The sequence below is a fragment of the Acinetobacter sp. TY2 genome (assembly GCF_046269225.1).
GTDB lineage: Bacteria > Pseudomonadota > Gammaproteobacteria > Pseudomonadales > Moraxellaceae > Acinetobacter.
Genome location: NZ_JBJZOR010000008.1, coordinates 1 through 115,343 on the forward strand (window position 1 = coordinate 1; position 115,343 = coordinate 115,343).

Sequence of the window (115,343 nt, forward strand, 5' to 3'; positions counted from 1 at the left end):
CCCATGTGAGAGTAAGTCATCGCCAGCTTTTAAATCTAAAACACCCTCTGTCATAAGACAGAGGGTGTTTTTTATTGTCAGGGGAAAGGGCTATAGTACATTGCAGGCAGCCGCTGAAATGGCCGATCAGCAAAAAATTGTTGAGTATTTAATGAACTTATAAGGTCTTAATCTAATAAGCTCATGACGTCATTTTCAGACAATTTAACTTCATTTTCATGATCAATACTGAGAATAGATTGGGTTAGATTAGCTTTGTTTTTTTGTAAAGCAAGTATTTTTTCTTCAATACTTTGATTAGTAATTAATTTATAAACAAAGACTGGTTTTTTTTGGCCAATACGCCAAGCACGATCAGAGGCTTGATCTTCAGCAGCAGGATTCCACCAAGGATCATAATGAATAACTGTGTCTGCAGCGGTGAGGTTTAAACCAACACCACCTGCTTTCAAGCTAATTAAGAAAACAGGAATATCTCCAGTTTGAAATTCTGTGATGACTTGATCACGTTTTTTCGTTTGTCCTATCAGTTTAACTGTTGGAATATTGAGTATTTTTAATTGGTTTTCAATAATTTGTAACATTGTTGTAAATTGTGAAAAAATCAAAATTTTACGACCTTCTTCAACCATATCTTGAACCATTTGCAATAAGTGGTCTAATTTTGCTGATTCAATATTTTGATTTTTGACATTATCCAATTGTAAAAGTGCAGGGTGACAGCAGACTTGTCGAAGTTTCAGTAACGCACTGAGAATTTGAATCTGACTACGATGAAAGCCCTTAGTTGCAATTAGCTCACGTATATTTTTTTGCATGGTTGCACGAACAGCCTCATAAAGTTTGGACTGTTGTTCATTCAAATCAATATTGACTTCAATCATGGTTTTTTCAGGAAGCTCTTTGGCAACTTCAGTTTTTAAACGGCGTAACATGAAGGGTTTAATACGAGAAATGAGCTTACTTTTAATACTTAGGTCGGCATTTTTTTCGATTGGTTTGCGATATGTTTTATTAAAAACATCCTGGCTATAGAGAAAGCCAGGCATTAAGAAATGGAATAATGACCAAAGTTCACCTAAGTGGTTTTCCATAGGTGTACCTGTTAAGCAAAGTCGATGTTTTACATTAAGTTGTCGGACAACTTGTGATGCTTTAGCTCGTGGATTTTTAATGTTTTGGGCCTCATCTAAAATGAGCATATGATATTGATGAGATAAGAAAAACTCTTCATCACGGGCTAAAAGTGGGTAAGTGCTGAGAATGATATCGGCATCATAGATTTGGTCAAAGAAGTTTTGACGATCATGACCTTGTAGTACTAAGACTTTTAATTCAGGTGTGAATTTTTCAGCTTCTTTACGCCAATTATGCATTAAAGATGTAGGGGCAATAATGAGAGCAGGATACTGCTCTAATCGACCTGCTTGTTTTTCAATGAGTAAATGTGCAAGTGTCTGTGCCGTCTTACCTAAGCCCATATCATCGGCAAGAATGCCACCATGCTCAGTTTCACGTAAAAACTGTAACCACGCCAAACCTTGTTGTTGATAATGACGCAATTCACCTTGAAAACCTTGTGGTGTGGCAATCTGTTGTTGATAGCTTGTTTGTAGTTTATGTGCAAAGGTTTTTAAACGTTCATTACTGTGCCAAGGCATACCTAAATGATGTTCTAAATTTAAGAATTGTGTAGCTTCATATTGATCAATTGCGTTTGATTTCGGATAACGTAAAATATCTTTTAAATAACTTAGAATGGGCTTGATATCTTTGATGCTGAGTGCAAGTTGTGTTTCATTTTCAGTGATAGGAACAAGAAAAAACTCATCTTCTTTAAGTTGATCAATATATTGATCTTCAAGTAAATGGGGATTGGACTGTATGACATAGCCAAGCAGTTCGATGAGATTGTAGGTTTGACCTTGGCTGTCTTGAATGGTTGCACCGACATTAAACCAATCTTGTTTTTGATCAGATTCAGTTAATAATAATTGTAAATTATGCGTGGCATTTAAGTTAAATAAACTATTTTTATGATGATCAACTTGCCACCCGAGTAGGGCAATTTTATTTTTAGGAATCAGTTGGTTGATCCAAATATTAGGATTTGCACAAACAATTGAATTTTCGGTGACATTATCAAAAGCAGGACGTTTACTCTTAGTGATTTGAGTGAGCCACTTTAATGATGGGATGGCTTCTTTTAGGGTGTCAATCGCATCTTTTTCTAAGGCTAAATCACGCTGTTGACGCACAGTTTGTTCATTGACTTGAGCAATAAAATAATGATCGGGAGAACCCTTTTTAATACGGCCCGCTGGATATTCAAACTCAATTTCAGCCATCGCATAATGATGCATCTGTCCTAAACGATCATATTGTGAAAAATAACCGAACTTTAAAATAGGTGCCGGCTTTCCAGTTTGAGTTGGTATATTGAGTATAGATTGTGCCTGTGGTAAATAAGCAAAAGCAGAGTAAGGCTGAATCGTTTGTTTAAATTCAGCCAATATTTCCACAGGCATTTGTGGCATATCCATCAATTCATTAATCATTTCACTTGAATAAGATGATTCAAGCATACCCACTTGATTATTGAGTGTATCTAAATAGCAAAGTGGATGAGAATGAATAATATAAATTTGCTGACAATGTTCTATTGAAAGGGGGGCATGCTGTGCATCAAAGAATTGTGCTGTGAGTTTTTCAGTCTTATTTTGAGGATGAGCTTGCCAATTGAATTCAAGCTGATAGTTGTGATCAGACCAAGTTAATATCGGATGTGTCGTATTTAGTGCATAGCAAGTACCACTTTGAATCGCAGTTTTGAGCTGTTCTTGGTAAATGCCTGAAATATCCCATGTTGGTGGATAATAATGTGCATTTGGAAAATTTAATTTGGCAAAAAAATACAAATGGCTAAAGATTTTTTTTTCTTCAGAACTTACTTTTAAGCGTTCGTTGAGAACATTATCATAACTAATATAAGGTGTCGTATCTCGAATTTGCCCATCTTTGGTACGTCGTACTTTATAAATACTAATGTGTAGTTGTTGGCTATTATTTTTTGGCTGAAACACATAAATAAGTTGATGTTGCGATTCAGTTTTAACTTGAGCCAATTGTTGTTTAAATTGATCTAACCATACTTTTGCAGTGTGATGGTTTTGTTGTTGTGAATTTTGCTGAGGTTGATTGAGATTACTTTGTTCTAAATTTTGTCGATCATAAAAATAACGGGCTAAAGCCGCTGCATGTTTACAATCATATCCGACAGGACAACTACAATCAGTGTCAATAATCGCTTGTTTCAATGGGCTAAAAATGAGGGTGGTATCATAACGATAGCTTCCTATAATACGTGCTTCAACCACAATATTTTGGCGATCTTGATACATTTCGAGTGATTTAAAATCAATTTTTCCGACATAACTGATACTGCGTTGCAGTGTTGCAGTGTTAAATCGTGCTAAAAACTGATCCAGTGTCATCATGAATTTAAAACATAAATAGTGAAAAATATTACTCTTAGTCTAGCGTAGTTTTATCATCGAGAATGCATTAAAGATGGTAGATTGTTGATTTTTTGATTGACTAAAAATAACAATTAGTTTGTTTTAAAAGATGATTTCTGCAACTTAAAAAGCCTAAAAATCTGTCAGTATAGATTTCTGAATGATTCGTACAAAAACGTAAGGATGCTGAAAATAATGAAACCTAATCCAATTTACTATACAGATCAACATTTTGCATTTGCAGATTCCGTTCGTAAATTTGTCCAAAAAGAATTGATGCCACATATTAATGAATGGGAGGAAGCTGAAACCTTTCCACGCGAGCTTTATCAAAAAACAGCGGATATTGGTTTGCTTGGTTTAGGTTTTGATGAAAATTATGGTGGCATAGCAGGGACAGATGCCTTTCATGTGTTGTTATCATCCATTGAGCTTGCAAAAACAGGATCAGGTGGGTTATGTGCATCACTATTATCACATTCAATTGGTGCCCCCCCGATTAATCATTTTGCCTCGGCTGAAATTAAACAAGCTGTACTGACGAAAATTTTATCGGGAGAAAAAATTTCGGCTTTAGCCATTACTGAGCCGACAGGTGGTTCAGATGTTGCAGCATTACAAACCAAAGCGGTTCGTGATGGTGATGACTATATTGTCACTGGTGAAAAGACATTTATTACCTCGGGTATTCGTGCCGATTATTACACCGTAGCAGTGCGAACTGATCCTGAGGCCAAAGGGCCTAATGGTATTTCAATGTTATTAATTGATGCGCATAGTGCAGGTATTACCAAATCTAAACTCGATAAGATGGGGTGGTGGGCTTCAGATACCGCACATTTACATTTTGATAACGTACGAGTCCCTGCGAAAAATTTACTGGGTGCAGAAAATATGGGCTTCCTAGTCATCATGAATAATTTCAACATGGAGCGTTTTTTCCTTGCCGCAAGTAGTTATGGTTTTGCATTGGTCTGTTATGAGGAAGCTTTGGAGTGGGCACAGCAACGAAAAACGTTTGGCAAGCGCTTGGTTGATCATCAAGTGGTACGACATAAATTGGTAGACATGGCGACACGTTTAACCACGACTTTGGCTTTACTTGAAGATACGGCGTACCGTTTAGGACGAGCTGATATGCAGGGTAGTGAATTGATTGCACAAATTTGTATGCTGAAAAATGTTGCGACACAAACTATGCAATTTTGTGCTGATGCATCTGTGCAGACATTAGGTGGTATGGGCTTTATGCGAGGGATTAAATCTGAACGGATCTACCGTGATGTTAAAGTGAATATGATCGGTGGTGGGGCGGAAGAAATTATGAAGGATCTAGCGAGCCGTCAATTAGGATTTTGATTGCGGTTAAAATCAGTTAAATCTTTATTTTCAGAGTTGAAGTGTATTTTAGAAAATACACTTTAATCAGAATTCAATTGAGGTGTTTTGGTAAGTTAATAATTTTTCAAAAATTTAACTTATTTTTCTATTTTAGAATAAGTGGAGTCAAATTTAAGGGAGTTAGAGATTCAATATTGTCATTAAATTGATCGATAAATGTTTCAATATTGGTAATGTCGTATTGTTGAAAATCCGTGAATGCGTAATTCCACCATTGTAATGCTAACAATTTTTGAATATGTGTTTCACTGAAACGATATTTAATTATTTTTGCAGGATTTCCACCAACAATAGCGTAAGGAGGGACATCTTTGGTGACAACAGAGTTTGCAGCAATGACAGCACCTGTGCCTATATTTAAATTTTGTTTTAACACCACACGGGCACCAATCCAAACATCATGTCCGATATTTAAGCCTTCTTGATTTGTTCGAGGTAAAATTCGTGCATGTTGTTCAGTTTGGGTATCTGCTAAAAACTTTTGATAAATAATAAAATTTTTATCGTAAGTTGTTGAAGATGTGGTTAACCATTCATATGGATGTCTGAACCCCATGAGTTTTACGTCTGCTGCAATTGAACAATATCTACCAATTTTAGTTTTTATTGAAAATTTTGACCATGAGTAGGAAAAAGCGCCCATTTCCCATAAGTGATTGCCAACCATAAATGCACTATAAGGTTCTATTTTTGCACCAACTAAATAATTAAGTTCATCGGTATTTTTAAATCGTTCTGTGCCTGATGATTGAAAAAAAATATTATGTGTGATTAAGCTATTTTTTAAATTTTCATAGGTATTTTTCATGTCATTCCTATTGGTAAAGTTATTAATTTATATGTATTAGTTAAAATAATTTATAAAAATGTTTTGAAGTTTCATCATAACATGATGTTTAAAGCTGATATTTTAAAAATTAACCTTATTATTCTTTTTGAATGAGAGCATAATTTTATTGTAATAATTGATTTAATTTTAGTGGCTTATAGCCATTTCCCATACCATTTCCGTCAATTCATCTATGCTTATTTTACCATTTGGATTATACCAAGTCACCGTCCAAGCAATCGCACCACCCATTAAACGACGCCAAATAAAAGTATCATGCTTAATTTTGCCAAGTTTACGTAACTGATGAATCACTTCAAACCAAATATCTTCATAAGCATTACGCATTTTGAGTAATTCATTTTGACGCTCTTGCGATAAAGCTTGCCATTCATAAACCAAAACAGCCATTGCGGATCCTGTATCTCCTGTAATGGAAATTAACTCAGCTTTGATTAAATTTTTCAGTTGTTGTTCAGGATCATCTGATTGTTGAATGGCATCTAAAAGACGATCATGGTTATAAATAATGGTTTGTTTCATCACATTGGCAAGAATATCATCCTTGCTTGTAAAGTGATGAAATAAGCTACCTGACTGAATACCAATGAAATTTGCTAATTCTCGAACTGTTGTTTTCGCATAGCCTTGCTTGTGAAACAGATAAGCTGCACCAAGCAATAGACGACCTTTAGGGCTGTAATCGAAACAGGCAATCGGTTGAATATCATTGATAGAAGCAGCAATCATTTTTTAGATATTTCCTACAAAATTTAAATATTTATAAGGTGATGATGTGTAGATTGAACACATTGGTCATTACAGCATAACATTTTGCACTTTACAAACCAAGCGCTTGCTTGGTATAAAATGAAGTATAAATTTTATTCACAATAAGCAAAATAAGTTCATCACGAAATAGGTGTGAAAATGGAAGATCAACGTATTGTCAAAATTGGATGTGCTTCTGGTTTCTGGGGAGATACCAATACGGCAGCTTTCCAATTGGTGCATTTGTCCGATATTAATTATCTCGTTTTCGATTACCTTTCAGAAATCACCATGTCGATTATGGCAAAGGCTATGATGACCAATCCTGAACATGGTTATGCCTTGGATTTTGTCAGTCGTGTCATGGCACCATTGATCAAAAAAATCAGTGATAAAAAAATTAAAGTGATTAGTAATGCAGGCGGTGTAAATCCGTTGGCATGTCGTGATGCTTTGCAAAAAGTCATTGAAGCACAAGGGTTAGATATTAAAGTAGCTGTGGTTTTAGGCGATGATTTGATGCCAAATCAAGCTGAACTAAAAAACCAAAACATCAAAGAAATGTTTAGTGGTGAGGATTTACCAAATCATTTGGCAAGCTGTAATGCTTATCTCGGTGCGATTCCCATTCGTGATGCTTTAGATGCAGGTGCAGATATTGTCATCACAGGTCGTGTTGTAGATTCTGCGGTGGCATTAGCACCATTATTACATGAGTATAAATGGTCGCCCGAAGATTATGACAAGCTTTCGCAAGGTTCATTGGCAGGGCATATTATTGAATGTGGTGCGCAATGTACAGGTGGAAATTTTACTGACTGGCGCTTAGTTGAAGGCTTTGACAATATGGGCTTCCCCATTGTTGAAGTAAAAGAAGATGCATCGTTCATTGTGACAAAGCCAAATGGCACAGGTGGTCTAGTTTCAACAGCAACGGTTGCAGAGCAAATTGTCTATGAAATTGGCAACCCTCAAGCCTATTTATTACCCGATGTAAGCTGTGATTTTAGCCAAGTAAAATTGGAACAAGTCGGTGAGCATCGTGTTGCGGTAACGGGTGCAACAGGTCGTGCGCCTACACAACAATATAAAGTCAGTGCAACCTATCCTGATGGTTATCGTGTCTTAGTTAGTTTCTTAATTGCAGGGCGTGAAGCACCTGCCAAAGCACAAGTTATTGCTGATGCAATATTGACGAAGTGTGAACGTATTTTAGCTTTGCGTTCTGTCCCTGCATTTCAAGAAAAATCGGTTGAAATTCTTGGAATTGAAAGTACTTATGGTGCAAATGCTCGTCATACAGACAGTCGTGAAGTTGTAGTGAAAATCGCAGTTAAACATATGTTTAAAGAAGCATGTATGTTCTTTGCTTCGGAAATTGCACAAGCCTCTACAGGGATGGCACCTGCCTTGGCGGGTATAGTTGGTGGTCGTCCAAAAGCATCACCAGTGATTAAACTTTTTTCATTCCTTGCTGATAAATCAAAACTAAATATTGAAATAGACATCAATGGTCAACGTCAAAAAGTCGTAATTCCTCAAGGTTCAGCAGAGCAGTCATTTACACAACTACCAATCGGTGAAGTTGCTCAATTTACAGGTGATGAAGTTGAGATTGCATTGGTTGATATTGCCCATGCACGTAGTGGTGATAAAGGTAATCACAGCAATATTGGTGTGATTGCACGTCAGCCTAAGTTTTTACCATGGATTCGTGCCAATTTAACCGATGAGAATGTCACGAAATATATGCAACACGTGCTTAATCCTGAAACAAGCAAAATTATTCGCTATGAAATTGAAGGGCTTAATGCCTTAAATATTCTATTGGAAAATGCTTTAGGTGGTGGGGGAATTGCCAGTTTACGCATCGACCCACAAGGTAAAGCCTTTGCACAACAGTTGTTGGATATGCCTGTGAAAGTGCCGAAGGGATTGATTGGGAATTAGTAGAGAATATGAAAGTCCCCTCTTTTTAAAGGGGGACTTAGGGGGATTATTTTTATTTAAAAACACCTCACCCTTGCGAACTCAGAATATCTTCTGAGGATTCTCATCTCCTATGAGGAGAGGGGGCTATGGAAATCAAAGAAAACAAATTGGAAATAAAAAATGCAATATAACTCAATCTTTAGATCAGATGCTTTTCAAGATAAAGTCATTATTGTCACAGGTGGTGGCTCAGGCATTGGACGTTGTACAGCGCATGAATTGGCATCTTTGGGCGCACAAGTGGTCATTACAGGACGTAAAATTGAAAAACTACAAAATGTAAGTGCTGAAATTTTAGAAGATGGTGGCAAAGTCCATTTCATTGTGTGTGATAACCGCGAAGAGCAACAAGTCAAAGACATGATTGCAGAGGTTATCGAAAAATATGGCAAGCTGGATAGTTTAGTGAATAACGCAGGGGGACAGTTTCCCTCTGGCTTAGACAGTATTTCTGCCAATGGTTTTGATGCCGTGGTACGCAACAATTTACATTCTACCTTTTATCTAATGAAAGAAGCCTATAACCAATGGATGTCGAAACATGGTGGCAATATTGTCAATATGGCGGCAGATATGTGGGGCGGTATGCCAGGAATGGGACATTCAGGTGCTGCACGTTCAGGCGTAGACAATTTGACCAAAACCGCTTCAGTGGAGTGGGGACATGCAGGCGTACGAGTGAATTGTGTCGCACCTGGGTGGATTATTTCATCAGGAATGGACAATTATTCAGGTGACTTTGCCAAATTTATTATCCCAAGTTTGGCAGGCAACGTACCTCTCAAACGGATGGGGACAGAGTCAGAAGTATCTTCTGCCATTTGTTATTTACTATCAGATGCCGCAGGTTTTATTTCGGGAATGACCATTCGGATTGATGGTGCAGCATCACAAGGTACACGTATGTATCCGCTTGCCGATGCTAAAAATAGCCATTCGTTTAATGGTTTTCATCGTGCATTTATTCCCGATGTTTTAAAAGATGGGCTTGGCAAAGAAGCACAAGATTCCAAATAAGGACAAGGACTAAAAGAAGATGACCATTCTACAATCTGAAATTGCGGTGGGCAGTGAACAATATGAGCAAAATAAAGCCCATATGCTCAGCCAACTCGATGAAGTGAAAGCGGTACAGAATAAGAGTTTTGAGAAGTCTTATGCAGTTAAATCCAAGTTTGATAAAAAAGGTAAAATTTTACCGCATGAACGTGTCCGTTTAGTCCTTGATGCCAATTCTCCTTTTGTTGAATTGTGTGGATTGGTCGGTTACCAAATGCATGATGATAAAGATGGCTCAGAAGCGGGTGGTGGCATTATTGCAGGAATTGGTTTTGTCAGCGGTGTGCGTTGTTTGGTTTCAGCAAGTAATAGTGCCATTAAAGGTGGAACAATATCGCCAATGGGGGTACATAAAACCTTACGTCTGCAAAAAGTTGCTTTAGAACAAAAACTTCCGATGCTGACGTTGTCTGAAAGTGGAGGTGCAAACCTCAATTATGCAGCAGAAGTCTTTACTCAAGGCGGCATGACTTTTGCCAATCAAGCACGTATGTCTGCGGCAGGTATTCCACAATTGTCGGTTGTACATGGCAATGCAACGGCAGGCGGTGCATATCAACCAGGTTTATCTGATTATGTGATTACCATTCGTAAGCAAACGGAAATGCTTCTTGCAGGGCCACCGTTATTGATGGCGGCAACAGGTGAAGTGGCAACGGCAGAGGAGTTGGGCGGTGCGGAAATGCATGCGCAAGTAGCAGGAACAGCAGAATATTTGGCGGAAAATGATGCCGATGGTATTCGAATTGCTCGTGAAGTTATTGAGCATTTAAATTGGAAAGAGCAGGTCAATACAACGAAAAAGCAATATCAAGAACCTCGTTATGCGACAGAGGAGTTGCTTGGCATTATTCCCAATAATCCGAAACAACCTTTTGATATGAAAGATGTGATTGCCCGTTTGGTCGATGATTCAGATTTTCTAGAATTTAAACAAGAATATGATGATTTAACCGTGTGCGGTTGGGCAAAAATGGGTGGCTTGCATGTGGGGATTATTACCAATAATGGACCAATTACACCGCATGGTGCTGCCAAAACTGCACAATTTATTCATTTGTGCGAACAGACCCAACGTCCACTCTTATTTTTACATAACACCACAGGTTTTATGGTCGGAACGGATGCGGAACAAAACGGAATCATCAAACATGGATCTAAGCTGATTCAAGCGGTTGCCAATACAACAGTGCCTAAAATTTCGGTTGTAGTTGCAGGGTCGTATGGTGCGGGTAACTATGCAATGTGTGGGCGTAGTTTGTCGCCTGATTTTATATTTGCATGGCCAAATTCTCATGTGGCGGTGATGGGTTCAGCGCAAGCAGGCAAGGTACTTCGTATTGTGGCGGAAGGGAAACAACGTGCTTCAGGTATGGAGCCAAATGAACAAATGCTCGATTTTTTGGAACAAAGTACAGCGATGAAGTTAGAACAACAATCGACAGCTTTGTTTAATACAGCAATGTTACATGATGATGGCATTATTGATCCGAGAGATACCCGTAAAGTGTTGATATTTTTACTTGAAACCATTGATGAAGCATCAAAACGTCAACTGAATCCAACACGTTTTGGCGTATCGCGATTTTAATTTTAAGAGCATTCACCTTGCGAAGCTTTGCTTCTCATCTCCTAAAAGAGAGGGAGTAGACGGTCTAAGAAGCTGAAACTACTAACAAAATTTTGGAAATAATTAGTATATACAGGATAAAACAATGAAATTTACACCAGAACATGAAGCGTTACGCCGTACAACACGTCAGTTTGTTGAAACTGAATTGAATCCATTTATCCCAACATGGGAAGCTGAAGGCAAATTCCCGATCCATGAAGTTTTTAAGAAAATGGCGGATTTGGGCTTATTGGGTATTTGTAAGCCTGAAGAAAATGGTGGCTCAGGACTCGATTATTCTTACAACTTGGTGGTTGCCGAAGAATTAGGTCGTGCTGCCTGTGGCGGTGTACCTTTAGCGATTGGTGTACAGACGGACATGGCAACACCCGCATTGGCACGTTTTGGTAGCAAGGAATTGCGTGATGAGTTTTTAACGCCTGCTGTTGCAGGGGAATACGTGGCTGCAATAGCAGTCTCAGAAGTACATGCAGGTTCAGACGTTGCAGCCATTAAAACCACAGCGAAAAAAGACGGTGATGATTATGTGATTAATGGCAGTAAGATGTGGATTACCAACTCACTCCAAGCCGATTTCTTTTGCTTACTTGCCAATACTTCCGATGACAAACCACATGTTAATAAGTCGATGATTATTGTTCCTGCAAAGACTCAAGGCATAAGTTTTTCTGAGCCACTGAATAAATTAGGCATGCGTTCAACCACTACTGCCGAAGTATATTTAGACAATGTCCGTGTGCCACAACGTAATTTGGTTGGTGCAGAAGGCATGGGCTTTATGATGCAAATGATGCAATTCCAAGAAGAACGCATGTGGGCGGCTGCCAATGCAATTGGCGGTTTAGAAAGCGTTATTCAACAGACCATTCAATACACAAAAGAGCGTCATACATTTGGGCAACCACTGATTAATAATCAATATGTACATTTTCGTTTTGCCGAGTTAATGACTGAAGTTGAAGCTTTACGTGCACTGACCTATCGTGCCTGTGATATTCATGTTGATGGTGGTAATGCCACCGAAATTGCTTCGATGGCTAAGCTTAAAGCAGGGCGTTTAACCCGTGAAGTTGCTGACAGTTGTCTACAATTTTGGGGTGGTAATGGCTTCATGTGGGACAACCCAGCATCGCAACTTTATCGTGATGGTCGTTTGGGTTCAATAGGCGGTGGAGCAGATGAAATCATGCTCGGCATTATTTGTAAATTGATGGATATTTTACCATCTAAGCGTAAATAAGGAGATGACGATGACTCTTCCACAGATATTATCAGCACTACAGCTAGATGACAGTATTGAATTGGATTTTGCCGAAGGAATTTTATCGCTTTATTTAAATCGACCAGAAAGTCGTAATGCTATGAGCCTGAATATGGTCAAAGCCATTCAGCAGGTATTTAGCAGTATTGAACATGATGTGAGTATTCGTGCGGTAGTTTTACGGGGTAAAGATGGGCACTTTTGCTCAGGTGGCGACATTAAAGATATGGCACAGTTGCGTGTAGATGCCACAAGTGCAGGTTCAAATCAGCCTTATGTTGAGTTTAACCGTCAGTTTGGTCGTATGCTTGAACAGGTTGATCAAGCACCACAAACGGTTGTAGTCGTTTTAGAAGGTGCTGTTTTGGGTGGTGGTTTTGGATTGGCATGTGTTTCTGATGTGGCAATTAGTCGTTCAGATGTCACCTTTGGTTTACCTGAAACAGGGCTAGGGATTATTCCTGCGCAAATTGCACCCTTTGTAGTTAAGCGTATTGGTTTGACTCATACACGTCGTTTGGCTTTGCTAGGTAAACGTTTTAAAGGCTCAGAAGCATTGCATATGGGACTTGTGCATGAAGTGGTTGAAAATGAAGTTGCACTTGAATTAGCACTGCATGATGTTCTGATTCAAATTCGCCGTACAGCACCACATGCATCACGGGCGACCAAAGCTTTATTACATAAAACATTGAATGAGCCATTAAAAACTTTACTTGATGATGCTGCTCAACTTTTTGCAGACGCGGTGAGTAGTGAGGAAGGTATGGAAGGCACGATGGCATTTGTACAAAAGCGTGAACCAAATTGGATGTAAGCGCAGACAAAAATGAAAAATAACGAGCCAAATAAGGAATCATAACCATGGCTTTTTCAAAAGTATTGGTGGCAAACCGTGGTGAAATTGCTGTTCGAGTCATTCAAACAGCAAAAGCGATGGGGTATTGCACTGTAGCGGTGTATTCAGATGCCGATGCAAATGCACGTCATATTCAAGTAGCAGATGAAGCGGTTTATATTGGTGCATCAAAAGTATCAGAATCTTATTTACGGATTGATCAAATTATTGAAGCCTGTCAAAAAACGGGTGCAGATGCAGTTCATCCTGGCTATGGCTTTTTATCGGAAAATACCGATTTTGCTGCAGCTTGTGAAGCGAATCAAATCACCTTTATTGGACCAGGGTCAGTAGCCATTGAACTGATGGGCAGTAAACGCTTATCTAAAATTGCTATGATTCAAGCAGGTGTACCTTGTGTTCCAGGCTATGAAGGTGATCAACAAAATTTAGAATTTTTAGCAGAACAAGCAGAAAAAATTGGTTATCCCCTGATGGTGAAAGCATCAGCAGGTGGTGGTGGGCGCGGAATGCGCCTTGTACAGCAATATTCTGAGCTGATGGAGTCATTAAAAACGGCGAGATCTGAAGCTGAAAATGCATTTGGTTCGGGGGAATTAATTTTAGAAAAAGCCGTGATTGCACCACGCCATGTCGAAATTCAGGTTTTTGGCGATCAGCATGGCAACTATGTTTATTTGTTTGAACGAGATTGTTCGATTCAACGTCGCCATCAAAAAGTGATGGAAGAAGCGCCGTGTCCAGTGATGACAACTGAACTACGTCAACGTATGGGAGAGGCTGCGGTACAAGCAGCAAAATCGTGTGATTATGTTGGGGCAGGAACGGTTGAATTTTTACTTGATGCATCAGGTGAGTTTTATTTCTTAGAAATGAATACACGTTTGCAAGTTGAGCATCCTGTGACAGAAATGGTGACAGGGCTTGATTTAGTTGAATGGCAATTGCGTGTGGCAAATCATGAGGTTTTGCCGTTAAAGCAAGATGAATTACAACTGAATGGTCACGCCATTGAAGTACGTTTATATGCCGAAGATCCTCGTCAAGATTTCTTGCCTCAAACGGGTCAAGTACTACATTGGCAAGGTGCAGATTTACCCAATGTCCGCATTGATCACGGTTTATTGCAACAAGGGGAAATTAGCTCTTTTTACGATCCGATGGTAGCAAAAGTGATTGCTTATGCACAGACTCGTGAAGACGCGATTCGCCTTTTAGCGCGTGCAGTGGATGATTGTGTTTTACTTGGTGTAAACAGCAATAAACAATTCCTCGCCAATCTATTGCGTCACCCTGTGGTGGTTGCAGGTGATACCAATACCGCTTTTATTCAGCAACATTTTCAGGCAGATGAGAGTTTAAAAGTTCAGACTTTAAGCTTAGAACATCTTGCGGTTGCTGCGGCATTATTTACCCAGACTCAACAGCAAGCAAGTTGGAGTACAGGGCTGAGTTCAAAATTGCCATTGAAGTTGCAAATTGAAGAGCAAAAATTGGAATTATCACTTGAGTTTAATAGTAATGGCTTAAGTATTGAAACTTGTGGGCAGGTTCAAAGTATTGAAGTGATTTCACAAACAGCACAACAAGTGGTGTATGTGGCAAATGGTGTACGCCGTAAATTAAATTATACATTGCAAGATCAACAACTCTATTTAGATGTCAATAATGGCAATGTCTCGATTCAAAATACGACCTATGCGCCGCCAGAAACAACCAATCTTGTGGGAGATGGCAAAATCAAAGCACCGATGGATGGTGCCGTGATTCAAATTTTGGTCAATGTTGGTGATCAGGTTGAAAAAGGGCAGACGTTATTGATCTTGGAGGCGATGAAAATTCAGCAACAAATCAAGTCTGATGTTGATGGTGTAGTGAATGAGATTATTGCTCAAACGGCTCAACAAGTGAAAAAACGGCAGGTACTTTTTAATATTTTAGCAATTGAATAATTTTGTATATAAAGCCCTTGATCTCAAATCAGGGGCTTTTTTCGGTTATGGATTAATAATCCAATTGCATAATCGCATTGCCCGCGTCTTTTAAACCATTGAGTAATTGTGCTAAAAGTACATCTTTAGACACTAAAGTGACAATCATCATTGGATGTTTTTCTGTAGGAATAGAGGTTAGGATAGCACGCCCATTTTGAGCATCTAGCGAAATACTTTGACAGCCTGAAAGATTAATCTCGCCAAGAAATGCACCCACCATGGCTAAAATAGAGCTACTCACCGCAGCGAGTTTTGTCGAGTTATAAGCTTTAACCCTTGATAAACTTGCAAGCTCAAAACCATCCGTTGAGCTGATCATGATAAATTCAACACCTTTGACATTCATCAAAACTTGGTGAATCTGTGATTTAGCAAATTCGACCAATACTGTTGGGGCTGTTCTTCCTTCAAGGGTATTTGACATATTATTATCCTTGTATATATTTAATTTCCAAAATGGTTACAAGTGTTTCAAGCAACATTAACACATCATTCTTTTTACGTGCATCAATAAAAAAGAGTGGGTAATTCATATTATTTTCAATTAACCATTCACGGTATTGGTGAGTTGATTTTGATGTTTCTTCATCAATATGAGTAATACCAATCGCAATATTTTCACCATATTGTTTAAACGTTTCGAGATAATGTTTTAGATCATCGAGCGGATTTTCAATGGTATGGTCAATGAGAATGACTGTGCCAATAGCACCTTTACAAATAACACCCCACATAAAATCAAAACGATTTTGTCCCGGTGTTCCATATAAACCAATTTTTGTCCCATCTTCTAAAGTGACTTCACCATAATCAATGCCTACAGTCGTTTGCATTTTTTTGTGACTGTGATCATCAGTGTTTAGCACTTCAGTTGCAAGTACAGGAATTTCAGATAAAGACTTAATTGCCTCACTTTTCCCCGACCCCATTGAACCTGCAAATACAATTTTATATTGTTGAATAATCATAATATTTCTCTTTAAGACATGAAATTATCCTGAAAACTCAGGTCATAAATTTAGTTAAAAACCAAAACGTTTTTTGAGTCTACCAAAAAAGCTTTTAACTACACTTTGTTCCTGTTGTGGAATATCATCTAAATTTTGTTTTTTAAATAAAGATTGCTGTGCAGATATGGTAAATGCATTGTCAAAAACAATATTCGTAGCTATGAATTTCTGTACTGTGTTAACAGGAATATCGAAATGAGAGGCGACTTCTGAAATTTGAGCACCTAAAATAAAACTTGCAGAGAGTTTAATGACGATATTCTTTGATTGGTCATCAAGTAATTGTGGCCAATAATTCAATTTATAGTAATCGTTTTCATGTGGCATTTCAGATGTGATTTTTGAGTTCCAACCCAAGGTAAACATCCAGTTTTCAAGATTATAAGCATTTTTTCTTGAAACTTTAACAAAGTCAGTCAGTACAGCATCGGCACAATGTGCTGCACCTGATGTTCGAATTTCACTTCTTGATGGATCGAGCCATACCTGATGATTACGACGATCGGTAATTGCAAGCGTACCTTGCTGATCTGTCAGATGAAATTTTCTAGTATCATACTGATACAAATCCTGAATGATGGAGAGTTTAATTTCATCGATCTCAATCGGATGTTCAATTTGGCTTAATGTTATATCTAAAGTATTGTCTTCTAAAAATGTTCTATCCAGTTTTTGTAATACATGGATTGTCATCCAATTTTGAAAAAATTCATCTGCTTGAATTGGTAAATAGAGTGTATCTCGATTGGGCTGATCTAGAGGAGGATTATTGCGTGAAATTTTGAGGTAAGGTGTATTTTGCTTAACAATGATACGTTGAACATGATCTGAATCATAGAAATGCTCATGAACAAATAAGCAGTCAATATTTTGATCCGCAATATTGCTCCAGTTAATACCAACATCAGTTGGTAGTATTTGTCGCAAACAGATTTTTAGTTGATCTGTCGATGATGAGCTAAGACCTGAAATCGCGATATTGATACGAATATTGTTCATAAGACGACTCTAATAAAATTTTAAATGCATCACGTAATATGTTGTTTTAAATTATATGAATATACCGCCAATTAGTCTTACAATCGCCTAAAAACAATCTTCTTTAAAAGTATACTATCCCATTTTTGTTTACCAATAACTTTTAAAATAAAGAAAATATTAATAATGTAGATTTTTAAATTTGATATTACCGCATAAAATGATTTTTGATTTTGAATTGAAGCCATGATAGAAGATACTTTATCAGGTTTATCAATAACTTTAAACCTAGGTTTTTTCATAATGGGCTCGCTTTACTGTAAGTGAATATTTTAAAAAATTATTATGATTGTCATGTATTAGGAAATTATAGTTTATTTTTTTTAAAAATCTACAGAGCTGATCAGTATCACTAATTAATTTTTTTATAATCAAGAATTATTACTCGGTACTATTAATATAATTTAATAAAAATGCAGATTTATTTGTTTAATATGTAAAATATGTGATATTTATCACTTAAATTGGTGGACATATATTTATTTATCATTTTTGAGTGGATGAACGTGAAAAAAAGCGACCATATAGGTCACTTTTTGATTTATTTTGAATTAAGCGAAAATATGCTGCGCTGCGCTGTATAGTACCCATAAAACCACCAAAGCAACTAAAGGTTCAGCAATACGTCCCCAAGTTGGTGTAGTAGGCTGTGAAGTTGTTTCAGTGACAGCATGATCCGCTGTTGCATGTAAGTCTGTTGTTTGATGAACCATTTGATTGAACTCTTTCATTGTATCTTCTAATGATAGCTCTTCTTCTACTAGAGGTTGAGAGCCAATAAGCTCTTTTAGATTGTTTGTTGACCAAACCCAATCAGGGGCATGACCAGATAGATGTTCAATCTGTCCAAGGAGCAATTCTCCTAAACCATTTTGACCGAAATTTCCTGTGGTATCGAGTTGTTTTAACTCTGCAAACTGTAGAATTAAAATCTCAGTATAGCTAGATTCCATATCATTTTTAGCAAGTGCTGATTTATTATCAGGAGATGTTGTTAAATGACGGGCAATTTCTTGAATATATAGACGATCTTGCGATTGAATTTCTTGATAAACAGCATTTTGATCAGTTTTCCATAAACTAATAAGTTTACCTAAACATAGAATATTTATTTCTTCAATATATGCATTACGTTCGGCAACAGGATACTCGCTCAGAAGAGCTGGCTTTTGAATCTTAATCTGCTCTGCAAAATAATGTACTAAATCAAAAGCCATAAGCTACTCCATCGGGTTGTATTTAAATTAGTCTAGTAATCTCAGCGTCGATTTTTTCTTTGTGACACTTTGTTCTTCTGTTTCAGCTACTTTAGATTCTAAAGCATCTTCATCGGTTTGAACATTGGCATATTCGTCAGGATCAAAGAACATTCCTTGTCCATTTTCACGTGCATAAAGACCCAAAACAGCAGAAATAGGTACATAAATATCTTTTGATGCACCACTAAAACGAGCAGAAAAGCGAATGGCATCATTGCTCATATGAAATTGATGTACGGCATGTGGCGCAATATTAAGCACAATTTGACCATCTTGCACAAATTGAGTTGGAACATCTGTATGTGGTTGGGTGGCATCGACCAATAAATATGGGGTAAGGTTGTTATCACAAATCCATTCATAAATTGCACGAGCTAGATAAGGACGTGTAGGGGTTAAATTCAATTCTTGCTCAGACATAGTTAAATACTCAAAATTTATTTTTAATGGGTAATCAATGCACTATAACGATTTTTTTCTTGTAACGTCATGGACTTTAAAAAGGCAGGACGTTTAAAAATACGTTGATAATACAGGAGGATAGGGCGGCATTGTTGTGGGGGGAGCTCAATACCCATTTGGTTTAAGCGAATAAAAATGGGTGCAAGCATACAATCTAAAATACTGAAATGTTCAGACATAAAATAAGGATAATGCTGAAACAAGGGAGTTAGAGAAATCAGAATATTTTTCAATTGTTGTTGAGCTTTTTTGGCTTCAGCAGGCTTGAGCGTATCTGAATGACACAAGATGATATCTGCTAATTTGAGCCAATCTTGTTCAAGTCGCCAAATATATTGGCGTTGTTCCGCGCGTGGTGCAGGTGCATCGGCATAGAGTTTATTTTGACGATAACGATCATCAATATATTCAGAAATAATCGTAGTATTGAAAAGTTTTAGATCATTTTCAATGAGCATCGGAAGTTGGTTATAAGGATTTAAACTCGCTAAATCTTCGTCATCTTCACTTACAATGATCAAGTGATATTTTATTTGTTTTTCAGCAAGTAGAAATCGAATCCAGTGTGAACGAAAATCATCCTCGTGGCTATACAACGTAATCCCTTGTGGAGGTGCAGTTTCGACTGACATTATGTCCAAAGCTATGCAAAGTGAATAATCTAGAATACTAAAATTAGACATAAAAATCATCTTAACTTTTCTAAGATAACGATAGATAGTGAACTTGAAAAGTTAAAAAGAGGGATTACAGCGTGATTATATTAAGAAATAGACTAAGGATTTTTACAAAAACATGGATTATCATTTTTTTGATGATGGGATTATCAAATACTTATGCCAAGAAGCAATCTTCTATGCAAGATGAGGAGGTAATGATACTTGCAGAAGAGTCTGCATGTCAGGCAGACCCAACTTGTGAAACGACCAGAGATGCGATTGCCACTGTTAATATTGGGTCAGCATGTTCTGAAAATGATTCTTGTGATATAGCTTCAAGTGCCTCTGAGGATGCGTATTATGGGGGTATTGAGCGTGAATATGTCGTAAAAGGCTGTAAAGTTACAATTTATAATGATGGGCCAGTTAAAATGGTAAACGAAAAAACAGATAAACCTTGTAATGCTCCTATTCCCAAAGATCATAAATTCTCCAAAAAAATTAATACTTATGAAGACAATGGTTGCATAATCACAGAGTCCGTTGCAGCAGACGGTATAATCGATGCAATAAAAGACTGTTCAAATAAAAATAATAAAAAATAAAGTATATGCATAAAAAAACCTCGGCAAATGCCGAGGTTTTCTGTCCGATTCGGTAAACGAATTAACGTTTAGAGAACTGAGGACGTTTACGAGCTTTACGTAAACCAAGTTTCTTACGTTCAACTTCACGAGCATCACGAGTAACGAAACCAGCTTGACGAAGAGCAGGTTTTAACGTTTCGTCAGAAGCGATCAATGCACGAGTAATACCGTGACGAATTGCGCCTGCTTGACCACCAATACCACCACCAGCAACAGTGATGTAAAGGTCATATTTACCAACAGCATCAAGAAGCTCAAGAGGTTGGTTAACAACCATACGAGCAGTCTCACGACCGAAGTATTGTTCTAAAGAACGGTTGTTGATTACGAGTTTACCAGTACCAGCTGATAGGAAAACACGTGCAGTTGCGGTCTTACGACGACCTGTACCATAATTAGTAGCCATGTGCTGTATCCCTTAGATGTCCAAAACTTGTGGCTGTTGAGCAGTATGTGGATGCTCAGTACCTGCATAAACCTTCATTTTCTTGATCATTGCATAACCAAGAGGACCTTTTGGTAACATACCTTTAACAGCTTTTTCTAAAACTGCTTCTGGTTTGTGAGCGATTAACTTTTCAAAGTTAGTCTCACGGATACCACCAGGGAAACCAGTGTGGCGATAGTATTTCTTATCTTGAGATTTCTTACCAGTTACAGTAATTTCTTCAGCATTGATTACAACGATATAATCGCCTGTGTCAACGTGGGGAGTATAAGAAGTTTTGTGCTTACCGCGTAAACGACGAGCGATTTCAGTCGCAAGGCGACCTAAAGTTTTGCCAGAAGCATCAACAACGTACCAATCGTGTTGAACTTCAGCTGGCTTAGCGCTGAGAGTTTTCATTAAACCACTACCTATTATAGTTGGTTTGGACTATGGAATCTGTCCAAACAAAAGGAGAGCGAATTCTACATGAAATTACATAGATTCACAATTGAAATTTAGGATTTCAAGCGCTGAATTATAAAGGATTGCTCTTTATTTAACTAGTTCTTTTTTATGTAATATAATATTTGTGCAGTATAAGTCTTTTTATTATAAAAAATAAAAGGTTAGGCTTAATTGAAATGAGTTTTGATGATGATAATAAATATTCAGAATGTTAGTTTCATCGTATTACTTCATCTTCTAGCAACAGTATATTTCCCATTATATTATTTAATTATTCATCCAAATTCAGGTGTTTGGACGATATTCATTTTATTAGCAACAATGATTGCGATTTCGTGGGGTACTTTACTGGTTCCAATTCTACTTGTTGTTATGTTCGGGTTAATCATTAAGTTTCCTTTCGTATATGTTAGTTATCTCGTTTGCTTTGTTATTCCTCTCTTTTTTTTATTACAGTCTAAACCTAAAAAAAGACAGTATTTTTTGAAAATTAGTTTTATTTTTTTTTGTACTGGGTATTTTGATCTATGTTGCCACTTTTATTGCTTATTTAAATGGCATGACTTTGAATAACTTTAAATAAGAATATCAGAATTTTTTTTTAAGATTATGTAAACTGATTATCTTGAGATTATTTTTTTCAGGTTGCTTATGCTTCCCTTATATATTACCAGTGGTGAGCCTGCGGGTATTGGTCCAGATATTTGTTTGAGTTTGGCAGATCGTATTGATGAGCGCCCAATCGTGGTATTGGCAGATATCAATATGTTACGTGATCGTATCAAAATTTTGAATAAAAATGTCGAACTGATTGAATATATGGGGCAAACCGAATCTTCCAAACAAGGTCAACTTTATGTTGAGCATGTGCCTTTATATGAAGATGTCGTTTTAGGCGAGTTAAATCCAAAAAATGCAGTTTATGTATTAGAACAACTTCGTCTTTCAGCTTTTTATGCAATGCAAAGACAAAGTGTTGGTGTTGCGACTGCGCCTGTTCAAAAGTCTGTCATTAATGATGCAGGTATTCATTTCAGCGGTCATACTGAGTATTTCCAAGAGTTTGCTGACGTAGAGCGTGTCGTAATGATGCTCGCTACTAAAACTTTACGTGTTGCCTTGGCAACAACGCACTTACCTTTACGTGATGTTGCAGATGCGATTACTAAAGAGCGTTTACATCAGGTCATTGATATTCTTATTCATGACTTAAAAACCAAATTTAAAATAAAACAGCCACATATTTTAGTCTGTGGCTTAAATCCACATGCAGGTGAGGATGGTTATTTGGGCATGGAAGAAATTGAAGTGATCAATCCTGTTCTTGAAAGTTACCGTGAGCAAGGCATCAATATGAGTCTGAGTATGCCTGCCGATACTTTATTTACTCCTGAAAATTTAAAAGATGCCGATGCAGTTTTGGCGATGTATCACGATCAAGGTTTACCCGTGTTAAAAGCGCAGGGTTTTGGTGAAGCCATTAACATTACTTTGGGTTTGCCTTTTATTCGGACTTCGGTTGATCATGGCACTGCGCTTTCTCTTGCAGGTACAGGGCAGGCAAAAAGTTCGAGTTTAAATATTGCTGTTGATTTGGCGTTAGAATTGGCACGCTATTAAGTAAAATCATCATAATTTTAATAAAACTAATATCAAGAAGAGGCTGAACATGTCGATGATGATTCATAATAAAAAACAGAGAGAAACACCGTCCATCATTAGGCGAGTGAGTGTGTTGTCATTACTATTAATGACAACAGTTTTATCTGCATGTTCAACACCAATGACTGCGCAAAATCTGTGTGAGTTAAAAGTCTTGTCACTTTTGATTCCGAAGCAGTCTGAAGAAGCGGTGGAATCTGGGAGTTTAGAATCAATCCAAGTCTTAAAACGGAGTCAAGAAAAACTGAATCAAACGATGTATTTAATACAAAAAAATGATTCAAATCATCAAGATTTAAGCCAAATGCTTGCAAATAGCCAAGCAATCAGTAAGAACATTGATGTTATTGCAAAGAACCAAGACAATTTAAACAGGTTGTATGATTATCAAATCGTTGTTTTTGAACAAATTCCGAATATTCAAGCTGAGTATAATTTATTAACCGATATGATGGCACGGAAAAATTATCCTGCAACGCAAGTGGTCATTGCAAAAAACCAAGTGTTTATGGGCGAGAGAATATTGCGTTCAATCGGTAGTTTATCCAAATCAAATGAATTTTCTCGACATAGTATGGATGATTTTTTGGCTGATCTAGAAACATTTAATGTGTATTTGCACGCACAACTGAATGGCAATGCAGAATTAGGTGTTGAGCGAGTTAAAGATACCGAAATGCGTGAAAGTCTGCTTTCCATTCAAGAAGATATTCAGGTGATTTTAGATTCTGAAACATTTAAGTTACTGCAAAAACGTGAACCTTTGGCAAGTACCTATCAAGCAGCGAGAGATAATGTTGAAATTTCTGATGAAATATTTATTAAACTGAATCAATTAGAGCGAAATACAGCGCACTAGAGTCTATATATTATTGAAATGATTTTATGTTTAAAAAGTTAGAGGAAGTGCTTTTTCGTGTCATTCCAAGCACTTTGAAAAGACTTATTGAATCTCTAAGCAATAACAACATACAGATGCAGTTTTGGCGATATATCACGATCAGGCTTTACCTGTGTTAAAATCACACCACTCTGGTGAAGCCATCAAGAATACGAAGATGGTTTACTTTTCCAAACTTCTGTCGAGCTGTGACTGCATTCTCCCTTGCAGATACGGAGCAGGTGAAAAGTTTATTGTCAATTTAACGCTTAAATTGGCACCTCACTGATTTTGTCTTATTTACCCGTTGGAAATTTTTTATGTATCAGATTAATGCCTTAAACCCCAAAGATGAAGGGCATCATACCCGTAAGCGTTTTGGGCAGAACTTCTTACATGACCAACGTGTGATTGCTAAAATTGTACGTTCGGTACATCCACGTACAGGTGAAAATATCATTGAAATTGGTCCTGGTCTTGCAGCGTTGACTTCACCATTAATTGGTGAATGTGATGCTTTAACCGTGATTGAGCTTGACCGTGATTTGGCTGCAGGTTTACCTGGTCGTGTGCCACATCCTGAGCGTTTAACGATTATTGAAGCCGATGCACTGAAATTCGATTTCACCACATTGTTTAAAGATGACAAACCATTACGTGTAGTCGGCAACTTACCTTATAATATTTCTACACCTTTATTATTTCACCTTTTGCAATTTGGCGATAAAGTCAAAGATATGCACTTTATGTTGCAAAAAGAAGTGGTTGACCGTATTACCGCATCACCAAATACTAAAGAATATGGTCGTTTATCAGTGATGATTCAGTATTTCTGTAAACCAACGTATTTATTTGAAGTCCCACCGGGATCATTCAATCCACCACCAAAAGTAACGTCAGCTGTGTTTCGTTTAGAGCCGTATGCGACGAAACCGATTATTGCCAAAAGTGAAAAAGCCTTGGCTCGACTGGTTGGACATGTCTTTACTCAACGCCGTAAAACATTGCGTAATAGCTTAAAAGGTATGTTAGTTGAAGATGGTTTTGAAAATACAGGCATTGATCCAATGGCACGTCCTGAAACGTTGACACTTGCACAATTTGTAGCTTTATCTGATCAAATGGTGGGAATCTAAAATGGCGTGCGACAAAATTCGATATAATTATGTCATTGGTGATGTGCAGGGCTGTTTTGAAGCGCTAAAAGCATTACTCAAAGAGATTCAATTTGATGCAGATCAAGATTTTATTTGGTTTGCAGGTGATTTAGTCGCACGGGGTGAAAACTCAATTGGTGCATTACGCTTTATTAAAAAATTAGTGGATCGTGGTGTCGCTGCAACGGTTTTGGGTAACCATGATCTCAATTTATTGGCTGTCGCACGTGGCATTAAAGTTTTGAAAGACAAAGATAAAATTGATGATGTGATTCATGCTCTAGAGAGTGATGATCTGATCGATTGGTTACGCAAACAACCTTTATGTCTATTTCCAAATGAACATACAATTTTAACGCATGCAGGAATTCCATCTATTTGGACAGCAGAGCAAGCCGCAACTTTAGCCAAAGAAGTTGAGGTGGTCTTGTCTGATGATGATTTTACTGTCATGGATACCTTTCTCAAAGAAATGTATGGTTCTGAACCCAACCTATGGTCGGATGAGCTGACAGGCAATGCCCGTTTACGCTGTATTACTAACTACTTAACTCGTATGCGTTTGACTGATGCAGAAGGGCGTTTAGAATTTAGTTTTAAAGATTCACTTGATGAATCAATGCCTGAAGGTTTTCAGCCATGGTTTGAGTTTGACTCAAAAGCCGCAAAAACCCATCAAATTGTTTTTGGACATTGGGCTGCATTACAGGGCAAAACCATTAATGAATGTATTCAAAATGTCGATGGTGGGGCAGTTTGGGGACATCAACTAATTGCCTATCGTCTTGAAGATAAAAAGTCTTTCGCCGTTGATAATCCTGCAATGTAACTACTCGATTTTAAGTCAGTAAAAAAAGCCACTTCAGTGGCTTTTTTTATGAATACGTAAATTAAAAACTCAATAAATAATACAAATAGTTGAACAATCATTTGAAAGTGATAGTTACTTTACTCGTAACCAAGTTTGGCTACGTCCAATGGTTGAAACGCCGACGTAACCACTTAAATTTAAACGATTTCCATTGGTATTCAGTTTATCTTTTAAGTTATATATTTTACCTGTGAGTGGATCGATGACTTTGCCATCAGCATATTCATTGTTTTTAGCAAGTTTAAGCCCTGTAAAGGTTTTCAGTCCTAAAATCGGTTGATTGGTATAAGGAGGAGGGCATTTATAGCAAAGCTCTTTAGGTTGATAACCAACACGAGGTGTAATGGTTTTAATAGTTCCAGTATAAATCCCTTGATCATTGGGGCTGATTTCGATAATGGTTTTCACTTCACTTGTTTTATCATCGATACTTTGCCAAAGACCTGTAATATCTTGCGCTGAAGTTAATATACTAAAACCCAATAATAGGCCAAGAGAAAGTAATTTAAAGTTGTTTTTCATATTATTTTACTCATTTGTTTTAATCAAACTTTATGAATAATGGCTATAAATAAATATTTAAGATCATTATTGAATTGCTAGTTTATTGCGATATTTTTGAATCATGTGTTACTTTATTTTATTGAAAAAGATAAATAAATCACATTATTTTTAATCCGATAAAATGCTGTATATTAATTTTTTAATTAAAAAAATAATTATGATTTTTTAAAATTTATTATTAAGTATTATTTAACTATGAATTCAATATGGTGCATTAAAAATTAATATTTAGTTTTTATTTAACTTGATTTAAAAATTTAGTGAGAAAATAGAATGAAATAAAGTAGTGAATATATGTTGAAAATTCAGAATTTTAATATAAAAATTGTTATGTTAGACGAGAAGAAAAAAGCAATTTTGCTGTAAAAGATGGAATAAAGAAAATGCTTTCTATTGAACAATTAACAACGATTTATCCACTTATTGTTACCCCAAGTCATGATGGAAAATATTTTCATAACTATGTGAATTCTTTGTTGAATTTTCAAAATACAGCGCTTCACATTGGAATGCCTACACAATATTTGCTGATGCAAGGTGAAAGTCTCATCACTCGTGCACGTAATAACTGTGTTGCATCCTTTCTACAGAATCCTGAATGGACTCATCTTTTCTGGATTGATTCAGACATTGGCTTTAGTCCTGAGGCAGCACTGCGTTTACTTCAAGCGGACTATGAAATTGTAGCGGGGGTTTATCCGCTGAAAACTGAAGAATGGCCAGTAGATGGCTTACCAAAAGATATGACCTATGCTGAATTTAAAGCGTTATATCAAAAATATACGGTCAATGCTCGTGTACCTGCAGGAGCAGATTTTTTTCAACTTGATATTCAAGAAGATGGTTTTTTGGAAATGGCTGAAGCACCCACAGGGTTTATGGTCATTAAACGTTCCGTTTTTGAAAAAATGATGCAACACTATCCCGAATTACAGTATGTTTCAGATTCGCATGGTGTGGAAAACAAAGGCTTACATTACCGTTTCTTTGATGTCATGGTTGACCCTGAAACAAACCGCTATTTATCTGAAGATTATGGTTTTTGTCGTTTGTGGGAAAATATGGGGGGTAAAATTTATATTGATTGTCAATCGAATTTGACCCATCAGGGTGCAAAAATTTATTCGGGTAATTTTGCCAATTCATTGCAAAATAATTTTGCTCTTGCGATTCCTGCTAAAGCGGATATTCAGCTGAAAATTACAGGTCTAAGCTATTTAAAACCTAACCCGTAATATTCAGTTAATTTAATCAAGCTTCATTTGTCTGTTTTAAATTTAGATGGATGAAGCATGAATCGATAATATCAAGTAAATAGAATCTAGAATTAAACACTATTTCACACGAATCCATGCTTGAGTTCGACCTGCTATATTATTTGAAAAACCTTGTAAATTTAATCGGTTACCGCTAGCACTGAGTTTTACTTTTAAACTCGCTTGTTTACCTGAAATTGGGTCAAAAATTTGACCTTCAGCATAATCATTGCCAGACACATGCTTAAGTCCTGTAATGGTTTTTAAGCCAACCAAGCGTTGATTGGTATAAGGTGCAGGGCAACTTACACATGTTTCTTGTAGTTTAGAGCCAACACGAGGGCTAATGGATTTAATTGTACCGCTGTAAATACCTTGAGCATCAGATCGAATTTCAACAGTCGTTTTCACATTACCTGTTTTATCATCAATACTTTGCCATAGTCCTGAGATATCTTCTGCGAAACCCATCTGACTACCACATATGAGTAATGTAAAAATTATGGCTATTATTTTGTTGTTCAGTATTATATTTTTCATCATTAGGTCACTCAATTATTTTTAATTAAAGAAGTATTTCAATGAGATTTGGATCCTTTATGAAATAGGTCTCCATAGTTAGTCTCTTGTTATTGAAAATATAGTATTAATAATTGAAGCACTATAGTTCATTAAAAAGGTAAAATAAATCACATAATAGATTATTTGTGTGATTTCATTTATTGTGAAAATATGAATTAATCAAGTATAGAGGGAATAATATTGGAGAAAATTTTAGATTTTATTTTATAAGTATTTGTAAATTATTGAATATTTTGTTAATTAACTAGGTTGCTTACATCTGTAAGACCAAAATCAAGGATAAAATAAAAAAACTGATCCGACAAAAGGTCAGATCAGTCCTTTTGATTATTCTTGACGAATCCATGTTTGACTGCGCCCAGCAATCGAAATACCGATATAGCCTCGCAGTGTCATTTTATTACCATTCGCATTGAGCTTTGCTTTACCATGATAAATTTTTCCAACCCGAGGATCTAAAACTGAACCGCCTATATAAAGATTTGGATGTTTTGGGTCTGCTTTTAAATTCTTAAGAATATCTAAGCCAATGAGGGGTTTATTCGTATAAGGTGCAGGACAATTGTTGCATTGCAATAATGGCGTTTCACCTGGTGCAGGAAAGTCTTGAATAATGGTTCCTGTATAAACACCATTATCCGATTTAGTAATTTTGATATGCGCTCGTACATAGCCAGTTTTATCATCAATCGTTCGCCATACCCCTGCAATATCGGCAGCAGAGGTATAGCTTGCGAAGCTAAGTAATAGACAGCAGAAAAATCCTTTTTTCATCGTTATTTATCCTTGTTATATTTGGGGGGTATTTTAATTTTTTTTATAATGCTGTCAGGTGAAAACGAGTTTTAGTTTTCACGAATCCAAGTTTGGCTACGCTCAAGTGCAGACACACCGACATAACCGCGAAGTTGTAAACGTTTACCATTACTACTGAGTTTTGCTTTTACAGAATAGGTTTTGCCTGTCAATGGATCAAGAATACGACCATTTGCATATTCTTCCGAATTCAATTTTTTAAGGTCTTTAAGAACTTCAAGTCCAAGAATAGGTTTGTTGGTATACGGTGCAGGGCAGTCAATACACGTTTCACGCGGTGTATAACCTGGGCGTGGAGTAATTTTGACGACCTTACCTGTATAAGTGCCATTCTTTTCCTGATGAATTGTTAAAATAGCTTTTGATGATCCAGTTTTGTCATCAATGCTTTTCCATGTACCCGTAATGTCCTGTGCTATGGCAGCGGTTGCAGTAAAAACGGTCAATAAGAGTGCAGATAGTAAGGTCTTGCATTGCATACTTAAGTTCCTGTCTTGGGAGGAGTGAGAGTATAAGCTCTATATTAAGATGAAAAATTACCCGATGCAATCATGTGAAATGTTAACTAAATCACAGTTATTTTATAAAGTGCATAAATGTCGGAAGCCAGATTGCAGTAAATACAGCATTTACCGCCATACCAAAGGCTGCATAACGACCTGCAACAGCACCTCGTTGCCAAGCTTGTGCTGTGCCAATAGCATGTGCCGCAAGCCCTAAGGCTAAACCTGATGCACGTTCATCATTTATATTACGTAAAATAATGGATGAAAATGCTGCACCAATCACACCAGATAAAATTACAATTAAAATGACCAATGTGACTGGTGAGTGCAACAGCGTTGCGATATTAATGGCAATTGGGGTCGTTACCGCTCGTGTAGCAAAAGCCATAATGGTTGGTTCAGACATATGCAGTAGATAAGCCAAACTCATAGGTAAAGCCACAGCACTAAGACTTGCAAATACTAAAATGCCGACAATTGATTTAAAGGGTAGGTCATCATAACGCATTGAAGCCAATGGAATGGCAAGTGCAACAGTAACGTAACCTAGCAAATGACTAAAAAGCCCATTCATTTGAGCATTATATTTTTCGTATGGAATTTTAAAGATTAACAATTGTGCAATGACAAAGAACATGCCAATGACCAATAAAGGGATTTGTGGAAAGCGCTTATTGACAGGTTTTGCTGCAATATATGCAATAAAGGTGATTAGGAAACCGATGAGTACAGAGAACATAATGAAGCTCCTAAAGCCACTTTTTTGCCATTTTTGCGTAAATCCACAATGGAATCAGTGTACTCACACACATCACCAATAAAAATAATGGAATTTCTTTGCCCATTGAAACCAACATTAATAATGAACCTGCACAAACAGGAAGAAAAGCAAAGCCGCTTTCTTTCATCAGTTTATTGTTGGTGTCGACAAGACGAGCGGGAATTTTCTTGAATTTACGCCAAAGAAGCAAAACACCGAGTAGGCTGAGTAAGCCAACCAGATTGCCCAATTCAGGATGGCTGAACTGTGTCATGATCCACACAGCACTTTCACGTACAACGATGATAAGGGCAAGTGTGCCAATCCATGCTTGCCAATCGATATTTTTAAACTGATCCATGTGCTGTCTTATTTGAGTAAAATTCTACCATTTACGTTCTAACCTATTTAACGCTTAATTTCAAATTCTTCCAATGACTTTTCGAACATTTTTGCTTTCGAACCCAATATTTCACGGAGTGGAAGATGTGCTTGACGAATTAATTGTTCAAGTTTATGTGGCGCAATATTGACCCGTAAAAGTAATTCTCCCTGTTCATTATACTGTTCAGATTGGATGACATTTAACGTATAAAGTTGGTTTTTAAGTTTGCCATATTCAGGTTTAAGTACGAGATCAAAACTTTGAATTTGTCCCATTAAGCATTCTTGTACTGCTTGACGTAATAGATTTAATCCTTGCGATGAATGTGCAGAAACATAAACACGATCAGGTACATGCGGTTTAGCATAAATGATTTTAGCATCTTCACCTGATTGATCAATTTTGTTATATACACGAAGAATCGGAATATCTGCGCCAATTTCTTTCAGTACTTTTTCAACTGCTTCAATTTGTTCTTCTACATCAGGACTGCTTGAATCAATCACGTGTAAGAGTAGCGTTGCCTCTAGCGTTTCTTCTAAAGTGGCTTTAAAGGATTCAACCAAGGCATGGGCTAAGTTACGAACAAATCCAACAGTATCGGCTAAAACCAATGTGCCAATGCCATCCCAAGTGAGTCTGCGTAAAGTTGGGTCAAGCGTTGCAAAGAGTTGATCCGCCGCATAAACATCCGATTTTGCTAAGATATTGAATAGTGTAGATTTTCCTGCATTGGTATAACCGACCAAAGAAACCGTTGGAATGGCTGCTTTTTGCCTTGCTGCACGTCCTTGAATACGAGTCTGACGAACTTTTTCAAGTTTATCTTTGAGTTGCCCAATACGTATGCGGAGCAAACGGCGATCTGTTTCAAGCTGAGTTTCACCTGGTCCACGTAAACCAATACCACCTTTTTGACTATCGAGTGATACACCTAAACCGACTAAACGTGAAGATAAATGATCAAGTTGTGCCAATTCAACTTGTAATTTTCCTTCATGAGTACGCGCACGTTGTGCAAAAATATCTAAAATTAAACGAGTACGATCGATAACACGGCAGTTCAAAACACGAGATAAATTTCGCTCCTGACTTGGTGTCAGTGCTTGATCAAAAATCACCAAACCGATTTCTAATGCTTGTACACGTTCAGCAATTTCTTCCGCTTTTCCTGAGCCAATAAAATATTTAGGATCGGGTTTAACACGTTGAACATGAATATGTTCAAGAATGTCTGCACCAGCAGATTTTGCGAGTAATCGAAATTCTTCAGTATCGAGATCATCGAGAATTTGAACGGAAATACTGACCAAAAGGGTATGTTCAGTGTCCTGATGTTGTAGCGCCGATTCCACAGATATTTTTGCTCACGCAGGTATAAAACCTTAGTGTAAATGAATTGACAACATAATTGTGTTTTTATGATCAATGCAACTTCGCAGAGATCTGTATAGAATAATGTGTAGTCGTTCAGCAATCTTTCCATTTAGTGAATATTTATGACTCAAGAAAAAACCACAGTAAAGTCAAAAAACTCTCAATTGAATCTAGTTTCTCGTGCATTTTTATACAGTAAAAAACTACTGACAGGCACTGCCGTGATCTCTGAAGGTTTTTATTTGGTATATCGCCATCAATTGTATAAAGATCCAAATAATCCTAAAAATACCCGTTATGTGCAGTATTTTTGTCGTCGCTTATGTGATGTTTTTAATTTAGATGTTCGAGTACATGGTGAAATTCCAAGAGAGCCAGCCCTATGGGTGAGTAATCATGTGTCATGGCTAGATGTCGCTGTACTTGGTTCAGGTGCACGAGTGTTCTTTTTGGCAAAAGCTGAAATTGAAAAGTGGCCTGTGTTGGGCAAGTTGGCAAAAGGTGGTGGAACTTTATTTATTCAGCGTGGTTCGGGTGATTCAGTTCGAATTCGTGAACAGATTACAGATTTTTTGAAGCATGATATTCCCGTATTATTTTTCCCTGAAGCAACGACAACAGATGGAACAAAAGTTAAAAAAGTGCATGGGCGTATTTTAGGTGCTGCCATTGAAGCGCAAAAACCTGTACAAGTCTGCTTGATTTGCTATGTCAATAAAAATGGTCAACTCGATACGATTACACCTTATGTCGGTGATCTTAGTTTTGCAGCACATGTGCAAGCAGTACTTGAAATGCCAAAAGTGACTGCACATTTGAAGACATTTCCTGCTATTTCTGTAGAAGGTCATACGGTTGAAAGTTTGACGCAAAAAGTTCAAAAGATGATGCAAGAGGGTTTAGAAGAGTTACAAAAGGAAATATTAAAGGCTTAAATTCAGTCACGATGTAATTGATTTATAAGTTTTAACATTAGATTGAAAATGGCAATGAGCTTTCATTGCCATTTTTATTGGTTAGAACTTCATGTTCCGTTAGTTTTACATATAACCTTCAATTGGTAGCCAAGAAATAAATTTGACTCCAGCTTTTTGCCACCATTTCATTTTTGGTTCTTTAGTGAGTGTCACGATCCCTTGAGGAGTTTGGCGTTGCCAATTGATTTGCTGTTCAGCGTTTAAAACCAATTTATAGGCATATTTTTTTAAATTATTGTCCATTGTTTGATGCACGGCTTTGGCAAGCGGTGGGCTGTTAATAATCACACCAATTTCAGTATTTAAGTTTGCAGAGCGTGGATCAAAATTAAATGAGCCAATAAAGACTTGTTTTTCATCAATTGCCATCAGTTTAGCATGCAGACTTGAGCGACTTAATCCTTTCATACTAATTTTAGTTTTTTCTGACAGTTCTTCATTACTTTTTTTCAGTTCTTCATCTGAAACAGCAGGGAGAAATTCATAAAGTTCTACACCATTTTTCAGTAAATTTTTTCTATATTTAGCATAAAAAGCATGGACAAGTGCAACATCATTGGCTTTGAATGAATTGGTTAATACCCGAACATGAACATTTTCCTTTGATAGTTCAGTTAAACGCTCTTCGCCTTTTTTTTGCGGTACAAAATAAGCGGAAATAATATCGACACTCGTCTCGGGTTTTTCCAATTGTTTAATCATTTGGAAATTAATATGTTGCTCTTTTTTAGCTTTAGAGCGAATTTTATCAGGTGAGTCTTTGACTACTTCTGCTTTGACCCAATCGAGTTGTACATGGGTACTTAGCCAATTATCAAAGTCATTTGAGCGATTGCTTAAATCAAGATAATTTTGCACGGTAATATCTTCGTAGTGCTGTGTCAGTTGTTGTTTTAAACCCTCATAACGCAAACTATATTGTGCAGGATTGACAATTTGGCGTACAGGATAGGCATAGCTATCATTCCAATATTCATCGAAAGAATGGCTTATATCATCTACAGACTTGCCAACCAACATGGCATCTACATCTGAAAATTGATAGTTCTCACTGACATTATAATAATGATTACTCATGTTACGACCGCCAATTAAAGCAATCTGATTGTCAGCAATAAAGCTTTTGTTGTGCATTCTGCGGTTAATGCGTTTGAGATCAATGACCATCTCTAATGGGCGTAGACGGCGAAATCTATAAGGATTGAAGAGTTTCACTTCAATATTGGCATGTTGATCTAAAGCCAAATAAATAGCTTCCATCGATTTAGCATTGTTATCATCAATGAGCAGGCGAACTTTAACGCCACGATCAGCAGCTTGAATAATTTTATATAAAGCCAATGAACCGATTTTATCGTTGTCCCAAATGTAGTATTGTAAATCTAAGGTTTTTTCTGATTTATCAATTAGATGTATTCTTGCTGCAATGGCTTCAAGTGGATCATAGAGGACATGATAGCCTGTTAATTCAGGATTGTGTTGCTTTAATGGCGTAATAATATGGGCAAGAGTCGTTTCTGATGTGTCTATATCTTTAGCATATTCTGCATGTTGCGCTATTTGCTTGGGCAAGGTACTACATGCGGACAGACTCAACAAGATACAGCTCGTCAGCATCAATATTGAAGATCGATGTATGCTATTTTTTTTGTTATTCAATTGATGCAATTGAACCTGTATCTGATGCGTTCGAGTCATAATGTCTTCAATGTTTAAGCTAATTGAGATCATCATGGTGATGATCGAGCAGATTAATCAATTAGATCAATCTAGAGGTTGAGATTTAATATGTGGATGAGTGATTCAATCGAATTTTACTTTTACGTGTGTTTTGCTGTTGTTGGGATTTGGGGCATTGCCCAAGCCTGGATCAGTCAATCACGTACAGAAACAATTCATCCATTTAAATCATTTGTCCATTTATTGGCATTTTACCTGTCTTATTTATTATTTCCGTTGTTCTTTTTTAGTTTATACGCAGGTTGGATAAAAATCTTCTCTTTACATGAAAGTATTTTTGCTTTTTTGATGAGCAGTTTACTGATTTATGCACGGTTTATTGAACCACATATGATTCGGATCAATTATGTGCATTATGATTTAGGACAGAAAAAACCACTGCCTAAACCTGTTCGTGTTGCACTTATTGCAGATTTACATATCGGTTTATTTTCAGGGCATGAACGCCAACTCAAACAGATTGTGCACAAAATTAATCAACAACAACCTGATTTTGTTGTCGTTGCTGGTGATTGGACCTATGAGCCTGAAAATAAACTTGCAGAAGAGTTAGCAGTATTAAAGCAAATTGAAGCTCCAGTTTATTCGGTCAATGGTAATCATGATGAACAATATCCTGGACCACCAATTCAGCAACTTTTAAAAGATGCTTTAGAGATTAACAATGTCATGGACATTGAAGGAAAGATTGTTGAGTTTGATGGATTTCGCTTAATAGGCGTTGGTGATTTGTGGGCAGGTAAAGCAGATATGCGTTATATGCCAGAATTACCGCAAGATAAACCTTGGCTGATTTTGTCACATAACCCTGATACCGTTGATATGGTTCCTGATTTACCCACTCGTCCATTAATGCTTTCGGGGCATACGCATGGTGGACAGGTTGAACTACCTTGGTTGACGAGTTATGTGATGAAAAAGGTATCTATTCTTGGCCACAAACGTGGTTTGTATCATCATGATAATGCTGATGTGTTTGTGAGTGTGGGTACAGGAATGGTCGGTGTACCATTTCGTTTTCGTGTACCGCCAACAATTGATATTATTGAATTAATTTAGGTCGAGTTTTAATAGTCTCAAGCTGTATAGAAAATGAAAAAACCTGTAAATACTGATGAAAAATAATTTTCACACAGCTTTTATTTTGAATATTTTTTAAACAGATATGGTTTTATTATAAACATTTAATAAATAATAAAATTTATTTTTATCAATGGGTTGGCTATCTGTTTTTTTCCGTGTATATTCTAAAAATAAAGAATGTGCGATGCCTCACATATGTCTATTTAAGCGTGTTGAAGCAAGCAAATAAAAACAATAGAGGGCAATAATATGACATTTTATAAAGAAGTTGGAATACCTTTTGGTCTGTCTGAATCACAATCAGCACAATTGGAAGAAGGTCTAAAGTCACTTGAGAATGAATTTCATGCGGCGGATGATGTTAATGCAGAGAGTTTTGCCAAGAAATTCTATCAACAATTTGAAGACTTGATCAAAGCTTGTGGTATTGCAGATGGTGATTTAGAAGCACTCGTCAATCATCTATATTTCACTCAAGAAACACAAGAAATAGTGACTTTTATTATTCCGAGTTTTTACAATGCAGGTGGTGATCGAGAAGTTTTTAATGATACTTATGACTTGATGATGGCAGACTTAGAGCTTGAACAATAAGTTATAGCTTGATTCTCAACGTATTTAGCTACACTTCGTTTTTACAATAAAAAAGCCAACATATTTGTTGGCTTTTTTATGAGCATTTAGATGTGTAAATCATCTTTAGATTTGATTATTCACATCATCATTTTTAGTTTCACGAATCGCTAAGAAAGCAAGGAGTGAAAGAATAGAGGCAGCAGTGAGGTAATAACCGACAGCATACAAGCCGTATGTAGTTGCCAATTTTGTTGCAATCAATGGCGCAAACGATGCACCAAAAATACCTGCAAGATTAAAGGTCAAAGCAGAACCGGTATAACGTACTGAAGTTGGGAAAATTTCAGACAATACAGTACCAATTGGACCATAGGTCAGCCCCATAATCGCAAGACCTGTACATAAGAACAGGAATACAACAAGCGTGCTACCTGACTCAAGCATGCTTGAAAATACTAAACCGAACAATGCCGATAAAATACAGACACCAATTGATGTAGTTTTACGACCAAATTTTTCAGCTAAAATTGCTGAAAGTGGGATAAATGCAGCAAAACATAGAGTTGCTAGCAGTTGAAGCTTAAGAAATTCAGCACGTGTATAACCTAGCTCCGTTGTACCCCATTGCAGTGCAAAAACTGTGGTGAGATAAAACACCACGAAAGTACAAATCGCAGCAATCGTACCTAAAATAAGCATGCCCCAATGTTTGGTCATAACTTCTTTAAACGGAATATTCACTTCTTTTTGTTTATCGAGTACTTTTTGGAATGCAGGTGTTTCATGCAATTGCAAACGAATGTACAAACCTACAATCACCAAGGCAGCACTTGCAAGGAACGGAATACGCCAGCCCCATTGCATAAAGTCTGCTTCAGACATAAATGCACCGAGAGTGAGGAATGAGCCCGTTGCCAAAATAAATCCAATTGGCGCACCCAATTGAGGGAACATACCATACCAAGCACGTTTACCTTCAGGCGCATTCTCGGTGGCAAGCAGTACAGCGCCGCTCCATTCACCACCTAAACCTAAGCCTTGACCTAAACGACAAAGCGCAAGTAACAACGGTGCAACGATGCCAATTTGATGATAGGTTGGGAGTAGACCAATACAGACAGTCGAGATCCCCATGGTCAGTAATGCTGCCACGAGCGTTGCTTTTCGTCCTATTCGGTCACCCAAATGCCCGAATAGTGCTGCACCAATTGGGCGAGCAATAAAGGCAATGGCAAAAGTTGCAAGCGATTGAATTGTTGCTGTAGTCGGATCGGTACTTGCAGGGAAGAACAAATGCGGGAAAATAATCACTGCAGCAGTTGCATAGATATAGAAATCGAAGAATTCGATGGTTGTACCAACCAAACTCGCCATAAGTACACGAGCTTTTGAATTTGTTGGAACTTCAATTGTAGATGTTGATGACGCCATGATAGACCTTACACTTTGAAAAAGTAAAAAATAGTTCTCAAGCGTAATCTTTTTAAAAAAGGCGTAATTTCTTAAAAAAACAACGGGATCAATCCTATTTCACACATTCAGGGTCACTGAATTTTGAGTGGCAAAGGATTAAATGACGTAAAGATAGATGGATAGGAATTGTGATCCTGCCCCAATCAATACAAAAATATGCCAAATTGCATGCGTGTATCTTACTCTTTTTAGGGCATAAAACAATGCACCAATCGTATAAGCTAAGCCACCAATCACTAATAATTTTAATGCATCTGGTTTTAAAAAGCGTTGCATATCATCAATTACAAGCACAGCGAGCCAACCCATGACCAAATAAGCAATGAGAGAAATCTTTTGAAAACGATGAATGAAAATTAACTTGAATAGTGTCCCAATTGCAGCAATGACCCACAAGGCAATCAGGAGGTAATGTGCTTTGGCTGTTGGCAGAGCAATCGCTAGAAAAGGTGTATAGGTGCCTGCAATTAAATAATAAATAGCGGTATGATCTAGTTTTTTATACCAAGCTCGTTTTTGTTCATCTTGGCAAAAGTGGTAAACAGCAGAACTTGAAAAGAGCAAAATCATGCTTAGACCATAAACAATTAGCCCAAAATATTGCCATACAGGTAAATAACTACCCTTCATCAGCATAAAGCAAGTCGCAATGAGTGCAAGAATAGCACCCAAGGCATGACTGAGCCCATTGATACGTTCTTCAACAGGATCATATGTTTGTAGGGGAGAGATTGAAGTATTCATTGCTTTTATTTTCTTAAAAATACATGTGTATAGTAATGTAATTTTACCTTTTAGGTAAGACGTTTTAAAATCACGGTATATCTCCTTTAGGTTTTTGTTATGTCCGATGTGGCTTTATTTTCAGTTCAAGAACAACAATTGCTCGATGCCTTTCAGCAAGCAATTGATTCAAAAAGCTTTGATCGTCTAATTCTAAGCCAATACAAAGGAGAATTAGAGCATTTAGAGAAAATCACTGTTCGTACTATTCTTCTGCAAAATGATATGGTGCTCAATGTATTGTATCGTTACAAGACTCAGGATGTGACTAAAAACTATTCACTTACAGAAGCATTAGCCTTAGTGAGTGAATTACTTGCACACTGTAAACAAGCGAACTTGCTGACGTATGAGCAAGAATATCAACTGAAAAAGAATAAAAAGAAAGCCATATTGAGCATGACTAAGCTAAACAATACAGTGAAAAAAGTCGATGAACAACAAGGACATGATCGTGCAAAAAATCGATTTGTCGATCAACAGAGTTACTTTTTACAGCCATTAGGTATTACCGATGCGAAAGCACAAATTATTCCGAGCATGGCACGAAAATGGAAACAGATTAATAAATTTGTTGAAATTTTTGCAGGTGCAGTAGATGCAATTTCAACGGATTCTCGTCCCTTACATGTCGTTGATTTTGGTTCAGGTAAAGGTTATTTAACTTTTGCTTTATATGATTATTTGCAAAAAAATCATCAACAACCTTTAGTTACAGGCGTTGAACTCAATGAGAAAATGGTGAACTTTTGCCAAGATGTAGCAAAGCAGTCTGAGTTTAAGCAGTTAGAGTTTTTTCAGGGCGATGTCCGTACCTTTGAACCTGAACAACTTGATGTAATGATTGCCTTACATGCGTGCGATGTTGCCACCGATTTTGCCATTCATACAGGTATTCGATTGAATGCCCAAATGATTATGTGTGCGCCGTGTTGTCATAAAGAATTACGTCCACAGCTCAAAAGTCCTGTTGTATTTCAACCAATGTTACAGTTTGGTATTCATGCGGGGCAGCAAGCAGAAATGTTGACTGATACGATTCGTGCATTATTTTTAAAAGCCTACGGCTACGATACCAAGGTCTTTGAATTTGTGGCACTCGAACATACAAGTAAAAATAAAATGATTTTAGCAACGAAGCGTAAAGGCTATACAACGCCTGATCAAGACGTTTTAGCACAGATTGACGCTTTGAAAGAAATGTATGGTATTCAACAACATTCGCTTGAATTATTGTTGAACGATATGTGGGATCAGCAGGGTATTGGTAGTAAGTGCTAATCGTTTAAGCGTGTATTTAGGTAATGATTAATTTTAAAGTTGATCATTACCTTGATTTTCAGATTGAAAATTTATTGGACTTTAAGGTGCGGCATCTTCTTCATCTATTTGTGTATCGAGTTCTTCTTCAGGTGTACCACTAATCTGTTGCGTGATACTGCCTGGAAAGTACTGTGATGAATCCATTTCAGGGATATAAAGTTGATCCTGACGATGGATTAAAATATGCGTTGGAAATGCTTTTTTAGGGGCTTTATCTAAACTTGTCGATAGCGTATCAATTGAACGAGCCATAAACTGAGCATCACTTTCGCTACTTTTACGTTCAGGAATGTTGAGTGTATTCATATCAAAATCGGGGATTTGACACAAAATAGGAACAAGTAAGTCATTTTGTTGTTCAGCGACTTTTCCTGAAATCTTACAACTTTGATAAAAAGAATTTTGCGTTTTGAGTTGATGTTCAAAAGCAGGTTTAATCACTTTGAAATCACTTACGCCAAATTGTTCTTCTAAAGTTGCAAACATACTCGCTGTTGGGGAAGCAAAGGTAGATAAACTCTGTTGATTTTCTTTGCGAATATCTGCTTCAGATACATTTTGGATTAAAGCGGTCATTTTGATTTGTGCATCTGGCTTGTTTAGATGTGTAGTCGCAAACATTTGAATCATGGCATTACTTAGCGCAATGGCACGAGGTTCATCAACTTTCTGTGCAGATGCAATTCCTGAGCTAAGGATAGTGCTGAGGATGAATGTATATTTTAATGTTTTAAATTTCATATTTTGAGTTAGGTCTATGTAAAAGTATGATGTAGTTCGTACTTAAATTAACACTAATTTAAAAATTGTGGCGGCTTTACACATATTTATTGTTTTTGAAATTGTAGAGTGTTTAGCAAATACAGAGGAAAAATGTGTACATGAAAGGATTAAATATTCAACATGCAGATTGGGCTGTTGTAGAGCAAGATGCACGTCATATTCGTACAGCTGTATTTATTGAAGAACAAGGTATTGCAGCAGAAGATGAATGGGATGATCAAGATGCAATCGCGTTGCATTTCATGGTTTATGACGAGCAAAAGGCGATTGCAACAGCACGGTTATTGTTAAATCACAGTGTGGGTCGAGTTGCAGTTTTAAGCCAATATCGTGGTCAAAGCGTTGGTCGAATACTGATGCAACAGATTATTTTTCAGGCAAAAATTGAACAACGTCCATTATTAAAACTGTCCGCTCAGGTTCATGCAATTCATTTTTATGAAAGTTTAGGTTTTTCTGTACAGGGCAGTGAGTATTTAGATTGTGGTATTCCACATGTTGATATGGCTATGATGCTTGATACTTCTACTTGATTTAGTTCAATCACTTTGAGTTGTACGATATATAAATAAAAAAGACCTATAGCATGCTATAGGTCTTTTTTATTTTGATCTGCGATAAGCGTAATCAAATCATTTTTTATGTTATTAATGTGCATGTTCAGATGAAGATTCTGTATGGTTCATCTGTTTCATTTCTTCATCAGACATGGCTTTACCATTGTGTTGATGTTCTGTAGACGCTTGATTATGAGGCTGAGTTTGATTTTGCTTGCTTGGCATATAATCAGGTTCATTACTCATTGCCATATAAAAAATGCCTAGAAAAAACACGCTGAGAACAGCGGCAATGAATAAACCTTTCCAACCTTTTTTTTCGTTGGCAATTTCTTGAGACTTAATGGCATCTGACATGGGAGTATTCCAGATAAAAAGGATAAGAACTAAGTAATGTTATAACATGAAAAGTACAATATTCAGACCAAAAAAATGTAAAAACTATGATTTATTGAAGGATACTTTTAGCTTAAATATGCATTAGATTCTTATATTTTTAATCTTGTGAATCAGTATGATTCATCAGCAGTAATTTGAGTGAAATGATGGTTCAAAGCTAGCGGATACAATTTTATATCGCCTTTTTTATGGTGAATCAAATTTTTTAGATGTATTTTTTAGAGATAAAAAAAGGGATTGCGAACAATCCCTTTTTGTTGATTAAAAATCAAAATAAGTTAGCTGATTTTACCTTGAGTAACAGAATCTTTTAATTTCTGTGGTGCTTTAAAACGCTCACCATATTTTGCTTCAAGTGTATTGGCACGTAGTAATGCTTTTTCTAAACCATATTGATTTAAGAATTGAATTGCACCACCTGTCCACGGCGCAAAACCAATGCCGAAGATTGAACCAATATTGGCATCAACCACAGATTCAAGTACATTTTCTTCATAGCAACGCAAAGTATCTAAAGACTGAACAAAGAGGAAACGATCAATCATTTCTTGTTCAGAAATATCCACTTCTTTCGACCAATGGCTCAAACCATCCCAAAGATATTTTTTAGCACTTTCAGGATATTCATAGAAACCAGCACCAGCAGCTTTACCTTTACGGTTAAACTCGTGAATCATGTGTTTTAATACATCTTCGGCAGGCGAGTGCGGTAAGTCTTTACCTTCAGCTTGCAATGCCTTACGCGTTTCATTGGTCACATGTTCAGACAGAGTCAATGCAACTTCATCTTGAATTGCCAATGGACCAACTGGCATACCCGCTTTAAGCGCTGCCATTTCAATACGTGCAGGGTGTACACCTTCTGCAAGTAAACGCAAGCCTTCATTGACGAAAGTACCAAATACACGGCTTGTAAAGAAGCCACGGCTATCATTCACCACGATTGGCGTTTTACCAATTTGCTGAACATAGTCATATGCTTTTGCCAAAGTTTCCGCAGACGTATTTTGACCTTTAATGATTTCAACCAACAGCATTTTGTCGACTGGGCTAAAGAAATGAAGACCAATGAAGTTTGCTTCATTTCTAGAAGCTTTTGCTAAACCTGTAATTGGCAATGTTGATGTATTTGATGCAAACACACCACCATCCGTAAGGTAATGTTCAGCTTCTTGTGTTACTTTTGCTTTAAGTTCTTGATTTTCAAATACAGCTTCAATAATCAAATCACAGCCTTTTAAATCTTCAGCATTTGCTGTCGCTGTAATTAAACTCAAAACTTGATCACGTTTTTCAGCTGTCATGCGACCTTGTGAAACACGTTTATCGAGAAGTTTTTGGCTATAAGCTTTACCTTTATCGGCATTTTCTTGAGAAACATCTTTTAGGATAACAGCAATACCTTTGGTCGCAGTTGAGTAGGAAATACCTGCACCCATCATACCTGCACCAAGTACACCAACTTTCGTTGCTTGCCATTTTGCAATATCTTTAGGGCGGCTCGCACCTGCTTTAATGGCATTTAGACCGTGCCAGAATGTACCGATCATATTTTTCGCCACTTGACCTGTCGCAAGGTAAGTGAAATAACGTGATTCGATCGTCAGTGCTGTATCAACATCGACCTGAGCGCCTTCAACTGCAGCAGACATAATTGCTTCAGGCGCAGGATAACAACCCTTCGTTTTATCACGCAGCATTGCAGGTGCAATCGCAAGAACTTGCGCAACAGCAGGAGTTTTAGGATCACCACCTGGAATTTTATAGCCCTTTACATCAAAAGGTTGTTGTGACTTTGGATTGGCTTTGACCCAAGCAATCGCTTTATCCATCAGCTCTTCAATAGTTTCAGCTGTGTCTTGAATTAAACCTAAAGATTTAGCTTTATCTACACCAAACTGCTTACCCTCCATGAGGAATGGAAATGCATTTTGTAAGCCTAAAAGGCGAACCATACGCACAATACCACCACCACCGGGAAGTAAACCTAAAGTCACTTCAGGTAAACCGAATTTTGCTTTTGGATCATTGAGTGCGATACGTGCGTGGCAACCTAAAGCAATTTCCCAACCACCGCCAAGCGCCGTGCCATTTAAAGCAGCGACGACTGGAAGACCTAAAGTTTCAATATAACGAAACTCTGCTTTCATCTTTTGAATCATTTCAAAAAATGGTGTTGCATCTTCAGGGCGAGCTTGAATCAGCTCGTCTAAGTCACCACCTGCAAAGAAGGTTTTTTTCGCTGAACGGAAAATGATACCTGTCATATCTGTTTCAGATTTAAGCTTTGAAACAATATTTTCTAAAGCGACACGAAAGTCACTATTCATGGTGTTTGCAGATTGATTTGGCGAATCTAGTGTAAGGATAACAATACCATCCGCATTTTTTTCATATTGAATTGCGCTCATTATTATTCTCCTTATACCAACTCAATAATGGTCGCAATACCCATGCCACCACCTACACACAATGTTGCTAAACCACGTTTTTTGCCTTGACGTTCTAATTCATCAAGCAGTGTGCCCAAAATCATTGCACCTGTCGCACCGAGTGGGTGACCCATCGCAATAGAACCACCATTCACATTGACTTTTTCCATAGGAACTTTCAATTCATTGATAAAGCGCATCACAACAGATGCAAAAGCTTCATTCACTTCAAATAAGTCAATATCGTCAATGGTTAAGCCTGCTTTTGCCAAAGCTTTACGTGCAGCAGGTGCAGGACCTGTAAGCATGATTGTTGGGTCTGTACCCACAAGTGCAGTTGCAAGAACTTTAGCACGAGGTTTTAAACCTTGTTCTTTCACTGCTTTTTCAGAAGCGAGTAATACCACAGCAGCACCATCGACAATACCTGATGAGTTTCCTGCGTGATGTACATGGTTAATTTTTTGTGCTTCAGGATACTGTTGAAGAGCAATTGCATCAAAGCCCATACCACCCATCATTTCAAAGCTTGCATTAAGTTTTGCCAAGCCTTCAGCCGTTGTTTGTGGCTTGATAAACTCATCTTTATCTAAAATTAATACACCAGCTTTGTCTTTTATAGGCACAACAGATTTATCAAAACGTCCTGCAGCTTGTGCAGCAGCAGCTTTTTGTTGAGAGTTTGCCGCAAAACTATCAACATCTGAACGGCTATAACCATCTAAAGTGGCAATCAGATCGGCACCAATACCTTGTGGAACAAAATGTGATTTTAAATTTGTTTCAGGGTCAAGCGCCCAAGGTCCACCATCTGAACCCATTGGAATACGTGACATTGATTCTACGCCACCTGCAACGACAACATCTTCCCAACCTGAACGAACTTTTTGCGCTGCCATATTGACAGCTTCTAAACCCGATGCACAGAAGCGATTAATCTGAACACCTGCAACATCATTGTTCCAACCTGCCGCAATCGCTGCAGTTTTGGCAATATCACCACCTTGATCGGCAATGGGGGTCACGCAACCGAGTACGATGTCATCCACTTTAGAGGTGTCTAAATTGTGGCGATCTTTGAGTTCGTTGAGTAATGTGGTGAGTAATGTAATCGGTTTCACTTCATAGAGTGAACCATCTTTTTTCCCTTTTCCGCGTGGTGTGCGAATGGCATCAATGATGTAAGCCTCGCTCATAGCTGTTCCTTTGTATATGACTTTAAAATTGTTATGTGTTTCGAGTGTACTAAATAAAGTACAGAGTGCAATGACGAGAATGGGAAAGTCTGATGATATTTTTGGTCAATAGAATGAATTCAATTTGAAACTCCATGAATGGAACTAAAGTTTTTATTTTTGAAAAGCGTGACAATTAAACTGTAATAATTAATTGCTACAGTCGGTATAACAGTCGGGAGTGGTAAATATGATTATTGATTTAAAAGAGCTTAATAAGCGAATTAAAGATTTTAGAGAGAATGCAGAACCACAAAAATTAATTTTGGGTTATAAAACGTATTCTAAACTCATGAAAGAAGATAGTTTTGTTGATATGTTAAGTAAAGACGTTCGAGATCCAATGATTCGGTATTATAATGAGATCAAAATTAAGCTTGTGACAGAAAAGCATTTCTTTGAAATTGAATAAAAATTTAAGAATGTTTAACTTTTTTAGGAATTGAAAATCTATATTAAGAAGATTGGTAATTGATTATGACTGAATAAAATAATGATATGATGAGGCGCTCTATGTGTGAGTGGGTGATAGTCAGTGATAAAATTTAAAACAATGATAGACTTTAACCACAAGACTGTTTTTATCTCTGTGATACTTTTACTTTTGTTATTGATGCTTTTTCAGTTGATCATACGACCTGTATATACATATATTGTTTTGCCAAAGTACGCTTTATTTAAAGCGGAGGATCCTAATAATATTATTGAGGGTTGTGCCTATTATTCAGGTAAATATAAGACAAAATATGGTGAAATATATGAATATCATGTAGATGATTTAAATTTGACAAGTCATTCAGGGTTAACAATTGACTTCCCATTTAGAGCTAAGCGTGGAAAGTTTGTTAATTTTTTGGAATTACAAAGAAATGAATGTATTAAAGTGAAATACATCACTATTAATTATTTATTTTTTAAAAGAAATTATATCTATGATGTATTTTATTAAAGTACATCATAGACCATTTTATTTTTTAGAAAATTTCTGAATATCCGCCAATACTTGCCCTGCATGGGTTTGTGTATTGACACTGCTGTAGTGATAAACAATAGTGCCTTGTGGATCGATAAGGAATGTTTCACGTTTGGCAATTTTGGTAATACCTAAATTACGCACAACACCAAACTGCGTTGCCAATTGGTGATTCTGATCAGCAAGAATTGGGAAATTTAGCCCTAGCTTTTCAGAGAATTTTTGATGTGATTTGACATCATCTAAGCTAACACCAAAAACTACGGCATTGTTTTTAATAAATTGCGGATAAAGTGCTTTAAATTCATTGGCTTCTTGGGTACAGCCAGGTGAATTGTCTTTAGGATAAAAATATAAGACAACCCATTTGCCTTTGTATTGCTTTAACTCATGCCATTTAGAGTTTTGGTCTTGCAGTTTAAAAGCGGGTGCAGGTTTTCCAACCCATTGTTTTTGTTGATTTGATGGATTCGATAAAATTGAAGTCTCTGCTTGAGCTGTACTATTGAACCCGAAAATGAGTACGGTGGAAAGTAGACTGATATGACATATTTTTGATGAGTTTATTTGTTGATTTAACATATGCTTACTTCCCTCAATGAGTACAATTTTATCTTAGCAATTTTTTCAGAATCTTGTGAGTGAATAATGTTATTGATATTGATTTGCAATGAATAATTATTTAAGAACTCGATATACTCATTACAAACACACTTTTAAATTGGATCTATCTTGCAAAATATTTTACTCATTACAGGTTGGGGCGGTGGAACAAAATTGTTGGCATCACTTAAACAGGCTTTAGAAGCTAAAGGTCATATCGTTGAGTTGATCAATATTTTTAATGCTTTAGATGAGCATATTTTGCAAGAACAAGTAGAAAAAGCCAAAGATTTTGATGTAATTATAGGTTGGTCATTGGGTGGGCAACTTGCAACACTCTTGGTTGATCAAATTTCAAAACAATTTCAGCAGCAAAAAACTTTGATTACGTTAGCATCGAATCCTTCTTTTGTACAAAATGAAGAATGGCATACGGCAATGGATCAACTGACATTTCAGAACTTTACACAGTCTTTTGAACATGATGCCATTGCGACATTACGTAAATTTGGCTTTATGGTTTGTCAGGGTACAGCAACCCATAAGCAAGAATTTGTCACTTTACAAGGTTTGATACAGCCACAGAATTTAGACATTATAAAACAAGGTTTGAATTGTTTGGAGCAACTTAATACTGTGAGTATCTTAAAAAATTATATAGGTCATCAATATCATTTGTTTGCTAAACAAGATTTTTTAGTTAGTTACAAAGTTGTAGAGAATCTTCAAAATTTCAATGCAAAGTTTTTAGCGGTTGAGTTAGTAAGTGGCTCACATGGCTTTCCTATTTTTCAATTTGAAAGCATAACTGACAAAATCTGCCAATATTTACAAAAAATAAATCAAACATCCTGATAAGTGGCAAATCTCGCAATTTATTTTTAATTCATGCAGGTTTAAGATCAGTGAATTAAATTTTTTGCTGTAGATGTTGCACATGGAGTTAAGGATGACCGATTCATTGACTAATTCATTAACCGGATTAGATGATCAAGCTTTTGATCAACAACATATTTGGCATCCTTATACTTCGATGACACATCCATTACCGACTTTTAAGGTGAAAAGGGCACAAGGGGCAATCATTGAACTTGAAAATGGTCGTCAACTCATTGATGGGATGTCATCTTGGTGGTGTGCGATTCACGGTTATAACCATCCTGAGCTAAATCAGGCGGTGACTGATCAACTACAAAATATGTCACATATCATGTTTGGTGGTTTTACCCATGATCCTGCGATTCAACTGGGAAAATTACTGCTTAAAATCACTCCGCCAAGTTTAGATAAAATTTTCTTTGCTGATTCAGGTTCAGTCGCTGTCGAAGTGGCTTTGAAAATGGCGGTGCAGTTTTGGCATGCTCAAGGCAAGGTTATTAAAAACAATTTTGTCACGCCACGTTCGGGCTACCACGGAGATACATGGAATGCCATGTCGGTTTGTGATCCTGTTACGGGGATGCATCAAATTTTTGGTTCAAGTTTGCCGAATCGGATTTTTGTACCAGCACCACAGGTGGGTTTTGATGAAGAATGGAATCAGGATGACATAGCTGAACTTGAGAAAACCTTAGCAGAACAGCATGAACACATTGCAGGTTTAATTTTAGAACCGATTGTTCAGGGGGCAGGTGGAATGCGTTTCTACCATCCTGAATATTTACGTCAAGCTAAATTGTTGTGTGAAAAATACAATATCCTATTGATTTTTGATGAAATTGCTACAGGTTTTGGGCGTACAGGAAAACTCTTTGCATGGGAGTGGGCAGGTGTCGAACCTGATATTATGTGTATTGGCAAAGGTTTGACGGGCGGTTACATGACCTTATCTGCGACATTAACTACCAAGAAAGTCGCTGAAACCATCAGTCAAGGCGAAGCAGGCGTGTTTATGCATGGTCCAACTTTTATGGCAAATCCGCTTGCATGTGCGGTGGCTGTAAAAAGCACAGAATTACTGATTTCACAAGATTGGCAAGCCAATATAGGGCGCATCCAAAAACAATTAAGTAAAAATTTACAGACACTTGAACAGCTTGACCATGTGCGTGATGTACGTGTTTTAGGCGCAATAGGTGTAGTCGAATTGACCTTTAATGTTGATATGAAAATCCTTCAACAAGAGTTTGTACGCCGTGGTATTTGGATTCGTCCATTTGGAAAATTGGTTTATGTGATGCCTCCTTACATTATCTCTGAGCAAGAATTAAAAATTTTGTTGGAACAAATGGTTGAAGTTGTTGAAACCATGACTCCAAATCAGGAGTATGTCGCATGAGCCATTTGCTTGAGCATTTTTCAGCCCAGCTTGATGACTTAAAACAACAAGGCAATTTACGTCAATTTACGTCCAATATTCAGCAAGATCGCTACATCACCATTCAGCATAAAAAAATGCTGAATCTCGCATCGAATGACTATTTAGGTTTAGCATCCAATATTGAGCTTCGTGAACAGTTTTTTGATGAAACACCAAATGCCCAGCGTTGGATGAGTTCATCATCTTCCCGTTTATTGACAGGAAATTTCGCAGAGTATGAACAGCTTGAAGCGAGTTTAAGTCAGGCTTTTCATGGTCGTTCTGCACTATTATTTAACAGTGGCTATCACATGAATATTGGAGTTTTACCTGCATTATCTGACAGTAAAACGCTGATTCTTGCCGATAAACTGATTCATGCCAGTATGATAGATGGGATTCGTTTATCGACTGCGAAATATGTGCGTTATCGTCATAATGATCTCGGACATTTGACAGAGCTTTTACAAAAATATCATGCAGATGAACTCTTCGAACGCATTATTATCGTCACAGAATCCATTTTTAGCATGGATGGTGATGAAACCGATTTAGCTGAATTGGTTCGAATTAAAAAGCAATTTTCAAAAGTTATGCTGTATGTCGATGAGGCGCATGCGATTGGTGTTCGTGGTGAGCAAGGTTTGGGCTGTGCTGAACAATATGGCGTAGTCGATAATATTGATTTTTTAGTCGGAACTTTTGGTAAGGCGATGGCCTCGATTGGTGGCTATTTGATTTGTCATTCGATTATTCGAGATTATTTAATAAATTCGATGCGCCCTCTTATTTTTAGTACTGCACAACCGCCCATTTGTATGGCTTGGACAGATTTTATTTTTAAAAAAGTGCTGAATCTAAATGCTCAGCGTCAGCATTTACAACAGATCAGCCAAACTTTACAGCAAGCTGTGATTTTCAAAGGTTTTGATTGCCCATCAACTTCACATATTGTGCCTGTTATTATTGGTGAGTCGACTAAAACTGTAGAGAAAGCAAAGGCTTTACAAGATGCAGGTTTTTACATCATGCCTGTGCGTCCACCGACTGTGCCACAACATAGTTCACGCTTACGTATTTCATTGACTGCACAAATTTCCGATGTTGAAATTGCTCAGCTTGCACAATTGTTGTGAGCTGATGGTGATGGATCGCGTGAATAAAAAATCTGAAATAAATAAATCACATGTGGCTTTGCGTTTTGCACAAGCAGGGCAAAGCTACTCAGGACATGCAGTTGTACAAAAACAGATTGCACAGCATTTATTTGAATTAATAGGTGAATATTGTCCTACTTTATTATCTCATTTATCGCTCAATATTTTTGAAATAGGGTGTGGTTCGGGCAATTTAAGCCATTTATTGATGGAAAATTTACAGTTTAAAAAACTGATTTTAAATGATCTCTATTCTGAAATTCAGCAACATTTTCTAGCCAATGCCAAGATAGAGTATCTGATTGGCGATATTGAACAGCTGGAGTTTCCAGAAGATTTAAATTTGATTGCTTCGAGTTCAGCTTTGCAATGGGTGACAAATTTAGAAGCTATTTTCCAAAAAGGCTTTTTAACTTTAAATCATCAGGCATATTTTTGCTTTTCAACCTTTGGGCAGCGAAACCTAGAAGAAATTAAAGCCTTAACAGGGCAGGGTTTAGCTTATTTATCTGTTAAAAATATTCAGCGTTTACTTGAAAAAAATGGTTTTGAAATTTTGCATATTTCAGAGCAAATTGCGCATTTAAACTTTGACCATCCGAAACACGTTTTACAACATTTAAAAGCCACAGGTGTAACGGCAACCGCGTCTAATTTTCGCTGGACGAAACAAACACTTGCAGATTTTTATCAAGATTATCAACAATTTTCATTCAGTGATGAGTTAAGTCAACAGCAGTATCTGTTGACTTATCATCCGATTTATTGCATCGCACGGAGAATGCCATGACAGGTTCAGTTTACTTTATTAGTGGTATTGACACAGGCATTGGTAAAACTTACACGACAGGCTATTTGGCAAAATTGTGGAATGCGCAAGGCAAAAAAACCATCACGCAAAAACTAATTCAAACGGGCAATGTTGATATTTCAGAAGACATTGAACAGCATCGTGAAATTATGGGTATGGGTTGGTTTCCTGAAGATGAAATGAAGCTGACTATGCCTGAGATTTTCACTTATCCTGCTTCGCCACATTTAGCGACCAAAATTGATGGTCGTGAAATAGATTTTCAAAAAATAGAAAATGCCACTGCACAACTTGCTGAAAAATATGAAATCGTTTTGCTTGAGGGAGCAGGTGGTTTAATGGTTCCATTAACGACCGATTTATTGACTATTGATTATGTGGCTGAGAAAAAACATCCTATCATTTTTGTGACTTCAGGGCGTTTGGGCAGTATTAACCATACTATTTTAAGTCTGGAAGCCATTAAAAATCGTGGTTTAGAGCTATATGCTGTTGCCTATAATCTTAAAGATGAATCACAAGATGAACTCATTTCTAAAGATACGGCAGAGTATTTAAAAGGATATTTGGCAAAACATTTTCCGAACAGCCTATGGATTGATATTCCTGTAATTTGAAGATGAATATACGATAAATAAGAACTTAAGAATGGTACGGATTTATTATCATCAAAATCAATTAGCAGAGGATGCTTTAAGCAGTCGAGTGATTGATCTTAAAAAGTTCGATGAGTTATTTGAACAAACTGAACAAAATCTATTTGAATTTTTTGTTGCTGAACCTGTTGGATTTTTTAAGAAACTTTTGGGTCAGTCCTCTGCTAAATCACAATTTAGATTTGTTCATTTAAGCCGAGATGGTTTTCCTTATAGCACTTCGGAAGGCGATTTTTACTTACCTGTGGCTTTGATTTTCTATGATATTGATGATGCAAATTTTCCAAGCGAATTCTATTTTATTGCAAAAATTGAAGCACAATTAGAATTACGAAAATGTCAGGCTGGGAAAGATGTTAAATGGTATCAAATCCCTGCTTTACATGAAGCGGTGACTGATTCTGCAACCATTCAGAAAATTGAACAGTCCTTTTTTGCACTGAGGCAAGAAGTTGAGCGCATTTATAAATCAAAGCCTGATCCAAATCATGAAGTTATTGAGTCTGAAGACCATGGTGAGCTTGATAACTTAGAACCTGAACAGAAAAATGCGTATTTAAAACTAGTAGATATTGCACTACAGAATCATTCTAAAAGAGTAGTTGTCATTGAGCACATTCAGCAACTCAAACAAGCTGATGAAGAAGGTTTTTTTAGTCCACTTGATGAGTTAATTGAGTATTTATGGCAAGAAGACATCCGATTATTTGTCAATATGGATTGGAAGCAAGAAGCTACAGATTTACAGTGGCATTTAGAATATATTTTAAAGGATAATTGGCAGATTGAAACGCAATTGCCTGATGCAAATACGGAGTTTGGTCTGGATGCGACCGTATCAAATGACGGTGTATTTACGGTTTATAATCAGGCTTTATTGCCTCATGGATTGACCATTGGGCAAATAGACACAGATTCAGATGCTTATATATTTTTAGTTCATCGTGTGCAGGATACGGACATAGTAAGAAAGCATGTTGAGAAAATTGGCTATCAGTATTTATAATTCAATGCTTTGAATGAAATGTGATGGATAAAGTGATGAACGCACCTCCTATGAATGATGATACGATGAAAGATAGTCATTTTTTAACTCAGGCAGTTGAACTTGCCAAAGCCAATGTGGAACAGGGTGGTCGTCCATTTGGCGCGCTGATTGTCAAAAATGGTGAAGTTGTCAGTACAGGTGTGAATCAAATTTTGACGACAGGTGATCCGACTTCACATGCGGAATTGAATGCATTACGTCAGGCAGCACTAAAATTGCAAAGTACTTTACTGAAAGATTGTGTTGTTTATGCGAGTGGGCAACCATGTCCCATGTGTTTGGCTGCGATGCGAATGTCTGGTATTGAAAAAATTGTTTATGCTTTTAGCAATGTAGATGCTGAACCATATGGTTTATCGACAGCAAGTATTGCTGAAAAGTTACGCTTAGACCCACACGTGCAAGAGGGTTTAAGCTTTACTCAGTTAAAGTCTAGTTCAGATACCGATTTATATACATTTTGGAAACAGAATCAATCAGTTTAAAATATTGGGTAATATGAAAATTTAAAAGACAGCTTTTACTCGGCTGTCTTTGGTAAATTTGAAATATATTTCCGATGGATGCTCATGAGAATAGGCACCAATAAAAAGTGTAATAAAAATGTAAAAAGCATGACCACAATAAAAGCGCCCCAATGACTTGAGGCATGCATTGCACCTAAAAAAGCCAATGCAGTCATTAGCGTAGGAATAATAGTTGCAAGTAAGTAACTGCTGTATGGGTGTTTAATGCAAAAATCAAAACTAAATAATAATGCGTAATTGATACAGACAAAAGCATATACTGCAATGCAGAACAGTACACCATCTGTAGGATAGTTATACTCTTGTTGAAGCATACCGCGCGACTCAAGATAGCTTGAAATATATTGTCCTTGCCAAGCCATATACGCACTTGCTAAAAGCCAAATAATGAGCAAAATGAGATAAATAAAATACTTATGTTTCATATTTAAAAATTAATTTTTATATTTTGAAGTGAATCGAAATTTTTTCATATAAAAAGTAATTAGACAATAACGACATGGTGAATGCGATAGTTTTAAGTATGATTTTTAGTATCTAATATGCGGATATCATGAGTATGAAAAAGAAAAATAGCGTAAATGAACCTTCTTTTTGACTTTTATTACTTTATTCAAGGTATAAATAGAATTGCGATAAACAACAAAATACATTCAAAGTAAATGAAGCAGATTCGTTGTGATGAAAAAATCAAGCGCAAGATAAGAATACGTTAAAGAACATAATGAGGGATAATTTGAATCGGACATTGATACAGCGTGGAGGTTGGGTTTTATTGGGAAGTGCATTGTTCGTTGGCGCTTTACCCACATTTGCTCAAAGTTCTGCCGATCCTAATAAAATTTTACGTTATGTTTTTCCAGTGGCTGAAACAGGTTTTGATCCTGCTGGAACACAGGATTTATATTCTGCACATGTACATAATTCAATTTTTGAAGGGTTGTATACCTATGACTACTTGGCATCACCATTAAAGTTAGTCCCTCGTACTGCGGTTGCATTGCCTGATGTGAGTCAAGATGGTCTGACCTATACCTTTAAAATTCAAAAAGGCATTTATTTCGCAAAAGATGCTGCATTTAAAGGTAAAGCACGAGAATTGACAGCAGAAGATTATGTATATTCTTATAAGCGTTTACTTGATCCAGCGTTACGTTCACCGAACAGTTGGTTGTTTGATGGTAAATTTTTAGGCATGGATAAAGTACTCGAACAAGCCAAAAAAACAGGTAAGTTTAACGATGATCTGCCTGTGACAGGCTTATCCGCTCCTGATCGTTATACGCTTGTGATTAAACTGATTCAGCCCGATCAAAACTTTCCGATGCTGCTTGCCCATCAACCTGCAGGTGCAGTGGCTCGTGAAGTGATTGAATATTATCGAGATCAATCAGGCTTTGCCATGAAAAATCCTGTAGGAACGGGGCCATACGTACTTGCAAAATGGGTGCCCGGTTCACGGATTATTTTAAAAGCCAATCCTGATTTTCGAGGTTTTATTTGGGATTTTAAAGCCTCAAGTCCTGAAGATCAGAAAATCGTTAATGTAATGAAAGGCAAAAAAATGCCTCAAATTGGCGTTATAGATATTCAAGTCATGGAAGAAGAGCAATCACGATGGTTGTCATTTAGTAAAAATGAAACAGACCTCTTTGTCTTGGGGGGAGATCTAACAGCACAAGCCATTGAAAATGGTCAGTTAAAACCTGAATTGGTAAAAAAAGGCGTACAACTTTCACGGATTGCCGACCCATCCATTGATTATCATTATTGGAATATGCAAAACCCAGTCGTAGGTGGTTTGAGCAAAGAAAAAATTGCGTTACGCCGTGCAATGGCAATGGCATATTCTGCGGATAATCAAATCAAAATCTTATCTAAGGGCGATGCAAAAAAACTGCAATATCCGATTCCTTATGGTGTTGTAGGCTATGATCCAAATTATAGAAGCAGTATTCCTTATTCGCCTAAAGCCGCCAATTTATTGCTCGATCGCTATCACTATAAAGTTGGTGCAGATGGGTGGCGTACATTGCCTAATGGAAAGCCCTTAGTGATAGAAATGACCATTGGAAATACCGCACGAAGTCAGCAAGGGGCTGAGTTTTGGAAAAGAACTTTGGATGGTATTAAGATTAAAATGACCACTAATGCGATGCCTTTTGCTGAAGGGATTAAAGCTGAAAAACAGTGTAAAACCATGTTCAAAGCATCTGCATGGATTGCAGATTATCCTGATGCCGACAATTTTATGCAGTTGTTTTATGGCAAGAACATTCATGCCACCAACAATGGCTGCATGAAAATTCCTGAATATGATCGTTTATATGAACAGACACAAAAAATGCGTCCAAGTCCTGAGCGTGATGCCTTATATCGGAAAATGGCACGTATTATGGAAGTTTATATGCCTGTGCAAATGGAGTCGACACGGTATCGCAATGCTTTAGCTCAACCAAAAGTGATTGGGTTTAAAAAGCATCCGATTATTCCATCAGAATGGATGTACTTTGACCTGAAAAAATAACTGATATTCATGACTTAGATTTTTATTATGAATATTGAATTGTATGTATTTTGAAATGAGAAATTGCAAAAATAAAGGCTTAGAGAAAAGATGAAAATGTTTAAACTCACCACCTTGTGTATGTTAACAATGGGTATAGGTCAAATAACTTTTGCTGAGCAACAACGTGCAACTCTACCTCAGTTAGATTCAAAAACAATTACGACACAATGTGATGCTCAAATTGCCACTGTAAAAGTAAAATTAGCGGCATTTGCAAAAATGCCACTTCAAAATAATGCATTGGCACGGTGGGATCAAATTTTTGCTGAATTTGAAGATTTTATTGGTCCTGTTGGTTTTTATAGCAATGTCAATCCGAGTGCGGAAGTACGTCAAGCCGCAGATGATTGTGAAGTGAAAATTAATCAGTATCAAACTGAAATTTATCAAGATGCTGCGCTTTATCAACAAATTAAAAAAATTAAAACAACTAATGATATTGATGCTAAATATCGGCAAGACATTTTAAATGATTTTGAAGATATGGGAATTCAACTTTCTAAAGATCAACAGGCTCGTTTAAAAATTATTTTGGATAATTTGACCAAGATTGAGCAAGAATTCGCGCGGAATATTCGTGATAATCCTGAAAAAGTTGAATTTTCTGCAGATGAGTTAAGGGGTTTACCGAACAGTTATATTGCCAATTTAAAGAAAAATGAACAGGGTCAGTATTTACTAGGTTTTGATTATCCTGAATATTTGCCATTTATGCAGCTTGCTGACAGTGATGATGCTCGGAAGCGTTATCAAATTGCTTATACACGCCGTGGAACAGAAAAAAATTTAGTGCTATTAAAACAAGCCATAGATTTACGTTATGAGCTTGCACAATTATTCGGTTATAAAAGTTATGCCGATTGGAAACTAAAAAATCGCATGGCGCAGAATCCTGAAACGGTGAATCAATTTTTAAATGAAGTACATAATATTGTTACTCCTCTAGAGAAAAAAGAAGTACAAACCTTACGTGAGTTTAAAGCGAAAACACTTAATATTTCTGTTGAAAAAGCAGAGATTAATCGTTGGAGTGAAGGTTATTGGAGTGAGAAATTACGGCAAGAAAAGTATCAAATTGATCAAGAAAAATTACGTGAATATTTCCCGACACAGGCATCACAAGATTGGTTATTTGCAATTTCATCCAACCTGTATGGTATTGAATTTAAACCTGTCAAAGTTGAAACTTGGCAAAATGAAGTTGAATATTATGATGTGACAGACAAAAAAACTGGTCAGCTCTTAGGTGGTTTATATCTAGATAAATTTCCTCGTGAAGGTAAGTATGGTCATGCAGCTGTATGGGGCGTACGAGGAGGAAGTACGCTGACGGATCGTAAACCGATTTCAGCACTCGTCACTAATTTTAATCGTAAAGGTTTAAATAGTGATGAGTTGGAAACATTTGTCCATGAGTTCGGTCATGCATTACATGGCATATTGTCCAATACGCGCTATGCTTCACAGTCAGGAACATCGGTAGAGCGTGATTTTGTTGAAGCACCATCACAAATGTATGAAGAATGGGCACGCCGTAAAGAAACTCTTTCAACACTTGCAGATTTCTGCCAACCTGCTTGCCCTAGAGTCGATGATGCATTAATTGCCAAATTAAAAGATGTACATAATTATGGGCGTGGTTTGAAATATGCACGTCAAACATTATATGCACAGTATGATATGGCGATTCACACCGCGGATGCACTCCAAACCCAATCGCTTGAAACGTGGCAGAAATTAGAAGGTAAAACAGCCTTAGGTTATACGCCAACGACAGAATTTCCAGGGCAGTTTGGTCACATTATGGGAGGCTATCAAGTTGGGTACTATGGTTATATGTGGTCTGAGGTCATCGCTCTCGATATGCTTTCAGCTTTTGGACATAACTTAAATAATCCTGAAGTGGGTGAACGCTACCGTAAAACGATTTTGTCACAAGGCGGACAGAAAAAAGCTAAGCAACTTGTGGTCGATTTCTTAGGGCGAGAACCTGATAACAAAGCATTCTTTCAAGAAATTACAGGTCAGCGCCATTAAACCGAATTCAAAAAAGTTATTCAAAAAATAATACAAAGGAATGAAGAATGTTGGCATATATCATACGGCGTTTATGGCAAATGATTCCCACCATGTTGGGTGTGATTTTGCTAATTTTTTTCTTGTTCAATTGGGTCGGTGGTGACCCTGCATATATTCTTGCAGGGAAAATGGCAAATCTTGAACAAATTGAAAATATACGTCAACAATTGGGTGTCGACCAGCCGTATTATGTACAGTTAGGCATTTTCATCAAGCAAATTATTACCTTTGATTATGGTGTGAGTTGGAGTACAGGCGAATCAGTTTCAGCGATTATTCTGACACGTTTGGGACCATCATTCACCATTATGATTCCTTTGGTCATATTACAAACCGTCATTTCAATCATTCTGGCACTTGCAGTTGCTTCGGTTCGAGGTACATTGACAGATCGTATGCTGATGATGCTGTGTACTATTGGTATGTCGATTAGTATTTTGGTTTATATCATTGTGTTCCAATACTTTTTTGCCTACAAGCTCGGTTGGTTTCCCGTACAAGGTTGGGGGGGAAGCTTTAGTGAAAATTTATTGAAATATTCATTGCTTCCAATCTTGATTATGTTAGTGGTCAGTGTTGCGCCAACATTACGTTTATATCGAAGCTTTATTTTAGATGAAATAAATCAGGACTATGTTCGAACAGCACGTGCAAAAGGCGTAAGTGAGCGACGCGTCTTAGGTGTGCATGTCCTACGTAATGCATCCATTCCGATCATTACGGATGTGATGTCAAGTTTACCTGCATTGCTCATTGGTGCCTTTTTAATTGAGCGTTTCTTCGGTATTCCTGGTATTGGGCGGGAAGTGATTATTGCAGTTGAGCGTAGTGATTTTCCTGTGATTAAAGCCATTACGGTTTATGTTGCCGCTGCAACGATGATCTTTAATTTGATGGCAGACCTTATCTATAAAGTGGTTGATCCACGTGTACAGTTGAAGTAGGTGAGAATGATGCTTAATATTTTCACTAAAAAAATTGATACCTCACAACAAGACTTATCATCAGGTATAAGGCGCTTGGCAATGCGTCGTTTAAAAGCAGATCGTATTGCGATGGCTTCATTGTTCATTGTGCTGAGTTTTTTCCTGATGTTGGTTTTATCCATGACAGGCTTGATCGCCAAAGATTGGAATAAAGAAGTAGCTGTGAGTTATACACCACCGACATTCATAGCCATAGATCAAAAAGTTATAGATCGCTCAACAATGATTGAGCAAAGCACAGTAAACCAATCGAGCAATCAAATTGATTATTATGGCATTCAAGACCCACTTGCAGAAGATATGAGAGCCATAGATCAACAATTGGATGGTCATTTACTTGATCAACAAAGCGAACTGAAAACCAGCTTGCCTTTTGGTGCCGATAAATGGGGACGAGATATTATATTAAAAACCATTAAAGGTGCTGAAACTTCAATTTTAGTGGGATTAATTTCCGCTTTAATTGCAGTGGTTATTGGAACATTCTTAGGTGCAATCGCTGGTTATTTTGGCGGTTGGGTTGATGATCTCCTGAATTGGTTCTATAACGTTTTTACTTCGATTCCTTATTTACTTTTAGTCTTGGCAATTGCGGCTGTACTGCAACAAAAAGGCATATTATCCATTGTTCTGATTCTCGGGTTGACGGGGTGGACAGGTGTGTTTCGTCTCATCCGTGCGGAATATATGAAACATACTTCACGTGAATATATATTGGCTGCCAAAGCCATTGGCGTGAGTCATATGCGTCGTATGTTTGTGCATATTTTTCCGAATGTTAGTCATATTGCGCTTGTTCAAATGTCCATTTTGGTTGTTTCATTTATTAAGTCTGAAGTGATTCTCAGCTTCTTAGGTTTTGGTGTACCGGTGGGGGTCGTGTCTTGGGGCAGTATGCTCAATGAAGCGCAAAGTGAATTGATTTTAGGTAAATGGTGGCAGTTGGTGGCAGCATCTGTCGCGATGGCCGTTCTAGTCACAGCATTTTCAATGTTTACCGATGCATTACGTGATGCACTTGACCCGAAACTGAAGTAAGGAGCAGAAAGATGTCAGAACAAAACGCTACACCTTCTGTGCTACTCAGCGTTGAAAATCTCAGTGTTTGTTTTAAAGGTGAAAATAAGCAACTTACCGAAACAGTCAAAGGTATTTCTTTTCAAATACCACCAAATACAACAGTGGCATTGGTTGGTGAATCGGGTAGTGGTAAATCAGTCACAGCATTGGCAATGATGGCTTTGCTGCCTGTTGGACAGTCTGAAATTGCTAAAAAAAGTAAAATCATGTTTGAAGGTAAAGACTTAATCAGTCTTTCAACTCAAGAAATGCGGGCCATATGTGGTAAAGATATTGCCATGATTTTCCAAGAACCGATGTCATCACTCAATCCTGTATTTACTGTGGGTGAACAGATTGCAGAAATCATGCGTATTCATTTGGGTTATGGGCGCAAGCAAGCCAAAAAACGTGTTTTAGAATTGCTCAAAGAAGTCGGTATTTCATCACCTGAAACGAAGATAGATGCGTATCCAAGTCAGCTTTCAGGAGGACAACAGCAGCGAGTCATGATTGCTATGGCAATCGCATGTGAACCTAAATTACTCATTGCTGATGAGCCAACAACTGCCTTAGACGTTACGATTCAAAAGCAAATTTTGGATTTACTTGAATCTTTACGCAAACGTCGTCAAATGTCGATGCTGTTCATTACCCATGATTTGGCTTTGGTTAGTGAAATAGCAGATGAAGTGATTGTGATGCGTCATGGTGAAATTCGTGAGCAAGGCTTGGCAAAAGATGTCTTGGAATCTCCGAAAGATGCTTATACAAAGGCATTATTACTTTGTCGTCCTTCTTTATTACATCGACCTTATCGTTTACCTGTGATTAGTGATTTTCTGAAACAGCAGGATGGTCATTGGGTGGAGAGTATGACGCTTTCTGAGTTGAATACAACAGATCATAAACGTGGTCTAGATGGTAGTGAAGAAATCATTCTAGATGTACATGATTTAAAAAAATCATTTTTTAACCGTAAAGGTTTTTTCGCTAAAGATGAGTTTCATGCGGTGAAAGGAGCTTCTTTTCAACTTGCAAAGGGTAAAACTTTAGGCTTAGTGGGAGAGTCTGGTTCAGGCAAAACCACCATTGGTTTATTACTGATGCGTTTGCAAGAAGCAACGAGCGGTAAAGTGTTGTTTCAAGGTAAAGATATTTTAGCGATGTCTGAAAAAGAGTTCACTCAATATCAACGTAAGATTCAAATTGTTTTTCAAAATCCTTATGCATCGCTAAATCCACGTTTTACTGTCGGACAGATTTTGATGGAGCCAATGCAGGTTCATAAAATTGGTGAAAATGATGTAGAACGTAAGCAAATGGCGTTAGATTTACTTGAGCGTGTAAGTTTACCTACGCAAGCATTTGATCGTTATCCGCACGAGTTTTCGGGGGGACAACGTCAACGTATTGCCATTGCACGTTGTTTAACTTTGAAGCCTGAAATTTTGATTTGTGATGAATCTGTATCGGCATTGGATGTTTCTGTTCAAGCACAAGTATTGAATTTATTACAAGATTTGCAGGATGAGTTTGGGTTGAGCTATATCTTTATTTCACATGATTTGGCTGTAGTGAAATATATTTCTGATCAGATTATGGTCATGAACCACGGTGAGATTGTTGAAATTGCCAATTCCGATGAGTTATACGCTTCACCAAAGCATGAATATACTAAGCGCTTAGTAAGTGCAATTTTATAAGGTGTTGTGAAAAATATTAAATTTCATTCTAACAAAAAAAGAAGCCACTCATTTGAGTGGCTTCTTTTTTAAAGACCATTTAAAAATGTCGCTTTAATTTAGAACTTTTTGAAACCTTTATTTACGACAAATGGTTTTTTCTTTTCAACTTGTTGTGGTTCGCTACGTTCTTGTTGATCGAACGAAGGACGTGGTGTACGAATTTGACGTTCACTTGGAAAACGGTTGCCACGACTTTCAGTGCTACGTGCATTGAAGCTGTTACCGCGGTTTTCCGAGTTACCTGCATTAAAGCGATTGCCACGATTATCGTTATTGCCTGCATTGAAGCTATTACCACGATTTTCCGCTGAGTTATTACGCTGAGGACGATCGCCATAAGGACGCTTATCGCCACGCTGTTCAGTGCGTTGATCGCCACGTTGTTCTGTACGCTGATCTGGACGTGGTGAACGGTTGTTAAAGCGATTGTCATTATTACGGTTATCGAAACGGTTATTATCACCCATGTTACGATATTCACGTTGTTGCTGTTCAGGTTGGTTTTCACCTTCTGTATCGCGGCGTTGTTGACGTAAATAGCCACCACGACGTGCAGCTAAAGGTTTGTCTTGCATACGTTCAGTACGGCGTTTTGCCATACCATATAAGCCTGTACCCTGACGTGGTTTCAACTCAACAGCTTTTGTTAAGTTGTCGATATCATTCTTGTCCAATTCCATCCAACGACCTGTGCGCAATTCACGTGGTAAAATAACTGTACCGTAACGAGTACGAAGTAAACGGCTAACTTTCAGCCCTTGAGATTCAAAAATACGACGAACCTCACGGTTACGACCTTCTTTTACAACAACTTGATACCAACGGTTGATCCCTTCACCACCAATTTCAGAGAAAGATTCAAACTTTGCAGGACCATCATCCAAAACAACACCATTAATCATGTTGTTTTTCAGTTGCGGCGTTACTTCACCCATGACACGCACAGCATATTCACGTTCAATTTCGTTTGATGGGTGCATCAAACGGTTAGCAAGTTCACCATCATTGGTAAACATTAACAAACCTGTAGAGTTGATGTCCAAACGACCGACCATGACCCAACGATCATTGGCAATGGTTGGTAAGTTTTCAAAAACTGTTGGACGTGACTCTGGATCGCTACGTGAGCAGATTTCACCTTCTGGTTTGTAATAAATCAACACACGACGACGAATTTCATCTTCAATTTGGAACTGAACTTTACGACCATCGATGCGAAGCTCATCATTGGGTTCGATTCGTTCACCAACAGAGGCAACTTCACCATTGACGCTCACACGACCTGCGGCAATGACTTCTTCCATATAGCGGCGGGACCCCAGTCCAACGCGCGCAAGCACCTTTTGTAATTTTTCACTCATGACAGCATAACCTTAGAAATAATATTCAACAGTGCACCTATTTATGATTTTGGAGCATTCGCATCCAACGCCATAAAAGCTTCCTTGGCATCCTGTAGGGGAGGCAACTGACCCAATGAAACAAGGCCAAATGCATTTAAAAATTGGGGCGTTGTCACCAACAACGCAGGTCTTCCAGGGAGTTCTCTAAAACCAGATTCTTTAATCCAATTCCAATCAAATAATGTCCGAAGTAGCTGACTATTATTCGTAACTCCCCGTATTTGCTCAATATCAGCACGTGTCACGGGCTGATGGTAAGCGATCACTGCAACGGTTTCCAGCAGTGACGGAGATAATTTTGTTGGGCGTTCAGGCCAGACTTGAGCAATCGTATTGCGATACTTTGCACGGACTTGAAAACGGTAACCTTGTGCAGTTTCAATTAATTCAATTGCACGTCCATGTTGCAGAACGGCAAGTTGCTGCAAGTAATGACGTAATTCAGTTTTATTGAACTGATCTTGAAACGCTTCTTTTAAACGGGCAACAGAAACAGGCGCATCACTTGCAAAAATAATAGCTTCAAGTTGCATTAAAATTTCATGGCGATGTTCATCGGCTTGAAAATTTTGATCTTGTTCTATATTCATGGTGTTGCCCCTTGTATCGTCAATGGCGCATCGAGACCTGAAGAAAGAATATGAATTTTATTTTGACGAGTCAGTTCTAAAATCGCCATAAATGTCACGACTAAACCCATCCGACCTTGACTTGGTCGAAGTAAATCGTTGAAACCTAAGATATTGCCAGATTGAGTCATATATTCAATATAGGCAATACGTTCTTCAAGTAATACAGGTTCTTGTTCAATATTATGCGTTACAGGTTCAGGACGGTTAAAAATGCAATACAGCGCATCTTTTAACAAAGCAACATCATAACCTTCTTGAACAACAGGAATATCGCCTAATGACACATTACTATTGAATGTATCTCGTTCTAAAATATGCATTTTACCCAAGCGTTCAGCTGCTTGTTTAATGCGTAAATAGGTTTCTAAACGGTCAATCAGTTCTTTTTTCGGATCTTTTTCTAAAGTGACTGCTTTCGGTTTAGGCAATAACAAACGTGATTTTAAATCTGCCAATAGAGCTGCCATGACCAAATAATCTGCAGTTAGTTCAATATTTAGTGACTTCATTTCATTGATATACGACAAATATTGTGCAGCAATAGGCGCAATATCAAGTTGTAATAAATCAAAGCCATTTTTTTGAATTAAATAAATTAAAAAATCGAGTGGTCCTTCGAAATGTTCAAGCAGAATTTCGAATGCAGCGGGAGGAATATACAGATCATCAGGGATCGAGTCTTGCCATTCATCCAATACACGGATGTGCAACATTTGATGATCGATTACATCATGATTTACTAAAGTCATTACCGTTTTTAGCCACGCGAATTTTCAAAGGCATGAAAAAAGCGATTCGAAGATCACTACAGAATAAAAGAGAAGATAAAGTGAATGTCGAAAAGCATTTCGAGAAAGTTTGCCTATTCTAGAGCAAAAATGCTGATGAATAAATTACCAAATGTATAAAAATGATAAAAAACCCGAAAAAAGTTAAGGTTTTTTCTTTATTCAGTTGGTATTCAAAATTATTTGTTAATAAAGGTGGATAAAATTACAAAAATATGCATTATTGTAAATTTTGTCACAAAATTAAAGAATTAAGATGCTTAATTATCAAAAAATACAAGAAAATGATTTAAGTCAACAGGTTGGTGTAGATGTTCAACTTGAGCAAGCACAACATTTTCAGCCAGAACAACTTAATGGTCGTTGGGGTAAACTGATTCCATTGCAAACATTAGAATCTGATTCAACATTATTTCGTAGTATGTGGCGAACGATTGAACGTGAAAGCAATAAAGGTGTTTGGACTTATTTGCCTTATGATGAATTTGTTTTTCAAGTTCAGCTTGAAGGCGCGTTGAAATCTAATTTTGCATTAAAGCATGCACTGCACTATTTAGTACAGGTTGGGCATCAGGCGATTGGATGGGTGGGATTGATTAATATTCGTGAAAAAGATCAGGTTGCTGAAATTGGTAATCTTTATTTTTCCGATCAACTTAGACAAACGACTGCTGCAACAGAAGTGATCTACTTATTATTGGAAGAATGTTTTTGCAAAGGCTTTCGTAAAATTGAATGGCGTTGTGATGATTTGAATGAAGCATCTATCAATGCTGCTGTACGTTTAGGTTTCCTTTATGAAGGAACACTCCGTCAAGATCGTATTGTGAAAGGCAAAAACCGAAATACGGCTTGTTTTTCAATGTTGGATGAAGAGTGGAAGCGTATTTCATTTGCATTTCAAGATTGGTTAAAACAGGATAATTTTACAGTAAATCGTCAACAAAAAACTCGTCTTGAAGAGTTTATGAAACAATATCCAATTACAGGGCGTTTAGAAAAAGAAATTAAAGAGCGTTTAATGGCAGAAGTAAGTTAAATATGTTCTTATTTACACATCATTAATGTGTTTGATTAAGCGCTGATATAAATCAGCCATTGTCATTTTGAATGACCAATGGCTATTTTTTGAATGATTGTCTCAAATCATTTGAGATATTGAATTATTCAAATGCGCTTACATCACCGACACCGCGACGAATGATTTCGGGATTTAGCCCTGATAAATCGACAATACTTGTGGTGGTTAAAGTTCCGAGTCCGCTATCAATAAACACATCAATGCGTTTTTCAAGTTGTTGCTCAATGTCATAAGGATCATCGAGTGGTGCATCATCCCCAGGTAAGATCAGCGTACTGGTCAGTAAAGGTTCACCAAGTTCTTTAAGTAGCATTTGGCAAACAGTATTACTTGGTACGCGTAGTCCAATGGTTTTTTTCTTCGGATGCATTAAACGCCGAGGCACTTCACTTGTTGCAGGCAATATGTAAGTCGTCACGGCAGGGGTGTTGGCTTTAAGTAGTCGGTACATGGCATTGTCGACTTTGGCATACGTTGCAATATCAGATAAATCTGCACAAATAATGGCGTATTGGTGTTTTGCCCCAAGTCCACGAATTTGTGCAATACGTTCCATGGCATTTTTATTACCAATTTGACAACCAATGGCATAGGCGGCATCAGTTGGATAAACAATCACATCACCAGCACGTATGCGTTCAACAGCTTGGCTAATTAGACGAGGTTGTGGGTTGTCAGGATGTACTCTTAAATGCAGCATATCTTTTCTCCTGATTCAAATTATCTATTTATATAGTAGTGAAAATTAGTACAATTAAACATCATTATTATTGTAATTATAGACCAATTGTCGAAAGAAAGTTGATGATTTCAAGAGAGATATTTTATCTTGACGATTTGACTTTAAATCATATTATTTCAACATAATTGGATTATCTTTCTCAGTTTTCGATTGTAGATGATATGGCGAATATTTTTCGATAAGAGATAAATAGATACAATCAGAAATCCATAACGAAACAATGAATCTTGTAAAGAATGAAATTGAAAGGTCATTTTTGAACCTAAAATAATGAATATAAAAGCAACCCAAACCATAACAAACAGTAGTTTTATGAATATTGAAAAGCGCAGCACATTGGAAATGATACGTTGTCGTTCTTGCTTAGTTTGCGTATTCATTAGCGATGCAAGAAGAGCAGGTGATGTAGATATACTTTTTAAAAGTTCTCGGTCACCTTGTTGAAAGCCAAATTTTATTTTTTCTAGCAATACAGTGATTATTTCTTGGTTTTTGAGCATGGGTTATATTCACTTAGTTAGAAATGCATAGAATCATCTATAATCTATAGAAGTTTGATTAATTGAGTTCGCTACGTAAGAAATCGTGCTTTTGTAATGTTTTGCCACCGCGAAGGCTAGTACAAATACAGTCAATAAAACGTTGAGCATCACGTGGAAGTTTCGTTTTACCGCTAAAATAATCTTGAACTTGAGCGAAAACATTGTCTTTGAATACAGCGCCATCACCACCATCACCTGTTAAATTATCAAGTGATACACGAAATTTACGACCAAAGGCTTTAGAAAATAACCATTCAATGGCTTGTGGCTTAATTTCTACCGATTCAAATAATGCCTGTTGTTCAGCTGTTCGACCATCGGGTGCATACCAATAGCCTAAGTCAGGCAAAAGTCGGCGTTGTTCGCCTGCAATCGTCCAATGGCTAATTTCATGCAATGCACTGTTAAAAAAACCATGAGCAAATTGAATACGAGCAGGTTGTTGTTCTACCGAAGGAAAATATTCGGGTTCATCAATTCCACGAATCAGCACAACATTTAAGTGGGAAAACCAATCATTAAAGTGTAAGATAAGCCAATCAACTTGTTGAGCTTCAGTCTGTAAATCTACCCATTGAAAACGTTGTGCAAGGGCTAGGTTCTCAGCAGATATTGGAGTTGAATTTGTATTGAACTGTAATGAAGGAGTGACTTCAGGTTGCGGCTGCAACTGTTGCATGACTTGTATTACCCAAATGATCTGTCTAAATAAGTACAAAATTGTATCTTAATCTTTGACAGAGTACCGATGAATTTGTAGAATTGCCGCCTAAATTATGTCAGCAAATACCTTTCCGGCACAGATTGAGCCGTTTAAATGGGCCGAACAAGGCTACGCATGGGCAGGAACACTGCCTTTGTCTCGTTTTGTTCGAATTACCCGTGAAGCTGTTGGATCAATTGATAATCAATTGATTACCATAGACTGTAAGCTATCAATGGATGCGTATCATCGTATCATTTGGCTAGATGGTCATGTAGAAACGCAAGTTCCAGTGGAATGCCAACGTTGTTTGGATTCAGTTGAAATTTCGTTATCTTCAGACTTCCATCTTGCACTTGTTGATGATGAGTCACTGATAGAGCGCTTGGATGAGGATGCTGATTTCATCGTCTTAGGTGAAAGTGAAGCTACAACGAAGGGGGATTATTTAACCAATACCTCACCGACTGTAGATTTACTCGCACTTATAGAAGATGAATTATTATTGTTGATGCCTTTGTCTCCTAAGCATGACGTTTGTGAGCATAAGCATCAACCAGTTGTTCAGGACACTGTAGAAGAAAAACAGGATAATCCGTTTGATATTCTTGCAGGTCTAAAAGGTAAACTTAACTGATTTTTATGTTATACTACCGAGCTAAGACAACCGACTTTGTTCTGATCCATTTTTTCGATTTGTAAGGAGCCATCATGGCCGTTCAGCAAAACCGTAAAAGTCGCTCTCGCCGTGACATGCGCCGTTCACATGACGCTTTAACCGAGAATGCATTAACTGTAGACCAAACTACGGGTGAGACTCATCGTCGTCACCACGTAACTAAAGACGGTTTCTACCGTGGTCGTCAATTGTTCGCTAAAGCAACTGCTGCTGAATAATTGAAACAGCATTAAGCGTAAGCTTAGTGAAAAATTGGGAGCGAAAGCTCCCTTTTTTTGTTTGTAAAATCTGCTTTTTTTGTTGTATTTCGCAATTAAAATAATTTTTATTTACTGTAGAATTGCCGCATCGGAAACGAGCAAAGATTAAATAAGGGACTTTTTATATGTCTGCTAAACGACTCGAGCAAGCGGCTCAAGCGACTAAAACTGCATTTTTGTTCCCAGGACAGGGCTCACAAAAAATCGGGATGCTTGCAGAGCTTGCTGAACAGTTTGCTGTGGTAGGTGAAACTTTTGCGGAAGCTTCTGAAGCATTGGGTTATGACTTATGGCACATTGCGCAAAGTGGAGAAGGTCTCGATCAGACTGAAAATACACAACCTGTGCTTTTAACAGCAAGTATTGCATTATGGCGTGTATGGTTAGATTTAGGTGGTGTTGCACCAAAATACCTTGCAGGTCATTCACTTGGTGAATACAGTGCATTGGTTGCGGCAAATGCAATGACACTGACAGATGCTGTGAAGTTGGTTCATTTACGTGGCAAGTTGATGCAATCGGCTGTACCACAAGGTCAAGGTGCGATGGCAGCAATTTTGGGTCTGGATGATGCCAAAGTGCTTGAACTCTGCGCGCAAGCAAGTGTTGATGGACAAGGTTCTGTCGATGCTGCAAATTACAATGCACAAGGTCAAGTTGTTGTTGCTGGTGATAAAGCCAAAGTAGAAGCAGTCATGGTGGCGGCGAAAGAGAGTGGTGGTAAAGCTATTGCACTGCCTGTCTCTGTTCCATCGCATTGCTCACTGATGAAGCCAGCAGCAGAAAAGTTTGCAGAAGCGTTGGAACAAACTGCCATTGAGATGCCATCTATTCCTGTATTACAAAATGTCAACGCTGCGATTGCGACTGATGTCGCGCAATTACGTCAAAATTTAACTGCGCAACTTTATCAATCTGTGCAGTGGACGAAGACCATGCAATATTTACAGGATCAAGGAATTCAGTATGTTGCAGAGTGTGGTCCTGGTAATGTATTGAGCAATCTTGCAAAACGATTGCCGAATATTGAAAAAGCTCTTCCTTTTGATACGCAAAGCCGTATGGAAGATGCATTGAATGCCATTCTAGTGGCAGAAGGAAAAATTGCATGACGCAAGAACGTAAAGTTGCACTTGTTACAGGTGCAAGCCGAGGGATTGGCGCAGCCATTGCTCAGCAGCTTATTTTAGACGGTTATTTTGTTGTTGGTACGGCAACTTCTGAATCAGGTGCAGAAAAACTTTCTGTATCATTTGCTGATCAGGGTGTGGGTGCTGTACTTGATGTGCGTGATGGTGCTGCAATTGATACCTTAGTATCAGGCATTGAACAAAAATATGGTTCAGTGATGGTCTTGGTGAATAATGCCGGCATTACCAAAGACAATTTATTGCTTCGTATGTCTGAAGATGATTGGGATGACATTCTCAATATTCATTTGAAAGCGGTGTTCCGTTTATCTAAACGTGTATTGAAAGGTATGACTAAAGCGCGTTTTGGTCGCATCATCAACATTAGTTCTGTGGTTGCACATTTTGCTAACCCAGGACAAGCAAACTATTCTGCTGCCAAAGCAGGGATTGAGGCATTTAGCCGCAGCCTTGCAAAAGAAATGGGTAGTCGTCAGATTACTGTAAATAGTATTGCACCAGGCTTTATTGCAACAGAAATGACTGAACAACTTAGCGAAGAGATTCGTAAAAAAATGAGTGATCAGGTTGCATTAAGTCGTTTTGGTGAGACACAAGACATTGCCAATGCGGTGAGTTTCTTAGCTTCTGACAAGGCAAGTTACATCACAGGTACAGTGTTACATGTAAATGGTGGTTTATACATGGCTTAATGCGATGTGTAAACTTTGAAAATTTTTAAAATTCAATTAAACTAGTGGCAATTATAAACGCCACAAGCAATGAGGAGAATTCCTGTGAGCGATATCGAACTACGCATTAAACAAGCGGTTGCTGAACAACTTGGTCTTAAAGCTGAAGAAATCAAAAACGAAGCATCTTTCATGGATGACTTAGGTGCTGATTCTTTAGATCTAGTTGAGCTTGTTATGTCTTTCGAAAATGACTTTGACATTACAATTCCAGATGAAGATTCTAACGAAATCACAACTGTTCAATCTGCAATTGACTATGTTTCTAAAAAACTTGGTTAATTGTTAGATTTCAGCCTGTGCTGAATTGAAAGCCACCGTAAGGTGGCTTTTTATTTTAAAATCATAAATTTAATACATACTTGTTTACATATCGTTACGTTTGTTTTACCAATGAGAACAACTTTCAGTATATTTTTTAGATATAAAAATAGAGTCATAATTTTTATAACACTTCAATAAACACAGCTAAATACACAACGGAGAATAACAATGGGTCTTTTTGATTTTATTAAAGGCATTGGTAAAAAAAATACAGCACCTGCAGAAACTCAAGCTGCACCAGCAACTCCTTTAGAGCCATCAGCGCAAGAAATCGCAAACAAGCTTTTAGGGCACATTAAAGCATTGGGCTTACCTGTAACAGGATTATCTGTTAGCTATAATGGCGCATCAGACTTGGCGACCATTGCGGGTCAAGTACAGACTCAAGCAGATAAAGAAAAAATTATTCTTGCGGTGGGTAATATTGATCATGTGGCACAGGTCGATGATCAGATGACAGTGGTGGCACCAGAGCCTGAAAGTAAGTTTTATACAGTAAAATCAGGTGATAATCTTTCTAAAATTTCGAAAGAGTTTTATGGTGATGCAAACCAATACAATAAGATTTTTGAAGCAAATCGTCCATTGTTGAAAAATGCAGATGATATTTTTCCAGGTCAGGTATTACGTATTCCTGCATAAGTATGGTTGAATATTAGTATTTTTATAACGTATTGATTAAATAAAAGAATGTACATGAATTTGTACATTCTTTTTTGTTTTGATTAAAAATAATAAGAATCACTTATTTTAAGTTTTATTTTTTGATGTGCAAGTACTCCATATTTATTCTTTTTTAGAAGTGGTGCTACGTGCTAACCAAATAATGAGGCAGTACCCGCCGATAATGGTAAAAATAACAGGTGCTATCAACCTGATTGATCAATGCTATGTAAATGATGTATGGCTACGACAAGCCTTGGAGTTGTTATTTTTAGTTTGGTACGATTAAAATTAATGCCCAAAAATAATCTCGGTATTATTTAGTGTGGAATAGTCTGAAATACCACCTTTCATGAATCTGTATAAATTTATAGTATTTGAATACGATGAGTATTGAAAAAACAGCGTAATCCATGCAGGTTTTACGCTGTTGAAATGGTTTTATTTCGCAGGTTTTCCCCATTGATTTGTTTCAGGTTTTGTTTCTGTTGCGAACCATACAATAAGTAGAATAGCTCCTATAAGAGGAATAAGGCAAATTAAGTACCACCATCCTGACTTCCCAATATCATGTAGGCGGCGAACTGACACCGCTAAGGATGGGATAAATAGGGCTAATGCTGTTAGCATGTAGAGTACTGAGGGTTTTTTGAAAATAATAGAATCAATCACGCTTGCGATAAGTATTACACCAAATTGTACAAGAATGAAAAACCAATATTCTTTGCGACGAGCGCGTCCCGAAAAATTTGCGTAATTTTTTAAACTTTTAACAAACCAATCAATTGGATTGTATTGTTCTTCATGTTTATTTTGGTCAGATAATTTATTGAGTTGATCTGATATTTGATTGATTGGGCTATTGTGATTGATCGCTATATAAATCTGTGTTGCATTGCCTTGCGCATCAATATTGAAATCAACACGATCTCCACGTGTTGGCGCACGTTGTCCTTGCCATTCTGAACCGCTGAAATTGTAGCGTTGTTGGTCATCGCCACTAATTACACCTGTATTGGTTTGAATTGCATAATCTAGAATAGTACCTTGCATATTTTCCTCATTATTTTCACTGTTATAAATGTTTGAATGTTAAATTTAATTATTTTACATTTGAATGTAGGTGGATATTTAATCTGAATATTAGCATGAAAATTAGTCAATAAAATCAACTTAATTGTGCTTTGAAATGCAAAAATTAAAAATTTAGGTTGAGATATAAATGGCACTAATTTTTTTATTTATTTTTATTGAGTTTGTTGTGGAAAAAATCAATTGATATTGACCATATTTTTTATTTATACTGAATAATAAAACCGCCATTTTTGGCGGTTTTATTAATAATATCAATAGATTACCAGCTTAAAGCGCCACCAGTCTGATAGTCAGTAACACGCGTTTCAAAGAAGTTCTTCTCTTTACGTAAATCCATCATTTCAGACATCCATTGGAATGGATTATTTACACCAGCAAATTGTTCAGGTAAGCCAAGTTGTGCTAAACGACGGTTTGCAATGAACTTCAGGTATTCTTCCATCATTGCAGCATTCATACCCAATACGCCACGTGGCATAGTGTCACGTGCATATTCAATTTCAAGCATTGTACCTTCAAGAATCATTTGAATAATTTCTTCTTGGAACTCGGCTGTCCATAAACCTGGGTTTTCGATTTTGATTTGGTTAATCATATCGATACCGAAGTTTAAGTGCATAGATTCATCACGTAAAATGTATTGGAATTGCTCAGCAACACCATTCATTTTATTGCGACGACCCATAGATAAAATCTGACTGAAGCCACAGTAGAAGAAGATCCCTTCAAGAACACAGTAGAATGCAATCAGGTTGCGAAGCAAAATTTGATCGTTTTCAGGTGTACCCGTTTGGAATGTTGGATCACATAAAGATTGAGTATATTTCAGGCCCCATGCTGCTTTGCGTGCAACACTTGGTACTTCACGGTACATGTTGAAGACTTCGCCTTCATCCATACCTAAAGATTCGATACAGTATTGATAAGCATGTGTGTGAATCGCTTCTTCAAATGCTTGACGTAAAATGTATTGACGGCATTCAGGGTTGGTAATGTGGCGGTAAATTGCCAATACCAAGTTGTTTGCAACCAATGAATCGGCAGTAGAGAAGAAACCAAGTGAGCGCATAACAATGGTGCGTTCATCTTCAGTTAAGCCATTTTCGGATTTCCATAATGCAATATCTTGCGTCATGTTCACTTCTTGTGGCATCCAGTGGTTTGCACACCCATCTAGATACTTTTGCCAAGCCCATTCGTATTTGAATGGTACAAGTTGGTTTAAGTCAGCACGACAGTTGATCATTGCTTTGTCATCAACTTGAACGCGTTGAGCACCCATTTCAAGCTCTTCTAAGCCTGGTGCAACATCTAAAGTTTCTAAGGCGTTAGATGCTCTTGCCAATGGATCGGCTGGATCTGTTGGTCTATTGTTATTGGCTCTAGCGGGTTGTGATGCTGCCACACTCGGCGCTGAGTGCTGTGCATCAGATACCACTTGTGAATTAGTCGTTTTCTGCGGTTCGATGGGCGCAGGCTGGTCAGCTTGTGCAGCTTGTTTCGGTTCATCATCTTCGAAATCGTCCCAACTTAGGATAGACATATCAATTCTCTCTTCGTTGCTTTATATCTTTTGTTTAGACATCTCAAGCAAGAGATGTCTTACTATACGCTCATTATGTGTAAGCAAAATTAAGTTTTACCGATGACTGTCTTAATCTTGTTCGATAGATTGGGTGTCGATACTACTTATTTTGCTTACGCTGGTGTTGTTTGCGAATGGCAAAAAATGCATACGCGACAGGAACATAAAAAATCAAAAAGGCTAAGATTAGTACAAAAATGCCTAACTCGTAGTTATGACTTAAATGGAACATGATCTTATCCTTTAGTTTTTAAAGTCGAGCCCTAACGAATTAAGGCTCTTTACGAAATTACTTTTTAGATAATTTAGTTGGCTTTACTGTTTCAACAACTGTGGTTTTGGGATGCTTTTTTGCATATTCCAAAGTCACATATTGACCAGTGATAGCACTTCGAGCAGCTTTTTTCGTCATAACTCATACCTCATCGATACAAACTTAAGATGACTCTTACTGGCTCGATAGTTAATTCAATGATAGAATCGCTCTCGCATTCTCATATGCCAGCCTCGTTGTGACCATCTATGTATCACTGCGAGATTGAAAAGCCTTCTAGTTAGTTTTGACGGACGCTAGAGGGCTTTTTTATTGCTAAAATTTAGAATCCCCCTAAATCCCCCTTTGTTAAGGGGGGCTTTTCTCCCTCCTTTGGAAAAGGAGGGGTGGGGGGATTTAAATTACTGGCAAGCCTCACAATCAGGATTGTCAATTGAACACGCCATTGGCACTGGCGCTGCATTTGCAAAACCATCTTCTTCAACAGCTTCAGATTTTTTCGTTTCAACAACAGGTGTTGCTACAACAGGAGTCGCAACAGTTGTTGCTTTAACTGCGTTCAATGCACCAGTATTGATTGTTGATTTTTCAGCAGAAGTAGCACCCAAAGCACGGAGGTAATAAGTGGTTTTAAGACCACGCAACCATGCCATTTTGTACGTCATATCAAGTTTCTTACCATTTGCACCAGCGATGTAAAGGTTAAGAGATTGTGCTTGATCGATCCATTTTTGACGGCGTGATGCAGCATCAACAATCCAACGAGGCTCAACTTCGAATGCTGTTGCAAAAATTGCTTTTAATTCTTCAGGAATACGAGCAATTTTTTGTACAGAACCTTCAAAATGTTTTAGATCATTCACCATCACAGAGTCCCAAAGACCACGATCTTTTAACGCACGTACTAGGTACGGGTTGATCACTGTAAATTCACCAGAAAGGTTAGATTTTACATAGAGGTTTTGGAATGTTGGCTCAATTGACTGAGAAACACCACAAATGTTTGAAATGGTTGCAGTTGGCGCAATTGCCATCACGTTTGAGTTACGCATACCGTCTTTTTGAACTTTGGCACGTAAAGTGTCCCAGTCTAAGCGTTGAGTACGGTCAACTTCGAACATACGTTCTGGGCGTGATTTTGCAACGATGTCTAAAGAGTCAATTGGTAAGATCCCTTGATCCCACAATGAACCTTTAAATGTTTCGTATGTACCACGTTCAACGGCTAAATCGCTTGAAGTTGAAATTGCGTAGTAGCTGATGACTTCCATAGATTCATCAGCAAACTCTACAGCTGCATCTGAACCATAAGCAAGATTCATTTCATATAAAGCATCTTGGAAGCCCATGATACCCATACCTACAGGACGATGTTTCAAGTTTGATGTACGTGCTTGAGGAACAGCGTAGTAGTTGATGTCAATTACGTTGTCGAGCATACGAACTGCTGTTTTAACAGTACGCGCCAATTTCTCACGGTCTAAAACACCACCTTGAACGTGTTGTACAAGGTTAATCGAACCTAAGTTACATACTGCAATTTCATCTTTATTTGTATTTAAAGTGATTTCAGTACAAAGGTTAGATGAGTGAACAACACCTACGTGTTGTTGTGGTGAACGTAAGTTACATACGTCTTTGAATGTGATCCAAGGATGACCTGTTTCAAATAACATAGATAACATTTTGCGCCATAAGTCTTTCGCACGAATGACTTTGTGTAGCATGTTATTTTCTTTTGCGATGCCTTCGTAGTGCGCATAGCGTTCAGCAAACTCAAGACCTGTTAAATCATGTAGATCAGGTGTTTCAGAAGGTGTGAACAGTGTCCATTCACCATCTTCAAATACACGTTGCATAAATAGGTCAGGAACCCAGTTTGCTGTGTTCATGTCATGTGTACGGCGACGGTCATCACCTGTATTTTTACGAAGCTCTAGGAATTCTTCAATATCCAAGTGCCAAGTTTCAAGGTATGCACACACTGCACCTTTACGTTTACCACCTTGGTTTACTGCAACAGCAGTATCGTTGGCAACTTTAAGGAAAGGAACCACACCTTGTGATTTACCGTTAGTTCCTTTGATGTATGAGTTCAAAGCACGAACAGGTGTCCAGTCATTACCCAAACCGCCTGCCCATTTAGACAACATTGCGTTATCACGCATTGCGCCATAAATATCAAACAAGTCATCATCAATGGTGGTCAAATAACAGCTTGATAACTGAGGACGAAGCGTACCTGAGTTAAACAATGTTGGTGTAGATGCCATGTAGTCGAAGCTAGACAATAAGTCATAGAATTCGATTGCACGATCTTCACGGTTTTCTTCATTGAGTGTAAGACCCATTGATACACGCATATAGAACAATTGCGGTAATTCAAAACGTACGCCATCTGAATGGATGAAGTAACGGTCAAACAATGTTTGTAGACCTAAATAGGTAAATTGATTTGAGCGTTCAGGTTTGATCGCAGCAGCCAATTTAGCAAGGTCAAAGTTCAATAATTCTGGAGAAAGAAGATCAAGCTCAATACCTTTCTTTAAGAAAGTTTCAAGTGCATCGCCTTCAACTGTATCCGCAGCTAATTCTAAGAATGCTAAACCTGTGCTTACAAGCTCATCACGAAGTAAACGAGCAGTCACATAAGTATAGTTTGGTTCTTGTTCAATGCGTGTGCGAGTCGCCATCATCATCGTGGTCGCAATATCAGATGCTTTTACACCGTTATATAAGTTTTTAACGGTTTCATCGATTACAGCTTGAACGTTGATGCCTTCCAAGCCTTCACTTGCTTTTTCAATCGTTGCTTGTAACTTGCTTAAATCGAGTGGCTGAAGCTGACCTTTCGCATCGGTAATTTGGAGCGTTGGGTGATGATGTGCATTGGTTTGCTGACGAGCAGTTGTGCGTTGTTCACGGTAAATAACATAAGAGCGAGCTACTTTTTGCTCACCTGTACGCATTAGTGCAAGTTCAACCTGATCTTGAATCTCTTCAATATGGATCGTGCCACCAGAAGGTAAACGACGGCTGAATGTATTCATCACCATTTCTGTTAATTGTGTAATACGGTCGTGAATACGGCTTGAGTCAGCACTTTGCTGACCTTCAACTGCAAGGAAGGCTTTGCCAATCGCAACAGATATTTTATCTGCATCAAAAGGTGCAACATCACCTGTACGTTTGATCACTTGAAGTTGACCGGGTGTGGTAATTACGCTCATTGTCAGCATAGCTCCATTGACATCATTGTTATGTTTATAAGCCGTTTGAATCGCACTGGAGCTAAAAAATAGTCAGGTCACGATATTTGAGGTTAAACACAAGACTTAGTGGTTTAATTTAGGTTTAGACACAAGATACGGTAATTTTTAGGTGAGATCAATATTGACATTTTGAGAAAGTTTTTTCCCTGATCAATCAGTTTTTCTACCTAGACTTGTCTATTTACAATTAGATTTGTTATATGCCTTATCAGACAAGGGCATAGCATAACAAAGACAAAACAAAGTGCTTATAGATAACTATGTGGATAAGTAAAAAAGGTGTTAACTGATCAGCTATATTATGAACAATGAAATATTTTGTTTAAAAATTAATCGTAAATATATGTGTTGTGCCAAGCTTTCTAGTTACATACAAATACATGTTAAAAGCGAATTGAATTCAATTGATAAAAAAGATAACAAATTGATATTTACATGTATCAGTTTGGTGAATGGGGTCTTGTTTACAATGTAAACGTGTGTATATTGCCAATTATAGTGTGTTGAATCTGCGACATTTACAGTAGATATGGAAACAAATTACAGGGGTCTTGTATGAGCCAGGAAGAAAAATTACCAAAAATTCTAATTGTTGAAGATGATGAGCGTCTTGCACGCCTTACTCAAGAATATTTGATTCGTAATGGGTTGGAAGTCGGGGTAGAGCCTGATGGTAATCGTGCGATTCGTAGAATTATTGCTGAGCAGCCAGACATGGTTGTACTTGATGTCATGTTGCCGGGTGCGGATGGTTTAACCGTTTGTCGTGAAGTTCGTCCACATTATCATCAACCGATTTTGATGTTAACTGCACGTACAGAAGATATGGATCAAGTTCTTGGCCTAGAGATGGGTGCAGATGACTACGTTGCAAAACCTGTACAGCCTCGTGTTTTGTTAGCGCGTATACGTGCTTTGTTACGCCGTACAGACAAAACACCAGACGATGAAGTAGCACAACGTATCGAATTTGATGATCTTGTGATTGATAATGGTGGTCGCTCAGTCACTCTTAATGGTGAGTTGGTCGACTTTACCAGTGCTGAATATGACTTGTTATGGTTGTTAGCATCAAATGCGGGTCGTATTTTATCGCGCGAAGATATTTTTGAACGTCTGCGTGGCATTGAATATGATGGTCAAGATCGCTCGATTGATGTGCGTATTTCACGTATTCGTCCAAAAATTGGTGATGACCCTGAAAATCCAAAACGTATTAAAACTGTGCGTAGTAAAGGTTACTTGTTTGTAAAAGAAACCAATGGTCTATAAATGAGTATTGGGGCTATAAATTGCCCCAATTTCCAATAGGCGAATTGTCGGTGGGTGAAGGGCGTGTCTAGACACAGTATATTTTTGCGAATTTACGCAGGATTGGTCATTTTAGTATTTCTTGTGGCGATTTTTGGTTATCTGCTGGTTCAGGTTATTAATTATCAACGTGCACAAGAATACCGAGAGTCGCTCACTGACGGTATTTCGTTTGTAATTAGCGAGGGTGTGGCAAGACAGCAAACCCAACAGCAAAAAATGGATTGGATCTCGGATGCTTCAGATTTGCTGGAGCTTCCTATTTACTATCTTGATGCTTCAAAAGTTGAATTATCTCGTACTGAAGAAAAGCGAATAGCAGAGTGTAAAGCGGTTGTTCGCTATGATGCTGAGAAAAAAACGGCTTACCTTGTGATCGGGATGAAAAATGATCCGAAACACTATTTATATATAAAGATTGAATCAATTGGTGAAAAGCAGATGAAAGCTTTGCCAATTTTTATTCTCGATTATTTAGTGTACTACCCGGGTCAAGAGCAAGAATATCTTAAAAAAATTCAGCAACATTTTTATTATCCTGTTGATATTAAAAAAACGGCGGAATTGAATTTAGATTCTGAACAGATTGGACGTTTACGAGCAGATCAAGGTGTGATTGTGTATCGAGATAGTGCTAGCGAAAATGGCACAAATATCTCGGTATTATATCCAATGCCGAATGCACTTGGTTCAGTTTTGGTTATGGGTCCAATTCCAATGTTTAATTGGATGCCATTTAAACTTGCTGCAGGCATCACCTTATTTAGTCTATTTCTCATTAGTTTAGGGGTTTACGGTTTAATTGTCCCTATACAGCGAAAATTGCGTCAGGTTAATCAAGCTTTAGATGTGATTCGAACAGGCGATATGAGTATGCGTGTGCCTGTTGAAGGTCGCGATGAAATGGCGAGCTTGGCAAGTAGTTATAATGGTATGTCGGATCATATTGAGCGTTTGATTGAGTCGCAACGAGAGTTAATGCGGGCGGTATCTCATGAGCTACGAACCCCTGTTGCACGCATTCGTTTTGCGCTTGAAATGCTTGCAGATGAAGATGAATATGAATATCGAATTCAGCAAGTCGAAATGATTGATAAAGATATTGAAGCTCTCAATACTTTGATTGATGAAATTATGACGTATGCCAAGTTGGAACAGGGGACACCATCCCTCGATTTTGAAAATATTATTTTGGTTGACGTACTTGAGCAGGTTGCAGTTGAAACAGAAGCTTTAAAAACGCATAAAATTATTCATTTAAACCCCTTGTCAGACACAGTGCGCGTAGATGCTGAACGCCGTTATTTGCATCGTGTTGTACAAAACTTGGTAGGTAATGCCATTCGGTATTGTGATAAACAAGTGACTTTGTCAGGTGGTATCGATGAAGAAACGAAGATGGCTTATGTTTGTGTTGAAGATGATGGCCCTGGAATTCCAGAAGAAGACCGTAAGCGAGTTTTTGAAGCATTTGCACGTTTAGATGATAGTCGGACACGTGCATCGGGCGGGTATGGTTTAGGCTTATCTATTGTGAGTCGGATTGCATATTGGTTTGGTGGTACGATTCAAGTAGATGCAAGTCCAACATTAGGTGGTGCGCGTTTCACTATGTCATGGCCTGTGACCCGATTTAAAAAGAAAATATGAATCATAAAAAAGCACCTTTAAAGGTGCTTTTTTATGATTCATATTTACATTAAAACAAATTTTATTTTTATTATCGATGAACTGTGGCATCTGGTGGAACGATCAGTTTTCCTGATCGAAGTGCTTCTAATGCATCACTATTAAAATCAATCAGCAAGTTGTTTTCTTGTGCATTGATATGATAGTGGCTAATAATTTTTTGATCCCCATTAAGTGTATCTACTGTGTACTCATCTGCAATATTTAAAATACCTTCTAAATTGGTCGTGGTTGATGCGAGATCATGGCGAAAGAGCTCATAAATATCACGCAAGTCAAAAATGGCATTATTTGCATCAGGATGTTTTTTAATATACCCCTCAATATGACGAATCAGCAATTGAGCAAATAAAAAATAGTCAGGTTTGTGGCTGAAATTTACGTCCATATTGTTTGTCCTCTTTATTATTGGTTTTTAGCATATACCTTAAATGTAGTTTGAAATGTATAAGATTAATTAATCATGTTGCTTATTTGAAAAATAAATTGTTGATTGATGTACATTTTGTCTATTCATACAGCATAAATATACGCACCTAGGGTTTTATGTTGGGTGTTTTTGCTTGATTGGTATTTTTTTAATAAATATCAAATTGGGATAATATTTCCAAATAAAATAATGGAAACTAATTAATAATTTCTATTATTTCCTTATCTTGATAAAAGTCATAAATTATTTTTTTGGTTTTATAGGTTGGTCAGAAGTAGGTGAGAGAGTGTAACAAGATATATTTAAAATACAATTTTATGATGAAATGATTGAATTTATATAAAAATAAACATTTTTTGAAATAATTTGACATATTCAAGATTTAATTTGGCTTGTTAAGTGTCTGATTTGTTATTTGTATTGTAAATTTGAGATACATTTTCGGAAATAATAATGACTTTTTCGATTTGAATCTAATTAAGCGATAGATTAGGTCTTTAAAGTGATAAATGCAGAGGAATTATGAAATTAGCATAAAAAATCATCCGAAAGACTTAGACCTATAAGCTAGCAACAGACCTGCTCAATCGGGTACAATTAGCCAGATTTATTTTGTGTTTGGTGTATTTACAAGGCCAATACATGCATTCTTTGTTAATAATAGGCCTGCCAGGAGTTATCCCCGCATGAGTGCCATTACTCCATACGATTGGGCAATCATTGCCTTCGTGATCGGCGTGACATTTTTATGTGTCTTTATGCTCACCGTTCCTTTACTCCTTGGGGGTAAATCATGGGGACGTGCGAAGCAAGAGCAATTTGAATCAGGTGTGGTTGGTGCTGGTGGTGCACGTATCCGCCTGTCTGCGAAGTTTTATCTTGTTGCAATTTTCTTTGTCGTCTTCGACTTAGAAGCTCTCTATCTTTATGCATGGGCTGCATCTGTGCGTGAAGTAGGTTGGGTTGGTTTTGTAACAGCCGCTGTATTTATTTTAGTTTTACTTGTTGGTCTGATTTACGAAATGTCGACTGGTGCGCTTAATTGGGCACCTTCAGATAAGCGTAAAGCAGCAGGAATTAAAGTTAAAATTGGTTCTCCTAATATGGACCTCGCAGAAATTACACGCTTTAACTCTATTGAAGAACTGGTAATGGATCCGACAGGAACAATTCCAGCTCAATCTTCTGGTCGTGTGAAAGATAAAACACCGACTCAGTCATCTGTAAAGGAGTAACCCGGGAATGAAATATACATTGACCCGTGCGAATCCAGAAGCTGACCAGTATCCACTTCAAGAGCGTCAGATTGTCACCGATCCGCTTGAAGATGAAGTGAATAAAAATGTGTTTATGACGCGTCTAGAAGACGTTGCACATACAGCTGTGAACTGGGGCCGTAAAAATTCATTATGGCCTTTTAACTTTGGTACTTCATGCTGCTACGTAGAATATGCAACAACCTTAACAGGTGTGCATGACTTGTCGCGTTTTGGTGCCGAGGTTATTCGTGCTTCACCACGTCAAGCTGACTTGATGATTGTTGCAGGAACTTGTTTTGTGAAAATGGCGCCAGTTATTCAGCGTCTATATGAACAAATGCTTGAACCTAAATGGGTCATCTCAATGGGTGCATGTGCAAACTCAGGTGGTATGTATGACATTTACTCTGTCGTTCAGGGTGTCGACAAAATCATTCCTGTAGATGTGTATGTTCCAGGTTGTCCGCCACGTCCAGAAGCTTTGATCCAAGCACTTTTATTGCTTCAGGATCAGATTCAATTGGAACGCCGTCCGCTTTCTGCCGTAATTGGTGATGATCTTAAGCCTGTATATAAGCCAAAGATGATGCCAGAACGTGATCGTAAGAATGCTGAACGTATTGCGGTGAAAAACTTACGTTCAATGGACGAAATTGAGTAATTTTTTCTGATGAATGTTTGACATATCTAAGACGGATATGATCATCGGAAAATTTGACAGAATTTGTATTAAATAGGAAGCCAAGCCAATGGCTGAAACTGAAATTGCTATGCCAGAATCAGCGCCTGTTGATTCCCGCCCAGCATTTGCGATCGTAGAAGATCTCAAAGCCAAATTTGGCGAGAACTTTTACGTGCAAACAACCTTTGAAGACTTTCCAACAGTCTGGGTTGAGCGTGCTCGCGTACAAGAAGTTTTAATGTTCTTACGTACAGTGTCACGTCCTTACGTGATGCTATTCGACTTGTCTGCGGTAGATGAGCGTTTACGTACACATCGTGATGATTTACCTGCATCTGACTTCACTGTGTTCTATCACTTGTTATCGCTTGAGCGTAACAGTGATATTCGTATCAAAGTTGCGTTAAACGAGAATGATATTAACATTCCGACTGCAACCAATATTTGGCCAAATGCCAACTGGTACGAACGTGAAGCATACGATATGTTCGGGGTCAATTTCGAAGGGCATCCAATGCTCCGTCGTATTTTGTTGCCAACCTATTGGGAAGGTCATCCACTTCGTAAAGAATATTCTGCACGTGCAACTGAATATACACCGTATATGCAGAACCAAGCGAAGCAAGATTTTGAGCAAGAACACTTACGTTTCGTTCCCGAAGATTGGGGTTTAAGTCGTGGTAATGCCGACGAAGACTTCATGTTCTTGAACTTGGGGCCGAACCATCCGTCTGCGCACGGTGCATTCCGTGTAATTTTGCAGCTTGATGGCGAAGAAGTGAAAGACTGTGTGCCTGATATTGGTTATCACCACCGTGGTGTGGAAAAGATGGCTGAACGTCAAACGTGGCATTCATTCATTCCTTATACCGACCGTGTTGACTACTTGGGTGGTTGTGCGCAGAACATGCCTTATGTGATGGGTGTAGAGCAAATGGCGGGAATTACAGTTCCTGATCGTGCGCAATGTATCCGTGTCATGATGTCTGAATTATTCCGTATCAATAACCACTTATTGTATTTGGGTACAGCGATTCAGGATGCCGGCGGTATGACTCCAGTATTCTATATGTTTGCTGACCGTCAAAAAATCTATGATGCGATTGAAGCAATCACAGGTTTCCGTATGCACCCAGCATGGTTCCGTATTGGTGGTACTGCACACGATCTTCCAAATAATTGGCAGAAACTGATCAAAGATATTTTAGATTGGTTACCAAAACGTTTGAAGGAATACCATACAGCAGCATTGAAAAACTCAGTGTTTATTGGTCGTACACGTAATGTTGCTCAATACGATGCTAAATCTGCATTGGCTTGGGGTGTTACAGGTACAGGTTTACGTGCAACAGGTATTGATTTTGACGTACGTAAATATCGTCCATACAGTGGCTATGAAAACTATGATTTTGAAGTTCCTGTAGAGTACGAAGGCGATGCGTATGCACGTGTTATGGTTCACTATCGTGAAATCGAAGAATCATTGAAAATCGTCAAACAGTGTTTGGATAACATGCCTTCTGGTCCTTATAAAGCGGATCATCCATTGGCAGTTCCACCACCAAAAGACAAGACTTTACAAGATATTGAAACCTTGATTACGCACTTCTTGAGCGTGTCATGGGGTCCTGTAATGCCTGCTGGTGAAGCATCAGTCATGGCAGAAGTGGTAAAAGGTGCATCGAACTACTACTTGACTTCTGATAAGTCAACGATGAGTTATCGTACCCGTATTCGTACACCAACGTTCACTCACTTGCAGCAAATGCCTTCCGTGATTAACGGCAGTCTTGTATCTGACTTGATCATTTATTTAGCGACAATTGACGTCGTTATGGCTGACGTGGATCGCTAAGGGGCAACGCATTATGATGATTTTGACTGATAAAAAGCCACGTGTGACTGTTGAAGGAATTTTGACTGCGGACGAAATTCATGAAATTGAACATCACATTGAGCATTATCCATACCCACGTGCGGCGTGTTTAGATGCGTTAAAGCATGTACAACGCCGTAACGGTTGGGTCGATGATGCACAAATGAATGCAATTGCTCAAATGTTAAGTATGAGTGTTGCAGATTTAGAAGGTGTTGCAACTTTCTATAACCGTATTTACCGTCAACCAGTGGGTCGTCACGTAATTTTATTATGTGATTCGATTGCTTGCTTCTTGATGGGTGCGGAAACTTTAGCAGAAGCATTCCAACGTGAATTGGGGATTCAGTACGGTCAAACGACTGCCGATAACCGTTTCACTTTGCTTCCAATCTGCTGTTTAGGGAACTGTGACAAAGGTCCAACTTTGATGATTGATGAAGATACTCACGGTCTAGTTGAAGTGACATCTGTTAAACAGCTCTTGGAGAAGTATGTATGAATACTGAACCAAAACCAATTTATGGCGAAGGTAACCCTGAAACTCACCCATTAACATGGCGTTTGAGTAAACAGGAACACGTTCGCAGTGCAGATGATTACGAAGCACTTGAAGGCTATGCAGGCTTTAAAAAAGCATTGGAAATGCCACCGAAAGATGTACTTGAAATCATTAAAGCAGCGACTGTTAAAGGTCGTGGTGGTGCAGGTTTCCCAGCAGGGATTAAATGGTCACTCATGGCGCCAAATGATGGCGGTCCTCGTTACCTGATCTGTAATGCCGATGAAATGGAGCCAGGGACATTCAAAGACCGTTTGTTGATGGAAAAACTTCCACATCAATTGATCGAAGGGATGTTGATTGCAGGTTATACCTTAGAAGCAACACAAGGTTATATCTTCATTCGTGGTGAATACATTGAAGCTGCAGGCTACTTAACTGAAGCTTTAGCACAAGCACGTGCCAAAGGTTACTTGGGTGAAAATATCCTTGGAACAGGTTGGAACTTCGATATGCATGTGCATACCGGTGCGGGTCGTTATATTTGTGGTGAAGAAACTGCATTGATTAACTCGCTTGAAGGTCGCCGTGCAAATCCTCGTACTAAACCACCTTTCCCACAAGTTGCAGGTGCTTGGGGTCGTCCTACGATTGTCAACAACGTAGAAACGTACAACAACTTACCGGCAATTATGCTTCGTGGTCCTGAATGGTATAACGGTTTATCTCAAGGTAAATCGAAAGATCCAGGCACAAAAATTTATGGTGCATCAGGTAAAGTGAAATTCCCTGGTCTTTGGGAGCTTCCTTTTGGTACGACTGCGCGTGAAGTGATTGAAGACTATGCTGGTGGTATGCGTGATGGCTTGAAGCTTAAAGCATGGTTACCTGGTGGTGCATCGACTGACTTTTTGGCAGCAGAGCACATCGATCTTCCAATGGATGCGGAAACAATCATGAAAGCGGGTTCACGTTTAGGTACGTGTTTGCTTATGGTTGTAGATGAAACTCAATGTATGGTTTCAGCAACACGTAACTTAGAAGAATTCTTTGCACGTGAATCATGTGGTTTTTGTACTCCTTGTCGTGATGGTTTGCCTTGGGCGGTTAAAGCGCTTAAAGCAATCGAAGATGGCACAGGTAAGAAAGAAGATATCGATCATTTACAGGAGCTTACTCGTAAGCTTTGGATTGGTAAAACTTTCTGTGCTCACGCACCTGGTGCAATGGAACCATTAATGGGTGCACTCAAATATTTCCGTAGCGAGTTTGAAGCGAAGGTAGTCGATGCTGCCGCTCAAATTAGCAACGTAGAACAAGCTTAAGGAATTCGACTATGGCTACAATTCATGTCGATGGCAAATCTTACGAAGTCGATGGCTCAGAAAACTTGCTACAAGCGTGTTTAAGTCTGGGTATTGATATCCCGTATTTTTGTTGGCATCCATCCTTAGGTTCTGTCGGTTCTTGTCGTCAATGTGCTGTGACTCAATATGCGAATCCGGAAGATACCCGTGGTCGTTTGGTCATGTCATGTATGACACCTGCATCTGACAATACCTATATCTCAATTGAAGACAAAGAAGCGACTTCGTTTCGTGAATCAATTGTAGAATTCTTAATGACAAACCACCCACATGACTGTCCAGTTTGTGAAGAAGGTGGTCATTGCCATTTACAAGATATGACTGTGATGACACAGCATGACCGTCGTCGCTATCGTTTTACTAAGCGTACACACCATAACCAAGAGTTAGGCTCGTTTATTTCGCATGAAATGAACCGCTGTATCGCGTGTTATCGTTGTGTACGTTATTACAACGATTATGCTGGCGGTACAGACTTTGGTGTGTATGGTAATGCATCACGTGTTTACTTCGGTCGCCCAGAATCAGGTGCTTTAGAGTCTGAATTTTCTGGCAACTTGACTGAAGTATGCCCAACAGGTGTATTTACCGATAAAACACATTCTGCACGTTATAACCGTAAATGGGACATGCAGTATGCGCCAAGCGTATGCCAAGGTTGTTCTTCAGGTTGTAATATTTCTCCAGGTGAACGCTATGGTGAGATTCGTCGTGTAGAAAACCGTTTCAACGGTGAAGTGAACCAATACTTCCTTTGCGATAAAGGTCGTTTTGGTACAGGTTATGTGAACCTTGAAAATCGTCCACGTCAACCGCAGTTCCGTAAAGGCACAAATGTTGAAACTGTATCTGTAGATGCTGCGCTTGATTCAGTGATCGAAGCAATTCAAGGTAAAAAAGTATTAGGAATTGGCTCGCCGCGTGCGTCTTTAGAGTCAAACTTTGCACTTCGTGAATTGGTTGGACAAGAAAATTATTCAACAGGTTTATCTCAAAAAGAGCAAAATCTAGTTGAGCTTGCTGCATCAATCATGCAAACCGAAGGTGTTTATAACCCAGGTATGCGTGAAATTGAAAGCTATGATGCAGTACTGATTCTAGGTGAAGATTTAACGCAAACTGCACCACGTATGGCATTGTCTGTTCGCCAAGCTGCGAAAAATAAAGCCAAAGAAATGGCTGCAGAACGTCGTACACAAGAGTGGTTAGCTGAGCCGTTACAACGTATTGCACAAGATGCTAAATCTCCGATTTACATTTTAGCGGCAACACAAACACGTCTTGCTGATGTTGCTGCGGGTGAAGTTGTTGCTTCTCCAAATGACATTGCACGTTTAGGTTTTGCAGTTGCTGCAGGCGTTAAAGGTGAAGCGATTCTTGGTTTAGATGATGATGCAAAAGCATTTGCTCAAACCATTGCTGATACTTTAAAAGCTGCGAAAAAACCGTTGATTATTTCAGGTACAAGTTTACAAGATGCTGCGATCATGGAAGCTGCTGCACAAGTTGCACAGAACCTTGGTGGCAATGCAGGCTTGACTTTAACTGTTCCTGAAGTGAACTCAATGGGTCTAGCATTGTTTGGTGGCTTAAGCCTAGAGCAAGCATTTGCTCAAGATTATGACTCAATCATGATTGTGGAAAATGACTTATACCGTCGTTTACCTGCAAAACAAGTTCAAGCTGCATTTGCAAAAGCAAAAAATGTGATTGTTCTTGATCATACTGAAACTGAAACTGTAAAAGCTGCGACCGTTGTTCTGTCTGCTGCAAGTTTTGCTGAAGGTGATGGTACAGTTGTATCTCAAGAAGGTCGTGCTCAGCGCTTCTATCAGGTTTATGATCCGTCATATTACAAGCCTGAACTTGCGATTAAAGAATCTTGGCGCTGGTTGCATGCCATTGAAACTGGTGTGCAAGGTAAAGCGATTGCATGGACTGTGCTTGATGATGTGATTGAAAGTCTTGCTAAAAATGTGCCTACACTTGAAGCGATTCAAGATGTTGCACCAAATGCAGGCTTCCGTGTACATGGCTTAAAAATTGCCCGTGAACCACGTCGTTATTCAGGTCGTACAGCAATTCGTGCGCCACTTTCAATTCATGAACCAAAACAACCTGTCGATAAAGACTCTGCATTAGCATTCTCTATGGAAGGTTATGTTGGTGATCAAACTCCATCTGCATTGGTTCCATTTGCATGGTCTGCGGGTTGGAACTCACCACAATCTTGGAATAAATTCCAAGACAAAGTGGGTGGTCATTTGAAAGGTGGTGATTCAGGCGTGCGTCTATTTGACCGTTTGAATAAGCGTCCTGTCCGTACTTTCGTTGCGCCAGCTGTTGTTGTCGTGAATCCTGAAAGCTTCCGTCTTGTCCCGATGCATCATATTTTTGCATCAGGCGAATTTACGACGAAAACACCAGCGATGGAAACACGTATTCCAAATGCTGTGTTTGCAGTCGGTGAACAAGATGCAGCACGTTTGAAGGTTCAAGAAGGTCAAAACATTACGGTGAAAGCAGGCGAAACTGAAATCAGTCTTCCTGTACAAGTCATCGAATATTTACCTGCAGGTTATATTGGTTACCCAGTTGGTCAAGCACCTACGGTTTCTCTTGCTGAACCTGTATCTGTAGCGGTAGGAGTGTAATCATGAATGAAACTTTACGCGCCTTACCGACTTGGGCACAGGACTGGCCAGTTGCTTACTCAGTACTTCAAGCAATTGTCATCTTATTGGCTGTGGTTTTACTCGCAGCATTGATGTCATTTGTTGAACGTCGTTTACTGGGTTTGTGGCAAGACCGTTATGGTCCTAACCGTGTTGGTCCAGGCGGTATGTTCCAAATCGTTGCCGACATGCTTAAAATCATGTTCAAAGAAGATTGGACACCAAAGTTTGTTGATAAATTAACGTTCCGTATGGCACCTGCAGTTGCAATGGCAACTGCGGTACTGTCGTTCATGGTTATTCCTGTTTCACCTTACTTAGGTGTTGCAGATATGAGCATTGGTCTATTGTTCTTTATGGCAATGGCAGGTATTGCAGTTTATGCAGTACTGTTCGGTGGTTGGTCATCAAATAACAAATATGCATTGCTCGGTGGTTTACGTTCTGCTGCTCAAACCATTTCTTATGAAGTGTTCTTGGGTATTTCATTGATGGGTGTTGTGGCGATTGCAGGTTCATTTAACTTGCGTGACATCGTTGAAGCTCAACGTGATGTCTGGTTCGTGATTCCACAGTTCATTGGCTTTATGGTATTCGTGGTTGCGGGTGTAGCGGTAACGCATCGTCATCCATTTGACCAACCTGAAGCTGAGCAAGAACTTGCGGAAGGTTACCATGTAGAATACGGCGGTATGAAGTGGGGGATGTTCTTCGTTGCTGAATACGTGAACGTGATCTTAATTTCAGCGTTGATTGTTACGTTGTTCTTCGGCGGTTGGTTAGCGCCATTTAACTTAGATATTCCATTCATTCCAGATGCGTTCTGGTTCATTATCAAAACAGCATTCTTTGTGATGATGTTTGTCTTGGCTCGTGGTTCTTTAATGCGTCCACGTTATGACCAAGTGATGAATTTTGGTTGGAAAGTATGTTTACCATTAGCGTTAGTCAACCTTTTGGTGACTGGTGCTGTGATTCTGATGAATCAAGCCTAGGACAGCAGGGAGTACAAAATGTATAAAATTCTAGCTGGAGTAGGGTCGATCGTACGTTCATTGTGGATGGTGTTCAGCCATGTCACACGTAAACGTGACACGATTTTATATCCTGAAGTACCAGCCGAACAGATCGTACCACCACGTTACCGTGGTCGTATCGTGTTGACACGTGACCCAGATGGTGAAGAGCGTTGTGTTGCATGTAACCTGTGTGCGGTTGCATGTCCTGTAGGTTGTATTTCACTACAAAAAGCTGAAAAAGAAGATGGTCGTTGGTATCCGGAGTTTTTCCGTATCAACTTCTCACGCTGTATTTTCTGTGGTATGTGTGAAGAAGCATGTCCAACCACTGCAATTCAGTTAACACCTGATTTTGAATTGGGCGAATACGTTCGTCAGGATCTTGTGTACGAAAAAGAAAACTTACTGATCTCGGGGCCTGGCAAATATCCAGACTACAATTTCTACCGTGTAACTGGTATGGCAATTGATGGTAAAGAGAAAGGTCAAGCACAGCGTGAAAGCGCACCTGTAGACGTACGGAGCTTATTACCATGATGTGGCCATTTTATTTAATGGCTCTTGTGGCCATTGTTTCTACAATCCGTGTTGTAACCAATGCAACGCCAGTTCACGCATTGTTGAGCTTGATTGTTTCATTGTTGGCAGTGGCAGGTATGTTCCTGACCATTGGAGCACCTTTTGCAGCTGCACTTGAAATTATTGTCTATGCCGGCGCAATTATGGTGTTATTCGTATTCGTTGTGATGATGCTGAATCTTGGTCAAGAGACTGTAGATCAAGAGCGTAAATGGTTAACTTCAGATGCTTGGGCAGTACCAGCGATGTTGAGCTTCTTGATGGGCTTATGCTTAGTATGGATGTTGTCTGGTGACTATACATCTACAGGCATGTTGCTCGGTACGCAAGTGATCGGCCCTAAATTGGTTGGTCAGGCACTCTTTTCACATTACGTATTGTTAGTTGAAGTTGCGGCAATGTTATTGCTTGCTGCACTTGTAGCTGCATACCACTTGGGCAAACGTGTACCAGGTGCAGATGAGGAGAAAGAATAATGGGCAACATTCCTTTAGAACATGGTTTGATCGTTGCATCTATCCTTTTTGCACTTGGTTTTTACGGTGTAATGGTTCGTCGCAATCTTTTATTTGTTCTTATGAGCTTAGAAGTAATGATGAATGCAGCAGCGTTTGCATTCGTTGTTGCGGGTAGTGCTTGGGTGCAACCAGATGGACAGATCATGTTCATTTTGATTTTGACACTTGCCGCTGCAGAGGCTTGTATTGGTCTTGCAATCGTCCTTCAGTTTTACCATCGCTTCCATCACTTGGATGTGGATGCAGCCAGTGAGATGCGCGGATGAGTTATTTATATCTAACGATTTTATTCCCGCTCATTGGTTTTGTCCTTTTAGCGGCAGGTCGTAATAAACTTCCTGAAAATGTAGCAGCAATTATTGGTGCAGGTTCTGTCGGCTTATCTGCTTTAGTCGCATTGATTGCAGGTATTGGTTTTGTAAACAATGGTTCAACGCCAGTGGTTCAAAACTTATGGACTTGGTTTAGCGTTGGTGATTTTGCACCGGGCATTAGTTTGCACCTTGATGGTCTATCATTACTCATGATGGGCATGGTAACAGGTGTAGGCTTCCTGATTCATATCTTTGCAACGTGGTATATGCGTGGCGAAGAAGACTTTGCACGTTTCTTCTCTTACTTCAACTTATTCGTTGCAAGCATGCTTGTACTTGTATTGGGTGACAACTTAGCGTTGTTATTCTTAGGTTGGGAAGGTGTAGGTTTATGTTCTTACCTATTGATTGGTTATTACTACCAAAACCCTGAAAATGGTTTTGCAGCAATCAAAGCATTTACAGTAACACGTGTGGGTGATGTATTTTTACTCATCGCATTGTTCTTACTTTTCCAACAATTTGGTACTTTGCACATTGGTACAATCGTTGCAGAAGCACCGAAAGTATTGGCATTGGATCATAACCTTGCACTTTGGACTTCACTCATGTTGTTCTTGGGTGCTGCAGGTAAATCAGCGCAAATTCCATTACAAACATGGTTAGCAGATGCGATGGCTGGTCCTACACCAGTATCAGCATTGATCCATGCAGCAACAATGGTTACAGCGGGTATTTACTTGTGCTGTCGTATGTTCTCTGTGTTTGAAATGACACCAGAAGTAATGCAGTTCATCTCAATTACAGGTGCTGTAACATTATTGGTTGCAGGCTTTGCTGCATTGGTTCAAACAGACATCAAACGTATTCTTGCTTACTCAACAATGAGTCAGTTGGGTTATATGTTTATGGCTGTGGGTGCTGAAGCATACCAAGCTGGTCTGTTCCATATGCTTTCTCACGCATTCTTTAAAGCGTTATTGTTCCTTTCTTCTGGTGCAGTGATTCTTGCGTATCATCACGAACAAAATATTTTTAAAATGGGTGGCTTGTTCTACAAGAACAAATTCCTGTTTGCATGTTTTGCCATTGGTGGTGGTGCATTAGCAGCAATTCCTTTCATTACTGTTGGTTTCTTCTCGAAAGATGCAATCTTGGGTGCTGTTTGGGTTCAAGGTCAGTCAATCGCAACTTTTGGCTGGTTGTATTGGGTGGGTGTAGCAGGTGCTTTCTTAACTTCAATTTATACATTCCGCTTAATTTGGGTTGTATTCTTTGGTAAAGAAAATACGCCATATCACGAAATCAAAGGCGCAACATATTGGGCGCCATTGGGTATTCTTGCTGTTCTTTCAACAGGTTTAGCTTATTTCCTTAAAGCACCCGTTGAAAAAGCACTGACAGCTGCAAACATTCCTGTATTTGAAGTTTCAGAAGCTTTAACACATGGCATGCATTCAGCTGAATATACTGCTGTCGGTATTGCGCTCGTTGGTCTTGCAGTTGGCGTCGTTTTATTTGCATTTGCTTATAATGCGGTTAAAGGGTTTGCAGCAACTTCATTTGGTGCAGGGCTTGTGAATATTTGCCGTAATGCATTTGGTTTTGATGCACTGTATAACCTTGTATTTGTTCAACCTTACTTGTTATTGGCGAAGATCTTTGGTCGTGATCCAATTGATGGCTTGTGGCTTCTTTTACCAGCCATTGTAAAAGGTGGTAATAAATTTACAAGTTCACGTCAGACGGGTCTATTACGCGAATATGCATCAAGTATGTCTCTTGGTGTAGTGGTTGTGTTGATGATCCTGATCGTGATTCAGGTCGTGGGGAAATAAGATGGAAATCACAAACAATTGGATTTTACCAGCGCTGATCCTCGTACCGTTCATTGCAGGTTTTGCTTGTTGGTTGGTCGATAAAATCGACCAACATCTACCACGTTATATTGCGTTGGTAGGGATGTTGGTTACACTAGGATTGACCATTTCTTTATGGCATTCTGGTACATATAACTATCAGTTGGGTGTAAGCGCACCAGAGTGGGCTGCACAGTTTAAAATTGAGTGGATTAAAACATTAGGCATTAACATTCACCTTGCTGTGGATGGCTTGTCACTTCTTATGGTCGGTTTGACTGCATTACTCGGTGTACTTGCAGTAGGCTGTTCATGGGGCGAGATTCAGAAAAACGTTGGCTTCTTCCATTTAAACCTTTTATGGTCTTTGGGTGGTGTCATTGGTGTTTTCCTTGCAATTGATATGTTCCTCTTCTTCTTCTTCTGGGAGATGATGCTAGTTCCAATCTATTTCTTGATTGCACTTTGGGGACATTCAGGTGCAGATGGTAAATCTCGCGTTTATGCTGCAACTAAATTCTTCATTTATACCCAAGTTGCGGGTCTGATTATGCTTGTCGGCATTTTAGGACTTGTGATTGCTGGTTATATGATGGGTGGTGGCATTGAATTTGGTTATACACATTTAATGGCTGTAGCAAATGCATTAGATGCTAACCCTGCAACATCAAGTTTTGCTTATGCATTGATGATCTGTTTCTTTATTGGTTTTGCAGTGAAGCTTCCTGTATTCCCATTACACGGCTGGTTACCCGATGCGCATGCGCAAGCACCAACAGCAGGTTCTGTTGACCTTGCAGGGATTCTGATCAAAACTGCGGCTTATGGTTTATTACGTTTCGTGATTCCATTCTTCCCAGCAGCATCTGCTCAGTTTGCAGATATCGCGATTATTCTTGGTTTGATCGGTATTTTCTACGGTGCAGTGTGTGCATTCCAACAAACAGATATGAAACGTCTGCTTGCGTACACATCTATTTCGCACATGGGCTTTGTTTTACTTGCACTTTATGCAGGTAACATCCTGACTTTCCAAGGCTTGATGATCATGATGCTTGCACATGGTTTATCTTCTGCTGCATTGTTCATTATGTGTGGTCAAGTTTACGAACGTTTGCACACACGTGATTTACGCTTGATGGGTGGTATTCGTGGTCAGTTCCAATATTTGCCATTCTTCTTGATGTTCTTTGTATCGGCACTTGTCGGTATTCCAGGACTAGGTAACTTTATTGGTGAATTCCTGATCTTGATGGGTTCATTTGGTAAATTCCCACTCTTTACAATTCTTGCCGCGGTGAGTTTGGTTTTTGCAGGTCTTTACGGTCTTATTCTCATCCACAAAGCTTTATTTGGTACGCCAAATGAAGAGCAAAAACAACATTATGCATCGCCTTTGAAAGATCTCAATGCACGTGAAATTGGTCTTCTTCTTGTTTGTGCGATTGGTTTGATTTGGTTGGGTCTGTACCCGCAAACGTTCCTTGATGTTTCAAATTCGAGCATGGCTTGGTTAGCAAATAGTTTTACGCCAACTCAAGATGTTGCTGATGCTGTTCAGCAAATTGCAACTCAACAAAATGTGGAGATCCAATAAGTCATGAACTTCACACTCTCTTTTTCCGACTTAATGCCTTTAGCACCAGTGATGATTGTGGCTTTGACCGCAATTGTCGTGATGATTCTAATTGCAATTAAACGAAACCATAATTTAATTGCAACAGTTTCAGTAATTGGTTTAAACCTTGCATTGCTCAATATCTTATTTACGCTTTTTGGTAAAGGATATGAACCTGCAACGGTGATGGGCATGTTTATGGTTGATCCATTTACATTGTTCTATCAAATTATTATTTTGATTGCTGCGCTTGCGTGTTTCACACTTTCTCATGCGTACATTGAAAATTATAAAGACAACCGTGAAGAATTGTACCTTTTGATGCTAATTTCAGTGTCAGGTGCAATGCTTATGGTTGCAAGCACACACTTCGCATCATTCTTTATTAGCCTTGAGTTAATGTCGATTCCTGTTTACGGTCTATTGGCATATACGTATCAACGTAGTAAATCGCTTGAAGCAGGGATTAAATACCTTGTTCTTTCAGCGACTGCTTCTGCAATGTTATTGATGGGTATGGCGTATGTGTATGCAACAGTAGGTTCATTATCATTTGCAGGTCAAGTTGATGAATTATTCTGGACATTGACGAAGACACAAAATCCAGAAGTGATGACTGCGTTACAAACGTATCTTGGTCAATATCACCAACTGATTGAATCTCCACTTGCGATTATTGGTTTGGGTCTAATCATTGCGGCAGTTGCGTTTAAATTGTCACTCGCACCATTCCATAAATGGACACCAGACGTTTATGCAGGTGCGCCTGCACCAATCGCAACATTCCTTGCAACGGTTTCTAAAGTTGCAATGATTGGTTTGTTGGTTCGTTACTTGTTGTCTTCAGGTGTGATTGGTATTGAATCAATCAAAACTGTAATTGTTGTCATTGCTGTTCTTTCGATTCTTGCAGGTAATTTACTTGCAGTGCGTCAAGTGAACTTGAAACGTATTCTTGCGTATTCATCAATTGCACACTTCGGTTACTTGTTATTGGGTCTTGTGAGTGCATCATTCCTCAGCCTAACATCAGTGGGTACTTATGTATTTACTTATGTGATTACCACCATTGGTGCGTTTGGTGTTGTGGCGTTGATGTCTAGCCCATACAACAATGTAGATGAAGCCGAATCACTTGCTGATTACCGTGGTTTGTTCTGGCGTCGTCCTGTATTGACTGCAACATTGACTGTAATGATGTTGTCACTTGCAGGTATTCCGTTGACAGCAGGCTTCATTGGTAAGTTCATGTTGGTGATGACAGTTGTGTCTCAACAACATTGGTTCTATGCGGCAATGATCGTGATTGGTAGTGGTATTGGTTTGTACTATTACTTACGTGTGATGGTTGTTCTATATATGACACCGCCTGAGACTCCTCGTATTGATGCAGATAAGCATTGGGGACAAAAAGCGGGTGGTATTATGGTACTTCTTGCTGCATTGCTTGTAATCGTTGTAGGTGTTTACCCAGATCCGATTATTGCTTTGGCGAATCAAGCTCAAATGCTTGCACCATTACATTTAGTACTTCAGTAATCCAAAAAAACGATAGCTGTTAACAAAAAAAGCCCTCATTCATTGAGGGCTTTTCTTATTTCTTATATAAAAAACATTTATACTATCCATATTATATTGTTCGCTTTTTAGGTGTTCTCCCGTGTCTATCCAAGAAATTCGCCATCCACTTATCCGCCATAAATTAGGTTTATTACGCCGTGCGGAAATCAGTACTAAAAACTTTCGTGAGCTTGCACAAGAAGTCACTATGTTGCTTACTTATGAAGCAACTAAAGACTTACCAATGGTTGACCATGAAATTGATGGTTGGAATGGTAAAGTGACTGTAGATCGGATTGCGGGTAAAAAAATTACAGTTGTGCCAATTTTACGTGCAGGTATTGGTATGCTTGATGGCTTCTTAAGCCTTATTCCAAGTGCAAAAGTATCTGTACTCGGTTTAGAGCGTGACGAAGAAACTTTAGAAGCACGAACTTATTATAAAAAATTAGTTCCTGATGTACAAAATCGTATTGCCATGATTATTGATCCAATGTTGGCAACAGGTTCATCACTTGTTGCTGCAATTGATGCATTGAAAGCAAGTGGTTGTAAAGACATCCGTGTGATGGTTCTTGTTGCTGCACCTGAAGGCATTAAACGTGTTGAAGATGCGCATCCTGATGTTACGATTTTCACCGCTTCTATTGATGATGGTTTAAATGAAAATGGCTATATCGTTCCTGGTTTAGGCGATGCAGGCGATAAAATTTTTGGTAGTGTTCAAAAAGATTAAAATTGAGTATTATAAAGAGGAGGTTAACAACCTCCTTTTTTATTTTAATTATAATAAAATGAGTACTTCATTATGTTCTATAAGGGGTTGGTCACAATTTATGACAAAGTAACCAAAAAGGGCCACATTGTATTATTAGACAATGAACAAGAGCTTATTTTTGCTAGTGCAGACTTTCCAAATTCAAATATTGCTCCTCATATTGGTGAACGAATTAAGTGTTCTATTATAGAAAAAAATGGTGTGCTACACGCAAATCTGATTGTCCGATTAGATTATAAAAATGCAGCTTATACGCAAGAAATAGAAGTGAAAAAGAATAGTTTTGATATTGTTCGTCAGTCTATGACACCACTTGTAACGCTTGCAGAAGATGGTATTCAAATCAACAAACAAGCCGATTTACAAAATAGCACTGAACAACACTTGCCTAGAGTAGAGTTAAACATCAACGCTGTGGAATCTGTGGAATCTGTGGAATCTGTGGAATCTGTGGAATCTGTGGAATCTGTGGAATCTGTGGAATCTGTGGAATCTGTAGTACCGTTAAGTCCACCTGTTCAGAGTAATTCACTCGATATTGCACAGTATCATAAGAGTTCAACCTACCAAAACTTAAAAGCTAAATTTGGCTATAGGCATTACAAAGCGCCAACTGTTAAAGAGGGGTTTAAGAAAAATCAATGTAAGAGTAATGGAGTTAATTGGTGGTGGATTGTTTTGGGTCTCATTGGCTTATTGTGTATCAATTTAGCTCTATATACCTATAAGCGTTATCAGCACTATCAACAAGATCAAGCAATTAAGTTAAACAAGCTCACTGCTGAACAAAAACAGCAGGTAGCTGAACAGCGTCGTGCTTTAGGTCGCTTACCAAATAAAATACTATCAAATCAAGCCTTAGATGAATTACTCGGAAAAAATCGAGAAAAATAAACCATTCATCGCAATAGGATAATTAGTGATAAATTGATCACATAACAATCAAAACAGTGTTTGAAAAAAATAGTTAAATCGCATATAACCTAATGAGAAGTAAGGATATGGATAAGCTCATGTATAATTTAGGCAGAGTAAAAGAATATCAGCCTGATCATGGTTTCGGTTTTGTCACAGTACAAGATAATAATGAGACGATTTTTTTTGAAATCTCAGATTTTCCATCTGAAGGGGGATTGCCACGTAAAGGTGAAAATGTAAAATTTATTATTGTACAAAATCAAGGGAAATTAAAGGCAAGCCAATTTATTCGTTTAGATCATGCACCTAAATATTCTTTTAAAATGCCTTCATTGAAAGTACAATCTTGGCATGATCCTGTACAACAAAATCGTTCTAAAGCAACTAAAGTATTTGCATGGCTAAGCATTTTGTTCATGGGCACATTGGCGGGAGGTTATTATACTTGGAATATATTTCAGGATTATCAGGCTGAGCAAAGCTTTAAACTAGATTTATATACACAACAACAAAATGATATCGTGATTGAACAGCGCAAAGCTGTTGGACATGTAAAACAAGTTTATTTTTCACAAAAGTCACGTGAAGCATTGAATGAAACAACTTCTAATCAGACTGAAACAAGGCAAATGACAGCAAAAGTGATTGAGCCTTCACAAGAAAAAAATGAACAAGCATTACAGAAGTCGGAACAGAAAGAAAGACCCGCCGCTGATGTTCGTGTCACAAGTGATTTAATAAAACGTAGTCAGATCATTGATGAAGGTAGCAATCAAAACTAATAAAAAACGCCATTGAGATGGCGTTTTTTAATTTGATATTGAGAATTCAAGAAAAATTATCTTAAGTCACAGAATTGCATAAAGGCTTTCAGACCTGGTCCTTGATATTTTTGACGATGTACAAGCATGAACAATGGGCGCGCTAATTGCCAAAAAGGTGTATCGAGAATTACCAATTGATTTTTTTCAAGTAAGGGTTCAATCGCAAGTTTCGAAATACATGATATGCCTAAGCCACCAGCAACAATTTTTAAAATAGCTTCATTGTGTCCAAGTGTGAGGCGAATATTGGCATTTTCCAAATCTTTTAAAATAGCAGTATCAAACACTTCTCGTGTACCTGAACCTTCTTCACGCAAAATCCATTCCGCTTGTTGAAAATCTTGAGGTTTTAAAAGACGGTTTAATTGTGCTAAAGGATGATCAGGTGCACAGCACACGGCTAACTCATCATCACGCCAATGGATACACTGTAGTTGTGGTAAATGGCACGAGCCTTCAATGAGGGCTAAATCGAGCTGAAATTGATTGACTGCTTCAATCATCTGGCGGGTATTGCCCACTTGTAGTTGCAAGTGTGCTTTTGGTTGCATTTGCAAAAAATTAGCCATTAAATCAGGCATCAGATAATCACTAATGGTCAGTGTTGCGCCAATGCGTAAATCAATACTTTGCAGTTCACCTTTAGCTGCTTGTTCAAAAGCATCACAACGACCTAAAATTTCCAATGCTTGTGGCAGTAAAAAACGACCAAGATCATTGAGTTGTAAGCGTTTTCCAAGGCGATCAAAGAGTGGAGCACCCAAACCATCTTCGAGGTCTGCCAATGCCATACTTGCTGCACTTTGGGTTAGACGAACAGCATCACTTGCCTTGGTGACGGTACCTTCTTGAGCCACGGCTACAAACACAGCCAATTGACGTAAAGTCATACGCATGGAGATCGCCTTAACATTTAAAATTATTCATCATTTAGCCTGTCATGCTAACATGAGCTGTATCACTCACGCCACGTAGAAATCATGTCAATTGATAAATTTAGCTTAGAAACGGTTTTATCTGTACATCGTTGGACCAATACTTTATTTAGTTTCACCATGACTAGACCTGCTCATTTTAAATTTACCGCAGGTCAGTTCGCTCGTATTGGTTTAAAAGTAGGTGATGAATTGGTGGTTCGGGCATATTCAGTGGTGTCATCACCCTTTGATGAAACGCTCGAATTTTTCTCAATTGTCGTACCCGATGGTGCTTTCACCTCAAATTTGCAACATTTAAAAGTAGGCGATGAGCTGTATTTGGAAAAAATCCCTTATGGATTTTTAACGTTAGCACGTTACCAATTGCCTTTGCCACAAGATTTATGGTTACTTGCGACAGGAACTGGTTTAGCCCCATTTATTTCGATGCTACAAGATTTTGAGACATGGACGAAGTATCAGCATATCAATCTTGTATATAGTGTACGTACTGAAGCTGAGTTGGCATATGTAGCGCGAATTCAAGAGATTGCCGAAACTTTTGGCGAAGGGCATCAGGGTTTTAAATTTATTCCAATTATTACACGTGACCCAAATGCGATATTACATGATCGTTTACCAGTGTTGATCGCAAATGGCGAATTAGAAAAAGTGGCGGGTTTGGCTTTTAATCCTGCGACTACGCATGTCATGCTCTGTGGCAATCCACAAATGGTTGATGATACCAAAGATGCACTTAAAGCGCGTGGTTTGACTATGAACCGTCGTGGTGAAGGTAATATTGCAGTCGAAAATTATTGGTAATGTTGCATCAGGGTAAGGTTAGATCAATGAAAAACTCAGATGTGTGATTCAAAATATTGATGCTCTAAACATAAAATCCTCAGAGTTGAGGATTTTTCTATACCCATATTTTTATTTTTAAATTAAACTTTAATGGACAAACATATCCATCATTTCACGTAATTCTTGAATCGCTGTTGCTTGGTCGCAGCTTAACCATGTTGGCTCAAAAATGCCTGAATAATGTTCTAGGCGATCTTGTGGAACGACTAAACGAATTGGACAATCTTCCTCAATTAAGCGCCATGGAATAATAGGAACTTCATTATCCAAAAAGGCAGCGACATCTCGAATATCAATAATCATCGCGTTGATACAATCAGGCAATGGCATAACAGACAATTCTTCAGTACGACGACGAAAAAACTCTAAGTCACCCCATTTTAGAATATAACTCGGTTTCTTAAATTCAACGATACCAATCAAATTTTCATCACGCGTTGTATGTAAAAAACACTGTGCAGTGACATCTGTGTCTAGATCAAGCGAGACACTTTGCCTAAGATAGGTCATACCTGAATTGCCAAAAATTGAGCGGGAACATAGTATAGCCCACTTTCAAACTGAACATGCTAAATCCCCCAATTTACTTTTTTATTTGAGTTGTTTTAAGATTGGATGAATATTATTCTATTTTTGGAATGTGATTGTAAAACATAAGCTTAATAAATAGTCTTGGAGTATTCACTTCATCGGAAAAAAATGACCCGAATTCACCTGTTCATTAAAATATAAATGAGTACACAATGACCTTTATATTATTTAAAAATATGCATAGTATTTTGAATGAACTTGTATCTATTTGATAAAAAATGAAGGAGAAAATCAATGACCGATAAAAAGCCGAATAAATTCGTTGCACCTATTATTATTGCGGGAATTACGGTAGGTTTTTTGGCAAGTGCTTATAAATTTGTTTTTGCCAATAAAGATACATCTCGTGCTGATATACAGAAAAAACAAGATTCCACTGACAGATCTCAAGTTAAAAAAAATGACCAAAAAGATGAATAATTTTCAATCGTTATAGACTTTTGATGTGAAATAAATTAGATTTAAATTATTAATATATAAAATATTAATTGATAATATAATTGATTGGGTCTGAAGAAGAAGGAACTTCTATGAAATTTATCACTATTTTTAAAAAGATTGTTTTGGCAAAATTAAGCCAATTGGAAAAACGTATTCAGAGCATTGCACCGCAAGATCCAATGGATCAAGCCATTGCACGTGCCCATACATCTCAAGCGCAGTTATTTCAAATGGATTATTTGGAATAAGTTCTATATTGGATGATATTGATTTAGATGTCACAAAAAAGCAGTTTGAATTAATGACAATTCAAACTGCTTAATTTTTTGTAAGGTATTTTACTTATACATATTCAGATGCTGCATGTGCAGAAGCCCAAGCCCATTGGAAATTAAAGCCCCCTAAATGTCCTGAAACATCCAAAATTTCACCAATGAAAAATAAACCTTTTTGTTTTTTACTTTCCATGGTCTTCGATGAAACTTCAGTGGTATCGACACCGCCTAAAGTCACTTCTGCAGTACGGTAACCTTCAGTACCAGAAGGCTTAACTTCAAATTGATGTAATTTATTGGCAATGCTTTCAAGCTTTTCATCGCTGAGTTGCCCTATTGCTGTTTCAGCCCATTCAGCCCAAATTAAAGTCTGTAATTCAAGCACCACACTTTTTGGTAAATGTTCAGCCAATAATGTACGCAAAAGTACTTTAGGATGGCTTTGTTTTTTTACTTTAAATAATTCAAACAGTTCTACAGCAGGTAAAAAGTTAATGTTAAAACTTTGCCCAACATTCCAATAATTTGAAAGCTGTAATGAACTTGGACCACTCAAACCACGATGGGTAAACAATAAGGCTTCAGTAAAGCTATTGAGTTCATTTGATAAAGTTGCTTCTACTGCATTACCACTGAGTCTTGTTGTGACTTCTTTGAATTGATCGGAAAAAGTAAACGGCACTAATCCTGCACGAGTGGCGTGAATGGAATGTCCAAATTGTTTGGCAATGTCATAACCAATAGCAGAACCACCAAGTGTTGGAATAGATAAACCGCCTGATGCAACAACTACCGATTCAGCTTCAAAATAACCTTGATTTGTGGCTACTTGAAAATTTTTACCATCAACAGTTGAAACCGCTTTGACTTCGCAACTGGTTTTAATATCGACAGATTTTGTTTTTTCACATTCATTCAATAACATGGCTAAAATTTCTTTCGCACCATTGAGTGTGAATAATTGCCCATGTTTCCGCTCTTCGTACTCGATGCCATATTCACAAACCATGCCGATAAAATCCCAATTGGTATAACGGCTGAGTGCCGAAATAACGAAATGTGGATTATGTGAAATGAAGTTTTCAGGCTCAACATAAAGATTGGTAAAGTTACATTTACCACCGCCTGACATGAGAATTTTTTTACCAATTTTATTTGCTTTTTCAACTACTAAAACTTTACGCCCACGGGCAGCAGCTTTGGCAGCAAGCATTAAACCTGAAGCACCAGCGCCGAGAACAATAACATCATAGAGGTTGGAAGACATGACACACTCAAGAGGGGGGGAAGAAAGCACAGCATTATAGACAATATTGCTTTTGATTTCTTGCGTATCTTTTTAGTTGCAGATTTGACAAAAAATTTCTAGCTGTTTCATCATTGATTTGAATCAGAAAAGGGCATTTTTCGTCCCTGTAAACCACCTGAATGAATCACCAATATTCGAGTATTTTTCGCAAAATGATTATTTTCGATTAAATTCAAAAGTCCAAACAGCATTTTGCCTGTATAAATCTGCTCTAAAGGAATTTGATATTGTTGTTCAAAATTTTGTATAAACGTGAATAATTCAACAGTGGTTTTGGCATAGCCTCCAAAACAATAATCATCTGTAATTTTCCAATTAGATTTAGTCGTTTTAAGAGCAATTTCCTTTTGTAAGAAATCACCTTTAAGTGCTGAAAAGCCTAAAATTTTTTGATGAGTCGAACTTGCTTCAATGAGTCCTAAAATTGTTCCACCTGTACCGACGGCACAGCAGATCACATCATAATTTTTACGATCATCATCGGTTAATATTTCCTGACAGCCTAAAATGGCAAGCGCATTGCTACCGCCTTCAGGTACGATGTAGGCATCAGGATGTTCTTTTTTGAGTTGTTGTAAAAATGCTTCTGTATCTTTTTGACGATATTTTTCTCGTGAAAAAAATTGCAGTTGCATGCCAAAATGTTGCGCTTTAGATAGGGTATGATTTAAAGGTTTATCTGCTAACTCTTCACCCCTAATAATACCTATACTCTCAAAACCAAACAGATGTGCTGCATAAGCTGTCGCTGCAATATGATTGGAATATGCGCCACCAAAGGTAATGATTTTTTTTGCAGCTTGTTTTTGTGCTTCAAGTAGGTTGTGTTTCAGTTTAAAAAATTTATTGCCCGAAATGTGTGGATGAATTTGATCGAGTCGTTTAATGGTAATTTGAACAGGTGAATCTAAGGTCAATGTTTGATAAGACACAGTTTGGGCAATACGATCAAACATAGACATATAGACAATTCCTTATAAAGTTGAGTACATTGTATATGTAATAAGTTTTACAACGACATTCTTATAATTGATAAAAAGACATTATTTAGTGTGATGCTGTATTTTCAGAATGGTAGTTGTTTCGAGCGAATTTTCCCAAATTTACTCTTCCTTTTGATGATGCTTTCGCATGAGATTGGTTTGAAAGCCGATTCACATATTTAACGGACATTTTTTTGATCAAAACCCTTACTATTTATATCATTCATTTTTAAATTTAAACTTTAGAGAGTTACTTGGAGATAAGATCAGATAAGTTAAAGTGAATGATGACGATTAAAATAAAAGCATTTTTTGATATATTTATCTGATTTAACTAATCTATATAAAAGAGAACCCAAGTGAGTGTAATAAAAACAATTATTTTTATAGTCAGTCTGTTGAGTACATTATTTATTATGGGTTGTGATATGAAAAAAGATCCAACTCAGGAGAAATCAGGAAATAAAAATGAGTTAAAAGAAAAGTTTAATCATTGGAAAGCCGAGCAAGATCCTAAACTTGTAGATGATTATTTTCAATTTATACGTCAATATTTAACACAACCACCAACAAAGCTTGAAATTATGACCAATCGTAATGTCATGGTGAAAGCATGTGAATCAGAGCGTTTTGCTATTCCACCGAAAGCGTATTGGAATAATATTATTGGGAGTTTAAAACTACTCGATCAATTGTATCGTGATGCATATTTTGAACGTTACACCATTACAGCAATGTATCGTAGTCCATCGCTCAATACCTGTGTGCATGGGGCTAAGCAAAGTAAGCACGTTTATCATTATGCAGTCGATTTTCATGTACTTGATCCGAAAGAAACACATGAGCAAGATCGTAAATTATTGGTCAAAGCCTTATGTCAATTTTGGCAAACTGAAGGTACAAAATTGAAGATGGGTTTAGGTATGTATGGAAATAATCGTTTTCATATTGATACTCAAGGCTATCGAACATGGGGTAAAGACTTTAAGTCAAAAAGTTCGCCGTGTTTAAAAGAATCTGTAAATTAAGTTATTCATTTTAAGATGCAAAACATAAAATATTGAAAATAGATTATTACAATAACAATTGAATGATGAGCTGATTTTTTAAGCAGGAGTGCTATGCTGTAAAGAATAAAAATAATGAATGGGAATCTGTGATGAAAAAATTATCGATAGGTTTTAGTATACTAGTCATTTGTATGTTGGCAGGATGTGACCAAAAAGCACCAACACCGACAAAGACTGAGGTTCGTTCAATTCATATTGCAGGTATGCCTGTATATGAAAAAGATTATCGACTGAATGTGGGTGATTTCAATACTGAACTGAATATTGAAAATAAATAACGATTTAATTTAAGCGGATAGATTGAATGATAAATTGCCAGATCTATCCTGAGCTATTGCATATTTGAATGGCTTAAATTAAATCAATTTTCCAATTTGATGCCTGAATTTCTAAATTATACTGATGTAATTGAGTTGTGATCTCATCATAATGTTTCTGTAAGTCATTCATAGAAATAGTATGAATCCATGAAGGATCTTGTTTATATAAATGGTAGTCTTCATTCACCTTATCAATTGCTTGCTGAAGAATCATTTGTTGATGTTTCAATGCTTGTCGATCTGCAAGTACATTTAATATTTTACGATTATGAATCGTTTTTGTAGCGGCATTGGTCGCATTAATACGATGGGTCAATTCGTAAATTTCTTTATTTACTGCAAATGCTTCACGAATTAAACTTTGCGGTGCCACACTGAGTTTAGCACCCGCTTTGATTAATAAGTTGTTATTTATACGTTGCTGTAAAGCATCTCGCTTTGTAATAAGATCAATACGAAGTAAAAGTGCTTCAGCAATTGTCATATTTTTTAAAGTATTCTTTATATTCATTGAAATTATTTTTAAGTATTTGTTAATTATGTCTGCTAGTTTAAGCTTTTTAAATTATAAAATAAAGTAAATAATAATTATTAAAATCAGAATTTTACATGTGGTTTGATTTGACTATTTCTTAGGGTCTGAATATTTCATTTTTTTATTTAGAGAATTTAATTTTTAGTTCATTTTTGCAGTAAAATTACGCAAATTTATTCAATGATAAGGTTGGACACTTGGAATCATTACTTATATTGGGTTCTATTGCTTTTGCGCTGATGCTTGGCGCAATCAGTCCAGGTCCAACGTTTATTTATGTAGCTAAAAACTCGATTGCAATTTCACGCCGTCATGGTTTGTTTACTGCTTTAGGTACAGGTACAGGCGCAGCTTTTTTTGGCTTACTTGCTGTAATGGGCTTGCAGGCTATTTTATTGGCAGTGCCTTCAGCCTATTTGATTTTAAAAATTTGTGGTGGTCTATATTTACTTTGGCTTGCCTATAAAATTATTAAACATGCCAAAGAACCGATGGAGCAGGCAGATAGTCAGGCTCAGGTGATGAGTTATGCTCAAGCATATCGTTTAGGTTTTATTACTCAGCTCAGTAATCCTAAAATTGCGATTGTTTTGGCGAGTATTTTTACTGCACTATTACCAAAAGAAATTCCAATTTATTTTTATGTGGTTTTGCCGATGTTGTGTTTTTTTATTGATGCAGGTTGGTACTCTTTGGTAGCCGTTGCCTTATCTGCGGAAAAGCCACGTCGTGTGTACTTGAAATTTAAGAAAGTATTTGACCGTATTGCTGGTGGGGTAATGACTTTACTTGGATTAAAGTTAATTTTTGGGATGAAGTGATAAACATTAATACGTTAGTTCCTGTTGGAACTACAATGGTTTGCCCATTTTTGAAAAATTTAGTAATTAGTTTTAGGAGTAGCATTTAAATAAGGAATTATTTCAGTATTTATTTTTCTATTCAAGTTGTGTACAAATAACTGTTGAAGGAACAACTATTATAATCAATTCAATGTAAAGAAAGTTCTTGAAACTATTTCCCATGATCATAATAAAAATAAAGAGTGCCCACATCAAATTGCGGATACAGCCGTAGAAAAATGCTTTTCAAAAAGTTGTTGGAACTATTTTGGCTTTATAGAAATGCTCAAATAAGAATTGGGTGATTACGGAAGAAAAAAGCCAAATACATAACCTAATGGGGAATTCAAATAAGTGTACCAATCATGGGAACAACAATCGAAGGAGTGATTAAACCTTGTAAAAAATATTGTGGATTTCGTAGAATGGTCGATGCATGGAATGTGAGGGTAACACAAAATGTCCCAATAAAAGGACTAATCGTAACAGAGCATATAATATTTTAATCAACACGAATTAAAGAGCACGAATAATGATTTATAAAGCTTTATTTTTAAGTTTAATGTATGGGGGTGTATGCCAAGCATATGCAAATGAAGAAATATATGAAACACGCTATGGTCAGTTTCAAATCAAAGAATCTAATGAATATCTAGGTGGTGCATTATATTTTAATAATAAACTAGTTAATCCTGTGATAGAAGGTAACAATAGTTTAGATGTTGAGGGGATTTATCAGTTGAAAGGCGATGATGTGCTTCTTGTGGAAGACGTAGGAGGACGTGGTTGCCCAATCACTTTGTATTTCGTAAAAATTGCTCCGACAAAGAAAGTTAGTGTTTCACCCGCTGTTGGTTCTTGTTCTGATCTAATCAACGTGAGTACAACAACGAGTCAAATTGTTGTCAAAATGCCTGATTTTATCGGGGCGCCGGAAAGTGAAGCCCAAGAAAGAGCAGTGGCACAGCATAAAATGATTTATATTTATGATGGTCATGTAGTTAAAGAAAATGGAAAAATAGTGCAGCAAGATAATTAAAATAGTGTGATTATAGATTTAAGTGATAAAAAGCCCCTACATCAGTAGAGGCTTTCATCTTAAAGTATTAAACCTTAAGAAACCTTATCACCCGCTTTAGCACCAGATTCAGGTGAAATCACCCAAACACCTTCGCCATTGCCCGCAGCTAGAACCATACCGTTTGAAATACCAAAACGCATTTTACGAGGTGCAAGGTTTGCCACCATCACCACCAATTTGCCTTTAAGGTCTTCAGGTTGGTAAAACTCACGGATACCGCTAAATACGTTACGTGGTTCAGCTTCACCAACATTCAAAGTCAATTGAAGAAGTTTGTCAGAACCTTCAACAGTGCTTGCATCTAAAACTTCTGCAACACGAAGGTCAATTTTCATAAAATCTTCGATGCCGATGGTGCTTGTGTTAAGAGCTGCTTCACCGACTTTAGGTTCAGGTTTTTTCTCAACGGCTTTCTTTTCTTTTTTCTTTTCAACTTTTACAGGTTCAGCCGCAGCAGCTAAAGAGTCCTTAGAAGCATCAACCATAGAGGCAACAGCTTTCGGGTCTACACGTTGCATAAGTGGTTGGAACTGTGCAATTTCATGATCAACTAAAATAGTTTTGCCTGATGCAAAGTTGAAGTTGTCCATTTTCAAGAAGTCTTGAACTTGGCTCGCAAGTGTTGGCAATACAGGTGCAAGGTAAATTGCCAATTGACGGAACAAGTTGATGCCGACAGAACATACATCATGAACTTGTTGTTCTTCGCCTTCAATTTTCGCCAAAGCCCACGGCTTTTTCTCATCGATATATTGGTTAGCTTTGTCTGCAAGTGCCATGATTTCACGAATTGCAGCAGAAAACTCACGAGCTTCATAAGATTTGGCAATCGAATCGCCTGCATCAATAAAGCTTTGAACCAGTTCAGGCTCTGTACAGGTTGTAGATAGTTTATTATCAAACTTGGTATTAATGAATTTTGCACAACGGCTTGCAATATTCACGACTTTACCGACTAAGTCTGAATTCACTTTTTGTACAAAATCATCCAGATTCAAGTCGGAATCTTCAACTTTATCAGATAGTTTAGAGGCAAAGTAATAACGTAAATATTCAGGATTTAAATGCTCTAAATAGGTTTCTGCTTTAATGAATGTACCACGAGATTTTGACATCTTCTGACCATTCACAGTTAAGAAACCATTGACGAATAGACCTGATGGCGTACGATAATTCGCACCTTCAAGCATTGCAGGCCAGAACAATGCGTGGAAATAAACGATGTCTTTTCCAATGAAGTGATACACCTCATTTTTAGAATCTTTTTTCCAATACTCGTCAAAGCTGAGTTCAGGACGTTTAGTTTTAATGTAGTTTTCAAAACTCGACATATAACCAATTGGCGCATCGACCCAAACGTAGAAATATTTATTTGGCGCATCAGGAATTTCAAAACCGAAATATGGTGCATCACGAGAAATATCCCAATCGTTCAAACCATTTTCAAACCATTCATCAAGTTTGTTTGCGATTGAAACAGGTAAACGACCTTCATCACGTGTCCATTTTTGCAAATATTCTGCAAAGTTTGGCAATTTAAAGAAATAATGATCAGATGATTTTTCAACAGGTGTCGCACCGCTTAAAGTTGAGCGAGGGTTGAGTAATTCTGTTGCATTATAGGTTGTACCGCAAACTTCGCATGAGTCTCCATACTGATCTTCTGCTTTACATTTTGGGCATGTGCCTTTGATAAAACGATCAGACAAGAACATGCTTTTTTCAGGGTCAAAAAGCTGTGTAACAGGGCGAATGGCAATATTGCCTGCATCACGGTTTTTGATATAAATTTCTGAAGAACGGTTTTTATTTTCGTCGCTATGCGTTGAATCATAATGATCAAAAATGACATTAAAGCCATCAAAATCACGGATGTGTTCTTTTTGCACATTCGCAATTTGCGCTTCAGGGCTAATACCGTTTGCTTCCGCACGAAGCATAATTGCAGTGCCGTGAGCATCATCTGCGCAGACATAAGTCACGTCATGTCCCATTGCACGCATGGCACGAACCCAAATATCTGCTTGGATGTAACCGAGTAAATGTCCCATATGAATTGGGCCATTTGCGTATGGAAGGGCATTAGTCACTAAAATATTACGCACGGATAGACGCTCTCATTCGTATTTTATATAAGGTCATCGATTTTAACGTAATTGCTGTGAAGATGCACAATAGAATCGGTGAAATGTTTTCAAAATAATGTTTCTGTATATTGTTTGCCAAAGAATAGCGATAATGTCGCTTTGATGCCGTCCGATTTGAGTGCCTATAGATGATTAATCATGATTTTAATGACATTGACCATGATGATTTTGATCGTGAAGTAACACGGATTCCCCAAAATTTGAAAGCCAAACAGCAGTTAGAAAATAACATTCTCAAACAGGCTGAAAATTATCTTGAAGATATTTCAGAAGATGAGCATTCATTTTTAATCAAAACATTGCAGAACCTTGCTGTCGATGAATCGTATTTCAATGTAATTGCAGATCATTTAGAGCAGCCAATTGGTACAAAATTTGCCAATGATGCCTTGAACTTGGTGCATTTTTGGAAATTAATCAATGATGTAGATGATGTTAAAACTTTTGATTTATTGGATATTGTGAATGGCGCATTCTTCCAGTCTGAAATGCTCAAAGCCTTTGATGCATTGGAAATAGGTGAGCAAAAAGAACAATTTAAAACGGTTTTGGTGCAAAGTTTTAAACTTTATCAATCTGAATTTTATATCGGTTGTGTTCCTGTGCTTTATGCGCTTTTGGAAGGATTACTTACGGCAGTACTGGTTCAACATGGCTATTTAAAACAACAAGACAGTAAATTTATTGATGTGTATAAAATTGTTCCTGGCTTAAAAGGGCATGAAATTAAGAGTTTATGGCATAAGGCTAAAATTGCCCATGAATTAAATCCGTACTTCTTAGAATTACCCGCTTATAAAATGGATAGTAGCTCGACTGTGAGTGCAACACGTCATAATATTTTGCATGGTTCTGAACTAAATTGTTTTACGCAAGGTCGTTGTTTTGTGTTGTTTATTTGGTTGTTTGGTACAGTGAGCTTTATGGGGAATGTTCGTTCGTAAAGTATATTGGTCAAAATAGATAATAAATGTATGGAAATGATAGGTGTGGTTTGGCATAAAACTTCACCTAAATTTCACACAGCATTCAAATAAAATACAATTCAAATATAGATGTTAAAGCCAAGATTAGAAGAGGAGTAGCTCATGCGATCTTGGTCATTATTTTTATCATCCATGTTTGCTAGTTTGGTTTCTGTACTCAGTTTGGTGATTCCATTTTGTCTATTTTTAAATTTTTATCATGGCGATTTATTTGTATCAGCTTCTGATCGAAGCGCGCAGCGGGGCATAGAAGTCATCGTTTATCTCACTCCAATGTTGATACTGATTGGATTTATGTGTTTTAGCTGTATTTTTCGATTATTCGCCTCACCAATTAAAATTTTTGAGCCTCAAAAAATATTTAAATTATTTTATAAATTAGGCTTTATTTGGTTCGGCTTAATATTTTTCTTTCAGTTTTTAGATGGCAGAATGGCTGAATTAAGCGAGAGTTTGTACTTTGGTTTGATTGGCTTCATTATCTTAATCATTCCACTATTTATAGGTGTTATAACTGGTCATTTCCTATATTTATATATAGGCAAAGGGATATTTAAAATGAGGGACAATAAAAAAGTAATTGCAAATTATAAAGCGTTACAAATTCCGCCCTTATAGTAAAATATGCTAAATATAGAGCATCTCAAACGGAAAATTTTTCAAATGTTGAAATTGATCGCAGAAGACTTTATCCAAATTGATAAGATTGACATCGTTTTGCCTTTATATAAAGAATTGGTAGAGAAAACCAAGTTAGAGCAGGGCTGTATTTCTTATAATCTTTACCATGATCTTAAAAATAAGGGGCATTTTGTTTTTATTGAAGAATGGGAAGATAGAAATGCTTTAGACGCACATGTAAATTCTGAACATTTTCAACGTTTAGTGCCACAAATAGATCAATACAAACGCCAAAATGGGATTTTTACTCATATGCAAAATTTTACAGAACTATTTTAAAAGTAAACTTTTTTAAAGTTCACTTTCAACGAGATGTTTAATTTTTAAAGCTTTTTCAAAATGATCGAGTCGATGTGTTTGAATCCACCATGTTGCCACTTGCATAAGTGTTTCGGGATCATCATTTTTATTGGCGAAAAAAGCATAAAAGGAAAGTCCGACATTTTCACCTTTAGAGACAATTTTTTGTTCACATATTTTGATCATTTTGGTTTTGATTTCAGCGTTCATTCAAATCTCTATTCTGTAAGTAAAATTAAAAATTGAAGTTGAGTGTAAAATTTATTCGTAACATTGTGTAGGACAATAATTGCAAATTGCATTTTTTTTACTTTTATAGATGCTCAGTTGTTATAAAAGAGAAGACATAAAACTATTGGAGCAAATAACATGACAACATTTGATGATTTAAAAAATAAAGCGTCTGAAGTTGCTGATGATCTAAAACTCAAAGCAAAAGAAGCAAAATTAGGTGCTGAAAAAGTCGCAGATGATTTAAAGCATAAAGCGCAAGAAGCTTTACTTAAAGGGGAAAAAGTCCTCAATGATTTAAAACACAAATCTGATGATTCTACGGATGAAAGTAAAGATTCAGAGTCAACAACAGCAGAAAATGTTTCTAAAAAAGACGATACGGCACCGAAAGCATAAGGTTAGGGTGTTAAAGACTTGAGTGTTTCTACCATCGCTATTTGTCGTGAATAGAAAAATAAAACCACTGTTTTAAATATAAAAGCGGTGGTTTTATCTTTTGGAATTCTATTGTTTTAGAATGAAGATGAGTTTTGAAAACGTAGTAATATTTTAGTTTCTAGACCATACAATTTTACGTACTTGGTTATTAATGATTGTCAGGGTATAGGTGATACCTGAAATTTCATACACATAATCAGAAACAGTTTTTACCACATTGTCCTCTTTAATTTCATAAGTATTCATAGATTTAGGTGATTGGTCTAGCCGAGTTACCACATCACTAAAACTGTCACCAATAGAGACGATTTGACCTGTGACAGTACGAATTGAAGTTGTTTCACTTGCTGCAAAGGTTAAAGTTGAAGCCGACATAGTCAATGCGATGATGCATGCAAATATAGATTTCATGAACACTCTCTGATTATTGTTGTGGTTCTTTCAAGAAAACCACTTAAAATGATGGACTACACTAGACCATAGCTCAAAAAACAATTTGATTTTGTATATGAAATATTAATTTTGTCTAAATAATGTACTTTTCATCTCGTTAAAATCATTAAATGCTTTGTTATTAGCGTTATTAAAAAAAATATTAATACATCTATAAGTGCAGTTTTAAATTATTTACCCAAATGAACCCTATTTATTAACTTAACCTGAGTGCAATTTATCGTTAAACTATAGCTTCATGTTTACCTTAGTACGTTTTGTACTTCTTGTTGTATTTTGCCTTGGAGCATCGTATGTCGTGGCTTTCTTCTCTTAAATCAGTCTTTTCACCTGCTCCGGAGGTGAATGAAGAAGGCGTTCAGCACGTATTACAAAACTATATTTTGCCTGAATCGAATAATGCGCTAAAAGATCGTATTACACAGGTTAATGTGGAAGGTAAAATTTTACAGATCACCATCAATACCTTTCCAGAAGAAGCTGATCAATTACAAAAAATTCATGATGATTTAGCAAGTGCTTTAGAGGCATATGGTATTCAAGAGTTGAATATGCATGTAATTCAGCAAAAAATTCAACATGGTGAAGGCTGTTCAAGTCATTCACATGGTCAAGAAGGGCATAGTTGTTCAAGCAAGCCTCAGACCGAAACTCAGACTCAAGCAGAACCGACCAAATTACCACCTGTGATGGATGCATCTGCGAAAACTGAAGAAGATCCAAATAATCCACCGATTCAAAAAGCTGCACCACAACAACGTGATATTGCAAAACATCCGCGTATTCAAAATGTGATTTTGGTGTCTTCGGGCAAAGGTGGTGTGGGTAAATCGACTACTACAGTAAACCTTGCTTTGGCATTACAGCAACTTGGTTTAAAAGTCGGTGTATTAGATGCTGATATTTATGGTCCAAGTATCCCAACCATGTTGGGTAACTCAGGTATGACACCAAAAATTGAAGGTGAAAATTTCGTACCGCTTGAAGCACATGGTTTGGCTGTATTATCCATTGGACACTTGATTGGTAAGGAAAATACACCAGTGGCTTGGAGAGGACCAAAAGCAACGGGTGCGCTTATGCAACTGTTCAATCAAACGCTTTGGCCTGATTTAGATGTATTGATGATTGATATGCCACCAGGTACAGGTGATATTCAATTGACTCTTGCACAACGTATTCCTGTAACGG

113 protein-coding genes and 3 pseudogenes (1 of these 116 running past the window's edge) are annotated in these 115,343 nt (G+C 37.7%); 69 read left to right on the forward strand and 47 right to left on the reverse strand.

Translation table 11 applies throughout. The features are described from left to right. Positions 1-167 precede the first annotated feature (167 nt). Entirely contained in the window at positions 168-3,497 is a 3,330-nt protein-coding gene (locus tag ACK1JC_RS06675) for an SNF2-related protein (protein WP_409511085.1), read from the reverse strand. Between the two features lie 216 nt (positions 3,498-3,713). Here ACK1JC_RS06675 and ACK1JC_RS06680 point away from each other — a divergent pair, with 216 nt between their 5' ends. Further along, positions 3,714-4,877 carry an acyl-CoA dehydrogenase family protein gene (locus ACK1JC_RS06680; protein WP_409511086.1) on the forward strand — a complete coding sequence of 388 codons (1,164 nt, stop codon included), beginning with the start codon at positions 3,714-3,716 and terminating at the stop codon, positions 4,875-4,877. A 127-nt stretch (positions 4,878-5,004) separates the two neighbouring features. Here the strand turns inward: ACK1JC_RS06680 and ACK1JC_RS06685 are convergent, their stop codons facing one another. Together ACK1JC_RS06685 and ACK1JC_RS06690 are read right to left on the reverse strand one after the other, a co-directional pair. Beyond that, positions 5,005-5,727 carry a CatB-related O-acetyltransferase gene (locus tag ACK1JC_RS06685; RefSeq protein WP_409511087.1) on the reverse strand — a complete coding sequence of 241 codons (723 nt, stop codon included), beginning with the start codon at positions 5,725-5,727 and terminating at the stop codon, positions 5,005-5,007. Positions 5,728-5,895: 168 nt separating this feature from the next. Further along, positions 5,896-6,498: a TetR/AcrR family transcriptional regulator gene (locus tag ACK1JC_RS06690; protein WP_409511088.1), complete on the reverse strand. Its 603-nt coding sequence runs from the start codon at positions 6,496-6,498 to the stop codon at positions 5,896-5,898. A 180-nt stretch (positions 6,499-6,678) separates the two neighbouring features. Between ACK1JC_RS06690 and ACK1JC_RS06695 the strand changes: the two genes are divergently transcribed. From ACK1JC_RS06695 to ACK1JC_RS06720, 6 genes are all read left to right on the forward strand, one after another. Next, positions 6,679-8,469, forward strand: coding sequence for an acyclic terpene utilization AtuA family protein (locus tag ACK1JC_RS06695; protein WP_409511089.1), 1,791 nt, complete (start codon positions 6,679-6,681; stop codon positions 8,467-8,469). Positions 8,470-8,631: 162 nt separating this feature from the next. Beyond that, on the forward strand, positions 8,632-9,528 hold the full coding sequence (locus ACK1JC_RS06700) for an SDR family oxidoreductase (RefSeq protein ID WP_409511090.1): 897 nt from the start codon (positions 8,632-8,634) through the stop codon (positions 9,526-9,528). A 19-nt stretch (positions 9,529-9,547) separates the two neighbouring features. Then, the gene (locus tag ACK1JC_RS06705) at positions 9,548-11,161 is read left to right on the forward strand and encodes an acyl-CoA carboxylase subunit beta (RefSeq protein ID WP_409511091.1); all 1,614 of its coding nucleotides are present in this window, start codon (positions 9,548-9,550) and stop codon (positions 11,159-11,161) included. Positions 11,162-11,285: 124 nt separating this feature from the next. Beyond that, entirely contained in the window at positions 11,286-12,443 is a 1,158-nt protein-coding gene (locus ACK1JC_RS06710) for an acyl-CoA dehydrogenase family protein (protein WP_409511092.1), read from the forward strand. Positions 12,444-12,453: 10 nt separating this feature from the next. Further along, entirely contained in the window at positions 12,454-13,281 is an 828-nt protein-coding gene (locus ACK1JC_RS06715) for an enoyl-CoA hydratase/isomerase family protein (protein ID WP_409511093.1), read from the forward strand. 47 nt (positions 13,282-13,328) lie between these two features. Further along, a complete protein-coding gene (locus ACK1JC_RS06720; protein ID WP_409511094.1) occupies positions 13,329-15,275 on the forward strand; it encodes an acetyl/propionyl/methylcrotonyl-CoA carboxylase subunit alpha in 1,947 nt (648 codons plus the stop codon). Between the two features lie 52 nt (positions 15,276-15,327). On the opposite strand, the gene ACK1JC_RS06725 is transcribed toward ACK1JC_RS06720, so the two are convergent. From ACK1JC_RS06725 to ACK1JC_RS06755, 7 genes are all read right to left on the reverse strand, one after another. After that, the gene (locus ACK1JC_RS06725; protein ID WP_409511095.1) at positions 15,328-15,741 is read right to left on the reverse strand and encodes a roadblock/LC7 domain-containing protein; all 414 of its coding nucleotides are present in this window, start codon (positions 15,739-15,741) and stop codon (positions 15,328-15,330) included. Between the two features lie 4 nt (positions 15,742-15,745). Beyond that, the gene (locus ACK1JC_RS06730; protein WP_409511096.1) at positions 15,746-16,285 is read right to left on the reverse strand and encodes a GTP-binding protein; all 540 of its coding nucleotides are present in this window, start codon (positions 16,283-16,285) and stop codon (positions 15,746-15,748) included. A 54-nt stretch (positions 16,286-16,339) separates the two neighbouring features. Further along, positions 16,340-17,326 (reverse strand): hypothetical protein, encoded by a 987-nt coding sequence (locus ACK1JC_RS06735; protein ID WP_409511097.1) that lies wholly within the window; start codon positions 17,324-17,326, stop codon positions 16,340-16,342. Between the two features lie 77 nt (positions 17,327-17,403). After that, complete coding sequence (locus tag ACK1JC_RS06740; protein ID WP_409511098.1) at positions 17,404-17,607, reverse strand: hypothetical protein; 204 nt, start codon at positions 17,605-17,607, stop codon at positions 17,404-17,406. A gap of 309 nt (positions 17,608-17,916) precedes the next feature. Beyond that, positions 17,917-18,582, reverse strand: coding sequence for a hypothetical protein (locus ACK1JC_RS06745; protein ID WP_409511099.1), 666 nt, complete (start codon positions 18,580-18,582; stop codon positions 17,917-17,919). A 27-nt stretch (positions 18,583-18,609) separates the two neighbouring features. Beyond that, a complete protein-coding gene (locus ACK1JC_RS06750) occupies positions 18,610-19,044 on the reverse strand; it encodes a ClpXP protease specificity-enhancing factor (RefSeq protein ID WP_409511100.1) in 435 nt (144 codons plus the stop codon). 23 nt (positions 19,045-19,067) lie between these two features. Continuing rightward, a complete protein-coding gene (locus ACK1JC_RS06755) occupies positions 19,068-19,718 on the reverse strand; it encodes a glutathione S-transferase N-terminal domain-containing protein (RefSeq protein WP_409511101.1) in 651 nt (216 codons plus the stop codon). Positions 19,719-20,068: 350 nt separating this feature from the next. Here ACK1JC_RS06755 and ACK1JC_RS06760 point away from each other — a divergent pair. Next, positions 20,069-20,350, forward strand: a pseudogene (locus tag ACK1JC_RS06760) (hypothetical protein); the annotation flags it as partial. Positions 20,351-20,411: 61 nt separating this feature from the next. On the opposite strand, the gene rpsI reads toward ACK1JC_RS06760, so the two are convergent. Then, positions 20,412-20,798 carry a 30S ribosomal protein S9 gene (gene rpsI, locus ACK1JC_RS06765; RefSeq protein ID WP_409511102.1) on the reverse strand — a complete coding sequence of 129 codons (387 nt, stop codon included), beginning with the start codon at positions 20,796-20,798 and terminating at the stop codon, positions 20,412-20,414. Positions 20,799-20,810: 12 nt separating this feature from the next. Beyond that, positions 20,811-21,239, reverse strand: coding sequence for a 50S ribosomal protein L13 (rplM, locus tag ACK1JC_RS06770; RefSeq protein ID WP_409511103.1), 429 nt, complete (start codon positions 21,237-21,239; stop codon positions 20,811-20,813). Positions 21,240-21,938: 699 nt separating this feature from the next. On the opposite strand from rplM, the gene pdxA reads away from it, so the two are divergent. The 5 genes and pseudogenes from pdxA (at position 21,939) to ACK1JC_RS06795 (ending at position 25,815) form a co-directional block, all read left to right on the forward strand. Further along, on the forward strand, positions 21,939-22,907 hold the full coding sequence (gene pdxA, locus ACK1JC_RS06775) for a 4-hydroxythreonine-4-phosphate dehydrogenase PdxA (RefSeq protein ID WP_409511104.1): 969 nt from the start codon (positions 21,939-21,941) through the stop codon (positions 22,905-22,907). 49 nt (positions 22,908-22,956) lie between these two features. Next, the gene (locus ACK1JC_RS06780; RefSeq protein WP_409511105.1) at positions 22,957-23,808 is read left to right on the forward strand and encodes a pilus assembly protein PilJ; all 852 of its coding nucleotides are present in this window, start codon (positions 22,957-22,959) and stop codon (positions 23,806-23,808) included. A gap of 106 nt (positions 23,809-23,914) precedes the next feature. Continuing rightward, a pseudogene (locus ACK1JC_RS06785) lies at positions 23,915-24,004 on the forward strand (hypothetical protein); the annotation flags it as partial. 145 nt (positions 24,005-24,149) lie between these two features. Then, a complete protein-coding gene (rsmA, locus tag ACK1JC_RS06790) occupies positions 24,150-24,965 on the forward strand; it encodes a 16S rRNA (adenine(1518)-N(6)/adenine(1519)-N(6))-dimethyltransferase RsmA (RefSeq protein WP_409511106.1) in 816 nt (271 codons plus the stop codon). A 1-nt stretch (position 24,966) separates the two neighbouring features. Then, positions 24,967-25,815: a symmetrical bis(5'-nucleosyl)-tetraphosphatase gene (locus ACK1JC_RS06795; RefSeq protein WP_409511107.1), complete on the forward strand. Its 849-nt coding sequence runs from the start codon at positions 24,967-24,969 to the stop codon at positions 25,813-25,815. A gap of 114 nt (positions 25,816-25,929) precedes the next feature. Here the strand turns inward: ACK1JC_RS06795 and ACK1JC_RS06800 are convergent, their stop codons facing one another. Continuing rightward, positions 25,930-26,379 carry a DUF2147 domain-containing protein gene (locus ACK1JC_RS06800; protein WP_409511108.1) on the reverse strand — a complete coding sequence of 150 codons (450 nt, stop codon included), beginning with the start codon at positions 26,377-26,379 and terminating at the stop codon, positions 25,930-25,932. A 425-nt stretch (positions 26,380-26,804) separates the two neighbouring features. Here ACK1JC_RS06800 and ACK1JC_RS06805 point away from each other — a divergent pair, with 425 nt between their 5' ends. After that, on the forward strand, positions 26,805-27,656 hold the full coding sequence (locus ACK1JC_RS06805) for a hypothetical protein (protein WP_409511109.1): 852 nt from the start codon (positions 26,805-26,807) through the stop codon (positions 27,654-27,656). A 99-nt stretch (positions 27,657-27,755) separates the two neighbouring features. Here the strand turns inward: ACK1JC_RS06805 and ACK1JC_RS06810 are convergent, their stop codons facing one another. The 6 genes from ACK1JC_RS06810 to hflX all read right to left on the reverse strand — a co-directional run bounded on the left by ACK1JC_RS06810 (position 27,756) and on the right by hflX (position 32,081). Then, positions 27,756-28,148, reverse strand: coding sequence for a DUF2147 domain-containing protein (locus ACK1JC_RS06810; protein WP_409511110.1), 393 nt, complete (start codon positions 28,146-28,148; stop codon positions 27,756-27,758). Positions 28,149-28,586: 438 nt separating this feature from the next. Next, positions 28,587-29,033 carry a DUF2147 domain-containing protein gene (locus ACK1JC_RS06815; protein WP_409511111.1) on the reverse strand — a complete coding sequence of 149 codons (447 nt, stop codon included), beginning with the start codon at positions 29,031-29,033 and terminating at the stop codon, positions 28,587-28,589. A 71-nt stretch (positions 29,034-29,104) separates the two neighbouring features. Then, positions 29,105-29,554 (reverse strand): DUF2147 domain-containing protein, encoded by a 450-nt coding sequence (locus ACK1JC_RS06820; protein WP_409511112.1) that lies wholly within the window; start codon positions 29,552-29,554, stop codon positions 29,105-29,107. A gap of 97 nt (positions 29,555-29,651) precedes the next feature. Continuing rightward, positions 29,652-30,320 carry an LrgB family protein gene (locus ACK1JC_RS06825; protein ID WP_409511113.1) on the reverse strand — a complete coding sequence of 223 codons (669 nt, stop codon included), beginning with the start codon at positions 30,318-30,320 and terminating at the stop codon, positions 29,652-29,654. A gap of 10 nt (positions 30,321-30,330) precedes the next feature. Further along, entirely contained in the window at positions 30,331-30,702 is a 372-nt protein-coding gene (locus ACK1JC_RS06830; protein WP_409511114.1) for a hypothetical protein, read from the reverse strand. A 47-nt stretch (positions 30,703-30,749) separates the two neighbouring features. Next, positions 30,750-32,081: a ribosome rescue GTPase HflX gene (gene hflX / locus ACK1JC_RS06835; protein WP_409511115.1), complete on the reverse strand. Its 1,332-nt coding sequence runs from the start codon at positions 32,079-32,081 to the stop codon at positions 30,750-30,752. A gap of 144 nt (positions 32,082-32,225) precedes the next feature. Between hflX and ACK1JC_RS06840 the strand changes: the two genes are divergently transcribed. Beyond that, the gene (locus tag ACK1JC_RS06840) at positions 32,226-33,038 is read left to right on the forward strand and encodes a lysophospholipid acyltransferase family protein (RefSeq protein WP_409511116.1); all 813 of its coding nucleotides are present in this window, start codon (positions 32,226-32,228) and stop codon (positions 33,036-33,038) included. Positions 33,039-33,143: 105 nt separating this feature from the next. Here the strand turns inward: ACK1JC_RS06840 and ACK1JC_RS06845 are convergent, their stop codons facing one another. Continuing rightward, positions 33,144-34,778 carry a phospholipase D family protein gene (locus tag ACK1JC_RS06845; protein ID WP_409511216.1) on the reverse strand — a complete coding sequence of 545 codons (1,635 nt, stop codon included), beginning with the start codon at positions 34,776-34,778 and terminating at the stop codon, positions 33,144-33,146. Positions 34,779-34,868: 90 nt separating this feature from the next. Here ACK1JC_RS06845 and ACK1JC_RS06850 point away from each other — a divergent pair, with 90 nt between their 5' ends. Together ACK1JC_RS06850 and ACK1JC_RS06855 are read left to right on the forward strand one after the other, a co-directional pair. Further along, on the forward strand, positions 34,869-35,879 hold the full coding sequence (locus tag ACK1JC_RS06850) for a metallophosphoesterase (protein WP_409511117.1): 1,011 nt from the start codon (positions 34,869-34,871) through the stop codon (positions 35,877-35,879). Between the two features lie 273 nt (positions 35,880-36,152). Beyond that, positions 36,153-36,497: a hypothetical protein gene (locus ACK1JC_RS06855; RefSeq protein WP_409511118.1), complete on the forward strand. Its 345-nt coding sequence runs from the start codon at positions 36,153-36,155 to the stop codon at positions 36,495-36,497. Positions 36,498-36,602: 105 nt separating this feature from the next. Here the strand turns inward: ACK1JC_RS06855 and ACK1JC_RS06860 are convergent, their stop codons facing one another. Both ACK1JC_RS06860 and trhA read right to left on the reverse strand, forming a co-directional pair. Then, on the reverse strand, positions 36,603-37,910 hold the full coding sequence (locus tag ACK1JC_RS06860) for an MFS transporter (RefSeq protein ID WP_409511119.1): 1,308 nt from the start codon (positions 37,908-37,910) through the stop codon (positions 36,603-36,605). Positions 37,911-38,048: 138 nt separating this feature from the next. Then, positions 38,049-38,696 carry a PAQR family membrane homeostasis protein TrhA gene (gene trhA / locus ACK1JC_RS06865; RefSeq protein ID WP_409511120.1) on the reverse strand — a complete coding sequence of 216 codons (648 nt, stop codon included), beginning with the start codon at positions 38,694-38,696 and terminating at the stop codon, positions 38,049-38,051. A gap of 99 nt (positions 38,697-38,795) precedes the next feature. Here trhA and ACK1JC_RS06870 point away from each other — a divergent pair, with 99 nt between their 5' ends. Beyond that, complete coding sequence (locus ACK1JC_RS06870; protein WP_409511121.1) at positions 38,796-40,016, forward strand: class I SAM-dependent methyltransferase; 1,221 nt, start codon at positions 38,796-38,798, stop codon at positions 40,014-40,016. An 81-nt stretch (positions 40,017-40,097) separates the two neighbouring features. Here the strand turns inward: ACK1JC_RS06870 and ACK1JC_RS06875 are convergent, their stop codons facing one another. Continuing rightward, positions 40,098-40,799, reverse strand: a complete 702-nt coding sequence (locus ACK1JC_RS06875) for a hypothetical protein (RefSeq protein ID WP_409511122.1) — start codon at positions 40,797-40,799, stop codon at positions 40,098-40,100. 140 nt (positions 40,800-40,939) lie between these two features. Between ACK1JC_RS06875 and ACK1JC_RS06880 the strand changes: the two genes are divergently transcribed. Next, positions 40,940-41,374: a GNAT family N-acetyltransferase gene (locus tag ACK1JC_RS06880; RefSeq protein ID WP_409511123.1), complete on the forward strand. Its 435-nt coding sequence runs from the start codon at positions 40,940-40,942 to the stop codon at positions 41,372-41,374. Positions 41,375-41,488: 114 nt separating this feature from the next. On the opposite strand, the gene ACK1JC_RS06885 is transcribed toward ACK1JC_RS06880, so the two are convergent. From ACK1JC_RS06885 to ACK1JC_RS06895, 3 genes are all read right to left on the reverse strand, one after another. Then, positions 41,489-41,755: a hypothetical protein gene (locus ACK1JC_RS06885; protein WP_409511124.1), complete on the reverse strand. Its 267-nt coding sequence runs from the start codon at positions 41,753-41,755 to the stop codon at positions 41,489-41,491. A 320-nt stretch (positions 41,756-42,075) separates the two neighbouring features. Then, a complete protein-coding gene (locus ACK1JC_RS06890) occupies positions 42,076-44,208 on the reverse strand; it encodes a 3-hydroxyacyl-CoA dehydrogenase NAD-binding domain-containing protein (RefSeq protein ID WP_409511125.1) in 2,133 nt (710 codons plus the stop codon). 11 nt (positions 44,209-44,219) lie between these two features. Beyond that, entirely contained in the window at positions 44,220-45,425 is a 1,206-nt protein-coding gene (locus tag ACK1JC_RS06895) for an acetyl-CoA C-acetyltransferase (protein WP_409511126.1), read from the reverse strand. A gap of 229 nt (positions 45,426-45,654) precedes the next feature. On the opposite strand from ACK1JC_RS06895, the gene ACK1JC_RS06900 reads away from it, so the two are divergent. Then, positions 45,655-45,876 (forward strand): hypothetical protein, encoded by a 222-nt coding sequence (locus tag ACK1JC_RS06900; protein ID WP_409511127.1) that lies wholly within the window; start codon positions 45,655-45,657, stop codon positions 45,874-45,876. Positions 45,877-46,431: 555 nt separating this feature from the next. Here ACK1JC_RS06900 and ACK1JC_RS06905 read toward each other — a convergent pair. After that, positions 46,432-47,019 carry a peroxiredoxin gene (locus ACK1JC_RS06905; protein ID WP_409511128.1) on the reverse strand — a complete coding sequence of 196 codons (588 nt, stop codon included), beginning with the start codon at positions 47,017-47,019 and terminating at the stop codon, positions 46,432-46,434. Between the two features lie 147 nt (positions 47,020-47,166). On the opposite strand from ACK1JC_RS06905, the gene ACK1JC_RS06910 reads away from it, so the two are divergent. From ACK1JC_RS06910 to ACK1JC_RS06940, 7 genes are all read left to right on the forward strand, one after another. Beyond that, positions 47,167-47,895 carry a lipase family protein gene (locus ACK1JC_RS06910; RefSeq protein ID WP_409511217.1) on the forward strand — a complete coding sequence of 243 codons (729 nt, stop codon included), beginning with the start codon at positions 47,167-47,169 and terminating at the stop codon, positions 47,893-47,895. Positions 47,896-47,989: 94 nt separating this feature from the next. Then, positions 47,990-49,318, forward strand: coding sequence for an adenosylmethionine--8-amino-7-oxononanoate transaminase (gene bioA / locus ACK1JC_RS06915; protein ID WP_409511129.1), 1,329 nt, complete (start codon positions 47,990-47,992; stop codon positions 49,316-49,318). Then, on the forward strand, positions 49,315-50,475 hold the full coding sequence (locus ACK1JC_RS06920) for an 8-amino-7-oxononanoate synthase (protein WP_409511130.1): 1,161 nt from the start codon (positions 49,315-49,317) through the stop codon (positions 50,473-50,475). Before bioA ends, ACK1JC_RS06920 begins: the two co-directional genes overlap by 4 nt. Before the next feature lie 10 nt (positions 50,476-50,485). Further along, on the forward strand, positions 50,486-51,286 hold the full coding sequence (gene bioC, locus ACK1JC_RS06925; protein WP_409511131.1) for a malonyl-ACP O-methyltransferase BioC: 801 nt from the start codon (positions 50,486-50,488) through the stop codon (positions 51,284-51,286). Beyond that, the gene (bioD, locus tag ACK1JC_RS06930; protein ID WP_409511132.1) at positions 51,283-51,924 is read left to right on the forward strand and encodes a dethiobiotin synthase; all 642 of its coding nucleotides are present in this window, start codon (positions 51,283-51,285) and stop codon (positions 51,922-51,924) included. Before bioC ends, bioD begins: the two co-directional genes overlap by 4 nt. Positions 51,925-51,955: 31 nt before the next feature. Then, the gene (locus ACK1JC_RS06935; protein WP_409511133.1) at positions 51,956-52,969 is read left to right on the forward strand and encodes a hypothetical protein; all 1,014 of its coding nucleotides are present in this window, start codon (positions 51,956-51,958) and stop codon (positions 52,967-52,969) included. A 65-nt stretch (positions 52,970-53,034) separates the two neighbouring features. Further along, entirely contained in the window at positions 53,035-53,496 is a 462-nt protein-coding gene (locus ACK1JC_RS06940) for a nucleoside deaminase (protein ID WP_409511218.1), read from the forward strand. 35 nt (positions 53,497-53,531) lie between these two features. Here ACK1JC_RS06940 and ACK1JC_RS06945 read toward each other — a convergent pair whose 3' ends face one another. Beyond that, positions 53,532-53,963: a hypothetical protein gene (locus ACK1JC_RS06945; protein ID WP_409511134.1), complete on the reverse strand. Its 432-nt coding sequence runs from the start codon at positions 53,961-53,963 to the stop codon at positions 53,532-53,534. Between the two features lie 299 nt (positions 53,964-54,262). On the opposite strand from ACK1JC_RS06945, the gene ACK1JC_RS06950 reads away from it, so the two are divergent. The 5 genes from ACK1JC_RS06950 (at position 54,263) to ACK1JC_RS06970 (ending at position 61,937) form a co-directional block, all read left to right on the forward strand. Next, positions 54,263-56,065, forward strand: a complete 1,803-nt coding sequence (locus ACK1JC_RS06950) for an ABC transporter substrate-binding protein (protein WP_409511135.1) — start codon at positions 54,263-54,265, stop codon at positions 56,063-56,065. Positions 56,066-56,155: 90 nt separating this feature from the next. Then, positions 56,156-58,144, forward strand: coding sequence for a M3 family metallopeptidase (locus ACK1JC_RS06955; RefSeq protein ID WP_409511136.1), 1,989 nt, complete (start codon positions 56,156-56,158; stop codon positions 58,142-58,144). A 47-nt stretch (positions 58,145-58,191) separates the two neighbouring features. Beyond that, positions 58,192-59,130: an ABC transporter permease gene (locus ACK1JC_RS06960; protein WP_409511137.1), complete on the forward strand. Its 939-nt coding sequence runs from the start codon at positions 58,192-58,194 to the stop codon at positions 59,128-59,130. Between the two features lie 9 nt (positions 59,131-59,139). Then, the gene (locus ACK1JC_RS06965; RefSeq protein ID WP_409511138.1) at positions 59,140-60,210 is read left to right on the forward strand and encodes an ABC transporter permease; all 1,071 of its coding nucleotides are present in this window, start codon (positions 59,140-59,142) and stop codon (positions 60,208-60,210) included. A gap of 11 nt (positions 60,211-60,221) precedes the next feature. After that, positions 60,222-61,937 carry an ABC transporter ATP-binding protein gene (locus ACK1JC_RS06970; RefSeq protein WP_409511139.1) on the forward strand — a complete coding sequence of 572 codons (1,716 nt, stop codon included), beginning with the start codon at positions 60,222-60,224 and terminating at the stop codon, positions 61,935-61,937. 545 nt (positions 61,938-62,482) lie between these two features. Here ACK1JC_RS06970 and rluB read toward each other — a convergent pair. From rluB to ACK1JC_RS06985, 3 genes and pseudogenes are all read right to left on the reverse strand, one after another. After that, positions 62,483-63,340, reverse strand: a pseudogene (rluB, locus tag ACK1JC_RS06975) (23S rRNA pseudouridine(2605) synthase RluB); the annotation flags it as partial. A gap of 41 nt (positions 63,341-63,381) precedes the next feature. Further along, positions 63,382-63,972 (reverse strand): SMC-Scp complex subunit ScpB, encoded by a 591-nt coding sequence (gene scpB, locus ACK1JC_RS06980; RefSeq protein ID WP_409511140.1) that lies wholly within the window; start codon positions 63,970-63,972, stop codon positions 63,382-63,384. Next, positions 63,969-64,763 (reverse strand): segregation and condensation protein A, encoded by a 795-nt coding sequence (locus ACK1JC_RS06985; protein ID WP_409511141.1) that lies wholly within the window; start codon positions 64,761-64,763, stop codon positions 63,969-63,971. Before ACK1JC_RS06985 ends, scpB begins: the two co-directional genes overlap by 4 nt. Positions 64,764-65,058: 295 nt before the next feature. Between ACK1JC_RS06985 and ACK1JC_RS06990 the strand changes: the two genes are divergently transcribed. After that, positions 65,059-65,841, forward strand: a complete 783-nt coding sequence (locus ACK1JC_RS06990; protein WP_409511142.1) for a GNAT family N-acetyltransferase — start codon at positions 65,059-65,061, stop codon at positions 65,839-65,841. Positions 65,842-65,965: 124 nt separating this feature from the next. Here the strand turns inward: ACK1JC_RS06990 and ACK1JC_RS06995 are convergent, their stop codons facing one another. Continuing rightward, positions 65,966-66,583, reverse strand: coding sequence for an L-threonylcarbamoyladenylate synthase (locus tag ACK1JC_RS06995; RefSeq protein ID WP_409511143.1), 618 nt, complete (start codon positions 66,581-66,583; stop codon positions 65,966-65,968). A 600-nt stretch (positions 66,584-67,183) separates the two neighbouring features. Then, positions 67,184-67,846 carry an elongation factor P hydroxylase gene (locus tag ACK1JC_RS07000; RefSeq protein ID WP_409511144.1) on the reverse strand — a complete coding sequence of 221 codons (663 nt, stop codon included), beginning with the start codon at positions 67,844-67,846 and terminating at the stop codon, positions 67,184-67,186. A 97-nt stretch (positions 67,847-67,943) separates the two neighbouring features. Between ACK1JC_RS07000 and ACK1JC_RS07005 the strand changes: the two genes are divergently transcribed. From ACK1JC_RS07005 to lysM, 6 genes are all read left to right on the forward strand, one after another. Next, a complete protein-coding gene (locus ACK1JC_RS07005) occupies positions 67,944-68,507 on the forward strand; it encodes a YceD family protein (RefSeq protein ID WP_409511145.1) in 564 nt (187 codons plus the stop codon). A 74-nt stretch (positions 68,508-68,581) separates the two neighbouring features. Continuing rightward, on the forward strand, positions 68,582-68,767 hold the full coding sequence (gene rpmF, locus ACK1JC_RS07010) for a 50S ribosomal protein L32 (protein WP_409511146.1): 186 nt from the start codon (positions 68,582-68,584) through the stop codon (positions 68,765-68,767). Positions 68,768-68,934: 167 nt separating this feature from the next. Continuing rightward, entirely contained in the window at positions 68,935-69,921 is a 987-nt protein-coding gene (gene fabD, locus ACK1JC_RS07015) for an ACP S-malonyltransferase (protein ID WP_409511147.1), read from the forward strand. Next, positions 69,918-70,652: a 3-oxoacyl-ACP reductase FabG gene (fabG, locus tag ACK1JC_RS07020; protein ID WP_409511148.1), complete on the forward strand. Its 735-nt coding sequence runs from the start codon at positions 69,918-69,920 to the stop codon at positions 70,650-70,652. The genes fabD and fabG overlap by 4 nt, the downstream gene beginning before the upstream one ends. Before the next feature lie 84 nt (positions 70,653-70,736). Continuing rightward, entirely contained in the window at positions 70,737-70,973 is a 237-nt protein-coding gene (acpP, locus tag ACK1JC_RS07025) for an acyl carrier protein (RefSeq protein ID WP_004651013.1), read from the forward strand. Positions 70,974-71,183: 210 nt separating this feature from the next. Further along, on the forward strand, positions 71,184-71,657 hold the full coding sequence (lysM, locus tag ACK1JC_RS07030; protein WP_409511149.1) for a peptidoglycan-binding protein LysM: 474 nt from the start codon (positions 71,184-71,186) through the stop codon (positions 71,655-71,657). Between the two features lie 462 nt (positions 71,658-72,119). Here the strand turns inward: lysM and ACK1JC_RS07035 are convergent, their stop codons facing one another. From ACK1JC_RS07035 to ACK1JC_RS07055, 5 genes are all read right to left on the reverse strand, one after another. Next, a complete protein-coding gene (locus ACK1JC_RS07035) occupies positions 72,120-72,731 on the reverse strand; it encodes a DUF805 domain-containing protein (protein WP_409511150.1) in 612 nt (203 codons plus the stop codon). Positions 72,732-73,032: 301 nt separating this feature from the next. Further along, the gene (locus ACK1JC_RS07040) at positions 73,033-74,316 is read right to left on the reverse strand and encodes a ribonucleotide-diphosphate reductase subunit beta (RefSeq protein WP_409511151.1); all 1,284 of its coding nucleotides are present in this window, start codon (positions 74,314-74,316) and stop codon (positions 73,033-73,035) included. 142 nt (positions 74,317-74,458) lie between these two features. Continuing rightward, the gene (locus ACK1JC_RS07045) at positions 74,459-74,590 is read right to left on the reverse strand and encodes a preprotein translocase subunit YajC (protein ID WP_409511152.1); all 132 of its coding nucleotides are present in this window, start codon (positions 74,588-74,590) and stop codon (positions 74,459-74,461) included. A 57-nt stretch (positions 74,591-74,647) separates the two neighbouring features. After that, entirely contained in the window at positions 74,648-74,770 is a 123-nt protein-coding gene (locus ACK1JC_RS07050) for a hypothetical protein (protein WP_409511153.1), read from the reverse strand. Between the two features lie 263 nt (positions 74,771-75,033). Further along, positions 75,034-77,862: a ribonucleoside-diphosphate reductase subunit alpha gene (locus ACK1JC_RS07055; RefSeq protein ID WP_409511154.1), complete on the reverse strand. Its 2,829-nt coding sequence runs from the start codon at positions 77,860-77,862 to the stop codon at positions 75,034-75,036. A gap of 597 nt (positions 77,863-78,459) precedes the next feature. Between ACK1JC_RS07055 and bfmR the strand changes: the two genes are divergently transcribed. Together bfmR and bfmS are read left to right on the forward strand one after the other, a co-directional pair. Continuing rightward, positions 78,460-79,176, forward strand: a complete 717-nt coding sequence (gene bfmR / locus ACK1JC_RS07060) for a response regulator transcription factor BfmR (RefSeq protein ID WP_409511155.1) — start codon at positions 78,460-78,462, stop codon at positions 79,174-79,176. A 63-nt stretch (positions 79,177-79,239) separates the two neighbouring features. Next, positions 79,240-80,865 carry a sensor histidine kinase BfmS gene (gene bfmS, locus ACK1JC_RS07065; RefSeq protein ID WP_409511156.1) on the forward strand — a complete coding sequence of 542 codons (1,626 nt, stop codon included), beginning with the start codon at positions 79,240-79,242 and terminating at the stop codon, positions 80,863-80,865. Between the two features lie 70 nt (positions 80,866-80,935). On the opposite strand, the gene ACK1JC_RS07070 is transcribed toward bfmS, so the two are convergent. After that, positions 80,936-81,292, reverse strand: coding sequence for a hypothetical protein (locus ACK1JC_RS07070; protein ID WP_409511157.1), 357 nt, complete (start codon positions 81,290-81,292; stop codon positions 80,936-80,938). A gap of 728 nt (positions 81,293-82,020) precedes the next feature. Here ACK1JC_RS07070 and ndhC point away from each other — a divergent pair. The 16 genes from ndhC to ACK1JC_RS07150 all read left to right on the forward strand — a co-directional run bounded on the left by ndhC (position 82,021) and on the right by ACK1JC_RS07150 (position 99,640). Then, positions 82,021-82,569 carry an NADH-quinone oxidoreductase subunit A gene (gene ndhC / locus ACK1JC_RS07075; RefSeq protein WP_409511158.1) on the forward strand — a complete coding sequence of 183 codons (549 nt, stop codon included), beginning with the start codon at positions 82,021-82,023 and terminating at the stop codon, positions 82,567-82,569. Between the two features lie 7 nt (positions 82,570-82,576). Then, a complete protein-coding gene (locus tag ACK1JC_RS07080) occupies positions 82,577-83,254 on the forward strand; it encodes a NuoB/complex I 20 kDa subunit family protein (protein WP_409511159.1) in 678 nt (225 codons plus the stop codon). Positions 83,255-83,342: 88 nt separating this feature from the next. Further along, on the forward strand, positions 83,343-85,130 hold the full coding sequence (gene nuoC / locus ACK1JC_RS07085) for an NADH-quinone oxidoreductase subunit C/D (RefSeq protein WP_409511160.1): 1,788 nt from the start codon (positions 83,343-83,345) through the stop codon (positions 85,128-85,130). A gap of 13 nt (positions 85,131-85,143) precedes the next feature. After that, positions 85,144-85,653, forward strand: coding sequence for an NADH-quinone oxidoreductase subunit NuoE (gene nuoE, locus ACK1JC_RS07090; protein WP_409511161.1), 510 nt, complete (start codon positions 85,144-85,146; stop codon positions 85,651-85,653). Further along, a complete protein-coding gene (nuoF, locus tag ACK1JC_RS07095; protein ID WP_409511162.1) occupies positions 85,650-86,978 on the forward strand; it encodes an NADH-quinone oxidoreductase subunit NuoF in 1,329 nt (442 codons plus the stop codon). Before nuoE ends, nuoF begins: the two co-directional genes overlap by 4 nt. Positions 86,979-86,989: 11 nt before the next feature. After that, positions 86,990-89,674 (forward strand): NADH-quinone oxidoreductase subunit NuoG, encoded by a 2,685-nt coding sequence (gene nuoG, locus ACK1JC_RS07100; RefSeq protein ID WP_409511163.1) that lies wholly within the window; start codon positions 86,990-86,992, stop codon positions 89,672-89,674. Between the two features lie 2 nt (positions 89,675-89,676). Continuing rightward, positions 89,677-90,690 carry an NADH-quinone oxidoreductase subunit NuoH gene (gene nuoH, locus ACK1JC_RS07105; RefSeq protein ID WP_409511164.1) on the forward strand — a complete coding sequence of 338 codons (1,014 nt, stop codon included), beginning with the start codon at positions 89,677-89,679 and terminating at the stop codon, positions 90,688-90,690. 18 nt (positions 90,691-90,708) lie between these two features. Then, positions 90,709-91,251, forward strand: a complete 543-nt coding sequence (gene nuoI / locus ACK1JC_RS07110) for an NADH-quinone oxidoreductase subunit NuoI (RefSeq protein WP_196077635.1) — start codon at positions 90,709-90,711, stop codon at positions 91,249-91,251. After that, complete coding sequence (nuoJ, locus tag ACK1JC_RS07115; protein WP_409511219.1) at positions 91,251-91,769, forward strand: NADH-quinone oxidoreductase subunit J; 519 nt, start codon at positions 91,251-91,253, stop codon at positions 91,767-91,769. Before nuoI ends, nuoJ begins: the two co-directional genes overlap by 1 nt. Continuing rightward, the gene (nuoK, locus tag ACK1JC_RS07120) at positions 91,769-92,077 is read left to right on the forward strand and encodes an NADH-quinone oxidoreductase subunit NuoK (RefSeq protein ID WP_409511165.1); all 309 of its coding nucleotides are present in this window, start codon (positions 91,769-91,771) and stop codon (positions 92,075-92,077) included. The genes nuoJ and nuoK overlap by 1 nt, the downstream gene beginning before the upstream one ends. Continuing rightward, the gene (nuoL, locus tag ACK1JC_RS07125; protein WP_409511166.1) at positions 92,074-93,963 is read left to right on the forward strand and encodes an NADH-quinone oxidoreductase subunit L; all 1,890 of its coding nucleotides are present in this window, start codon (positions 92,074-92,076) and stop codon (positions 93,961-93,963) included. Before nuoK ends, nuoL begins: the two co-directional genes overlap by 4 nt. Before the next feature lie 7 nt (positions 93,964-93,970). Further along, a complete protein-coding gene (gene nuoM / locus ACK1JC_RS07130) occupies positions 93,971-95,581 on the forward strand; it encodes an NADH-quinone oxidoreductase subunit M (RefSeq protein WP_409511220.1) in 1,611 nt (536 codons plus the stop codon). 3 nt (positions 95,582-95,584) lie between these two features. Beyond that, a complete protein-coding gene (gene nuoN / locus ACK1JC_RS07135) occupies positions 95,585-97,141 on the forward strand; it encodes an NADH-quinone oxidoreductase subunit NuoN (RefSeq protein WP_409511167.1) in 1,557 nt (518 codons plus the stop codon). 121 nt (positions 97,142-97,262) lie between these two features. Continuing rightward, entirely contained in the window at positions 97,263-97,898 is a 636-nt protein-coding gene (gene upp, locus ACK1JC_RS07140; protein ID WP_409511168.1) for a uracil phosphoribosyltransferase, read from the forward strand. Positions 97,899-97,970: 72 nt separating this feature from the next. Next, positions 97,971-98,834: a hypothetical protein gene (locus tag ACK1JC_RS07145; protein WP_409511169.1), complete on the forward strand. Its 864-nt coding sequence runs from the start codon at positions 97,971-97,973 to the stop codon at positions 98,832-98,834. Positions 98,835-98,953: 119 nt separating this feature from the next. Next, entirely contained in the window at positions 98,954-99,640 is a 687-nt protein-coding gene (locus tag ACK1JC_RS07150; protein ID WP_409511170.1) for a cold-shock protein, read from the forward strand. Positions 99,641-99,696: 56 nt separating this feature from the next. Here ACK1JC_RS07150 and gigC read toward each other — a convergent pair whose 3' ends face one another. Then, entirely contained in the window at positions 99,697-100,578 is an 882-nt protein-coding gene (gigC, locus tag ACK1JC_RS07155) for a LysR family transcriptional regulator GigC (protein WP_409511171.1), read from the reverse strand. 84 nt (positions 100,579-100,662) lie between these two features. Here gigC and ACK1JC_RS07160 point away from each other — a divergent pair, with 84 nt between their 5' ends. After that, positions 100,663-101,424 carry a ferredoxin--NADP reductase gene (locus tag ACK1JC_RS07160; RefSeq protein ID WP_409511172.1) on the forward strand — a complete coding sequence of 254 codons (762 nt, stop codon included), beginning with the start codon at positions 100,663-100,665 and terminating at the stop codon, positions 101,422-101,424. 129 nt (positions 101,425-101,553) lie between these two features. Here ACK1JC_RS07160 and ACK1JC_RS07165 read toward each other — a convergent pair whose 3' ends face one another. Then, the gene (locus ACK1JC_RS07165; protein ID WP_409511173.1) at positions 101,554-101,976 is read right to left on the reverse strand and encodes a hypothetical protein; all 423 of its coding nucleotides are present in this window, start codon (positions 101,974-101,976) and stop codon (positions 101,554-101,556) included. Positions 101,977-102,291: 315 nt separating this feature from the next. Here ACK1JC_RS07165 and ACK1JC_RS07170 point away from each other — a divergent pair, with 315 nt between their 5' ends. Further along, positions 102,292-102,477 carry a hypothetical protein gene (locus ACK1JC_RS07170; RefSeq protein WP_409511174.1) on the forward strand — a complete coding sequence of 62 codons (186 nt, stop codon included), beginning with the start codon at positions 102,292-102,294 and terminating at the stop codon, positions 102,475-102,477. A gap of 110 nt (positions 102,478-102,587) precedes the next feature. Then, positions 102,588-102,746, forward strand: a complete 159-nt coding sequence (locus ACK1JC_RS07175; protein ID WP_409511175.1) for a hypothetical protein — start codon at positions 102,588-102,590, stop codon at positions 102,744-102,746. 94 nt (positions 102,747-102,840) lie between these two features. Here ACK1JC_RS07175 and ACK1JC_RS07180 read toward each other — a convergent pair whose 3' ends face one another. Next, positions 102,841-104,040 carry an NAD(P)/FAD-dependent oxidoreductase gene (locus tag ACK1JC_RS07180; RefSeq protein ID WP_409511176.1) on the reverse strand — a complete coding sequence of 400 codons (1,200 nt, stop codon included), beginning with the start codon at positions 104,038-104,040 and terminating at the stop codon, positions 102,841-102,843. A gap of 110 nt (positions 104,041-104,150) precedes the next feature. Next, a complete protein-coding gene (locus ACK1JC_RS07185) occupies positions 104,151-105,038 on the reverse strand; it encodes a 1-aminocyclopropane-1-carboxylate deaminase/D-cysteine desulfhydrase (RefSeq protein ID WP_409511221.1) in 888 nt (295 codons plus the stop codon). A gap of 455 nt (positions 105,039-105,493) precedes the next feature. On the opposite strand from ACK1JC_RS07185, the gene ACK1JC_RS07190 reads away from it, so the two are divergent. After that, positions 105,494-106,093, forward strand: a complete 600-nt coding sequence (locus ACK1JC_RS07190) for a D-Ala-D-Ala carboxypeptidase family metallohydrolase (RefSeq protein WP_409511177.1) — start codon at positions 105,494-105,496, stop codon at positions 106,091-106,093. A gap of 131 nt (positions 106,094-106,224) precedes the next feature. After that, positions 106,225-106,413: an NF038215 family lipoprotein gene (locus tag ACK1JC_RS07195; protein ID WP_409511178.1), complete on the forward strand. Its 189-nt coding sequence runs from the start codon at positions 106,225-106,227 to the stop codon at positions 106,411-106,413. A 73-nt stretch (positions 106,414-106,486) separates the two neighbouring features. On the opposite strand, the gene ACK1JC_RS07200 is transcribed toward ACK1JC_RS07195, so the two are convergent. Beyond that, the gene (locus ACK1JC_RS07200) at positions 106,487-106,966 is read right to left on the reverse strand and encodes a DIP1984 family protein (RefSeq protein ID WP_409511179.1); all 480 of its coding nucleotides are present in this window, start codon (positions 106,964-106,966) and stop codon (positions 106,487-106,489) included. Positions 106,967-107,187: 221 nt separating this feature from the next. On the opposite strand from ACK1JC_RS07200, the gene ACK1JC_RS07205 reads away from it, so the two are divergent. Together ACK1JC_RS07205 and ACK1JC_RS07210 are read left to right on the forward strand one after the other, a co-directional pair. Further along, the gene (locus tag ACK1JC_RS07205) at positions 107,188-107,811 is read left to right on the forward strand and encodes a LysE family translocator (RefSeq protein WP_409511180.1); all 624 of its coding nucleotides are present in this window, start codon (positions 107,188-107,190) and stop codon (positions 107,809-107,811) included. A 553-nt stretch (positions 107,812-108,364) separates the two neighbouring features. Beyond that, positions 108,365-108,871 (forward strand): hypothetical protein, encoded by a 507-nt coding sequence (locus ACK1JC_RS07210; protein ID WP_409511181.1) that lies wholly within the window; start codon positions 108,365-108,367, stop codon positions 108,869-108,871. A 74-nt stretch (positions 108,872-108,945) separates the two neighbouring features. On the opposite strand, the gene metG is transcribed toward ACK1JC_RS07210, so the two are convergent. Further along, positions 108,946-111,018: a methionine--tRNA ligase gene (gene metG / locus ACK1JC_RS07215; protein ID WP_409511182.1), complete on the reverse strand. Its 2,073-nt coding sequence runs from the start codon at positions 111,016-111,018 to the stop codon at positions 108,946-108,948. A gap of 170 nt (positions 111,019-111,188) precedes the next feature. Between metG and ACK1JC_RS07220 the strand changes: the two genes are divergently transcribed. From ACK1JC_RS07220 to ACK1JC_RS07230, 3 genes are all read left to right on the forward strand, one after another. Beyond that, complete coding sequence (locus ACK1JC_RS07220; RefSeq protein ID WP_409511183.1) at positions 111,189-112,004, forward strand: hypothetical protein; 816 nt, start codon at positions 111,189-111,191, stop codon at positions 112,002-112,004. A gap of 144 nt (positions 112,005-112,148) precedes the next feature. Further along, positions 112,149-112,664 carry a hypothetical protein gene (locus ACK1JC_RS07225; protein WP_409511184.1) on the forward strand — a complete coding sequence of 172 codons (516 nt, stop codon included), beginning with the start codon at positions 112,149-112,151 and terminating at the stop codon, positions 112,662-112,664. A 45-nt stretch (positions 112,665-112,709) separates the two neighbouring features. After that, positions 112,710-113,006 carry a putative quinol monooxygenase gene (locus tag ACK1JC_RS07230; RefSeq protein WP_409511185.1) on the forward strand — a complete coding sequence of 99 codons (297 nt, stop codon included), beginning with the start codon at positions 112,710-112,712 and terminating at the stop codon, positions 113,004-113,006. Between the two features lie 12 nt (positions 113,007-113,018). On the opposite strand, the gene ACK1JC_RS07235 is transcribed toward ACK1JC_RS07230, so the two are convergent. Beyond that, positions 113,019-113,237 (reverse strand): DUF6500 family protein, encoded by a 219-nt coding sequence (locus ACK1JC_RS07235; RefSeq protein WP_409511186.1) that lies wholly within the window; start codon positions 113,235-113,237, stop codon positions 113,019-113,021. Positions 113,238-113,396: 159 nt separating this feature from the next. On the opposite strand from ACK1JC_RS07235, the gene ACK1JC_RS07240 reads away from it, so the two are divergent. Then, a complete protein-coding gene (locus ACK1JC_RS07240) occupies positions 113,397-113,657 on the forward strand; it encodes a hypothetical protein (RefSeq protein WP_409511187.1) in 261 nt (86 codons plus the stop codon). A 153-nt stretch (positions 113,658-113,810) separates the two neighbouring features. Here the strand turns inward: ACK1JC_RS07240 and ACK1JC_RS07245 are convergent, their stop codons facing one another. Continuing rightward, a complete protein-coding gene (locus tag ACK1JC_RS07245; RefSeq protein ID WP_409511188.1) occupies positions 113,811-114,110 on the reverse strand; it encodes a hypothetical protein in 300 nt (99 codons plus the stop codon). A 335-nt stretch (positions 114,111-114,445) separates the two neighbouring features. On the opposite strand from ACK1JC_RS07245, the gene apbC reads away from it, so the two are divergent. Then, positions 114,446-115,343, forward strand: partial view of an iron-sulfur cluster carrier protein ApbC gene (gene apbC / locus ACK1JC_RS07250; protein ID WP_409511189.1) — the 5' portion only. 365 nt of this gene lie beyond the right edge of the window; only the first 898 of its 1,263 coding nucleotides appear in the window; its start codon is at positions 114,446-114,448; its stop codon lies beyond the right edge, outside the window.

Excerpts from the sequence above, each read along its gene's own strand:
- ACK1JC_RS06675 (WP_409511085.1), bottom strand. The coding sequence starts at position 3,497 with ATGATGACACTGGATCAGTTTTTAGCACGATTTAACACTGCAACACTG.
- ACK1JC_RS06680 (WP_409511086.1), top strand. The coding sequence starts at position 3,714 with ATGAAACCTAATCCAATTTACTATACAGATCAACATTTTGCATTTGCA.
- ACK1JC_RS06685 (WP_409511087.1), bottom strand. The coding sequence starts at position 5,727 with ATGAAAAATACCTATGAAAATTTAAAAAATAGCTTAATCACACATAAT.
- ACK1JC_RS06690 (WP_409511088.1), bottom strand. The coding sequence starts at position 6,498 with ATGATTGCTGCTTCTATCAATGATATTCAACCGATTGCCTGTTTCGAT.
- ACK1JC_RS06695 (WP_409511089.1), top strand. The coding sequence starts at position 6,679 with ATGGAAGATCAACGTATTGTCAAAATTGGATGTGCTTCTGGTTTCTGG.
- ACK1JC_RS06700 (WP_409511090.1), top strand. The coding sequence starts at position 8,632 with ATGCAATATAACTCAATCTTTAGATCAGATGCTTTTCAAGATAAAGTC.
- ACK1JC_RS06705 (WP_409511091.1), top strand. The coding sequence starts at position 9,548 with ATGACCATTCTACAATCTGAAATTGCGGTGGGCAGTGAACAATATGAG.
- ACK1JC_RS06710 (WP_409511092.1), top strand. The coding sequence starts at position 11,286 with ATGAAATTTACACCAGAACATGAAGCGTTACGCCGTACAACACGTCAG.
- ACK1JC_RS06715 (WP_409511093.1), top strand. The coding sequence starts at position 12,454 with ATGACTCTTCCACAGATATTATCAGCACTACAGCTAGATGACAGTATT.
- ACK1JC_RS06720 (WP_409511094.1), top strand. The coding sequence starts at position 13,329 with ATGGCTTTTTCAAAAGTATTGGTGGCAAACCGTGGTGAAATTGCTGTT.
- ACK1JC_RS06725 (WP_409511095.1), bottom strand. The coding sequence starts at position 15,741 with ATGTCAAATACCCTTGAAGGAAGAACAGCCCCAACAGTATTGGTCGAA.
- ACK1JC_RS06730 (WP_409511096.1), bottom strand. The coding sequence starts at position 16,285 with ATGATTATTCAACAATATAAAATTGTATTTGCAGGTTCAATGGGGTCG.
- ACK1JC_RS06735 (WP_409511097.1), bottom strand. The coding sequence starts at position 17,326 with ATGAACAATATTCGTATCAATATCGCGATTTCAGGTCTTAGCTCATCA.
- ACK1JC_RS06740 (WP_409511098.1), bottom strand. The coding sequence starts at position 17,607 with ATGAAAAAACCTAGGTTTAAAGTTATTGATAAACCTGATAAAGTATCT.
- ACK1JC_RS06745 (WP_409511099.1), bottom strand. The coding sequence starts at position 18,582 with ATGGCTTTTGATTTAGTACATTATTTTGCAGAGCAGATTAAGATTCAA.
- ACK1JC_RS06750 (WP_409511100.1), bottom strand. The coding sequence starts at position 19,044 with ATGTCTGAGCAAGAATTGAATTTAACCCCTACACGTCCTTATCTAGCT.
- ACK1JC_RS06755 (WP_409511101.1), bottom strand. The coding sequence starts at position 19,718 with ATGTCAGTCGAAACTGCACCTCCACAAGGGATTACGTTGTATAGCCAC.
- rpsI (WP_409511102.1), bottom strand. The coding sequence starts at position 20,798 with ATGGCTACTAATTATGGTACAGGTCGTCGTAAGACCGCAACTGCACGT.
- rplM (WP_409511103.1), bottom strand. The coding sequence starts at position 21,239 with ATGAAAACTCTCAGCGCTAAGCCAGCTGAAGTTCAACACGATTGGTAC.
- pdxA (WP_409511104.1), top strand. The coding sequence starts at position 21,939 with ATGCTTCCCTTATATATTACCAGTGGTGAGCCTGCGGGTATTGGTCCA.
- ACK1JC_RS06780 (WP_409511105.1), top strand. The coding sequence starts at position 22,957 with ATGTCGATGATGATTCATAATAAAAAACAGAGAGAAACACCGTCCATC.
- rsmA (WP_409511106.1), top strand. The coding sequence starts at position 24,150 with ATGTATCAGATTAATGCCTTAAACCCCAAAGATGAAGGGCATCATACC.
- ACK1JC_RS06795 (WP_409511107.1), top strand. The coding sequence starts at position 24,967 with ATGGCGTGCGACAAAATTCGATATAATTATGTCATTGGTGATGTGCAG.
- ACK1JC_RS06800 (WP_409511108.1), bottom strand. The coding sequence starts at position 26,379 with ATGAAAAACAACTTTAAATTACTTTCTCTTGGCCTATTATTGGGTTTT.
- ACK1JC_RS06805 (WP_409511109.1), top strand. The coding sequence starts at position 26,805 with ATGCTTTCTATTGAACAATTAACAACGATTTATCCACTTATTGTTACC.
- ACK1JC_RS06810 (WP_409511110.1), bottom strand. The coding sequence starts at position 28,148 with ATGGGTTTCGCAGAAGATATCTCAGGACTATGGCAAAGTATTGATGAT.
- ACK1JC_RS06815 (WP_409511111.1), bottom strand. The coding sequence starts at position 29,033 with ATGAAAAAAGGATTTTTCTGCTGTCTATTACTTAGCTTCGCAAGCTAT.
- ACK1JC_RS06820 (WP_409511112.1), bottom strand. The coding sequence starts at position 29,554 with ATGCAATGCAAGACCTTACTATCTGCACTCTTATTGACCGTTTTTACT.
- ACK1JC_RS06825 (WP_409511113.1), bottom strand. The coding sequence starts at position 30,320 with ATGTTCTCTGTACTCATCGGTTTCCTAATCACCTTTATTGCATATATT.
- ACK1JC_RS06830 (WP_409511114.1), bottom strand. The coding sequence starts at position 30,702 with ATGGATCAGTTTAAAAATATCGATTGGCAAGCATGGATTGGCACACTT.
- ACK1JC_RS06840 (WP_409511116.1), top strand. The coding sequence starts at position 32,226 with ATGACTCAAGAAAAAACCACAGTAAAGTCAAAAAACTCTCAATTGAAT.
- ACK1JC_RS06845 (WP_409511216.1), bottom strand. The coding sequence starts at position 34,778 with ATGACTCGAACGCATCAGATACAGGTTCAATTGCATCAATTGAATAAC.
- ACK1JC_RS06850 (WP_409511117.1), top strand. The coding sequence starts at position 34,869 with ATGTGGATGAGTGATTCAATCGAATTTTACTTTTACGTGTGTTTTGCT.
- ACK1JC_RS06855 (WP_409511118.1), top strand. The coding sequence starts at position 36,153 with ATGACATTTTATAAAGAAGTTGGAATACCTTTTGGTCTGTCTGAATCA.
- ACK1JC_RS06860 (WP_409511119.1), bottom strand. The coding sequence starts at position 37,910 with ATGGCGTCATCAACATCTACAATTGAAGTTCCAACAAATTCAAAAGCT.
- trhA (WP_409511120.1), bottom strand. The coding sequence starts at position 38,696 with ATGAATACTTCAATCTCTCCCCTACAAACATATGATCCTGTTGAAGAA.
- ACK1JC_RS06870 (WP_409511121.1), top strand. The coding sequence starts at position 38,796 with ATGTCCGATGTGGCTTTATTTTCAGTTCAAGAACAACAATTGCTCGAT.
- ACK1JC_RS06875 (WP_409511122.1), bottom strand. The coding sequence starts at position 40,799 with ATGAAATTTAAAACATTAAAATATACATTCATCCTCAGCACTATCCTT.
- ACK1JC_RS06880 (WP_409511123.1), top strand. The coding sequence starts at position 40,940 with ATGAAAGGATTAAATATTCAACATGCAGATTGGGCTGTTGTAGAGCAA.
- ACK1JC_RS06885 (WP_409511124.1), bottom strand. The coding sequence starts at position 41,755 with ATGTCAGATGCCATTAAGTCTCAAGAAATTGCCAACGAAAAAAAAGGT.
- ACK1JC_RS06890 (WP_409511125.1), bottom strand. The coding sequence starts at position 44,208 with ATGAGCGCAATTCAATATGAAAAAAATGCGGATGGTATTGTTATCCTT.
- ACK1JC_RS06895 (WP_409511126.1), bottom strand. The coding sequence starts at position 45,425 with ATGAGCGAGGCTTACATCATTGATGCCATTCGCACACCACGCGGAAAA.
- ACK1JC_RS06900 (WP_409511127.1), top strand. The coding sequence starts at position 45,655 with ATGATTATTGATTTAAAAGAGCTTAATAAGCGAATTAAAGATTTTAGA.
- ACK1JC_RS06905 (WP_409511128.1), bottom strand. The coding sequence starts at position 47,019 with ATGTTAAATCAACAAATAAACTCATCAAAAATATGTCATATCAGTCTA.
- bioA (WP_409511129.1), top strand. The coding sequence starts at position 47,990 with ATGACCGATTCATTGACTAATTCATTAACCGGATTAGATGATCAAGCT.
- ACK1JC_RS06920 (WP_409511130.1), top strand. The coding sequence starts at position 49,315 with ATGAGCCATTTGCTTGAGCATTTTTCAGCCCAGCTTGATGACTTAAAA.
- bioC (WP_409511131.1), top strand. The coding sequence starts at position 50,486 with ATGGATCGCGTGAATAAAAAATCTGAAATAAATAAATCACATGTGGCT.
- bioD (WP_409511132.1), top strand. The coding sequence starts at position 51,283 with ATGACAGGTTCAGTTTACTTTATTAGTGGTATTGACACAGGCATTGGT.
- ACK1JC_RS06935 (WP_409511133.1), top strand. The coding sequence starts at position 51,956 with ATGGTACGGATTTATTATCATCAAAATCAATTAGCAGAGGATGCTTTA.
- ACK1JC_RS06940 (WP_409511218.1), top strand. The coding sequence starts at position 53,035 with ATGAAAGATAGTCATTTTTTAACTCAGGCAGTTGAACTTGCCAAAGCC.
- ACK1JC_RS06945 (WP_409511134.1), bottom strand. The coding sequence starts at position 53,963 with ATGAAACATAAGTATTTTATTTATCTCATTTTGCTCATTATTTGGCTT.
- ACK1JC_RS06950 (WP_409511135.1), top strand. The coding sequence starts at position 54,263 with ATGAGGGATAATTTGAATCGGACATTGATACAGCGTGGAGGTTGGGTT.
- ACK1JC_RS06955 (WP_409511136.1), top strand. The coding sequence starts at position 56,156 with ATGAAAATGTTTAAACTCACCACCTTGTGTATGTTAACAATGGGTATA.
- ACK1JC_RS06960 (WP_409511137.1), top strand. The coding sequence starts at position 58,192 with ATGTTGGCATATATCATACGGCGTTTATGGCAAATGATTCCCACCATG.
- ACK1JC_RS06965 (WP_409511138.1), top strand. The coding sequence starts at position 59,140 with ATGCTTAATATTTTCACTAAAAAAATTGATACCTCACAACAAGACTTA.
- ACK1JC_RS06970 (WP_409511139.1), top strand. The coding sequence starts at position 60,222 with ATGTCAGAACAAAACGCTACACCTTCTGTGCTACTCAGCGTTGAAAAT.
- scpB (WP_409511140.1), bottom strand. The coding sequence starts at position 63,972 with ATGAATATAGAACAAGATCAAAATTTTCAAGCCGATGAACATCGCCAT.
- ACK1JC_RS06985 (WP_409511141.1), bottom strand. The coding sequence starts at position 64,763 with ATGACTTTAGTAAATCATGATGTAATCGATCATCAAATGTTGCACATC.
- ACK1JC_RS06990 (WP_409511142.1), top strand. The coding sequence starts at position 65,059 with ATGCTTAATTATCAAAAAATACAAGAAAATGATTTAAGTCAACAGGTT.
- ACK1JC_RS06995 (WP_409511143.1), bottom strand. The coding sequence starts at position 66,583 with ATGCTGCATTTAAGAGTACATCCTGACAACCCACAACCTCGTCTAATT.
- ACK1JC_RS07000 (WP_409511144.1), bottom strand. The coding sequence starts at position 67,846 with ATGCAACAGTTGCAGCCGCAACCTGAAGTCACTCCTTCATTACAGTTC.
- ACK1JC_RS07005 (WP_409511145.1), top strand. The coding sequence starts at position 67,944 with ATGTCAGCAAATACCTTTCCGGCACAGATTGAGCCGTTTAAATGGGCC.
- rpmF (WP_409511146.1), top strand. The coding sequence starts at position 68,582 with ATGGCCGTTCAGCAAAACCGTAAAAGTCGCTCTCGCCGTGACATGCGC.
- fabD (WP_409511147.1), top strand. The coding sequence starts at position 68,935 with ATGTCTGCTAAACGACTCGAGCAAGCGGCTCAAGCGACTAAAACTGCA.
- fabG (WP_409511148.1), top strand. The coding sequence starts at position 69,918 with ATGACGCAAGAACGTAAAGTTGCACTTGTTACAGGTGCAAGCCGAGGG.
- lysM (WP_409511149.1), top strand. The coding sequence starts at position 71,184 with ATGGGTCTTTTTGATTTTATTAAAGGCATTGGTAAAAAAAATACAGCA.
- ACK1JC_RS07035 (WP_409511150.1), bottom strand. The coding sequence starts at position 72,731 with ATGCAAGGTACTATTCTAGATTATGCAATTCAAACCAATACAGGTGTA.
- ACK1JC_RS07040 (WP_409511151.1), bottom strand. The coding sequence starts at position 74,316 with ATGTCTATCCTAAGTTGGGACGATTTCGAAGATGATGAACCGAAACAA.
- ACK1JC_RS07045 (WP_409511152.1), bottom strand. The coding sequence starts at position 74,590 with ATGTTCCATTTAAGTCATAACTACGAGTTAGGCATTTTTGTACTAATC.
- ACK1JC_RS07050 (WP_409511153.1), bottom strand. The coding sequence starts at position 74,770 with ATGACGAAAAAAGCTGCTCGAAGTGCTATCACTGGTCAATATGTGACT.
- ACK1JC_RS07055 (WP_409511154.1), bottom strand. The coding sequence starts at position 77,862 with ATGAGCGTAATTACCACACCCGGTCAACTTCAAGTGATCAAACGTACA.
- bfmR (WP_409511155.1), top strand. The coding sequence starts at position 78,460 with ATGAGCCAGGAAGAAAAATTACCAAAAATTCTAATTGTTGAAGATGAT.
- ACK1JC_RS07070 (WP_409511157.1), bottom strand. The coding sequence starts at position 81,292 with ATGGACGTAAATTTCAGCCACAAACCTGACTATTTTTTATTTGCTCAA.
- ndhC (WP_409511158.1), top strand. The coding sequence starts at position 82,021 with ATGAGTGCCATTACTCCATACGATTGGGCAATCATTGCCTTCGTGATC.
- ACK1JC_RS07080 (WP_409511159.1), top strand. The coding sequence starts at position 82,577 with ATGAAATATACATTGACCCGTGCGAATCCAGAAGCTGACCAGTATCCA.
- nuoC (WP_409511160.1), top strand. The coding sequence starts at position 83,343 with ATGGCTGAAACTGAAATTGCTATGCCAGAATCAGCGCCTGTTGATTCC.
- nuoE (WP_409511161.1), top strand. The coding sequence starts at position 85,144 with ATGATGATTTTGACTGATAAAAAGCCACGTGTGACTGTTGAAGGAATT.
- nuoF (WP_409511162.1), top strand. The coding sequence starts at position 85,650 with ATGAATACTGAACCAAAACCAATTTATGGCGAAGGTAACCCTGAAACT.
- nuoG (WP_409511163.1), top strand. The coding sequence starts at position 86,990 with ATGGCTACAATTCATGTCGATGGCAAATCTTACGAAGTCGATGGCTCA.
- nuoH (WP_409511164.1), top strand. The coding sequence starts at position 89,677 with ATGAATGAAACTTTACGCGCCTTACCGACTTGGGCACAGGACTGGCCA.
- nuoI (WP_196077635.1), top strand. The coding sequence starts at position 90,709 with ATGTATAAAATTCTAGCTGGAGTAGGGTCGATCGTACGTTCATTGTGG.
- nuoJ (WP_409511219.1), top strand. The coding sequence starts at position 91,251 with ATGTGGCCATTTTATTTAATGGCTCTTGTGGCCATTGTTTCTACAATC.
- nuoK (WP_409511165.1), top strand. The coding sequence starts at position 91,769 with ATGGGCAACATTCCTTTAGAACATGGTTTGATCGTTGCATCTATCCTT.
- nuoL (WP_409511166.1), top strand. The coding sequence starts at position 92,074 with ATGAGTTATTTATATCTAACGATTTTATTCCCGCTCATTGGTTTTGTC.
- nuoN (WP_409511167.1), top strand. The coding sequence starts at position 95,585 with ATGAACTTCACACTCTCTTTTTCCGACTTAATGCCTTTAGCACCAGTG.
- ACK1JC_RS07145 (WP_409511169.1), top strand. The coding sequence starts at position 97,971 with ATGTTCTATAAGGGGTTGGTCACAATTTATGACAAAGTAACCAAAAAG.
- ACK1JC_RS07150 (WP_409511170.1), top strand. The coding sequence starts at position 98,954 with ATGTATAATTTAGGCAGAGTAAAAGAATATCAGCCTGATCATGGTTTC.
- gigC (WP_409511171.1), bottom strand. The coding sequence starts at position 100,578 with ATGCGTATGACTTTACGTCAATTGGCTGTGTTTGTAGCCGTGGCTCAA.
- ACK1JC_RS07160 (WP_409511172.1), top strand. The coding sequence starts at position 100,663 with ATGTCAATTGATAAATTTAGCTTAGAAACGGTTTTATCTGTACATCGT.
- ACK1JC_RS07165 (WP_409511173.1), bottom strand. The coding sequence starts at position 101,976 with ATGACCTATCTTAGGCAAAGTGTCTCGCTTGATCTAGACACAGATGTC.
- ACK1JC_RS07170 (WP_409511174.1), top strand. The coding sequence starts at position 102,292 with ATGACCGATAAAAAGCCGAATAAATTCGTTGCACCTATTATTATTGCG.
- ACK1JC_RS07175 (WP_409511175.1), top strand. The coding sequence starts at position 102,588 with ATGAAATTTATCACTATTTTTAAAAAGATTGTTTTGGCAAAATTAAGC.
- ACK1JC_RS07180 (WP_409511176.1), bottom strand. The coding sequence starts at position 104,040 with ATGTCTTCCAACCTCTATGATGTTATTGTTCTCGGCGCTGGTGCTTCA.
- ACK1JC_RS07185 (WP_409511221.1), bottom strand. The coding sequence starts at position 105,038 with ATGTTTGATCGTATTGCCCAAACTGTGTCTTATCAAACATTGACCTTA.
- ACK1JC_RS07190 (WP_409511177.1), top strand. The coding sequence starts at position 105,494 with ATGAAAAAAGATCCAACTCAGGAGAAATCAGGAAATAAAAATGAGTTA.
- ACK1JC_RS07195 (WP_409511178.1), top strand. The coding sequence starts at position 106,225 with ATGAAAAAATTATCGATAGGTTTTAGTATACTAGTCATTTGTATGTTG.
- ACK1JC_RS07200 (WP_409511179.1), bottom strand. The coding sequence starts at position 106,966 with ATGAATATAAAGAATACTTTAAAAAATATGACAATTGCTGAAGCACTT.
- ACK1JC_RS07210 (WP_409511181.1), top strand. The coding sequence starts at position 108,365 with ATGATTTATAAAGCTTTATTTTTAAGTTTAATGTATGGGGGTGTATGC.
- ACK1JC_RS07220 (WP_409511183.1), top strand. The coding sequence starts at position 111,189 with ATGATTAATCATGATTTTAATGACATTGACCATGATGATTTTGATCGT.
- ACK1JC_RS07225 (WP_409511184.1), top strand. The coding sequence starts at position 112,149 with ATGCGATCTTGGTCATTATTTTTATCATCCATGTTTGCTAGTTTGGTT.
- ACK1JC_RS07230 (WP_409511185.1), top strand. The coding sequence starts at position 112,710 with ATGTTGAAATTGATCGCAGAAGACTTTATCCAAATTGATAAGATTGAC.
- ACK1JC_RS07235 (WP_409511186.1), bottom strand. The coding sequence starts at position 113,237 with ATGAACGCTGAAATCAAAACCAAAATGATCAAAATATGTGAACAAAAA.
- ACK1JC_RS07240 (WP_409511187.1), top strand. The coding sequence starts at position 113,397 with ATGACAACATTTGATGATTTAAAAAATAAAGCGTCTGAAGTTGCTGAT.
- ACK1JC_RS07245 (WP_409511188.1), bottom strand. The coding sequence starts at position 114,110 with ATGAAATCTATATTTGCATGCATCATCGCATTGACTATGTCGGCTTCA.